This is a genomic window from Sphingobium xenophagum (assembly GCF_002288285.1).
Taxonomy (GTDB): domain Bacteria; phylum Pseudomonadota; class Alphaproteobacteria; order Sphingomonadales; family Sphingomonadaceae; genus Sphingobium; species Sphingobium xenophagum.
Genome location: NZ_CP022749.1, coordinates 1 through 109,593 on the forward strand (window position 1 = coordinate 1; position 109,593 = coordinate 109,593).

Below are 109,593 nucleotides of genomic sequence, written 5' to 3' on the forward strand. Positions count from 1 at the left end.
GGAATGCTCCGCCTTTAGCTCATTGGTAACGGTGGTCCTCTATGTATCGGGAAGACAGAGCGGGGGCTCAAGCGGCTCGCGGCGCCGGCCAGCGCTGCGGGCCGCACTCACCGGCTCTCCTGTTCGTGTGATCCAGAAAGACCCTTCCGCGTCATTCGCCGTTCGCCGCGCCATTTTTTGCCGATTTCCCGCTCAAGCCAGGCGACGAAGCGCCCATCCTCGAATTCGCTGGCGTCAGGGCATACGCCCGTCCTCGGCCATCGCAGCCCCATCTCCCCATCCTCCGCGATCCCCGCGTCCCTGGAAGCACGATCCGCACTGGCGATTATCGTCTCCTCGCGCCGCAGGCCGACTTTCCATTGGCGGGCGAGGCCGTCCTCGCCAAGGTCCCGCATGATCATGCAGTCCACACCGTGACGGTCGAGTTTGTCGCGGAGCGCGATGAGCGCCTCGAGCGCGTCCCGCTCGAAGGCCGATCCCACCGGCATGAAGCAGCGCGCGCTCTTGATGGCTTGCGCATAACCGCGCCGCGCCACCGCCTGCCTGTCGGATCGACCGTACAGACGAGCAGCACGAGATGAGGACTGGGAGGTCCAAATCACCCTCGATGCCGAGTTCCACGACAGCGGCGAGGCATGGCCGAAAAGGACGGCGCGCGGCGTGACCGCCTGGGCGAGTAGCAGAAGAAAGCCCTGCCGCGCCTGCTGCAGGATGAGCGTGCGGGCTAGCGCGCCGTTCCAGTAGGGGCCGCTGCGGGTCCAGAGGAGTTCGCTCAGGCGGTGCCGCTGGTGAGAACACCTGGCCGGCAGCCTCCACGAGCGCATCGAGCTCGTCCGTGAGGCCAAGTTCGCTTCTGTGGGCGGCCCCGCAACACGTTGCGGCGGCGCGCGCCATCAGCGACCACAGGCCGCGCCCAAGATCCGAGGCGATCCGCTCAGGCTTCTCGCCGGGCAGCGGCGGAAGCGCGTTGTCCAGGAGATGGAAAGAATCGGGCGCGGAGATCCGCGCAAAGCCGTCCTGCATGATCGTCGCCCCCTCCTGCAAGTCTGCCGTCTCTCTCCTCGTTCAGCAAGGCATGGTGACTACCGAGAGTCGAACCACGACGCTGTGACCACTCGACCGTCTAGCTGCGTGGCGTGCGTCGTGCCCGCCGCCTGGGGCGCCGCGGCCAGTCGCCATCGGCGAGCTCAGGCAGCGCCTCGAACATGTCCTCTCATGATGCAGGGTGAAGCCCTTGCAGCCAAAGTCGAGATCGCTGCGAGCGACTGCGCGCAGGGTCTCGCCGATGCCGCCCACGCCGCCTGAGCGTATGACCACGTAGCTCACGGTGCCGTCCGCGCAGGTCACCAGGGCCTCGACCACGGTGCCGACCACCTCGCCATCCGATGCCGTGACGGGGAGGCCCGTGATCCCGGTGGCCGTAAAGACGTGGGCAGCGCCGAGCGTCGGCTCGCTTCGCTGGCGGACTGGCCGCATCTTCATAGCGCGTTGCCGGCCTAGCCAGCGCCAGATGCCAATCAGGTTGACCAGCGTCAGGAGCCGTTGGTCGCCAGCAGATTTGTCTGCCGGTCGAGAGCCCGACCACGGACCACAGATCGAGCCTAGCGTAAAGACGACGAAGCCCCAGCCGGTGACGCGAGCACCGAGATTGCGGCTGTCATCATGGCGGCGATCATCGTCGCGATCGGGGCGATCCATCCGGCGGCGTCTTCCAGCTTGCTCTCCTATCGCTTGGCCAGACGTCCGATCGGTCGTTGGGAGGTCCGTGATCCTGGCATCGATCGGAACCCCCGCTCCGCGGTGACGTTCCCGAACGAAGGAGATCCGCAGCCATGACAGATTCTGAAACGCGCAGCCGAACCGCCGGACAGGATGACGCCCCGTCACCGCGTCGAAAACCGCCGATCCCGATCGCAAGCTACTGGCCGAGGCGGTCACGATCAACCGACCGGCGCGCGAGCTCTATGATTTCTGGCGCGATCCCACGAACCTGGTTTCATTCATGGACAATATCGTCTCGATCGAGCCGATCGACCGCGATCGGTCGCGCTGGACCGTGAAGGCACCGGCGGGCCGCGAAGTGTCCTGGGAGTCGGTCATCACCAAGGACGTCCCGGGCGAGGAAATAACATGGCAGTCTGCCGAGGGCGCCGACGTCGCCAATAGCGCCGGATCGAGTTTCGCGATGCTGGGCGGCGCGGCACCGCGTGCGCCGCCGTGATCGCCTATGATCCGCCCGGCGGCGTGATCGGCGAACTGGTCGCCAAGCTCTTCCAGCGCGAGCCAAGGATCCAGACGCGGCGCGACCTGCGCCGGTTCAAGCAGCTTATGGAAACCGGCGAAATCGCTACCACGCGCGTAATCCGCGCATCCTCGCAGAGAAGGAAAGTAAGCGCGATGAAGGCGATCACCTGCACGGCAAGCACGACGTGCGCTGCGATACCGTCGACGATCCCGCGATCGTCAATCCGCGCGATGCGATCATCCGCGTGACCTCCACCGCGATCTGCGGGTCGACTTGCATCTTTACGACGGCTATATCCGACGATGCAGAAGGCGACATTCTCGGCCGAGTTCATGGGCGAAGTCGTCGAGGCCGGGCCAAGAGCAGCCTTAAGGCCGGACAGCGCGTCGTCGTGCCGTTCACCATCTCGTGCGGCAGCTGCTACCACTGTTCGAAGACGCAATATTCGGCCGCGAGAATGCGAACCCGGCCGACACCAGGATATCGGCGCGAGGGCTATGGCCATCCGATGCCCGGCCTGTTCGGCTACAGCACATGACCGGAGGCTATGCCGGCGGGCAGGCCGAATATGTCCGCGTGCCCTTCTCTGATGTCGGCCCGCTCGTCATCCCCGACGAGAGCATCCGGACGACAAGGTGCTGTTCCTCTCGACATTCTCCCGACGGGCTGGATGGCAGCAGAGAATGCCGAGATCGAGCCGGGCGACACGGTCGCTGTCTGGGCTGCGGTCCGGTCGGCCTGTTCGCAGTGCAGTCGGCCTTCCTGATGGGCGCCGAGCGGGTCATCGCGATCGATCATTTCCCCCGCCGCCTGGAACTTGCGCGCAAATTCGGTGCCGAGACCATCAATTTCGAGGAGAGCAAGGTCTACGAGGCGCTGATGGAGATGACGGGCGGGATCGGCCCCGACGCGGCGATCGATTGCGTGGGCCTTGAGGCGCACGGCGCCTTTGCCGACAATATCATTGACCAGATCAAGGCTTCCACCTTCCTGGGGACCGATCGCATCCACGCCATCCGGCAGTGATCCTGGCGACCCGCAAGGGCGGGCGTGTCTCGATGCCGCCGTCTATGGCGGCTTCGTCGACAAGTTCCCTTGGCGCGCTGATGGAGAAGGGCCTGACCCTCAAGACCGGCCAGACGCATGTGCAGCGCTATCTGCAGCCTCTCTATGCCGCGATCGCGGAGGACAAGATCGATTCAACCTTCCTTATCAGCCACCGCATGGCGCTCGAGGATGGGCCACTCGGCTATCAGAAATTCCACGACGAGCAGGACAGCTACACGAAGATCGTCCTGAAGCCAGGGCAGGCGGCGGGCGCGACGGCGGCCTGACGCCGCGCATGCGGCTTTCTCACACGCCGCGAGCGCGTCGATCGAAGCTTGAACGTTTTCGTAAGTATAGGGCTTGGTCAGGGTCCGGCGCCGGCATGGCGCTCGGACGGCGCCTGGAGGTTGCCACCCGTGGCAAGGACGAACGGGATGCCGCGATCCTGAAGCGCGTCGGCGACCGGCCAGGAGGTTTCCTTGCCCAGGTTGAGGTCGAGGATGGCGAGGTCAAAGCTCTGCGCTTCGATCTCGGCGAGCGCGTCGGCGACGCTTCCTACGGCCGCGCCGATCCGATGACCCATCATGTCGATGAAATCCTCGAGCATCATGGCGATGAGCGGTTCGTCCTCCACGACAAGAATGTTGCGTGTGTTTGTCATGGGGTCGGCAATATGCCTCCCTTGTAGGCGCGCCAAGCTTTATCCGGCCTGCCCCGCCTGCACGCCTCCGCAGCCGTCGTCACTCGCTGGATCGTCGTTGCGGCAATGCGGCTGCTCCGTTGGAACAGCCGCGATGCGCAACCGCCTAATTGCGCATGTCGTCGGGAACAATGCCGCCATTTTCGGCAAGCTTATCCATGACGGCGCGGTGAAGCGCGATATTCTGTTCGGCTGAACCGGGTTCGCCGGCATTCACCCCGAGTTCCTCGGCCAGCTCCTTTCGGGCGGTGAGACTGGAATCGAGATCGAGAAGCTTCAGGAGATCGACGATCGAGGTCTTGTAGTTGCCGCCATGATCGTCCTTCATAGCGGCCATAGCCTCCAGGACGGGCCCGACGTCGACCGATGTTTGCGCCGGTGCAGCGGCGGCGGGGCCGGAGCAGGGGTCGTGGGGGCTGGGGCGGGACTTGGCGCGGCAGCGCGGCGGAGGGCGCAGGACTCGCGGCGCGGCCTTGGCCGCGTTCGGGTGGAAGATCTTGCTCAGAATGTTGCCGAAGATGCTCATCGTCTCGTCTCCTTGGGTCTCATGCCGCGCGGCAGGCGGGCAGGGGTGAAACGTCCCGCGTTCGAAAAGGTCCGATGCCGGAACGATGAAGCCTGGTCCGCGTTGAGCAGGCGTCCTGCTCGAATGGGGGAGTTATTCATGAAACCGCTTCTTTTGGTATCTCTTTCGGCCGCCGCGCTCTGCCTTTCCGCTTGCGGCAAGAAGGCCGAGCCTGTCGAGAATACGGCAGCGACCTCCGCGGCCGAACCTGCCGCGCCGGCACCTGCGGTCCTGAGCCCGGGACAGGCCTTTGCAAACACGGCGGCAGCAAGCGACGCTTTCGAGATCGAGACGTCAAAACTCGCGGCGAGCAAGGCGCAGTCCGCAAAGATCAAGTCCTTCGCCCAGCAGATGATCAAGGCCCACACGGACTCGACTGCCAAGCTCAAAACGGCGGCCGCGGCCGCGACGCCGGCGATCGCGCCTGATGCGGCGTTGACCCCGGCCCAGCAGCAGGAGCTCGCCGATCTGCAAACCAAGTCGGGCGCCGAGTTTGATCGCGCCTATGCGCGCCTTCAGGCCGATGGCCACCAGAAGACATTGGATGCGCTCAAGGCCTATGCGGCAAGCGGGGACGTTGCGCCCCTCAAGGCTTTCGCGTCCGAGCTCGTACCGATCGTCACTGCGCACCTCAATATGGCCAAGGGCCTCTAACGCCAGCCAGCTTCACGAACCGGGTGTCTGGTGGACGCCCTGACCTGCGCATCATGAGGCGCCAGCGCTCCGAACGGGCGCTGTGCGCTCGTCAGTAGCGTTTGAGCAGAGTTTCCACGGTGCGGGTGACGGTCCGATCCTTGTCGTCGTCTGCTTCATTGCGGATATCGTTTTCCAGGGCTTCCCGAATTTTGGCGATCTGGGCGTCGGTCAGATGCTCGATGCCCACGAACTCGACGCGCGCCTTGTCGAGCGCGCGGATGATTTCGTCGAGCTTGGCCTGCATCGCGGCGCCATCGCGGTTCTGGCTGTTCTGGATGAGGAAAACGGCGAGAAATGTCAGGACGGTCGTCGCGGTGTTCACGATGAGGTGCCAGGTGTCGGAGTAATTCAGGAATGGTCCGCTGACGGCCCAGAGGATGATGAACAGGGTCGAGAGAATGAAAGCCAGCGGCTGGCCCATGATCGTGGCGGAACGTGTGGCGATGGCGGTGAAGAAACGATCCATGGGAGATTTCCAAATCTTTGCTGAGACGATGGCGGTGCTTTGACGACCAGGCGGTGTGTTGCTGTACGATTGCTGGGGCGCCAGACCAAGACCATCCTGATGTCGACCACAGGCCTCGGAATCACTGGAAAAAGAAAGGGCGCGCACCTATTCTCAGGCTGTGCGCGAGCACGCGCACATAGTCACAACCTGGCATGGAGAAGACGATGTCCGACCATTATCTGAACCATCTGCGCGAGGAGCACGCCCGTCTGGAGGCACAGATCGAGCAGGAACTGCGGCGGCCTGTACCCGACCAGCTTCTGGTCGCCCGCCTCAAGAAGCTCAAGCTCGCCGCTAAGGATCGACTGACGGCCATGGATCGCGGTCGCGACCAGAGCTCGGCGGCCTGACGACAGGACGGCGGAGCCGAGAACGTCGGTTCCGCCTTTCCGCTGAAGCGGGCATGACAAGTACCTTGGGCTATTGCGGTGGGAATTGACTCGCGGGTGCTACAAATGTCCCGTCGATCGCGTTAGACGTGGACCATGTATGTGCGTTGTCTTCTGGGTCGGCATAAGCCGTCTTCCGCTTCCATAGCGCGCGACAAGCAGGGCCAGTACAAAGCGTTCTGCGAGCGATGCGATTTGCCGATCGAAATGGATCACAAAGGCGCCTGGCGCGTGCCGCCCCCCATTTACGACCGGCCCCAAGAGAAAGACAGCGTCGCAGCTGACGATTAGCTGCGGGCTGCGGGCTGCGGGCTGGATTACTGCGCAAGCAGCAGGTCCGCCTTGGCAGCGCTAAGCAGTACCCATCCTACTGAATCGGCAACGCCGAGCGCGAGGGCCGACCATTGCAGGGACAAGCAACGCGCCGCCTGCCGGGCCCCCGCGACGGATTTGAGGCTCATCATCCCGCCGAACTGGTGCGTCACTTGGGTCCCGCCCGCGATCACGCCTGTTCCCCGGGTTGAAAAACCGGGCGGTGCCAACCAGATTTCGCCCGCCATTCTAAGGAGAGCGAAATATAGCGATGAGCACGATTACCGACGCTTCCCCCGACACGCGGTCCTTTGAGGCCGATGTCGCCAGGCTGCTGCACCTCATGGTGCACTCCGTCTATTCGGACAAGGATGTCTTCCTTCGCGAACTGGTGTCCAACGCCGCCGACGCCTGCGAAAAGCTGCGCTACGAAGCGATAGCCGCGCCGGCACTGCTGGGAGACGACCCTCAGCCGCGGATCATGATCACGCTCGATCCCGATGCGCGCCAGTTGACCATTGAGGACAATGGCATCGGCATGACCCAGGCCGAAATGGCCGAGGCGCTCGGCACGATCGCCCGCTCAGGCACCAAGGCCTTCATGGAACAGATCGCCGCCAAGAAGGATGGCGAGGGCGGCCAGCTCATCGGCCAGTTTGGCGTCGGCTTCTATTCCGCCTTCATGGTCGCAGACAAGGTCGACGTGCTATCGCGCCGCGCTGGCGAGGAGGGTGCTGGCCTGTGGACGTCGGATGGTTTGGGCACCTACTCAATCGGGGATGCTGATCCGGCCGAGGCTCCGGCGCGCGGAACGCGCGTCATTCTTCATCTCAAGGAAGATGCGGCCGACTATACCCGGCGCTTCAGCGTGGAGCCCAAGATCAAGGCGCAGTCGGGCCATGTCCCGGTCCCGATCGTCCTCAAGGACAAGCCCGATGCGGAGCCGGCGCAGATTGCCGATGGAGCGGCGCTGTGGACGCGGTCCAAGTCCGAGATCAGCGAGGAAGACTATACTGACTTCTATAGGACCAACGCCGGACAGTTCGACACGCCGGCACTGACGCTGCACTACCGCGCCGAGGGCGTGCACGAATATAATGTGCTCGCTTTTGTGCCTGAGATGCGACCCTTCGACCTGTTCGACCCCGATCGGGCGGGGCGGATGAAGCTCTATGTCCGCCGGGTGTTCATCACGGGCGAGGCGCAGATCCTGCCCCGCTACCTGCGCTTTGTGCGCGGACTGGTCGACTCGCAGGACTTGCCGCTCAACGTCTCGCGCGAGATGATCCAGGAGAGCCCGGTTCTGGCCGCCATCCAGAAGGGTGTGTCCAACCGCGTGCTGAGCGAATTGGAAAAGCTCTCGAACAGCGATGGCGACAAGTATCTCAAGATCTGGGATAATTTCGGGTCCGTCCTGAAGGAGGGTCTCTACGAGGATTACGCCCGGCGCGAGACGCTGCTGGGGCTCGCCCGCTTCAAGACCAGCACGTCGAACAATGAATGGCGTTCGCTCAAGGACTATGCTGCCGATCTGAAAGAGAACCAGACCGCCATCTATTATGCGGTGGGTTCCGACATCGAGCGGCTCGCCTCCTCGCCGCAGCTCGAAGGCTTCCGCGCGCGCGGCATCGAAGTGCTCCTGCTTACCGATCAGATCGACGGCTTCTGGGTGACCGGAGCGCCGGATTTCGAAGGCAAGCCGTTCAAGTCGGTGACGCAGGGGATGTCGGATCTGGGTCTCATCCCCCTTGCCGATGGAGAACAGCCGCCGGCGGAAACATCGGACGAGGTCGCCGGCTTCATCGACTTCGTCAAGGCGACGTTGGGCGACGTGGTGTCCGATGTCCGCGCGTCGGAACGGCTGACCGACAGCCCTGTCTGCCTGGTCGCGCCCGAACATGGCATGGACCGTCAGATGGAGCGGCTCCTGGCGGGCGCGGGGCAGCTTGCGCAGGTGAGCAAGCCGGTCCTCGAGATCAATCCCCGGCATGCGCTCGTTACCCGGCTCAGCGCGGTAGGCGCAGAGCAGGCGGATCTGCGCGAGGATGCAGCGCATCTGCTGTTCGACGAGGCCCGCATCGCCGACGGGGAACTGCCGCTCGATCCGCGCGCCTTTTCTGAACGGCTTGGCCGGGTCCTGCTCCGCGGCAGCGGCCCGATCTGAAGGCCCGGTTGGGGCGTCTCTCAGCCGGCCGCTCATGCCAAGGTAAGATTTACTGCCCGGGTCCGCTTCGCAGTGGGTCCGGGCCATACCGCATTCTTCGGCTCCCGCCCCCTGCTGATGTATAGAACATCAAATCTCTATATTCACAGCCTCTATCGACAGATGGTACATGTATGAGCGAGGCATGATGCCTCTGCGGGCGCAAGGCTGATCTCGCAGGGAGCTGGCCCGACGGAATCCAAAAGGGCCGGCACGCATTATGATCATCGCAGCGATCGTCATCATTTCCCTGATCCTGATGGTGCTGTTCTTCGCCGTGACCGTGGCCGGAGGCCGCGCCCATGATCGGCAGAACAGGGAAGCGGCGCGTCGAGCTGACCAGCAGCCCAGTGCGGCCGGGGATCGCCGGTCATGACGTGTCGCTCTCTGGCTGTCTCGCGCCGAGCGCCGCTGTGCGTAAGCGGGCCGGTGTGACGCGGGGGCGGGCAGCCAGCAATGTCCAGGTCAAGGCTGGCTTCGGGCCCAATTTCAAACGCAACACGGCTTTGCGCGGCCATGGCGCGGCCTAAAGTGTCCTGTCCGCCACGGGCAGATATTCTGGCGCTCGTCGATGGCGCGGGCCGGCTTCCCGTTCGTGTGACGCCCAATGCCTCCGCCGATGCTATCACCCTGGCGACCGCGGACGGTATCTTGCATGTCCGGACGACAGCGACGCCTGAAGGTGGCAAGGCCAACGAGGCCGTGCTCAAGCTTTTGGCAGCAGCGCTCGGTCAACCGGTTTCTGCACTGGAACTGCTGCGCGGATCGACGGGCCGAAACAAGATCGTCCGGGTGATCTAGCTCCGCGCGGGGCTGCAGCGGGGCGCGGCGAGTAAATTCGCCAAATCCTTTCACGGGCTGGAAAAAAGGGTATGACAGCCACCTTTGGCGCGGTCGGGACAGGATACGGGGTTGGCGGAAATGATGGGGAATAAGAGCACGGCCGTTGGCACGCTGCGGCGGAAGAATAACGGGCTCATTGCCGGTCTGATCTTGGGGCTGGCTTTCTTCCTGATCAGTACCTGGCTTGCCTATTCGAATATCCAGGCGCTGCGCGAGGCCGACAAGGCCATTCGTCATACCCATGAAGTCCTGATCGCACTCGACGAAGTTCTTTCCACCGCCAAAGACGCAGAGACGGGCCAGCGCGGCTATCTGCTGACCGGGACCAACGCTTATCTCGAGCCCTACCGGACCGCAGTCGCCGCCTTGCCCGCGCGGCTCGCGGCGCTGAAGGCGCTGACCGCCGACAATCCGGTGCAGCAAGCGAGCCTGGGACCGCTCAACCGCCATATCGATGCCAAGTTGGCTGAATTGCGCGAGACGATCGAATTGCGGCGCACGCAGGGCCTGACCGCTGCCATGGGGATCGTGACAAGCGACCGCGGCAAGGGCGAGATGGACGCTATCCGCGCCCAGCTTGACGGCATGGCTCGCGAGGAAGTGCGCCTGCGGGAAGAGCGCATGGGCGACATGACGGACGCGGCGCGCGCGGCGATCACCAGTGGCGTTGTTTCGGGTCTGCTGGGCTCCGCACTCACCATCGCGATCTTCGTGCTGCTGCTCCGTAATGGACGGGCGCGCGCGGGGCAGGAATGGCTGCAGTCCGGCGAAGTCGGCCTCTCCGAGGCGATGCGCGGGGACAAGTCCGTCGAACAGCTTGGCGAGGACATCTTGGCGTTCCTGGCCGAGCATACAGGGCTCTCGGGCGGCGCCCTGTTCAAGGGCGAGAGCGGCCACTTTAGGCGGGCGGCCGTGGTCGGGGTTCCGGCCGACGCCAATATGCCCTCCTCCTTCAACATCAAGGAGGGTTTGCTGGGCAAGGTCGCAGTCGATGGCAAGGCGCTGGTCCTGGAAGACGTGCCGGAGGGCTATCTGACGATCGGCTCGGCTTTCGGTCGCGACAAGCCGCGCCATCTGGTCATCGTACCGGCCAAGGCGGACGCGCAGGTCAATGCGGTCCTGGAGCTCGGCTTCTTCAAGCCGGTCGATCCCTTGGTGCTCGATCTCCTGGAGCGTGTCTCGCCGGCGATCGGCATCGCCCTGCGCTCGGCGCGCTTCCGGGCCCGGCTCCAGGACGCGCTCGAGGAAACGCAGCGCCAGGCCGGCGAGCTTCAGGCCCAGAGCGAGGAACTGCGCGTCTCCAACGAAGAACTCGAAGAGCAGGGGCGGGCGCTACGGGAATCCCAGGTTCGTCTGGAGCAGCAGCAGGTCGAACTCGAACAGACCAACAGCCAGCTTGAGGAACAGGCGCAGACGCTGGAAACCCAGCGGGACGAACTTGAGCGGGCCGGCGCGGCGCTGGGCGCCAAGGCGCACGAACTTGAGCAGGCCAGCCAGTATAAGTCGGATTTCCTGGCCAATATGAGCCACGAATTGCGCACGCCGCTCAATTCGCTGCTGATCCTCTCCAAGCTGCTGGGAGACAATTCGCAGGGCAACCTCTCCGACGAGCAGATCAAATATGCCAATACGATCGAGTCTTCTGGCAATGACCTGCTGACCCTCATCAACGACATTCTTGATCTGTCCAAGATCGAGGCAGGGCACATCGAGATCCGTCCCGAAACCGTCGCGCTGCAGCGGCTGACGGGCGACCTGCGGCGGACCTTCGACCCGCTTGCCGAGAAGAAGGGCCTTGGTTTCGACATCAGGCTTTCCGATGACTGTGCCCGCACGATCGAGAGCGACCGGATGCGGCTCGAGCAGATCCTCAAGAATCTCCTGTCCAACGCCTTCAAATTCACCGAGCGCGGACAGGTGAGCCTCGCCATTGAGCGCGTGGATGATGAGTCCATCCGCTTCGCCGTCAGCGACACGGGCATCGGCATTTCGGCGGAGCAGCAGGCCTCGATCTTCGAGGCCTTCCACCAGGCCGACGCGACGATCAGCCGGAAATTCGGCGGGACGGGCCTTGGCCTTTCCATCTCTCGCGAGCTCGCGCGCCTACTCGGCGGCCGGATTGCGCTGGAGAGCCGCCCTGGCGAAGGCAGCACCTTCACGCTCACCATTCCACTGGCCTATGAGACCGTCGCCCAGCCGACCCGGCGGCGTTCCGACCCGGGTCCCGCGCCGGTCGCGGCGGCCCCCGCCATCCCCCTGCGTCCGGCGCCCGCGTCATCGGCATGGAGCCTGGAAGACGACCGGGCGAGCCTGACCGAGGGCAACCGGGTCCTGCTCGTCATCGAAGATGATGCGGTGTTCGCACAGATCGTGTGCGAGCTTTCACGCGAACTCGGCTTCCAATGCGTCATCGCCGGCAATGCGGAGGACGCGATCAAACATGCTCACGAGTTCAAGCCGAGCGCGATTGTTCTCGACCTGGGTCTGCCGGACCAGTCCGGGCTTACCGTCCTTGACCGGCTGAAGCATGACGATGAAACGCGCCATATTCCGATCCATGTGATTTCGGCGGCCGACCAGAGCCAGACCGCGCTGTCGCTCGGTGCGGTCGGCTACCACATCAAGCCGGTCAAGCGCGAAGAACTCGCGCAGGTGCTCGAGGGCCTGCAGGCGAAGCTTGCCTCGCGCATGCGCCGGGTCCTCATCGTCGAGGACGATGCGGTTCAGCGCGACGCAGTGGGTAAGCTTTTGGGCTCGGACGATGTCGAGACGATCGGCGTGGGCACGGCCGCCGAATGCCTGGAACAGCTGCGGCGCGAGACGTTCGACTGCATGGTGCTAGACCTGACCCTGCCGGACACCTCGGGGTTCGATCTGCTGGAAACGCTGAGCCAGGAGGGCGATCATGGCTTCCCGCCGGTCATCGTCTATACCGGGCACGACCTCTCCGCCGACGACGAGCAGCGGCTGCGGCGCTATTCGAGTTCGATCATCATCAAGGGCGCCAAATCCCCTGAGCGGTTGCTCGACGAGGTTTCCCTGTTCCTCCACCAGGTCGTCTCCGAGCTGCCGCCCGAGCGGCGGCGCATGATCGAAAAGGCGCGTCACCGCGATGCCGCGCTCGAGGGTCGGCGCATCCTCATCGTCGAGGATGATGTCCGTAACGTCTATTCCCTGTCGAGCGTGCTCGAGCCGCGCGGCGCGATCGTCCAGATCGCCCGCAACGGGCAGGAGGCGATCGATGCGCTCGCCCAAGCCGGGGACGATGTGAAGAAGGCCGTCGACCTTGTGCTCATGGACGTCATGATGCCGGTCATGGACGGGCTGACCGCGACGCGCGAGATCCGGGCCGATCCGCGCTGGACGAAGCTGCCGATCGTGATGCTGACCGCGCAGGCCATGCCGGACGATCAGCAACGCTGCCTGGAAGCGGGCGCCAACGACTATATGGCCAAGCCCATAGACGTCGATAAACTTTTGTCGTTGGTGCGCGTCTGGATGCCCCGATGAGGAGATCTCGGTGACAGGCGGCCTCGAGGATCTGGAGATCGGCCTCCTGCTGGAGGCGCTCTACCAGCGCTATCATTATGATTTTCGCCCCTATGCGCGCGCCTCGATCAAGCGGCGCCTGGTGCAGGCGCGGAGCCAGTTGGGCTTTGCGAGTTTTTCGGCGATGCAGGAAAGCCTGCTCCATGAAGAACAGACGCTACCGCGCCTGCTCAATTACCTGACCGTGCAGGTCAGCGAGATGTTTCGTGACCCGGCCTACTATAAGGCGCTGCGCGAACGCGTTATCCCGCACCTCAGAACCTATCCCTCGCTCAAGGTCTGGGTGGCGGGCTGCAGCAATGGCGAGGAGCTCTATTCGCTTTCCATCCTCTTCCGCGAGGAGGGGCTCGGCGCGCGGACGATCTTCTATGCGACCGATATCAATCCCGATGCCTTACGGGCGGCGCAGGCGGGAATCTATCCGCTCGACCAGATGCAGAAATATACGGCCAATCACCAGAAGTCGGGCGCGCGCTCGTCGCTGTCGGACTATTATACGGCCGATTACGGGCATGCCGTGTTCGACAAGACACTCAGGAGCCAGGTCGTCTTTTCCGACCATAGCCTGGTGACCGACGCGGTGTTTGCGGAGATGCATCTCATCTCGTGCCGCAACGTGCTCATCTATTTCGATCGCGAGCTCCAGGATCGCGCCATCGGACTGTTCCGCGATTCCCTCGCCCGTAAGGGATTTCTGGGGCTCGGCTCGAAGGAGAGCCTGCGCTTTTCCCGGCACGCGGCGGCCTTTGCCGATTTCGATACAGCAGAGAAGATCTATCAGCGGGTGGACGGATGAGCCGGGATCCGATCAGGGCGGTCGTCATCGGCGCCTCGGTCGGCGCGGTGCAGGTCCTGCTGGAAATCCTGCCCGCGCTCCCGCCAACGTTCCCCGTCCCGATCTTCATCGTCGTGCATATCCCGCCGGATCGCACCAACGCCCTCACCACCCTTTTCGCGGATCGCTGCGGGCTGCCAGTCAAGGAGGCGGAAGACAAGGAGACTCCTGTCCCGGGCACGGTCTATTTCGCGCCGGCCGATTATCATCTGCTGATAGAACAGGATGGGCGCGTGGCCCTGGCGATGGACGAGCCGGTTCATCATTCGCGGCCAGCGATCGACGTCCTCTTCGAGACCGCGGCCGACGCCTTCGGCCCCAATCTCGTCGCCATCGTTCTGACCGGTGCGAACGAGGATGGCGCCGCGGGCCTGCGAGCCGTCGGGGAGGCGGGCGGCCTGACCCTTGTCGAAGACCCGACTTGTGCTTCGAGTTCCACCATGCCGGCCGCCGCGCTTGCGGCGTGGCCCCAAGCGCGGACTCAGGATGTGCCCGGCATCCTCGCTTACCTTCAGACCCTGGTGGCTCCATGACGAGTGAGAACCCTCTGCCTAACTGCCTTCTGGTCGATGACCTGGAAGAAAATCTTCTGGCGCTCGAGGCGCTTCTGGGCGACCAGGGTGTGTCGATCCTCAAGGCCCGATCCGGGGAGGAGGCGCTCGAGCTTCTTCTCCAGCACGACGTGGCGCTCGCCCTGCTCGACGTACAGATGCCCGGCATGGACGGCTTCGAGCTTGCCGAGTTCATGCGCGCAAGCGAGCGGGCGCGTGATGTTCCGATCATCTTCCTGACCGCGGGCAGCGCCGACCAGCAACGCCGCTTCCGGGGCTATGAGGCGGGCGCGGTGGACTTCCTCCAGAAGCCGATCGAGGCCGATATCCTTCGCTCCAAGGCGCGCATCTTCTTCGACCTCTATCGTCAGCGCCAGAAGATCGGGGCGCAGCGTGATGCGCTTGAGGAGCTGACCGGTGTGCTGCAGACCGCAGATCGCCGCAAGAATGAGTTTCTGGCGGTTCTCGCCCATGAATTGCGCAATCCCATCATGGCAATGGGGGCGGGGCTGCACCTGATGGAACGCAGGCCCGATCCCGAGACCGCCACGATGGTGCGCGGGCAAATGAGCAAATATGTGCGGCATCTCGGCAGCCTGGTCGAGGACCTGCTCGACATCGCACGCATCGACCAAGGCAAGATCGCGCTCAAGAAGGAGCGTCTGCTGCTCCAGGACTTGCTTAGCTTTGCCGTCGAAGGATCACGCCATCACATCGACGCAGCCAGCCATGAGCTGATCCAGGATGTCGCGCCTGAGCCGATCTGGCTGGAGGCCGATCATGCCCGGCTTGCGCAGGTCGTCGGCAATCTCCTCACCAACGCCGCCAAATACACGCCTGCGGGCGGAGAAATTCGTCTCTCCGCGAGGCGCGAGGAGGATCAGGTCCGCATCGAGGTCGCCGATACGGGCGTCGGCATCCCGGCCGAGATGCAGGCCCGGATCTTCGATCTGTTTGCCCAGATCGATGGGTCCAACCAGCGCACGCAGGAAGGACTTGGGATCGGACTCGCGCTCGTCAAACAGCTGGTCGAGCTCCACGGCGGGACGATCGCGCTCAAGCGTAGCGCGCCGGGAGAGGGCAGCGTGTTCGAGGTCGTATTGCCGCTCTGAGGCGGGCCGCGACCTCTACGGTCCATCGTCCCCAGGCTCGGCCACTCCTGTTGTTCGCTCCTTTTCGAACCCGTGCATGCCCCACCACCACTGCAGCGCGATGATCGCGCCTTTGGCGGGCTGCAGCAGGCCGAGAAGCAGAACAAGCGCCAGCGGTACAATGATTGCCATCATCGCGGTGACCGAGAGCGCGAAATCGCGGGCCAGCGCGATGATGAGGGGCGCCATGAGGTGACCTGTGACGATGATCGCCACATAGGCCGGGAAATCGTCCGCGCGTTGATGGCTCCAGTCCTGGCCGCAGTGCGCGCAGATGGTCACAGGTTTGAGGAATCGGTGGAATAGGTGCGCGTCGCCGCACCTTGGACAGCGGCCGCGCACGCCGCGTAGCGCGGCGGTACCCAGCGTTTCGGGCAGAGCGCAGTCTCGACGCTTCGGCCCGATGAACTGGGCAGGCGGGGCGCCGGCCGGACGATCACGGCGATCGAATGGCGTTCGGGTGAAATCAGGCAAGATCATCTCGCTGCTATCGAAGAGAGAGGCAAGGCTGGACGGCAGACAGCCCCAGGAATCATATGGCTTTTACACTCAAATGTGAAGGCGCAGTTATGATGTATAAAACACCATTCCGACGTCCGAAGTGTGCGGTCGAACTTGCTTATAACGGCGAGCCGAGAGCCTGCGCTGCGTCGCCCAGGTCCGCCTCCGCGATGACATAGCTGTCGCCCTCTCCGGCAAAGAAGAGGTTCAGTTGCGCCTCGCTCCGGGCTTCTGGCGTGGGACCATGGTGCGCCTCGTCCCAATGCGCCTCGACGAAGCTCCACAAGGCCGCGCTGGCCGCTGGCTGATCGTCATAGATGCCTACCTTCTCCGTCCCCTGGAAGACGATCACCAATACCGTAGCCAGCACAGCCTTCTTCGCCCTTGAACCGTTGCCTTTCATGGGATTCCGCACGAACCCGCGACGCTTCAGGCACCCCGTGCGGCTTTCATTCACGCTCCGGGCAAGATGGGCAAAGAATGAGCGGGTTCAACAGGCTGAATTAAGACCATTTTGGAGCTAAACCATTTGCCAATATGCTTGTGCTAGGAAGTGTCGAACGCGCGGGAACAGGTGTCGTCTCAAGGGCTCTGTTGCAAAAATCGTGAAGCTTGAGCATGCTTGGCGGAGATTGGACGGACGGAACGATGACGGATTTCAAGTGGCGCCATTTCCAGGGTGATGTGATCCTGTGGGCGGTGCGCTGGTATTGTCGCTATCCGATCAGCTATCGCGACCTTGAGGAAATGCTGGCGGAACGCGGCATTTCGGTCGACCATACGACGATCTATCGCTGGGTCCAGTGCTACGCCCCGGAGATGGAGAAGCGGCTGCGCTGGTTCTGGCGGCGTGGCTTTGATCCGAGCTGGCGCCTGGATGAAACCTACGTCAAGGTGCGGGGCAAGTGGACCTACCTGTACCGGGCAGTCGACAAGCGGGGCGACACGATCGATTTCTACCTGTCGCCGACCCGCAGCGCCAAGGCAGCGAAGCGGTTCCTGGGCAAGGCCCTGCGAGGCCTGAAGCACTGGGAAAAGCCTGCCACGCTCAATACCGACAAAGCGCCGAGCTATGGTGCAGCGATCACCGAATTGAAGCGCGAAGGAAAGCTGGACCGGGAGACGGCCCACCGGCAGGTGAAGTATCTCAATAACGTGATCGAGGCCGATCACGGAAAGCTCAAGATACTGATCAAGCCGGTGCGCGGTTTCAAATCGATCCCCACGGCCTATGCCACGATCAAGGGATTCGAAGTCATGCGAGCCCTGCGCAAAGGACAGGCTCGCCCCTGGTGCCTGCAGCCCGGCATCAGGGGCGAGGTGCGCCTTGTGGAGAGAGCTTTTGGCATTGGGCCCTCGGCGCTGACGGAGGCCATGGGCATGCTCAACCACCATTTCGCAGCAGCCGCCTGATCGGCGCAGAGCGACAGCCTACCTCTGACTGCCGCCAATCTTTGCAACAGAGCCGCCCCGCTCACCGCCGAGACGATTGGGATCGGCAAACGCACCATACTCTCGAGCAAAGGGTTGAAGCCGGTTTCAAGCGCACGTCCCCGATCAATGCGTTCAGGATCCTCTTGAACGCCGCCGCTGAGATCGGCGCCCGAGCAGAAGGCGCGCCCCGCCCCACGCAGCAGCAGCGTGCGCGCGCCCATTGCCGCAACGCTGTCCAGCGCATCCATCATCTCGTCGAGGGTCTGCATGGACAGCGCGTTCAGCACTTCGGGACGATTAATCGTGATCGTCGCCACGCCTTCGATGCATTCCAGCGTGATGTGTTCGTAACGCATGTTCTTCTCCCTTGGAGCGACCCTTGGCTCATTGCCTGATCGGTCGCTCAAGTTGCTCGGTCCAGCAATGTGCGGCGGGAGGCGGAGAACGCGCCCAGCCATGATCGCGGCGAGCGCGAACAAGCCTCCCGCACTGTTTTGCGCCTCGCCGCGACGAAAGGGGCTCCGTCATCTACCCCCCGCCGACAGCCCTCAAGCCGAGCCGCCAGCGGCCGACACAGGTTATCACTTCACGGTCGGGAAGCCGAGGCGAGCGCGAAGGTCCGGATTCAGTTCGATAACGTGGAAACCGGTCGTGACGCAGGCGAACCAGATGTGCCCGGACTCGGGAACATAGCGTACATGCGACATACACCCGTCGGTTACCTGGTCGTTCAACCCTGTCCAGTTTAGCCCGTTGCCACTTAGCGGGGTATCGGGATTCGCACCCGGCTTATAGTAGCCGACTTCAACCGGCTTTGTAGGATCGCGCAAATCAACGATCCTCACTCCGCCAGCGAAGAAGGGGAACAGACCAAGCCTCGTGTTCCTTGCATCGTCGACATCGTTGAAATGCGAGCCAACCGCGCCGAGGCGCGCGGTGATGTCTGGGATTGGGATGAAGCTCGCATAGGGATCCTCCTTCCGAGGAGTAAATCGTATCGCGTCGCAGTTCTCCTTGATATTCATTTGCAGCTTGAACTCGCCGACGATCTTTGGATTCTTCTCGTCCGCGATATTGATGATCCGCGGCCATGTTCCAGGACAGGCGCCCAGTTCGGCCGCACCCACCAGGTGTGGAACTCCGTTGATCGACGCGGGCACGACAGAATGGAAACCGCCTTGCTTGGCTTCGCCGACGAGCCTCATCTTCGGTTGAGAGCGCCCATCGACGATGTCGCTGTTATCGAGAATGTAGACGCTGCCGTTCTCCACAGGCACGTCCCCGTCGGAGGCGAGGATAGACGCCCCCACAGGCACGTCCCCGGTTTCGGAGGCGAGGACAGCCGCGTAGATCCGCCGCTCATCATGGCTGATCGACACTTCATGTGGCGTGAACCCAGCCGTCAATCCATTGGGTCGCGTGACGCCGAAGCGGCCGAGATAGCGGGGGCGCTTCATGTTGCTGATGTCGAGCACATGCAGGCCACCCTTCCCCGAACCGAGTCCGGGCACGACTTCTGTACCGTAGACGCGACGACCGTTGGGAGAGATTGTCACCATGTGGATGTTGGCGGGCCACTTGAACTCGCTCTGCAATTTGGGATTCAGGCAGTCCGAGGCATCGTAGATGCTGAGCCAAGCTGCGTCCTCCTCGCCCCGGCCAGCAATTCCTCCCGAGTAGGCGCCGGCGACGAGAACTTTGCGACCTGGTGCCGCAATCGCGTGCATCGTCTCTACCGCATCGATCGAGCCCCGGTCCCGCAGCAAGCGCACGGGCTTTGGAGCCCGGGGGTCCCTTACGTCGATAACCGCGACGCCCGCTGGCTCGCGGAGGAACAAGGCAGATCGGCTGTTGGCGGTTATCGGGCCTGCCTGCTTGAAGGTGGATACATAGGCACATTGATCGACCCATGAGAGCTGCAAATTGCCGCCGCGGTTCCAGATGTCCGTGCGACCGACGAGGCGAACGCCAGCATGATAAGGAAGTTTGGACCGGCCGCTCACCACGTCTTCGATCGTGGTTTGGCCCTGAAGCCCGGTTTCGGGGCGATCGCCGGGACCAATGACGACCTGGGAAGACGCCGGCCATCCGCTACACAGACAGGCTAGGCCGAGCGGGGCAACGACCGCGAGCCTCCGAATCTTGGTGGCTGTCACCGCAGTCAGGCGCGAAAGAGCCTCTGTGGTGCGGATCGTCGGTGAACGCCGCGATGCTCTATCGTGCGTCGCCGCCCCGATCTCGACCATGCCCGGCTTCATGACGCCGACCGGTTTGGCGGGCAAATCATCGGCAAGAACAACATTCCCATGCGCTTCGCTTAACATCCGCAACATCTTTCTCTCCTTTGCTTGGTGCGTCCTCAATCTTGCCACAACACATCGTGCGACACAGAGGAATTCGTAGCCCGTTGCGTTCGCCCGGGCGTCGCTGATATCGTCGAAATGAAGCCGGTCGCTGAGACGACGCTGCTTCCGGCCGCGCCTTCCGAAGATGTTGTCCCGGCTGCGGCGCTCACCGCTTGGTCCGCTTCACGAGCTCGGCCGCATAAGCTGGACGGCGCTTCTCGAAAAACGCGGCGACTCCCTCCTGAAACTCAGGCGCGCTGCCTGCAATGACCTGATTGCGGTCCTCCATCGCGATTGCCGCCTCGAGGCTCGGCGCATCAATTGACATCCGAAGGCATTCCTTCGTCAGCCTGAGACCGAGGGGTGACGTCGTCAGCATCGCGTCAAGGAGCGGCTCCGCGGCGACTTCCAAGTCCTCGTCAGCCACCACGCGGCTTACTAGACCCAGCTGCAAGGCTCGTTCGGCATGGATGAAATCCCCCGTCATCATCAGTTCGGCGGCGAGACTCGCCCCGACGAGACGGGGGAGGAAGTATGAAACGCCGATGTCGCATGCCGAAAGGCCGATCCGGACGAATGCCGCGTTCATCCGCGCACTGGCTCCGGCGATGCGGATGTCCGATGCGAGCGCCATGGCGAAGCCGCCGCCGCAGGCGGGACCATGGACCAGACTGACGATCGCTTGGGGGCAATACCGCATCTTCAGGACGATTTCCGAGACCCTCCGCTGGATTGCGAGGTGCGCGGTGGCGTCGAGATCGCCGCCGCCCGTCGCTCCGAGGTCGAGACCCGCGCAGAAGGCGCGTCCTGCCCCCCGCAGCAGCACCACACGGGTGTCGGTATCGCGGGACAGGCTGTCGAAGTACTCGTGTAGCGCCTCGACAAGCTCGGGACTGAGAGCATTCAGCCGATCGGGGCGGTTAAACGTCACCCAATCGACCGCGCCGCGCCGATCGATCTCAAGCGTCATCATCGACGGTCCGGAAGGGTAAGGGCGTCCGCCGAGGCGTCGCCGAGCAGGAGGCCACCATCGACCTCGAGCACCACCCCAGTGATGTAGCGGGCATTGTCGCTCGAAAGGAACAGCGCGGCATCCGCGATGTCGCGCTTTGTGCCGTAGTCCCGCAAGGCAAGACGGCTCTTCAACTTGGCGGTGGCCTCGTCCGACGGAGCAAGCCGGGCCATCCCCTCGGTGTCTCCGATCGGGCCAGGCGAGATGGCGTTGACGCGGATGCCGGCCGGGCCCCACTCCATCGCCAACGTCCCAGTGAGATTGTTGATGCCCGCCTTGGCCGCGCTCGCATGCGCCTGGAACATGACCGGGCGCTTGGCTTGGCCGGCCGTGATCGAGATCACAGACGCACCAGGCTTGCGAAGATGGTCGAACGAGGCTCGGAGCACGTTGAACGTGCCGAGCAGGTCAATCTCGACCACCGTACGGAAGGCGTTGGCCGACAGCCCGGTCGCGGGCGAAAGGAAATTGCCTGCGGCGCCAGAGATGACCACGTTGATCTCGCCCCACTTCTCGGTAGTTGCAGCGAACGCACGCGAAACGGCGTCGAAGTCGCGAACGTCGGCAACCACGCCGATGGCGTCGGCGCCCGTCGCCTTCACGCGCTCAGCCGCGACAGCAATCCGCTCCTCATTGCGGCTGATGACCGCGACGTTGGCGCCCATCTCGCCGAAGCGTTCGGCGATGCCGAGGTTGATGCCCGTGGATCCGCCAGCGACGAAAACGGTCTTGCCCTTGAAGGCGCCCTTACGAAACAGATCCATGATGTTTCCTTTTCGGCGTAGTTAGCCAGCTAGGGGCCGCGACCCCCGTCACATTGTAGAAAGCGAGCGTATGGCGCCGAAGGCATCCCAGTCGCGAACGGCGGCGCAGTTGCGCTGAACGAGGGTGGTCAGAAGCTCGACACCGCGTGCCGAGCGCTCGACGGTACGCGCGGCCGGCACGGTTGCAGCAAGCTGCGCCACGGCCTGAGCGCGGAACATCATTTCCGCCGATGCGAGATCGTAGGCCGGGGAAGCCTTGGCGAGTTCAGCTGCATGCTCCGCGATCCAGCGTCGATCGTGCTGGCGCCGCATGTCGACGGGCACGCTGCCCGTCAGGAAGTAGGCCAAATCGAACTGCGGGCTCCCGACCCCGGTCATCCCCCAATCGATGAGCCACGCCTTGATCCCGGACGGGCCCGCCTCGAACAAGATGTTGTCGACGCGCGGGTCGCCGTGCAGCACCGTCTTGGTGCCGACGGGCAGGTTCACCCAATCAAGATAAAGCTGCTCGAACCTGTCGATCAGCTCGTAATCGCAGGCGTCAACGGCGCTGCCGAGGAATTCCTTGAGCGCTGCGGCGCCTATCCGGTACGAATCATGAAACATTGCCGCACGGGGCTGGCGATCGAACAGCCAGTCACTCGGCTCCGTTCCGAGGAACTTGGCGTGGAGGTGTGACAGCGCCCGTACCACCGCGTCCGCTTCCTCGACCGAAGCGCCCCTGACCTGGTCGCCTGGCGTGGTTCGCGTCGAGAGATCTTCGAGGACGATGTTGGTGGCGCCCGTGTCGGGATTGGTCGCGGCGAAATATACCTTCGGCGCCGAGATGTCCGGATGGTCGCGCAGGAAGCTGTAGGTGTTGATCTCACGCTCATAGAAGCCCACCCGCTTGTTCGCAGCGTCGATCTCGGGGGTTGACCGGTTGAACTTGCAGAAAAGCGTGGTGGGATAGTTTTCGGGGTCGGCATTGTAATGCAGGACGACGCGAGCAGTCTCGCTCAGCGTGCCGTTGCCGATACGATCCACCGACTGGAGCACTCCAACGCGCGGGGTGCTCTTGTCGACAGAGGTTAAGATATCCTGGATCCAGTCGGTATCGATACTGCTCAGCGACGGCAGGATGGCGGGCTCGCGCGCCTCCCGCTCCGCACCGTCGCGACCCCACAGGCCGGGAATGTAGCCGGAATTCCAGCAGTGCGACAGGCGCCCTTCCTCCACCCGGAACACCTCAATGCCGCAGAGCTCCCGCTCACCCCCCTCCCGGATCGTCATGTTCCAGACTGAGCAGACATGATGCTCGTCGGCGACCAGCACCTCATGGGTGAAGAAGGGAAGCCTTGTCCGCTGCGCCGCGACGCGCGCGATCTGCTGATCGTGCGTGAGGCTCGTAACCTCATTAGCGTCGTGCCGGACGATAGGACTCGCACAGATTTCGCGGATCAGTTCCAGGTTCCCGTTGTTCCAGACTTCTTCCCAGTACAGGTTGATGAGTTCGATGCCCGAGCGATGCATATGAGGATCCTTGATGCTAAACTGAATATACTGGGACAGATACGGGTTGCGCGCGCCGCTTCACCGCGAAAAGGGGCGTCCGAGGTAATCTTCCAGGTCGCGCGCGTACCTGCGGGCGACGATGCAACCCTCGCCTTGAACGCCAGACGGCGATTCCGGCGGGGTCGCTTACTCATCTGGCCTCCTGTGCCGCCACCACCATGGCTGTCGTCAGGCCGGCGACCCACTCATCCCGCTGGTCAAATTTCCCGACCCACCTCTGTGGGTGTTTTACCATCAAACCCCGCGATCAAACATCTAACTGATTTGAGCTTGCAGGATCGCTCATCCGAACGACCCTGCCCGCATGGCGCTCGCTCGGATCAGAAGGAGCGGCTGAGGCGCGCGCCCCACGTCCTGGGGGCACCCCAGTGACCGATATATCCAAACCCGAAATTACCCGTAACAGTCTTGTATGCCTTGTTGCCCAAATTGTTGACGAACAGCGACAGCGTGGTTTTCCTGTCCACATCGGAGATCGTCGCGTTTAGGTCAACCACGGTGTAAGGCCGTTGTCGGTCAAGGGCGTCGAGGTTGAAGTAGGAGAAGACGACGGTCGAATTGTGCCGCGCACTTGCGGTGAGTTCTAGCTCGTTCAACAGTTCTCCGCCAAGATCGAAACGCTTGGATGCACTCGCGTTAACGGTCCACTTCGGCGCGAAATTCAACGTCTTTCCAGCGAGATCGTAGGGGACGAGCGTCAGCAGCTCCGTCGAGGTGAACTCCGTGAACTCCGTGTGCACGTATGTGGGCGCAAGGGTGAAGGTGAGGTCGGGGACTGGGCTGTATCGGATCTCAAGTTCGGCGCCATACGCCTTCGCTTGCGCATTGTCCATGAGGACGCTGTTCGGGGGAACCGACTTTTCGACCTGCAGGCCCGAATAGTCATAGTAGAAGGCCGCGAAGTTAGCAGTCAGTTTGCCGTTGAGCAGGCGGGACTTCACGCCAAGCTCGTAGGAATCGAGCGTCTCCGGTCCAAAAGCCGGCGCGGAGCCATCGCTTGCCGGCAGGTTGCCGCCGCCGCCCTTGTAGCCGCGGCTCCACTGGATGTAGCTCTGGATTTCTGGCGTGAAATCATATTGAAGGGCAACCTTTGGGAGCAACTTGGTTTTTTTGATGGTGCCGCCCGCGACTGCTACCGTAGGGATGAGGGGTTCAAGGCCCGAAATCGACTCATACTCATTCTTGTCGTAATTGAGGCGCATACCCACATTCAGCCTCAAGGCGTCCGTGAACGAATAGGTCGCGTCGAAGTATGCCGCAAAATTGTCCACTTTGGCTTGCTGGCCAAGATTTTGCGTCAGGACCGCCGCCGGATCCGGATTCTCGAAGATGTAATCTAGAAGACTCTTATATTCCTCGTGGTAATAGAAGGCCCCGAGGATGAAATTAAATTTATCGAAATTTCCGAACAGGTTGAACTCCTGGCTTATCGATTCGGATCGACGCGGCCAAATCGCCGTATATAAGTAGGGAAATGCGGTGCCATCGCCTTCGTTGGCGGTCCGCATCTTCCCAAGGATATAGTTCGTCAGAGACTTGACGGTGATCGCATCGGACGCCTCCCACGTCACGCCTGCCTGGCCGATGAGCAGCTTGTTTACCGCACTGTGCGGGCGATTCGAGATCGTCTTCCAAGGCTCATTCGTCCAATCCACCCCTTCGACCCCGAGGCTGATCGGCCCAACCGGGCTCTGGTCGATCTTGGCCGCATTGTCCTCATCATAGCGGAGCGACAGGTCCACCGTCAGGCTAGACGTAGGTGTCAGGCGCAGCGCGACACGGCCATATTTGGCGTCCGTTCCGCCGCCATTACGCTCCACCACGTTAAGGGGCCTGAGGATGTTTTCGACCGGGCCATCCTGCTTCTCACGTCCGCCGCTGAGCCTGATCTGCACGCCATCGGAGAGTGGCCCTGAGACAAACCCGCTTATACCGACCTGATTGCGGCCTCCTACAATAGCGTCGATGCGCCCCGTCCACGTCTTGGTTGGGCTAGCGGAGATGAAGTTGACCGCACCGCCCGTAGCATTGCGGCCATAGAGAGTCCCTTGCGGCCCGCGCAGGACTTCGACGCGATCGAGGTCGACCGCGCGCAGGGTTCCCATGAAAGGCCGGGGCAAATAGGCGCCATCCGAATAGATCGCGACCGTCGGTTCGGACGAACCAGCCACAGAGGTCGAGCCGACGCCGCGGATAGTCACAATGGTGTTGCCGAAGTTGGGGACGAACACCAATCCAGGAATCACATTGGCCAGGGCTATGGTATCAGTGACGCCCCGGCTGAGAAGGGTGTCGCCACTCACGGCGGTGATCGAAGCGGGAATATCCTGAACGCTGACGCTGCGCCTCAGCGCGGTCACGACGATGTCGGAGCCGTCATTGCCGCCACTCGACGGCGGGGCCTGAGGCTCTGACGCGGCCGACCCGGGCTCGGTTGCGCCGGCACCCGCAGCCACGGGAGTCTGAGCCCCTGCACCAGAGACAGGATCGTCGGCGGCGTAAGCCGGGGGAGCCGCGATCGTCAGGGAAGCGAAGGCGGAGGATAGCAGATGAACGCGGCGGAACTTGTGCTGCGATGAGCTGGCCATGAAATCAGTCCTTGGAACATGTATGTCAGAAGAGGGCGAGCGACATCGGCCACCGCCCGGATCGGGGGTGGATCTCGCGTCGCTCAGGACAATGAGGGGCCTAGTCGGAGACGACAGGCCGTTGCGGCATACGCCGGGACCCCGCCCATCGATGGATGTGTGAATACTTCATAGGACCCCCTGCCCGAATCGAACGGCTGTACAGGTAGGTGTATCGTGTGAATCTTCTATGACAGCCGGAGAAACGCTCGTGGGTATCCTGTGCGGATGCGCCGTCGGCGAAGCGATATGCGCGATGCCGTCCTGCTCAGGGAGCAAACTTGGCAACGGTGTGGTGAGGCTCTATCTAGATTGGGAAAGCCAGCCGAATTCGGGCGGAGCTTAATTCGAACGGCTGTACAGAAGGGTGTCAGGTTTGAGTCGCTTGCGATATATGTCCGATGAAGCCTCGCCCCAGGCAGAGCGGATGAGTGAGGCCGCGTATGACCTTGCCGAAGAGAGCGGTCTGGCAGCGCTCAGCGCACGAAGTCTGGCGCGAAAGACAGGAATGAGCCCGTCGGCAATCAATTACCACATCGGCAATCGCGAGCGGCTCATCGCGCAGATCGCGTTCAAGGCTATCGCGGTATCTAGCCGCTGGCGGCAGTCGCAGGCCGCTTTACAGGAAGAGGGTGCCCCGAGGTGGGCCGAGCTTGATCACGTGTTCACGTCGCTGTTGCAGGATCGGTTGAGCACCGGCCGTATGGTGATGGCACTTTTGCAGGAACTGGAGAACGAGGCCGTCGCCAGCGGTCAGACCGCTATCGAAGAGGCGCTGCGCGAGGAAATGTTCGCTGAAACGGCGTTCTGGCGCGATCTGGCAATCCGCCATGGCGAAAGCGTGGATGCGTGTAGCGCGACATCGTCGGTGACTGGTCAGCGACATTGATGGTGATGTGTCAGCGGTGACGTTGGGGATAGTGTCACACGAGGTTGGCCTGGATCAAGAGGCGTTGTCGCGCAGCGATGTCGCTGGCATGGTTTCGATGTCGCTGGGCGATGTCGCTGGATCAGGAGCACTGTCGCGGAGCGATGTCGCTGAGGCCAGGGCGGATCGCCTGCGATAGCTCTCGACGTTCATTTCCAGGATAGTGGCGTGGTGAACGAGCCTGTCGATGGCAGCGACAGTCATTGCCTTATCCAAAAAAATGGAATCCCAACCGCTGAATGGTTGGTTGGCGGTGATCATGATGGAGCGCCTTTCGTATCTGGCAGAGATGAGTTCGAACAGGACGCTGGTCTCTGCCTGGTCCTTGCGGACGTAGGACAGGTCATCGAGGATGAGCAGGTCGAAGCGGTCGAGCCTGGCGATCTCCTGGGTCAAGGTCAGGGACTGACGTGCGGCCTGCAAACGCTGGACGAGATCGGTGGTTCGGGTGAAGAAGACCCGGTATCCGCGCGCGACGAGCTCGTTGCCGATGGCGGCTGCGGCGTGGCTCTTGCCGGCACCGGGCGGACCAAATGCCAGAAGATTGTGGCCCGCCTTGAGCCAGGCATCTCCTTGGGTCAGAGCCATGACCTGGGCCTTGCTCAAGGTGGGAACGAGGCTGAAGTCGAAGGCATCCAGGGTCTTGCCGGGAGGCAGCCGTGCTTCTGTAAGATGGCGCTGGATCCGGCGTTGTTCGCGTTCGGCGAGTTCCAGTTCGGCCAAGGCTGCCAGCAGGCGCGAAGCCGGCCACCCCTCCTTGTCCGCTCGTGAACAGAAGTCCGGCCAGAGACGGGCAATGGTGGGCAGACGCAGCGTGCCAAGCAACATGGGCAGCTGGGCGGTGTCGACAGTGATGCTCATGCGGCCATCTCCCTGGCGGTGAGCAGATCGTCGTATGTGTCAGGCTGGGGAATATCGACGACCACATCGGCCGGCTCTTTGCCGGGGCGTTGGAAGCGCTCCTGCAGATCCCTCAGATCGGGTAAACCCTGGCCATCGAGTATGCCGGTCAGGGTCGCGGCGAGCTCAGCCTCGCAGGCCTGGTCATGCGCAAGCCACAGCAGCCCCACCATGCTGCGGCATGCGGCGGCTTTGGGAAGCGCACCCTCCAGAGCATCCCAGCAGCGGCGATATTCGCTGCGAGGGAAGAGCTTGTCGCGATAGACAAGGTTTGCCAGCGCGTGGGGCTTGGTACGCAGGCTGTGGATCACGTGCCGATAATTGACTACGTGGTCATGACCGCCCCGTCCGCGATCGGGCGCCCTCCCGCGTGGCAGGGTCTCGATGGGCTGCCCGGCCAGATAAAGGTCGATCCGGTCATCGAAGATCCTGGCTCGCAGGCTATGGCCGATGAGCCGGGAAGGCACGGTGTAGAAGACCTTGCGCAGCACGAAGCCGCCCGATGAGGTGACGAGCACCGTAGCTTCATCATAATCGCAGCTGCGGCGTGAAGGTAACGGGCGCAGGTGCTCAGCTTCGATGCGCAAGGCATCGCGCCGCCGGGCATTGTGGCGGCCCACGATCTGGGCGAGGAACGTGCGCCAGTCCTCGATGGAGGCGAAGTCACGTGTCCCGCGCAACTGGAGTGCCTGATCGAGCCGATCCTTAAGGTGACCATGACGGCTTTCTATGGACCCATTCTCATGGGCGACCCCGCGATTGTTGCGGGTGGGCTCCATCTGGTAATCGGCGCACAGGGCGGCATAGCGGGTCCGCAGATCTTCCTGGGCATCTTGCTCCAGGTTGGCGAACGCCGCGGAGAGGCTATCGGTGCGATGCTCGTGCGGCACGCCGCCAAGCTGCCACAGCGCATTCTGAAGGCCGCAGGCCAGCGCCGTGAAGCTTTCTCCTCCCAGCACGACCTCGGCATGCTCCCACCCGGAATAGACCAGCGCGAAGTGATAGATCAGGTGCGGGCTCGGATTGCCGGAGATGGTGACCTTCAGATCGCGGGCGTCAAAGAAATCCGACATGCCCTGTCGGCCTGGCGGATGGTCCTGCCGGAAGATGACCTCACGCTCTGGTCCATACTCGGCCTTCCATAGCCGTATCCGGCGTTCCAGGGTCCTGCGGGCTGGTGTTAGATCGAGACCGGGGTGGCGTTGCTCCAGCTCCCCAAGAATAGAGATGGGCTTCAGGCCCGGCGTGCTCTCGAGCAAAGGCACGATTTCTTTATCCCACAGTTCGGCGAGCGGATCTGGCCTGCCGCCGCCATGACGTCGCTCCCGGCGACGCTCCGATGGCGACCGGGGATCTTTCTCTGTCCGGTAGCCCGTGCTGGTGGAAAAGCCCGCCATGGCGGCGGCCGCTTTTTGCGGGTGTTTTTGACGAAGGGACATGTAGTACCTCTGCTGTTGGTCGGTGATGGGACGGCCAGGCATCCGATCCTCTTCTTGGCGTTGAAGATCGGACCATCCTGACCGCTGTCGCCGCCAACGGCACGGGGAAACCCGCGCCCGTGTGGGGGAAGCTACGTCCGGGCTACGCCCGGCCTCCGCTTCCCCCCACACGTCATCTACGATGTCGCTGACCCTTCAACTGCGATGTCGCTGTGCATGTTTGACCGACTTATCGGCGGCATGTTCACGCGCGCGCGGCGTGGGCGCGAGCGTCGCTACCAAGATAGTATTCAGTCGGTGGGGCAACTCATGCGGCTGTTTGGCGCCACGATTACAGCACTTGATGAGGCTGTCCAGAATGGCGGCGATCCGCTCGAATTGATTGACGAAGCGGTGGGCTGGCACCGGCTTGTTGCGGCAAAGGCCCAAGTAGATGCCCTTGCTGATCTTGCCGGCGAGGACGCACTGGTAACGGCAACCGAGCGTTACGCCACGCTACGGCGTTTCAGCCCGGCATTTCTGGACGCCTTCACCTTCAAGGCGTCTGGAACAGGGACGGCACTGATCAAAGCCATCGATGTCATTCGCGATGCGAACACACGAAAGTCGCGCGACCTTCCCGATGGCGTTCCACTGCCATTCCCCAATCGGCAGTGGAAGCGTCTCATCACCGAAAGCGGCCGTATCGACCGCCGACGTTATGAAATTGCGATCATGGCAACCTTGCGTGATCGTTTGCGCGCCGGTGATGTATGGATCGAGGGAACCCGCAACTATCAGCGCTTCGATGCCTATTTGCTGGGTCGGCGCGACGCCGCCAAAGTGGCGGATGTGCTTCCGTTCGATTCAAATGCTGCATCCTACCTCGCTGACCGGGCACGAAATCTTGACTGGCGGCTGCGCCGATTTGCCAAGCAGTTGAAAACAAACAAGCTTGAGGGAGTGTCGCTCGAACGAGACCGGCTCAAGCTTCAGCAAATGCCGCCTGTCACCCCACCGGAAGCTGAAGCCCTCGATCGCAAGCTCGATACCCTGCTTCCCCGCGTGCGCATCACCGAGCTGCTGCTTGAAGTCGCCGAACGCACTGGTTTTTTGAACGCATTCCGTGACCTGCGCTCAGGCAAGGAGCACGACAACCCCAGCACGGTACTCGCCGCAATTCTGGCTGATGGCACCAACCTCGGGCTGGAGCGGATGGCCAATGCCAGCGAAGGCGTCAGCTATGCCCAACTCGCATGGACCCACAACTGGTATCTTTCACCCGAGAACTATCAGGCCGCGCTGGCCATGATCATCTCAGCCCATCACGAATTACCCTTCGCGCGGCATTGGGGCGCTGGCACCAGTTCGTCGTCCGATGGCCAGTTCTTCCGGTCGGGGCGGAGCCGTTCAGGGGCGGCGGACGTCAATGCCAAATATGGCGCCGAACCTGGCGTGAAAATCTATTCTCACCTTTCCGATCACTTCGCATCATTCGGATCACGGATCATGTCCGCGACGGCAGGTGAAGCGCCTTACGTGCTCGACGGGCTTGTCCTGGGCGCCGGCAACCTTCCGTTGCATGAGCACTATACCGATACCGGCGGCGCCACCGATCATGTTTTCGCACTCTGCCACCTACTCGGGTTCCGCTTCGCGCCCCGGCTGCGCGATATTGGCGACCGCAAGCTGGGTTCGGTCGCTGCGCCATCGACATACAAGGGCATCGAAAATCTGATGGGCCGCACCATCAAAACGGCAGCGATCGAGGCCGATTGGGATGACATCGTCAGGATTGTCGCCTCAATCAAGGATGGCACGGTGGCGCCGTCAGTAATCTTGCGAAAACTTGCCGCCTACAAACGCCAGAACAGGCTGGATTTTGCATTGGCTGAACTGGGCCGTATCGAGCGCACTTTGTTCACGCTCGATTGGCTTGAACAACCGGAACTGCGACGTGCCTGTCAGGCCGGTCTCAACAAAGGCGAGGCGAGGCACACGCTTGCCGCCGCCATCTATACCAACCGGCAGGGTCGGTTCACCGATCGCTCGCTGGAAAATCAGGAATTTCGCGCATCTGGGCTGAACCTGCTGATTGCGGCGATTTCCTACTGGAACACGGTCTATCTCGACCGGGCCGCCCAGCACCTCAACGCTGTCGGCACGACGTTCGATGCGGCACTGCTTGGGGTGACTACACGAAAGTGACGTATCTGCACGCTAAGGGCGAACGGATGCCGAACATCACGCGGCGAGCAAGGAACTGACGGCGCGAAGGGGTCGCAGGACATCCGGATCGGGGCGATCATCGACATTCCAGCTATAGTCGCCGGTCAGCGAGATATGCTCCCAGCCCAATGGTGCGATGTGGCGCGCGATTTCGTCGGGCGCGCCGATGTCCACCAGCGCCATTTCGAGATAACGGGTGTTCCACAGGATGATAGCGGCGACGAGCAGGTTGAGGCCGGATGCGCGATAGGTCTGATTTTCGAACCGCCGGTCGCGCAGCTCGCCGAGCTGGTTGAAGAAGAGCGCGCGGGCGAGTGCGTTGCGGGCCTCGCCCTTGTTGAGTCCGGCCTGGGTGCGTCGGCGCAGGTCGATGTCGCGCAGCCAGTCGAGCATGAAGATCGAGCGTTCGAGGCGACCAAGCTCGCGCAGCGCGAGGGCCAGTCCGTTCTGTCGCGGATAGGCGGACAGCCGACGCAGCATGGCCGAAGCGGTGACGGTGCCGGTGCGGATCGACGTGGCGAACCGCAACAGTTCGTCCCAATGGGCCCCGACATGGGCGATAGCGATCGGATCTCCCGTCATCCCGGCCAGCAGCGGTCCGGCTTCCTGACCCGGCAGCAGATGCAGGCGTCGGTCTTTTATGTCGCGCAGACGCGGTGCGAAGCGGTAGCCGAAGAAGGGCATTAGCCCGAATACATGGTCCGATGCCCCGCCCGTGTCAGTATAGTGCTCCTCGATCGTCAGGCCGGTTTGGTGATATAGCAAGCCGTCCAGGACATAGGGCGCTTCGCCGGCGGTCGCGGCGATCACCCGGCTCGCGAAGGGATCATATCGATCCGAGACATGGGTGTAGAAGGCAACACCCGGTTCGTTGCCGCTGCGCGCATTGATGTCGCCGATCGCGGCCCCGCGACCGCCGGCATGAAATTGTTGTCCGTCGCTCGACGAGGTGGTGCCGTCTCCCCAGAGTGCGGCAAGCGGCATGGTGCGATGGGCGTCGATCAGCCGCGCTAACGCCTCGCCATAGGCGGCTTCGCTGATATGCCAGTCGTGAAGATGGGCGAGCTGGCGCAGACTTGCGCCCCGGCAGGTCTCTGCCATGCGGGTGAGGCCGAGATTGATCCCATCGGCGAGGATGACGGTGAGCAGGGCATTGCGATCGTCGGCCTCCCGGCCCGAACGCCGATGGACGAAGCATTCGCTGAACCCGGTCCAGGCATCGACCTCAAGCAGAATATCGGTGATCTTCACGCGGGGCAGTCGATCATAGGCGGCGCGACGGGTAATCTCGGTAGCGGGGGGTGTCACCGCCTTCAGCGGCGAGATGATGAGGCCGCTTTCGTCAAGTCTGACCTGGGGTAGCTCACCCTGTCGGGCTAGAACTGTCACCTGATCGATCGCCGTGTCGAGCCTGGTGCGCCTTTCCTCGATATGGCGTTCGAAGTCCGTTTCGATGGCGAGAGGCAGCGGTCCCTTTTCGCGAAGCGCCGCATAGGTGGCCGGCGGGATGAGATAGCTGTCAAAATCGCGAAACTGGCGGCTTCCCGCGACCCATATGTCTCCGGCTCGCAACCGCTCGCGTAGCTGTGAAAGGGCGCATAGCTCATAAGCGGCACGATCGACGATACCGTCCCGCAGGACGAACGGCCGCCATGCTGACGGCACAAAGCGCAGCGGTACGCCATCAGGCAAGCGGCGTTTGCCGGTCCGGTATAGCTCCGCGATAATCGTCAGCGCCGACAGGAGCCCCTGCACCGCACCGGCGCCGCGAAATTCGAAGGCATTCAGAAAAGCGCCGGCAAAGAGCTTCACCGTGCGATGCCGCTCGATCAGTTCAGCGGTGCGATCGACGGTTTCGGGTCGGCCGAGCACTTCGGCTTGCTCGACCGCCACGGCGAAGCGCTGCCAGTCCAGGGCATCGATCTGCGCCAGCGAATCCACGCCTTTGGTGCGCGCGTCGATGAGGATGCGGCAAGACCCCGTGAGTGTCCGAAGATGGCCCTGCAGTTCCCGCACCGTCTTGAGGGCTTTATCGCGGGTCCGGTTCTCGGCGCGGCGCACCATGCTGCCCAACAGCTTGTCGAACATCGTCAGGGTCGCGTCGGTCAGGCTTTCCTCAAGCCGTATGCCGGTTGCCGCCAGCGTCGCGTGTCGGCGCAGGGCATTGAGTTCGCCAAGGTGCTGGGGCGTGATGCGGCTGCCCTCGTCCGCCAGCCTGTCAAAAGTCGAAGCCGGGATCATGTCGGCGCGAGCGCGATCGAGGCCCAGCGCGCGGATAGAGGCAAGCCGTTCGATCAGTCGCAGGATGTTGCGCGCTGCCGGCGACTGTGGCGCGTTGCGCAGCCAGGATAGCCATGTCGCGGTTTCCCCCGTACGTCGGGCCAGCAGATCGTCCAGACCCTGTAGCGTGTCGGGTTGCAGGCCGTTTGTGAGCACTTCATAGGTAAGCTGCTCTGCTTGCTGGCGAGCCCTTCGGAGCACCGCTTCGAGAATCGACGGGGAAGGCAGGAGGATCTGTCGACGCCGGAGTTCGTCGACAATAACCCCTGCCATTTGGCCCGGGCGGATGATGGTCTGCGCGATCGGGATCGAAAAGGCCACGATTTCACGAAACGCTTGGCGATCGAAAGCCCTGAACCCGTGCGATCGTCGGATATCGACGAGATGCTCGCGGCGGGTCTGGTCCCGATGGGCATAGTCGGCAAAAGCTTCCGGCGAGACGCCGAGTTGCCGGCCCACATAGGCAAGCACCGGGCCGGGCGGGAGTTCGCCCGCTTCAAGCGCGCGGCCAGGCCATCTCATATAGAGCAGGAGCATCGCAAAGCCGAGCCGGGTGGCATCGCCGCGACGGCGACCGACAATTTCCAGATCGTCGCCGGTCAGCGTATAATGACGCACAATCTCTCGCTCATCGAGCGGCGCGTCATAATGCCCCGCCCAGATTTCCGGGCTCACTAGTCGCCGCCTCGCCAAGCATCATCTCCTTCGCTGCTGCTGTCCGTCAGACGACCGTTGAACGGTCACCGGGAATGTGTCCGTTTACTCTGGACCTGCAATGGCGATTCGGACAAGGTCGCGTGATGATGGGAAAACGGACACGACAGGGCAGAATGTGGCGCTGATCGGTTATGCGCGCGTCTCCACGCCGGACCAGAAGCTATCGCTCCAGCATGACGCCCTGGAGCGCGCGGGATGCGAACGTGTTTTCGACGATCAGGCATCGGGTGCCAGGACCGACAGGCACGGGCTTACCGAAGCATTGGCTTATCTGCGCGCCGGCGACACGCTGGTCGTGTGGAAACTCGATCGGCTCGGCCGCTCGATGAGCCACCTCATCGACAAGATCGGCGAACTGGCATCCCGCGGCATCGGGTTCCGTTCGCTCACCGAGAACATCGACACCACCACGCCGGGGGAATGCTGGTGTTCAACATCTTCGGCTCCCTCGCGCAGTTCGAGCGTGATCTGATCCGCGAACGCACCCAGGCTGGCCTGCGCGCTGCTCGTGAGCGCGGCAGCAAGGGCGGCCGTCGTCCCGTCGTCACCCCCGACAAGCTGCGCAAGGCGAGAGCACACATCGCGGCGGGGCTCACCGTGCGCGAGGCAGCCGCCCGTCTCAAGATCGGAAAAACCGCCCTGTACAAGGCGCTGGAAAGCACATGACACCGCTGCCGATCAGGAACTCGTGGGTGCTGGTTACAGGGGCCTCGACCGGTCTGGGCAGGGCGTCCGCCCTCCATCTGGCGGCATTGTATCAGGCTAAGCCGCTGATTGTCGGGCGACGGCTCGACAACTTACTGGATCTGCAAGCCGAAATTGGCGCGCGGTTTGATGTTCCATGCGAGATCATAGTGGCCGATCAACGTGAAATCGATGGCAGGGAGAAGATCGCGGCCAGGGTTACAGAATTGGAAGTAAAAGCAGCTTTGCTCGCTGCCGGACTGACGAGCGCCGGTCCGTTCGATGCTGGCCGCGCCAACGCCTATGCCGAGGTGATTGAAACAAACATACTCGGCTTCACGGATTTGCTGGCCCGCTTGGTCGAAATCTTCAAGCGGCAACAGTCTGAATCCTCAATAATCGCGGTATCGAGCCTGGCAGGCGAAACATCCGTACCGTTCCAGGCGGTTTACGGCGCGTCGAAAGCCTATGTGAGTAATCTCATGCGGGCACTTTCCGTCGAGCTTGCGGGGACGGGAGTGAGCGTCGGATCTTTCGCACCAGGGGGCATCGACACCGACATGGCTGCCCTCAGCGATCTGAAGTGGGGGAAGTTGGGTTTGATGGACGTTGATCGGTGCGCGGCCCATGCGATCCACGCCCTGGTTCATCGGCGATCCTTCGCCATACCGGGGATGGGCAACAGGCTCACATATTTGGCAAGCAGGGCTCTACCTCGATCGTTGGTCAGCCGGCTTGCCGCCCTCCCATACAGGCGCCCGCAATAACGACACATGTTCGCGGACAGGTTGAACACGTCCTTCAGCGCTTACCGAAAGCCTATGCTGGCAGCGGACCCCATTTGTTCGCCCTTAGCGTGCAAATTCGTCACTTTCGTGTAGTCACCCCTGCTTGCGCACCTTTCTCCGATGGGCTGGGCGCACATCAGTCTGACCGGCGATTACCTCTGGGAGCAGGCCAGGCGACTTCCAGCAGGTGAATTCCACCCACTCAACGAGCCAATGGCGCGGTTGAAGCGTGTAGCGTAGCCCATGTTCCGCTTATGTCCGAGAAATCGTTGTCTGGCGAACAAACCTTGAGGTGACGCCTACTTGCCGTGCTTGGTCCAACCAACGCTGTTTGCACGTTCCAAAGCGACCAAGGCGTCTGATACCGCCTTCTGCGCGACTAGAAGATAACCTTCGGCAATGCTGGGCCATGTTAGCTCATCGAACGGATTTGTGACGTTGCCGCTGAAATAGTCGAGAGCTTCATGGGCGCGTGCAGCCGCCTCGATTACCTTGGCGGTATGTTTCTTTGCCCTGTCAGATTTCTTCATCGTGCCTCATGAAGCCATAGCCCATCAAGAGATCGCAAGCGGTGGCAGCTGCCACCGCTCTACCTTCCGTCAGTTTTGAGCCTGTCACGATCTACGGACAGCTGGGGTAGGACCGGATACTTTAAGGCTTCACGCTCCCGCGCCCGACCTTCATCTATCCCGTATGATGTGCCAATCATCAAACCTACGAAGAACACGGGGATCAAGAGCAGAAGCATCGAGCCGAAGCGTGTTCTACGGCGAGAGCTTTGGATCGCGAGCGCATCACGTTGCAGCTTGAGAGCTGTTATGATCGTCTCGGTAGCAAGGGTGATTTCATGGGCGTCGTCGCCCACATTTGTAAGCAATTGCTCAACGTCCGTCAGAGGGCGTTCCACCTGTTTACCCACTTCGCTTAGATCAGACCAAGCGAGGTTTCTGGAATGAATCACGCGAAGCAAGGTTTCAATGTGACGATCGAGATCGGACACGCCTCTCGATGGCACCGGATCAGACCGGGGAATGTTCATCGTGCGGTTTCCTGTTTCCAAAAGGCATGTGCCATGCACTTAGCGCGAGCGGGACGGCTTCCGCTCCTGCTGGCGAAGCGTCAAATCCTCGCGCGCTATGCGGGTAGCCTCGTTCTGGCGCTGTTGCTCGAAACGGGCCGCAGGAATCGGTCCGCCGTTCTCAATCCGCTTGGCCACCGTTTCCTTCGCGTTCTCGATGTAGCGCGCCTGATCCTCCTTTTTGGGAAAGCGCGTTTTAGCTTCGATTGAGGCCGCCAGGACGTGCGACTGCGCGGCCTTGAATTGCGGATCGGTCGCATTCTCGCGGTGGGAGTTACGGCGGAATTGCTCGGCCGCTGCGCGAGACTCGGTAGGGTCTTGCTTTGCCATGCTCGCTCTTTTCGTAGGGTCTTGAGCTTCGCGCGCCTTGTCACGCGCCGCCAGTCTTTCTCCCTCAAGCTTCAGCTGGGGAGAAGGCTCGAAGTCTTTGACGGCGACACCGGCGCGGGCGGCTTCCAGATAGACCGCCTTCTTGAAATCATCGCTGCCATGAACACGGATCGACTGCCAGCCATTATGCTTCGCAATGGCGACCGCATCGCCAATCGCATGGTCCTTGTTGATCCGAATGCCATCTTGTCCCTTGATCGACATATCGGGCTTTTCATCGCGGCCGCTCCGAAACAGATCGTCGCCTACGCGCAGATATTTGCGTTCGATCTGCGCCGGAAGGGCCAAGGTTGTATCCTCGACCTTCTTGTCTTGGTTCGCCGTCTTCGACGGAGCGTCGGCGCGGGAGGGCGCAGGCTCTGATTTTTCCGCCTTCGACCGTTCGCCCTCAACAATATTCAGCGCCTTGTCGGCCGGGGCCGATGGTGCCGCTTCGCGCTTTACCGTCCGAGGCCAAGCCTCAACATCGGCCAGCGCGGCGCGCTCGCGGGGCTCCAATTCAGCGGCAGGCGCCCCGCGTTTTACGGCGCTATGATAGTCCCTAATAGCAGGGCTTAAGTATTGCCCCACCGGCGTTGAGCCATCGTTCTGCCAGTCCGTGGATGCTAGCCAAGCAGTTTTGCCACCTTTCTGCATCGTCAGCGAATGATCGCCATTGTCCGCCTTGACGTAAGCCTGCATCGCATCGGGAAGAGTAGCGAACGACTGTTTGCTGTTCCCCGGTCCGCCGCGAACTTCGAAAGGGCGTGGCTCAGATGCACCGCGCTGGCTTGTGTCATCATCGGCCATATTCTTCTCCTTCACTTAGAACTAGATCCCGGCGCTGGCCTTCCCACTCCTCTTTTGTCGGGTCGGGACCAATAATGTCGTCGAAGTCGATTTCATCGAAAGCCATGCTGCCGTCCTTCACTGTCAGGTTCGGCATGTCGCGATCGAGGGCGAGAACGTCTTCGGGAATGTCCTGCACCTGGTCATCGGCCAGTGCGGAATAATCGTTGAAAGCCGCCAGCTCTTCATCGCTCAGATCATCGATGGTCGCGATCGGGGCGATCGGCTTGGGCAGCGCCGGCACTTTCGGCGCAGGCGTCAAGCGCGAGCGGAACACGGCATCCTTGAAGTAGCGAATTTTCTTCCCGCGAATGACGGGGATACCGCCCCGGATGACGAGAATATCGTCTTCGGGCAGCTGCATCAGCTCTTGAGGGAGCATCAGTGCGCGCCGCTGTTCGGAGATTGTCTTGCTTCGATTGGCGAGCAATCCATGTATCGTCAGGGACCGGCTTTCCGCATCCTGACCGAGATAACCGAGGCGTTCGGACAGTTCCTTTGCGACCCGCAGTTCCTTGGGCGTGAAGGCAATTTCGACCCCGCAGTTTGATACGATTTCGTCCGCGCCATGCTCCCCATAGACATTTCGCAGCTGGGAGCGTGACTGGATGACGGGAAGCAGACGAAGCCCATAGCCGCGCACATAGGAGAACGCATTTGCAATGACCTGGGCGCGGCCGAGCCGCGCAAATTCGTCCAGAATGAGCAGCACGGACAGCTTTTCGCTATCGTCGGGCAGTTGCCGCGTGTTGAGGTCGATCAGCTGTTGGAAAAACAGATTGTAGAGCGGCGCGACCCTATCGAGTTCATCCGGCGAAACGCCGAGATAGATCGAGGTCGGGATGCGGCGAAGGTCCGTCAGGGAAAAGTCGCTTTCGGCAGTCGCGCGATCGACAATCGGATTGATCCAGAGATTGAGCTTGGAGGTGACGGTCTGGATAATGCCGGTGAATGTGTTGTCAGCGCTGGACGTAAAATCGCTCAACGCAGCGCGGCACCCTTCCGATAGCGCACCATCGCCGGCTTCCTTGGCGAAGAATGCCTTCATCCCTGGCATCGTGATGGTCCGGTAGATCTCGCCAAACGAGAAGGGACGTTCAGGCTTGGCCGCGATCCACGATGCAATGCCGACAAATGCCGTGCGGGCTGATTCCGTCCAGAACGCCTCGCCCTTTTCCGGAGGCACGAAGAGCATCGTGGCGATCTTCTGCAATTCGACCAGAACCTCAATCGGGTCGGACCTGTTGATGTAGCTGAGCGGGTTGTAGCGGGCCGTGCGGCCTTCCCTGTCCGTAGGGTTGAACAGGACAACCTTTTGGCCGCCTTTGCGGCGGAAACCCGCCGTGATTTCGTAGTTCTCACGCTTAATATCGAGCACGACAACCGAATCCGGCCATTGCAACAGATTGGGAATGACGATGCCGACGCCCTTGCCCGATCCGGTAGGGGCTTCGAGCAATACATGCTCCATCTTACCCACCATGAGAAAGCCGTTGCGGAAAAAGCCATTGCGGAAGCGGCCGAGCACAATGCCCTTTTTCGCGCGAAGGCCCGCCTTGCGGATTTCACCTTCGCGCGCGAAACGAGCTTCACCGTGAAGGTTCTTTTTCGGCCGCAGGACGATCGCCATGAGCAACACCGGCAACGGCACGCCTATGACCGCGCCTCGCCAAAGCGCTTCGGTCACGACAGGATCATGCCGGTAATACCAGAAGAAGCCGGGGAGCGTGAGCGGATCATAAGCCGCGGCGGGCATCTTAAGGAAGAACCACGCCACCGTGCCGGTCAGCAGGCCGATCAGCAGGAGCGTGATCGGAAGGAGGACGAGGGCCAGTGCGAGCCTGTTAGAGCCTGTTTTCTGGATCAAAATATATCTCCGTCACGCGAAAGCGGCCTTCGACCTTCTTGGTCTGCACGACCACATCAACCAGCAGCTTGAGCAGGCTGCGAATGTCGTCACGGGCCAGATCGGCGCCGCCCTCGCTTTCCTTGACCAGCAATGTCAGCTGTTCGAACGCGAGTTCGGCCGAGTCCGCATGGATCGTCGTGATCGAGCCGGGATGGCCTGAGTTGACGTTGCGGAGATAGAAGAACGCGGTGCCGTCGCGCAGCTCCTGCAACAGTATCCGGTCAGGCCGCATACGCAGGGCCGATTCCAGAAGATCCTTTGCAGAGATTTTCGCGGTGCCCTGCTTGTCCTTCGCGTAGAGCATGTGGACCACGTTGCGATGCGGAACGACCAATTCGCGCGTGTCTTCGATCGTCAGCAGCCGCTCATGCGGCGGAATGAGCTGGATCAGCCCTTTAGAGAGCGTCGTCTTTCCCGAGCCGGTAGCGCCCGAAATCAGGATATTCTTGCGGCCTTGGACCGCCTTTTGGAAAAATTCGACGTGCTTTCCTGCGTCGAGCAGATCGCGCAATTCAACATCGAGCGGCGAGACTTGCCTAGTTGCGATCTTTGTCTCGCTAAACAGCCCACCGCGCTCGAAGTCCTCCATCGTCAACGTCACCGATGACGGTTTGCGGATGGTGATGGACACGGTGCCGGCAGGGACAGCAGGCGGCACAACCAGCTGCACGCGCTCACCGCTGGGGAGGATTGTGGAGCAGATCGGCGTGGACTGGCTTATGTCCTGATGCGTGAAAGCCGCCGCTGCCCGCGCGAGCGCGAGCAGCGACTTTTCATTGAGGTCAGGCAATGTCTCCCAGGACCATCCATTGCGCGTTTCAATCGCCGCTTCGCCAGCCTTGTTAATCACCAGCTCCGTTACGTCCTCACGCGCAAGAAGAGGACGCAGCGGCAGCAGGGCGTTTTCGAGGACAGCCGTATTGCTCACTGGCCGCGCCTCAGCCGCAGGCCGTAGATGTTGGAGAAATCGAAGTCGCGAGCGACCATAATCCCCACTTCCGCGCCCTGATTGATGCGAAGCACCGGCTGAATCTGCATCGTGTCCCGCAAGATCGTGTCCGACGCTTGGCTGGGAACCCGCGTGACATTATCGGCGTCGGAGACTTCCGAGGCGGCGATCGAGGCGGCATCGTTGAGCGAGCTGAACAACAGCGCGGCCCCGAAGCGTTCCCAAAAGAAGTTCTTCACGCCGCCTGCCATACCTGAACGGCCAAGCGCGTCGCTGGCGGGCGAACCTACGTCGATCGCCACGCCGCGAGGCGTAACCGCGCGGTTCCATACCGCAAAGAGACGATATTTGCCGCGCTGGACGCCGGTTTGATATTCGCCCAAGACGCGCGTTCCCTTTTCCAGCAGGACGACGCGGCCGTTGTCCGAATAAATGTCGCGGGGAATGATGCAGCTGACATATCCGGGCTGACTGGAATCCATCGCCGTTTGCAGCACGCACGGAATGAACGACCCTGCGAGGATCAGCATATCGCGGTTGCCAATGTCGCGGCCTGACACCCGATCAATTTGCGAGGTTTGGCGCATGTTTTCGAGATTTGTCCGGCGCGATCCACCTTGCCCATCACCATCGGCCGACGCACCAATCAACTGCGCGCCCTGTGCTCCTGTGCCGCCGCCCATGGGCAGGCCGGTGGCAGCTGCCACCGCTCCACCGACCCCGCCGCCGTTTTCGCCACCATAAGCCATGATCCCGGCGCGGCGTTGGGCCTCAGCGATGACTTGCCCCTCAGACTTTTGGGGGCGGCCATTCGCGCCGCCCGTGCGGGGCGCTTGGCTTCCATCAAGCGCCGGCACTTCCGTCATGGGCACCGGCGCGTTCGGATCATTTGGCGCATCGGCAAGCGTGGGCGCTATGATCGACTTGGGATCGTAGTTGGCGAGCTGCCTTTCATCCGGCTTTTCCGCTTTCTCGGCCTTTTCGGTTGGATCGCTCCGCATCGCGTCGATTGTGCTGAAACCGAGAACGATCGCGCCGCAGGCAACCGCCGCGAGAACGACCGCCTTTTTGGGGTCGATCGACCTGTTCGGCAGAGCGGCAATCTTCGCCTGGCGCTCGCTTTGCCGCTCAATATCTTCGGGATCGGGCACCGGCTCAGACGCGAGGGGCCGGTTTTCGACCGTCTCGCCCTGCGAGATGATGTTGTCGCCATGCGGCGCGTTGTCATGATCGTTCGCAGCCATTTTATTGAACCCCCGTGGTTCGCTCGACTAGGCCAGAGGCCGTGTCAGTTTTGGGATCGCGCCCGTAATAGTCGGTTTTCTGATTGTGGATGCAGAGCACTTCGAGGCCCCGGCGCAGCCGGATTGTCCTGTAAACCCCGTGCAGCACCACATATTCATCGCGCACATCGAAGGAGGCGATGGCTTCCGATCCATCAGGATTGACGACGAAGAACGCCGGCAATTCACGCTGGTTGGGGAAGCGCATCACGGTGAACTGTCCATTGTCAGACACTTCGGAGGGCTGGATGGCCGTCGATCCTTGCATGATGTAATCGGCGTTGCGTGTGCCTTCCAGCACGCCAATATCGAGCGCGGACTTCACCGCGCCGCGTTCCAAGGCTTTCAGCTGGGCCAGCTGGGCCATTGCGGCTTGCGCCTGCGCCTCGGCCGCTTCCTGTTCAGGATAGCGGAAAACGACCGTATAGAAGCCGCTGCCGCGCTGCGTTGGCGACAGAGCGAAGCGGTAGCTGCGCGGGCCGTAGCGTGAACGGGTTATGACTGTCAGGTTCGTGCGACCCGCGCGCTCGCGCGGTTTGATGAAAAGCGAATTGGCAGCCGGTGCGACTTCCCAAGACACGGTATCGCCCAACGCCACATGCTCGACTACTTCATCCTTGGCGAAGACGATTTCCGTGGCGATGCGGAATACACCCGGAATCTCATAGACTTGCCGATCATTGTAGTTCGCTTCACGAACCCGGTGATCGAGCACCGTCGCATGAGGCGTTTCTTCGGCCATCGCCGGCGACGCAGCTAGCGCGATCGCGAGCGCAAACGGGGCGCTCCACTTCAACACGGTCATTGGGGCACCTCCACGTCAGCGCGATAGCTCTCGACCTGATAGCCAAGCGGATTCTTGAAGCGGTCCACTTCCTTGCTCGGCGTGCCATCGACCTTGTATTTGATGGTCGCGACGGCATCGGTTTTGGTCGAGTTCGAGCCGGTCACAGATTCCTTAGTGAAATAGACCTGCGCGACGTTGCCGCCCAGGAACGACACCCGCTTGATTTCGACAAAAACATCAGTGCGGTTCGCAAGGATGTTTTGCGGACTTTGGGGATTGTCGGTCTTGTAGAAGCGTGACCACCGATCCTGTTCGGGCCGCGCCGACATGACCATGACCGCATCGAAATATTCTTCGCGAGCGGCCGCTATCCAGCCTTCGCGATAGCGGACATAGGTAGCGAGGAAATACTTACGGACCGCCTCGTCATAGGTGATCGTCGCGTCACCGTGGAGCTTGGCGGCGATCGACGCCTCGCCCGTGTTACGGTCCACCGTGATAACATATGGCTCGACCGTTTTTAGAGGCGTCAGGGCTGCAACGGCCACAACGCCAGCAGTCGCCAGGGCGCCAGCAACGCCAGCGACGACCCACGCCAGCTTTTTGGAGCGCTCGGCCGCCGCAAGCTTGTCACGTTCCCAGCTTGCAGCCTCTTCAAAATAGGCTTTCAGCTCGTCCTTTGGAATACCAACTGCCATCGTAACACCTCAGCAATTCGAGTAGATCGGGCCGCGCAGCGAGGCGCTTAGACGCGGCACTTCGACCGCCCGCGATGCGTCCGACTGTTCATTGCCCGGAGTGGAGGGGTCTGCCGGGGCCGCGTCCGGCGTTGCCGGTGCACCCTGATTGAACACGTCCACATTTGCCGGCGCGGTTCGCTGTGCGGCCTGATCCGGGATTGTGGGGAGGGTAAGCCCATGCGGATTTGCAGGCCGCATCGGCCCCTCACATTTGGCTGGCTTTTTGACGGGCTGACCTGCGCAGGCCGCCAGCGCCAGGCAGATTCCGAGTCCAAGCAACTTGCGCATATTCGTTCCCTCAAGCTCTGGTGATTGTGTTTCGGTTGCGCCAACGGCGAACCGCCGACGAGAAGCCCCGCCCCATGCTGGCCCCCATGGCGCGGGCATCGCTGGCCGCGTGCCCTGCGCCCGTTGCAACTGCCCCGCCACCCTTCGTCACCGCGTTGCCGAACTGCGTCACCATTGCAGCCGCGCCGCCGCCAAGTGAGGCAGCTATTCCGGGGATTTGGATGAAGAAAAAGCAGGCGAGAATGTAGAACGCGATGATCCGGATACAGGTGCTCCAGATGTTGTCAAAATCGCCATCGAATGTTGCTGTTGCCGATTCAGCGACATTGGCCACAACGAGCACAAGAAGCATCGCAAATAGCGACAACATCAGAAAGTTGAGGACGCTGCCGAGCCATGAGAAGAAGTAGCTTCTGGTGGAATCAAACAGCAGCGCTGCTACGAAGATCGGCCCGACCACCGCCAGACAGGCGAGCGCAAACAGCGCATAGAGCACGATCACAAAGCCGACAGCCAGTGCGAACAGAGCCGCGATCGCTGTCAAAAGAATGATGATAGTGGCACCGATACACAGCATAATTGCGGCCGCAGCGCCGGGAATATCAGTCAGTGAGGCGTGTTCCTCTGCGTATTTCTCGGTCGCATCCTGCATCGCGAGCAGTGCATCATCGACCCGCGCCCACATCCCATCGAAAGACCCACCAACGCCGTCCGGTGAGCCGCCTACGATCGAGGCAAACTCATGCGGCAGGCCGGTCACGATCATCTGTGCGAGCGATGCTCCATAGAGGTTTGTCACAGCATAATAGAGCGCGGCCAGCATAAGCGAGCGATAGACATATTCGCGGAAGGGGTATTGCACGGCCCCGCGCATAATCGCGTAGCCTAGCAGGATTATGTAAATGATCATGCCAGTGCGGAGCGGTCCAGCGATCCACCCAACAAACCCAGCATAGTTGGACACAACTACCGAATTGAGTTCGTTGGTGAAGCCCTGATAGGCATTCGTAAATAGATCGTATTCCACCAGACCGCTCCGATTAGATATAATTCAAGCTGTTATTACAGCCTTACATTCCAGCTGCCTTCCGTGCTCGCGCACGCTGCTCATCACGTTTCCGCGACCTTTCAATGGAGGCGATTTTGTTCTTTATGCCTCCGCAATTGCGAGCCACTGGCATGGGGAGGTCCGACTGTTTGAGTTCGCTGTTCACGATCTTGTCGCACTCAGCGACGATCACCGGAATCTGATCTTCATGAGTTTTGAGCCAATCAACGTCATGATAGGTCATTAAAATCTCGGGAAATGTGGGCGCGCGTTCGCAGCCGGCGAGCAAGCCGGCTGCGCTGATCGCAAGAAGGACCATTTTCTTCATGGTCAAATTCCAGCTGCCGCCCGCGCTCGCGCACGCTGCTCATCGCGTTTGCGCGACCTGTCCGCAAAAGCTTCGGCCGTGTGCGCCGCGGCCTCCGCTCTGCGCGCTCGCTCCAACGCTTCGACGCGGAGCTGGTCGTTCATCATCGACGCGCTTTCGAGCTGGATGCGCGCTTGAAGGTCAGCAACTTCCTTGGCTGTTGATGCGGTCGCAAGTCGATTGCGCAGCTCTTCCAGACCCTCACCGCGCGATGTGGCCGCTTCGCCCATGCCTTCGGCCATGGCCTTGTCCATCGCGATCGAGCGAGCTGTCTGATAGCGAACGTCAGTCTGATCGCCATTCGCGGATACGCCGAGACGTTCGAGCATGTCCTGATAGATCGCATCAGATCGCCCGCCGTAGCTGCCGCCGCCGCCAAAATCGCCGCGCGCCATGCGTTCGAGCGAGTTCACATCAACGCCCAGGGTGCGAAGTGAATCTGTCTTAAGCTGGTTGGCGATCGAGGAAACATCGGTCAGCTGGTTCAACCCTTGGTAGAGCTGCTGCGCTTCCGCAATCTGCTGGCGACCTTGCTCGATCATCTGCATGGTCTTCTGGATTTGTTCGATATGCTTGAGCACCGACGTGCTATCGAACACAGGGATACCCTGCGCACTGGCTGGCGTCGCGGCCGCAAGGCTCCCGATCGACACAGCCGCCAAGATAAGCTGCTTCATAGTCTCACTCCTTTCAGCTTGGGCGCCGGCGCCGGTGAAATTCCGGCAACCAGAGCTTCGGATCATTGCCCAGTTCGGCAATCACTTCGCGGGCCACGCCCGTTGTTTCAGCGCGGCCCGACAGCACGGCCAGTTCATCGTCCATGCCAATGAGATCCAGGCCGACCACAACGGAGTCATGGCCCTGCTTCACGAGGAATTTGCGGCTTTCCGGCGACAGCTCTTCGCGCACCAGCTTAAATTCCGCCTCCGAGAGCGAGAAGCCTTCGATGTAATCCCGGCGCTGGCCGAACGGATTGGGCAGGAAGATTTTCGTCGCGACCTGCTCCAAGATCGAATGGCTGATCGTGGACCGCAGCGCGTCCGCAGGCGACTGTGTTGCAAAGACGAGGAACGCATTGCGCTTGCGGTATGTCTTGAGGCCATCCTGCGCGAATGCCGTGAACGCCGGATCGGCCAGCGCCTTCCAAAATTCGTCAATCGCAATAACCATGCGCTCGCCTGTCAGGAGCGCGTCTATCCGCTCGAACAGGTAGAGCATGACCGGCGTGCGGATTTCCGCGTTTTCGAGGAAGTCGGTCATATCGAAGCCCACGAAACGGGCTTCGAGAGACATGGAATCTTCCTCATTATCGAAAACCCAGCCAAGGTTCCCCTCGGAGGTCCACTTGACTAGGCGCGCGCCGACGCCGCCCGAGTCCGACATGCCGAGCATGGTCCGCAGCGCCGACAGCGAGCGTTGCTCGCGTGGCAGCTTCATCACGGCTTCGATGCCATCGTCGATCAGGTGCGATTCCTGCACCGTGATCGGCGCCCCCTCTTGCTTCACCAGCTGGCGGATGAAGCGACCGAGGAACGCGCGATGGGAAGCCGTATTGTCGAGCGCCTTGAGCGGAGCGAAGCCCGTAGGTTCCCCGTTGCGCAGCGCGAGATAGGTGCCGCCGCTGGCTCGGACAAAAATTTCCGCGCCTTGATCCTTGTCGATGAAGATATGGCGCGCGTTGAACTTTTCGAGCTGCGCCATCAGGAAGTTGACCAGCACCGTCTTACCGCCGCCCGATGGACCAATGACCATCGAATGGCCCAGGTCTGCCGAATGGAAATTGAAGTAATAGGGGCTGCGAGCGCTTGTCTTGAGCAAGGCGACCGCAGGCCCCCAATGATTGCCGTCCTCGTGCCCTGCAGGGAACGTATGGAAGGGCGAGAACGCCGAGAAATTATATGACGTGATCGGCGCGGGGCGCGCCCTCCACGCGAAGTTGCCGACCAGCTGCGACCAATAGGCAGCTTCCAGCGCCGCGCTTTCGCGGGCGGCGACCATGCCCGTATCGGCCAGCGCCGCGCGCGCGATCGACATGTTATCGCGCAGCTTCTTCAAATCTTCCGCGAACACCGTCAGCGTGAAATGATGGTCCCCCAGCACAAAGCGGTTCGATTGCAAATCGTCGGCCGCGTCGATCAGCTCATCCATCTGGCTGATCGCCTTGTCACCGGCGTTCGCCATTTGGGTCTGGCGAAGCCGAAACCGTTCTGTTGCCGCTGTGCGCGACAGGAACGTGAACGACTGCGTTATGGCGAGGCTGAAATCGACCGAAAGCAGCGATTCAAACTGGCGCGGCGTTGTCGATGACGGATACTCGCGAATGCCGAAAATGCCGCCGAACATCGAATGATCGGCGTCGCGGACCTCAAATGTCTCAGCGCCGATGATGGCGCGGCTCGCATAGAGCGCCGAGCCGAGACGGCCACGGACCAGAGGACAGCGCCGATAGCGCCCGGTCATCACCTGGTTCAATATTTCCAGCGGTTCGGAGAACAGGAGACCCCGGTGCTCATAGATGCCGACACGGCGCGGACGAACGCGCAGCAGTAGCTTTTCCAGATCGCGCACCTTGTCTTCCAGCAGCTCTAGAGCTTCCGCGATATTGGCGTTCTTGTCCTCCTGCTTCTTGCGCAGGAAATCCATCAGCTTGTCGGTCGCGTTTGCTGTTGGGCGGATCACGACCGTCATGAAGAAGCGGTTGCGGAACATGCGTTCGGCCGTCATCCGCTCATAGTATTTTTGATCGAGCTTCGCGGCGAAATGCGAGCGGAACGTGCCGCCTGGATAGTCGCGCACGCGCATCCGCAACATGTGCGTCCAGATCGAAAGCCGCTCGTCATGGATATTGCGCCAGACCCCGTTGAGGCGCGTGTGCCAATCATTCAGATCGCGCACGTCCGAAGTCTCAAAGGGCCGTCCATCCAGTTCGAGCATGAGCATCAGATCGCCGTTATCGAGGGCGACCACATGCTCATTGACATGCCGCGAATACGGCAAGAATTTCTCGGGCATTTCCTCCCGTTTGGCCTTGTCAAAAGGCACCTTCTCCGCGAGCGCGCTCTTACCGAACACCACGACCAAATCCCTTTCGCTTGATTCCGTAGAGCGGCAGCGGCGTGTAGCTCGATCCACCCCAAAAGACGCGGTTCCGGTTCGCCGCTTTGGTCCGGCCCCACAGGAAGATCAGCCGGAATGCGTTCACGTCATGCCGAACGATAAGCCGCGCCATCGCATAAAGCGCGACGGCGGCCGCGCCGCCGTAGAGAGGATTGCCCGAACCAACTAACGTGATTGCGCCCGCCATGATGATGAGCGCGCCCGCTTCAATGGGAACACCCGCCCACAAAGCGGGGCGGGTGACGGCCAAGAACAGCGGGTCTTTTGTCATTTCTTCCTGACCGTCCATCCCCGATCACCCCGTAATCGTGTCGACGATCCAAGGCGCGGAGAACACGATCACCACGCCAACTACGACCGTGACGAGCATCTGCACCGACGCGCGGCCGAGGAACCACAGAAGGCCAACGACGATGATCGCGATGATCGCAAGCGTGCGGAGCAAACCGTTGCTCAGCAGGCCGAGAATGTTGTCGGCCAGGCCTTCAAAGTTTGCCTGCGCAAAAGCCGGCTCCGCTACGAGCAGGCTTGCCAGCAGCGACAGGGGCAGCGCGCGCGCCATGAGCGGCGAGGGCTTGAGACGCGCGAGCAGCGCATCGAGCCGGGATTCAGCCTTGATCTTCCAGATACGAAACATTCGATAACTCCTATCTTCGCCTTACGAACCAATCCGCGCGTGTTGGGCGCGGCCGAAAACATCCCACGCAGGCGGTGCAGGCGGTGGAGCCGCCTCCATGTTCTCCGCTGCGATTTCCGCCAGCTCCACCGGCACACGACCGGCGCCAGTGTCGCTCATGGCGGCGCTGGCGGGCTGATCGCCCACGATGACAGTCGGGATTGCGGTCGCAGGCCGACCGCTGACGCGGCGACCTGCGTTCTCCACGCGGGCGACATAGCCGTTGCGGAAACCTCTCGATTGAGAGCCTGTGTTATACATGCTGAGTGCGACCCGAAGGGCCTCTTGCGGGGTGCGCCCCGTCTTGGCCGAACGGAAATTGGACAGGAGCACCCGGCCTGCCGCTTCGATATTGGAGCACTGCTTGAAAACAGTGTCCCACGTTAGGCCGAGCCATCCCATGTTGCGTGAATTGATTTGGCCGAGGCCGAGATCCACGCTGTAGCCGCGAGCCACATAGGAGCGCGCGGTTGCGATGGCCTCAGCCTCATTACGCGGACGGCGAGGCTGACTGGCCACGCCGTTGACGTTGATCGCAAAAACATAGTTCGAAGATTCCGCATCCACGATCGCGGCGATCGTATGCGGCGCTACCGCTGGGGCGCATTGCGCCGCCAGCGAAAGAACGGCCCCGGTTTCGAGGAACACGTTCCCGCTCCCGGTCAGTTGCGCGGCTGATAGTAGGTCTGTTGCCGCCCGTCAGTCCAAGTGACCGTCAAGCGACCAGGCCTCCCATCATCCGGCTTCTTGTATTTGGTCTTGGCGATGCCCCCGCCCGTGCATGTCGGGAAGCTGCCGCCGAGAGCCAGCACGCGCCACAGTTTCGTTATCGGTGGAACACAGGCTGGATATTGCGTCGGACCACCCGGGTTGGAGATGCACAGCACAACCTCACATGCCCAAGTATTATCCGACGCTACAGCGGGGGTCGATTGCACCGCAGCCCCCACCAAGGCGGTCGCGAGCGCGAAATTAAAAGCTTTCATCGCTTTCTCCCTCGTCATCGAGATTTATGCACATATCACGATGAGGGGGAAAGGGAAGCCTAAAACGCCAATTTGTTGCTGCATTGTTTGTCGGGAACCAATCGGATATGGTCATCCTCATATCCGTAATCGAGCACGACATGCCGCACAGCGCTTGACAGTCGCTTGTAGGTTTTAAGCGTTGGTTGCTCGAATAGGCAGACATTCAGCCACTTATCGCCACGCCACGATACTTTGACATTGATGATCCATTCACTCGACGGCAGTTGCGCAATTTCGACCGCTTGGATCATTCCCCCAGCAGGGCGGCGGGTGGTTAGTTCGCGCTCAAGGATCGGATCATACTGCCAATCGTCGCTATGCGGCATCGTGATTTATTCCCTTTTACCGATTAGGATATGTCTATCCTCGCTTTGACGGCGAGGGCAACCCGGCTTGTCGTCTCTTGCCGCGCAACCACATTACAGCCATTAAGCGTGTCAACACGCTTATTCCGGCACCACACCAACCTCTTGTGTTCTAGACCTATGGCGCGCCCGAAAAGACAGGAAGACCCTCTTCTCCCGGTTCCTTTGCCCCGGCGTCGGCCGAGCCGCGCCAACACGCGAAATCTCGCAGCATCGGTGAAACCCGAGCTGGCGGCCGAGATCAAGAACCTCGCTGAGCGCGAACAAACGTCCGTTGCTGCCCTGGTCGAAGAGGCGACGATCAATCTCTTGAAGGCACGCGGGATCGAATATCCCGACTATCTGCGCCACTACCGCAAATTGGCGTGACGAGCGCGTTATAAGCGTGCGCGCACGCTTATTCTTGCCAACCCCTTAAACTTGAGCCAGTTATGACGCGCTGATTCCGCCTTGGAGTCGGCGATTCATCTGTTGCGTGCGGGGTGGCTCCCCGAGGCGACAGGACAACAAAAAACCCTCGCTTGGCTGAGCGAGGGCTGTTTGTGCCACCGAAGTGAGCGCTTCTAACTTGGCTCTCTTTATCGGTGGTGCTGCGGCGAAAGTCAATCTCGAAAGCGTGCTTTCGGGAGCGATGGTGCTTGGCCTCGCGGGACCGACGAAGGGAGGTCCGCATGACCACTTCCATAGGCGCCGTGCTGCGTAGCACCGGCCTCGCCACGATCGACCGCGCCTTGCTTGCGCGTGCCGAAAAACCGCGCGTCAAAGTCTGGGCCGGCAGCATCGCCGTAGGCCACGAAAAGCGGGCCAAGGCTTACACACCGATCCGCAATGCTCGCCAGATGCGCGAGATGATCGAAGCCGCAAAGCTCTACGAGCGGCAAACGCTCGCGCAGCGGCGGACAACCACACCGCGCATTCGCAACGGAGCTATCGGACAGGCCGGCATCCAGATCATCGAGTTCCTGGCCCGCGTCATCGACTATAGCACTGGCGCGCTGTTCCCCAGTCTTCACACGATCATGGATGGAACCGGCCTCAGCAAGAATTGCGTCGTTCAGGCGCTTTCGCGTCTCAAAGACGCGCGAATTATCGACTGGTTCAGGCGCTACGAGCCGGTTCCCGACCACGCAGCGCAAGGCGCTGGCCCGCGCATCAAGCAGGCCACGAACGCCTATCGCTTCCTCTTCCCCGCCTTCCTCTCGAAAATCTTCGCTGCTCGCCGCCGTCGCGGCGTCGCGGCCGATCCAGCCCCCGCTTGCGAACAATATCGCCAGATCGAGGCGGCGCGCGACATGGAGCGCATGAGGGATCAGCTGCCCCTATGGGAGCTAACCCGCGAAGAGCGGGACAAGCGCGAGCTGGCGGACATTCTCGCCAGCCTGGGCCAAGCGATTGAGGCGAAAGAACGTGAGTCATCCGCAAGTGAAGATAACCGGCGGAGATATTTATATTGAATGGCCCTAGTCGGGCCATGCGCGATATTGGCATGTATCCCGACCGTTTGCCCGCCATCGTGAAATGTGTATAAATCCCAATGTCGGGATACCGTTGACGAAAGAAGTTCGATGCAGATGGACGTCGAAGCACGCGCACGTCAGATCGTAGCGGATATGGGCGGCCACTGGCGCGGCTCATATGGCATGGTTTGCTGTCCAGCCCACAACGACCGCAATCCGTCGCTCCAAGTCACCCCCGGCAAGAAGGCCGTCCTATTCAAATGTTGGGCCGGTTGCAGTCAGGAAGCCGTCTGGTCCGCGCTCAACAGCCGCAAAATCAATCGCCACACGAGCGGTGAAACGGTCGATCGCGCGCCCGAACCCTCGCGCCGGAAGCTCGCCCTCCAACTATGGGATTCCGCCGCGCCGATCGCAGGCACCGCGGCTGAACGCTATCTGCGTTCGCGCGCAATCGACCCGACCGGCCTCAAGCTCCGCTTCGCTCCGCGCTGCATCGTTGGTCCGCCCGACGCCCGCGAAGAGCATCCTGCCCTTCTCGTGCCGTTCGAGGCCGACGAAGGCATAATCGCCGTGCAGCGGATCTTGCTCGATCCAGCAACCGGCGAGAAACGCTACCATGCGGCGCTGCGCGAGGCGAAATTGACGCTCGGCCTGGTCCGACACGCCGCCATGCGGATCGGCGGCCAGCCAACCGGCGATGTTCTGCGCCTCGCGGAAGGCTTCGAGGAAGCCGTTTCCGTCACCCAGCTTAGTGACGGGAAATTCAAGGTGTGGGGCGCTGGCGGCATTCGCCGCTATGGCCTGATCGCGATCCCCGAACGCATCCGCAAAATCGTCATCTACTCGCAACACGGCCAGGAAGCCGCACAGGCCATAGAGGACGCGCGCGACCACCTCACTGCCAACGACCGCGAACTGAAAATCATCCTCCCGCCAGCCCCGGCGCCGATGGACTGGAACGACATTCTTCAGGAGAGAGCCAGGTGCTGATCCGAGGTTTCAAAAAATGGCCGCGAAATCAGCAAATCGCGTTGCCCATTCTCTCTGTTTTCGCGTTCGGCGCGCTGTTCAATCAGATGCAGGCGAGGAATAGCGAGCCGGTTTCAATCCATGTCGAGAACCCGCGCATTATCGACGGCGATACGCTCGAAACGCTCGATAAAAAGCGGGTGCGGTTGTCGGGAATTGATGCGCCGGATGAGGACGGCAAGGGCAATGTGCCCAAGATCGCAGCGCAGCTCTATTTGGAAGAGCTGGTGAAGCAAAATGGCGGCATGGATTGCACGAGCGATTTTCAGGACGAAAAGTTGACGATCGAGCCGATATGCAACACGCGGCGGACGAGCTGGGGCGGGTCTAACCTGTCGTGCCGGTTTCGGTCGAATGGGGCATCTGTTTCGGCAACGATGGTACGCCATGGATATGCCGTTGATTACAGGCAACATTCAGGGCTGGCCTATGCCCGTTTCATGAAAGACGCTGCCGATGAGCGACGAGGCCTTTGGGGTGTCGATTACGAGGCGATGAGGAATCTGGCGATCGAGAGGGGCCAGCTGCCGAACAAGTGCAAATGATCGGAGCCGGGAACCTGCCCTATTCCACCACACGGCTGCGCCGCGCGGCTCCACGGAGCCAGCAAAGCCGTCTCCGTAGGGTAGACGCGAGACGCCTCTTTCGAGGACGCCCCAGCGCCTCCCCCCGAACCGTGCTTGCACCTTTCAATGCACACGGCTCTCCATTCCGCTGGGCATCCGGCCGCCATGATGGGCAACGTGACACTTTCGGCACAGGACGATTGTCCTGCGCCGTCGTGCCGATTGCACCCAAGGCGTCAGTTGGTCGCGCCGCTTGTCCTTCAAGCGATTGGGATGATGCATCTCGAACGGACCATCGGTATCGGGGTCAGTTCTGGCTGAGGGCGGAATGACACCCTAAGCGGCGGAGTCCTTGGGCCAAAGGTACTCACCAGTGAGAAGGATGTGGGCCCACCCGAGCGGCGAGATATGGGCGAGAAGATGGTCGGGGGTATCGAGCCCTTCGCGGCGGCGAGCTTCGACGGCATGGCCGAGATGCAGGGTGTTCCAGTAGACGATGATGGCGGTCAGTAGGTTGAGGCCAGCGATCCGGTAATGCTGACCCTCCGTCGTGCGGTCGCGGATTTCGCCCTGACGGCCAATGCGCAGGGCATTTTTCAACGCATGATGTGCCTCACCTTTGTTGAGGCCCACCTGTGCACGGCGCTGCATACCGGCGTCGAGAATCCATTCGACGATGAATAGCGTCCGCTCGATCCGGCCCACCTCGCGCAGCGCGGCTGCAAGATCGTTCTGGCGCGGATAGGCGGCGAGCTTGCGCAAGATGCTGCTCGGCGCGACCTGCCCCGCGCTCATGGTGGCGGCGCAGCGGAACAGGTCGGGCCAGTTGGAAACGATCAGCGCCTCACGAACCTTGCCGCCCACCAGCGGGCGCAGCTCGCTCGGCGTGGTGGCAGGGTCGAATACGTACAGTCGTTTGGATGGGAGGTCGCGGATGCGCAGCACAAGGCGGTAGCCGAGCATGGCGCTGATCCCGAACAGATGATCGGTGAACCCGCCAGTGTCGGCGTATTGCTCTTCGATCCGTCGCCCTGCCTCATTCATCGTCAGCCCGTCGAGCAGGTAAGGTGCTTCGCTGACTGTGGCTGGAATAGTCCGCGATGCAAACGGCGCGAAGCGGTCGTTGACGTGAGTATAGGCCTTGATTCCGGGATCGTTGCCGTAGCGGGCGTTGATCGTGTTCATCGCCTCGCCCTGCCGTGCTGCGGGGAAGAACTGGCCATCGGCCGATGCGGCTCTACCCATACCCCACACCTGGGCCATCGGCAGCGCCCCTTGCGCCGCGACCACGTTGGCCAGCGCCTGGTCGATCGCCTCGCTTTCGACGTGCCAGCGCGCGAGACGGGAGAGTTGCCAATAGTCGTGGGTGTTGGAAGCCTCTGCCATCTTACGCAGGCCCAAATTCAGGCCCTCGGCGAGCAGGACGTTGAGCAGACCAATTCGGTCGCCGCACGGCACGCCGGTGCGCAGATGCGTGAAGGCATCGGTGAAACCCAGCGCGGTATCGACTTCGAGCAGCAGATCGGTGATGCGGACGGGCGGCAGGCGGCGATACAGATCGAGCATCAGATCCTCGATCCCATCCGGCGCGTCGGCGGTGAGGCGATCAATGCGCAGCGTGCCGTCTTCGATGCTGCCTTTCGGAATTGTACCGCTGCGCGCGGCGCGACCGAGCCGGGCAAGGCCATCGGCGAGACGCACCTTGCGGTCAGCCAGCCAGACATGCGGGTCGGACGGGACCGCTAGCTTCGCGGCATGCGCGACCGCCATCGGCACGAGGACGTGGCGCAGGTCACCATACCGATGCGAGCGGTCGAACCAGATGTCGCCCGAGCGCAGCGCGTCGCGCAGGTGGAACATGACCGCGACTTCCCGGAGGCGGGCATCATCATCGCCCTTCGCCCGCAACTGTCGCCGCCATTTGGAATGCGGGCGCAAGAAATCGTCGGCCGCCGGAACTGCGCCCCTGGTAGCGATGGCGGTAGCCGCGTCCAGCAAAGGCCGTGCAACCGCCGCAGCTTTGAGGTCGAGGCATCGCAGCATGCGCGGGGCATACCGACGGAAGCGGTGATACCCCTGATCAACATAGGCCAGCGGATCGTCGCCCAAGGTGTCCGTCAACGTCTTGGCCGTAGCGACGAGACTGGTGAGCCGTTCCCATCCCGCCCCGCGCGCGACCGCATCTTCCAGCGACGCGCCGTCGCCATGCGCTTCGAGCAATGATTGACCGAGTGCAGTGAAGCCGTTCAAAGTCGCAGTGGTAGCGCCTCTGGTTTCTACGACCCGCGCGTCATGCAGTTGCTTCGCGTCGCGCCAGGTGCGGCCAACGATCCGGTCATGTGTTTCGATCACCGCATCCGCCGTCGCAGTGGCCCATTCAATGACGCAAACCGCCATGATAGCGCGGCGCCGATCGGCGCCGAGATCGCGCAGGCCATCGGCGAAGTAGCGCTCGCCCTGCCGGCGTAGCCGGGCGACGCGATGCGGTGGAACACCGGCAAGTAAACCATCATTGAGGTTCATCGCGCGCAGGAACTCGAGCCGGTCGAGCAGCCGGTTCGCCGCGGCGGAGTTGTTGCCCGGCTCAATCCGGCGCAGCCAGATGAAGCGGCTGATCGCCCCCGGCAGCATCTCGGTAGTCAGTCGGTCGAGCCCATCACAGGCGACGGGATCGAGACGGGCTGCGATCCGCTTCTCGATCTGGCGTTCGGCGGCGACGAGCGCGTCCGCGCACAACCGCTCGATTGTCGTGATCGCTGGCAGGATGGTCATGGTTTCACGGCAGCGGGCAATGAAGCGCCGGGCAAGGTCGTCGTTTGAGCGTGCCTGCTCGGCTTCGGCGAGAAGCCAATCCCGGAACGCCCTGGCATGCGGTCCCTGTCCGGGGAACATCCTGTATCCGTAGATGCGGCGCAGCGCCTCCATGTGCTGGTGCCGGGTTTGGCGTCGAACGGCATAGGACGCGAGCGTGTCGCCAGCGATGCCAAGCTGGGCACCTAGAAAGGCGGACACGGCGTGGGGGATCAGTTCGCCGGGAGCAAGCGTCCGACCTGGATATCGCAGCGCACACAACTGCAGGGCGAACCCGATGCGGTTCTCCGGTCGGCGCCGCCGGTCGATATGGATCAGGTCATCGGCTGCCAGAATATAATGCCGCAGCAGCGCCGCTTCGTCAGTCGGCAGGTCGAGTAGGGCCGAACGCTGTCGGGCGCTGAGGATATGGCGTCTCGGCATGCACGGCTTGTCCCTATTGAACAGAAGTCTGTTTTGGACAACACTGACCCCACGCAGATCAAGGCTTTTCGAGGCCTAATTCCAGAAGGGTTCAATTGGGACAGCGCGCCGCCATCTACGCCAGGGTCTCGACAGCCGACCAGTCGTGCGAGCGGCAGCTTCGCGACCTCGCCGGTTTTGCCGAGCGTGGCGGCTATGAGGTGGTCGAGGTCTTTCGAGAAACCGCCTCGGGGATGAAGGCCAACCGATCGGCACGTGCCGAAGTGATGAAGCTGGCCCAGGCGCGCCACATTGATGCGATCCTTGTCACCGAACTCAGTCGTTGGGGGCGCTCGACGCAGGACCTGCTCGATACGCTCAACCGGCTGTCGGGCTGGCGCGTGTCGGTGGTCGCGATGAGCGGCATGACCTTCGAGGTCGATACGCCGCACGGTCGTATGATGGCGACGATGCTCGCAGGCATTGCGCAGTTCGAGCGCGACATGCTCAGCGAGCGGGTTCGCTCCGGCCTCGCCGCGGCACGGGCGCGGGGTCGGAAACTCGGGCGGCAGACCGGCGTCCGCCCGAAGTCGGATCGGCTTGCCCCCAAGGTGCTAGCCCTTGTTGCCGAGGGGCGCAGCTATCGCTGGATAGCCCGGGACCTCGGCCTCAGCAAGAATACTGTCGCCGCAATCGTCGGACGCTCCAGGGCGGACATGGATCACAAGGTCGAGGTGGCGGCATGAGCGTCGCGCCGGATGTCGGACGAAAGCACAGGATGAAGACCGCCGCGCTTGGATGCATTACGTACCTGGCGATTGCAGGCTTCGTCTTCGGTAGCTTGCTGAAGCCAGTATTCCTCGCGACGATCTGGTCAGATAGACTGGGCGCGCCTCACTGGCTCTGGATCGTATCCGCTTGCTTCGCGGTCGGAGCGACCAGCTTTTTGATACCGGCTCGGTTTTCGATCGTTCGAGGCCCCATTTTTGTAGCGGTGGCGCTGGCGGGCTCTCTACTCTCAGTCGGAGCTTATGCGGATAATCTGAGATTGAAGGCGTTGAACGAGTTCGGTGCTGACCGGCAAACCCAACACTCGTTTTTAGAATCGGTCCGGCATGCCCCGGAAGAATTTCAGTTCTTCCTGCATACCGCCGTCATGAAGCACTGCGTGCCATATGCATGGAGCTATCGAACGATGAACTTCTATCGCATACCTTTGAGGGCAGCGGTCAACGTCATGCCTGCAAGGTGGCTGACGGAATGTTCTATCCATCGAGAGTGACGCAGTTTGTGATCAATGGCAGCCGCGGCGACGGCAAGGACAGCTATTCCCTTAGAGCCTGATTCATAATTATCCGATGAAATTTCATAGTCTTGCGATGCGACGCGCGAATAGCTGGATGGAAGCTATGAACAGCCACGCAGTTGCCGATGCGATGGTCTGTTCAAAGTCCTTGGCGAGCCGACGGTTGCGGTTCAGCCAAGCCAGTGTTCGCTCGACGACCCAGCGGCGCGGAAGAACCACGAAGCCTTTTGCAACATCGGATCGCTTGACGATCTCGACAGTCCATTTGCCGGTACGCCGGAGGGCTTCCCTGAGCTTGTCGCCAGCATAGCCGCCATCGGCAAAGACATGGCGCAGCCATGGAAAGCGGTGGATGATTTCACGCAGGACCAGCGGCGCGCCGTCGCGGTCCTGAATGTCGGCGGTATGGATCACCGCATGAACCAAATGGCCCTCGGTGTCGGTGAGGATGTGGCGCTTGCGCCCCTTGATTTTTTTGCCCGCGTCAAAGCCGCGAGGGCCGCCACTTTCCGTTGTTTTCACGCTCTGACTATCGATCACGCCAGCACTGGGCGAAGCCTCGCGGCCTGTCGCTTCACGCGCCATCAACAGCAGGGTATGATTGAGCGAGAGCCACAGTTTGTTATCGCGCCACAGGTAAAACCAGCGCCGAACCGTCGAGACCGGCGGAAAGCAGGGCGGCAGCATTCGCCACGGCAGCCCCCCACGCAGCAGATACAGGATCGCCTCGACGATCCGTCGCAGCGGCCATTTGCGCGGACGGCCTACGTGGGAGGGTGGCGGCAAGAAAGGTTCGAGCACCGACCATTCGGCATCGGTCAAATCGCTTGGCAAAGTCAGTCCCGCGCGGGCATATTGCGCCCGAGTGGTATCGGTCCACATCGTTGATCTCCGGAAGTTTGTTGCAAAACCCCTGAATCAACGACTGCGGCAAGCGTCAAGCTAACCCGCTGATACCACTCAACTTAATTTCGGATCGGGCTCTTAGGGTGTCATTTCGCCCTCAGCCGGAACCGACCCCGTATCGCCACATGCCTCGCATTGCTCGGCACTAAGACGCGTGACCAGATCGTTCGGACTCTGCGCAAGGCGAGAGCCTACCGTGATGGTGTCGACGATGGGGTTATCCCACGTCTTCACGATCAGATGCTTCAGTTTCCACACCTTATGAACGCGCGGCTCGCCCCGGACCACGGTCGTAATCCCGTGGTCCGACCCCATCTTCAGATATTCCTCGGCCTGCCGCCTCGTCGAGCGTCGCCGGCATGCCACAGTCGCGAAGAGGCTCCTGAGCATGACCAGTTCCAACTTGTCGAGTGACGCTTTCACGCCATCGGCGATCGCGTAGTAGTTCGCGAAGCCTCGGAACTCCGAGTTGTAGGCTACGATGATCTCCGGCACACTGGATTCCATGAGCTGCGGGCGCACCCGACCATTCCTCATGTCGAGGTTGCCGAGCTTTTTGCGCCTGCAGAACGCATAGACCCGATCCCGTGGCACCCACAGCTTGATATTCCCTCGCGTCGGCCGACGAAGAACGCTACGCGTTCCACCGCCGGTCTTTTGCCGCCCCGCCATTGTTCCGGCGGAGCGCAACGTGAAGGCGCATACATGGAAGCCAAGGAACGGCGATCCCTTCGATGCATCGCGAACCCCGGTTTTCTCCGGTGACACCGCCAGATTGAGCCGATCAGCGAGAAAGCGCTGTATATCGGCCATGATCCGGACAGCGTCCGCCTTGCTGCCGATCACGCCAACGAGGAAGTCGTCAGCATAGCGACAATACCGCAGGCGGCGGAAGTTGGGGTCCATGTCATCGACGGAAGAGAGTTTCCGCCGATCCTGTTTGACAGCTTCGATTAGCGCCAATCGGACGCGAACCTCGCCATCGCCCGCACCATCGGCACGGACTGCATCGATCTCCTTGCGGAGAGCGGCGATTTGCTGAGAGCAGGCAACATACGCGGGGTTCGCCCGCCGTCTGTCGCCTTTGTCGAAGCCCCGCCGCATCGACTCCATGAACTCGTCAAGTTCATGGAGATAGATATTGGCGAGCAGGGGCGAGATAACCCCGCCCTGTGGGGTGCCGCTATAAGTCCGTTCGAACTTCCAGTCGTCCATGCACCCGGCTTTAAGCATTGTCCCGATCAGATCGATGAACACTGGATCATCGATCCGCCGGGCCAAGAGGCCGAGCAGGATGTCATGGTCGATGTTGTCGAAGAACCCGCGGACATCCACCTCGATCAGCCATTTTACGCCCGTCCAGGTTTTACGGATCTCTTCGAGAGCCGTGTGACAGGAGTGACCCGCGCGGAACCCATGGCTGTGTTTCGAGAACACAGGTTCATAGATCGCCGCGAGGACCATCCTCGCCGCCTCCTGAACGATGCGATCATCCGCCGTTGGGATACCCAATGGGCGCATCTTACCATTGCCCTTGGGGATATAGACCCGTCGCACTGGACGAGGGCGGTAACGGCCTTCCGCCACGCTTTGAACCAGACGGTCGAGCCTCGCCAGCGTCATGCCGTCGAAGGTCTGTCCGTCCACTCCCGGCGTCATCGCACCCCGATTCCGGGATACTCTGTCATAGGCCCGCTCATATAAGCAGCGGGACCGCATGAGGCGGTTGAGACCATTGATCCGCTTGCCCGCCCGCGACAGGGCCGGAAGCTTCTCGATCCGTCTCAGGATAGTAGCGGTCTGCATCAGCAGTCCCTTTCCATTGATCCATCGAGTTACAGAACTGCCGTCCTTCGCCCGGACGCAGCGGATTTCGACAAGGATCGCTCCCGCTTATACCGCTACCCCGTCCGCCTCGCGGCGGCTGTCCCGGCCATTACACCGGGCGTTTGACTACTATGACGGCTCCGTCGCCATGCAGGTCCGGCGAGCCGTCCTGTTTAGGCGATCCCGCAGTTGCGCGAGTGAGGAGTCGCGATGCGGTTAGGTGCCCCGTTCGTTTCCTTAGTCCCCTGACAGGGGCCACGCCGAACGGATTGGCAGCGATTCACTGGGACGTGCTCCTCGCTCCGCTCGAGACGATGTGTCAGCCGCGTTCACCGTCACCTACCTAGTGGTCGTTGGAAACTGGGATTCAGACAATCCAGTCTTCACCATGCGCATCTTGCCTGCTGGTCAGCTGTCAGGCTGCGGCGCCCAACTTCGATCCCTACCCCGACATGCTATGGTCCCGTCCCCCTTTCGGGGTCTCAGCCGATTCATCACCGGCCCCGGTAAGTCGGTCAGGCATGAGCTATGCCAATAAGCTCAGTTCATTCGAACACTCCTTTCTTCTTCGCGCCACAACGGCGCACGCCCATTCGGGTGACGGTCAGGGCTATAAGGGAAGATCAGCATGAATGATGCGACGCGAACGACGATGCAGGCCGCGCCCAGGCACAGTGCATCGCCGCGCATCGAGGCAATCGCGGCATGGCTGATCGCCGCGCTCATTCTCGCAGGCGGCGGGATCGTCGCACGCCTGATTGTCGATTATCCGCAGTTCCTGCCGAACAGCTATATCGGCTTCCTGATCTACCGGGCCGGTCCCGCCGCCACCTTGCTATGGGCCTGCGCCGGCGCGACCATCACCGTCAGTGCAGCGCCGAGGCGTCCCGTTCTCCTGATCGCTCTGGTTGGCTCGATCGCCGCGTGCTTCGCGCTCTCCGGGCTTTGATCTCTAACCCCATGCCTTGCGTTGATAATTCCGGCATTAACCCTGGAACACCACCATCCATTATCCAATCAGGCTCACAGCGTTTTCATGAGCAGGTCCCCTCACGATTATCATAGACGCTTGCGGGCGGTTGATGAGCGCGCCGCAGCTCTCCGCGCTGAATCAGAACGCTGGCAAGCCTTCTGGAATGAAGCTGGCGGAGATCAGATCGATCCTCCCATTGTCGCAAAGCCCCCACGCCGCCGCTGGTTCTCCTTCTTAAAGCGACCGCAATAGTTTGAGCGGCCCAGGGCCGCGCTCCGTCAGTGGTGGCAGCTGCCACCGGGGGAACACCAAGGGCACCCGCCCTTTCGTTCCCGAAGCATAATCGACAGGACCGGGTTGCCCGACAAGTTCGGCCAGTTCCGGCGCGCTCGCGCGCGCCGGGGCCTCCCTAGTCGCGCCGCCCGCACCACTCCCATCGATTTTGCTCCCCCTCCCCATCCCGCGCTTCGCCAGCGGGTCAGAGCCGCAGGCCGCAGGCAGCGGCTTCGCCTAGGCGAGGAAGCCTATTGCGCCGCAGGCGGCACCTTCACCACCGATCTTTTCGGAGAACGTCGCTATTGCGATGATGCGGGCCTTGTCATGGACCTTGTGCAAGATCGGCTCGACGCCATCGCCAAGGCGGCGCGCGAAGATGGCTGGCGCGATGCAGAAGGGCAGCTCTACCGGCCTGATTCCTACTGGATGCGCGGCCATCTGGAACCCGCTGGCGAGCGCGATCCGACCGAGGAAGAAACCGCGCAGCTGGTCGAGATCGAGGCGGCAATCGCCAAGCGGGAAAGCGAGGTGGACGAGGACGATCACGACTATGACGACGAGTTGCGCGCCCTGACCCGCAAACAGGACGCTATCGTATCGGCTTGCCGCGTTTTCACCGCCGAGCAGAAGGCCGAGCACTCGCTTATCGTCTTCATCGGCCATGACGGTATCGAACAGGTCGCGTTCACCCGCACCGCCAAGGGCACCGCCGCCGATGGCCCCAAGCCTCCTCGCCCCGACTACTCGCAGAAAGTCATGGATCAGCTGGGCGGCATCCGCACGATGGCGGTTCGGGAAGCCCTTGCCAGCGACCCGGAGCTGGCGCTGGACGTGCTCTTAACGGGCCTCTTGGGGCAGGTTCGCGGCAACGCTTATTCGTGGCAACAAGCCGCCGAAATCACCGCCGAGAAGAACCGCTTCCATGTTGACGATGCGGTCATGGGCCATTCCACGATTGCCGACATTGACGAGATCGCAAGGGCCGATCTTGACCGCTTGGCCGAAACACCCACGCTGGACGACATGCGCCAGATGGACAGCGAAGCGAAATTGCGGCTGCTGGCCTACTGCGTTGCCTCGCAGATCACGAGCCTTTCGTTCCACAGCGACCGCGACCGCCAGCTGGCGCAGATCGTCGGAGCCGCGCAGATCAACATGGCCGACAAGTGGGAACCTAATCAGGTATTCTATGACCAGCTTAGCAAGGCCACGCTCTTGAAGCTGCTGGCCGAAGGTTGCGGCAACGACGCTGTAGAGAATTGCCAGACCATGAAGCGCTCTGACCTTGCCGTGACGGTCAACGAGCGCCTTGCGGGGCGGCGCATCCTGCCCCCCGCCCTTCGACCCTCTGCCTTGCCCGATGCCGCCGATAGCGAAAGCCAAGCGGCATGACGGCACGGGGAGCGCGCTTCACTCCCGCGCTCCCCGCAAACTTGGGGGCGGTGGCAGCTGCCACCGCCCGGCCTTTGCGATTAGCGAATGCGCCTGTTGAGGAAGAAAATCCCGATGGGTGCGACGAACAGCACAAAATCATGCAAGCCGCCGCCAAAATGAGCGGCCAGGGCCGCGCGCTTCGTAGTCTGTCAGCTGCCACATAGGATCGAGCGGCCCAGGGCCGCGCTCCGTCAGTGGTGGCAGCTGCCACCGGGGGAACACCAAGGGCACCCGCCCTTTCGTTCCCGAAGCATAATCGACAGGACCGGGTTGCCCGACAAGTTCGGCCAGTTCCGGCGCGCTCGCGCGCGCCGGGGCCTCCCTAGTCGCGCCGCCCGCACCACTCCCATCGATTTTGCTCCCCCCTCCCCATCCCGCGCTTCGCCAGCGGGTCAGAGCCGCAGGCCGCAGGCAGCGGCTTCGCCTAAAGGAGTGAGGAAAATGGCTAAGGAAACGAACCGGATCGACATTTATCAGGCCGTCACCGACGACATTCTTGCGATGCTCGAAGCGGGCACCAAGCCTTGGGTGAAGCCGTGGAGCGGTGGGCCGACCATTCCGCTCCGGCACAATGGGGTCGCCTATCGTGGGATCAACGTCCTCAGCCTTTGGGCCAGCGCCATGCGTCAGGGCTTCGCCTCCCCCTATTGGCTGACCTTCAAACAGGCATTGGAGCTTGGCGGCAATGTCCGGAAGGGCAGCAAGGGGACCACCGTTGTCTATGCTAACAAGCTTGTCGTGAAGGACTCCGAGACGGACGACGAGCGCGCCATTCCGTTTCTGAAACGATACACGGTTTTCAATGCCGATCAGGTCGAGGGACTGGACGGCAAATATCCCGCGCCCGCCCCGATCATTACCAATCCCGAAACCCGCGACGTTGAGCTTGAAGTGATGTTCTCTCGCATCGACGCAACCGTTCGCATCGGCGGATCGCAAGCCTATTACCACACCCGCGACGACTATATCCAAATGCCTGCTTTTGAAGCGTTCCATTCCGCCGACGACTACTATGCCACGCTTGCGCACGAGGCCGTGCATCATGCAGGGCATGAAAGCCGCCTCAACCGGAAAACCCTGATTTCAACGAGCCGCGCCGACTATGCGAGGGACGAGCTCGTAGCCGAGCTGGGCGCATCCTTCATCGGCGCGATTGTCGGTTTCAAGGTCGAGGAACGCGAAGACCATGCCGCGTATATCGAGCACTGGTTGACCGCGCTCCGCAACGACAAGCGCGCGATTTTCGAGGCTGCCCGTGAGGCTCAGAACGCCGCCGACTACCTGTTGGCGATGATGACCGACCAAGCGGATTGAATGACCCGCCCTGCTAAATGCACGAGACGCCGCGCAAGCGCGGCGTCCCATTTCAGGAAAGTGAAATATGGGGGCTACTCAATGTGGTTTATATACAAATCCCGACATGTTAACTATGGGCGGGAGCAGGTCGTTTTTAGGTGCAAAATGGAAAATATCATCGACACCTACAGGAATCGCATCAAGGCGATGGGGTATGAGCCGCGTCGGCAGGAAGAGATTCCTGACGTGATGGCAGCTTATTGCGAAGCAATCGCAAATTGCAAGATTGAAGGACTTGAATTGGTTTCGGATGACCACTCTTTTTGTTTGCTGTTGGTCGAAACCCAAATTCCCGTCGATGTGGCGATTGGTCTGGCGCAGGACTACAACCGTGATGTTCTGTCCCGCCAGAAACTCGCTGCATGACAGGTGAGCGACCCTTACACCTGGCGTAACAGCGACGTTCTTCGGAACAAGCTGGGAATCCGCGACGATAATATCCTCAAGGAGCGAGAAGCTTTCTTCTCGGTTGTCCGACATGGCGAGCTGGTTGTGCAGCGCGCCGCGCCGGCGACGAACGCGCGCGAGTATCGCGAACTGCACAATCATCTGTTTCAGGACGTATATGATTGGGCGGGGCGCTTTCGGACTGTGGACATAAGCAAACCCGGCAGCACTTTTGCCCGAGCGCACTTCATTGCCCGCAGCATGGAGCACGAATTTAAGCAGCTGCCCGACCTCCAAACCCTCAAGTCGATGGATCGTGATCGCTTTGCGGATACCATGGGGCGGCATATTTCCGAATTAAATGCCGTTCATCCGTTCCGTGAGGGCAATGGTCGCACCATGCGGCTGCACTTGCAGCTACATTCCCTTGCGGCCGAGAAATTCGTCTCGATCCAGGCAATGGGGCCGAAGGACTGGATGGAGGCGAGCCGCGACAGCTTCCATACTGGAAATCACGCCTCCCTCGCCAAAGTCATCCGTGATGCCATGCCCCTCGAACAGAACCGCGTCGAGCCAGCGCGTGGGCCAGCGGGCATCGCGTTTCCACCCTCGATGGAATCTCTCATGCCAGTTGGCGAACGACGCGCAATGAGTATCGAGCAGGCCAAGGATCAAATCAGCCGTTACCTACCTACTGCGCAAACCGTTGCGTCGCGGCAGCATGAGCAGCTTAATCGGATCGCGGAAACGTCCGCTGACATGCGCCAGCTGGCCGCGCGTTCAGCGCAGGAGCTTGCCTTTTTCCGCGATCCCAAAGGGCCGATGCACCACCTTCAGCTGATTGAGCAACGCCGCTATCATCAGATCGAAGTCAATTGGTCCGAGGGTATGGACCCGCTGCAAAGAGTCCGCGCCATCAGCGCGGGCGCCGCAGATTTCCTTTCGAAAATGACCGACCGCGACATTCAGGCCGCCGATCGCGCGCTACGTCTGCAAGTCATGCCTCCCGGCGTCAGTCAGGTTGATCTACGCCTTGCCGCGCAATTCGAGAAAAACTCGCCTGAGCAGAACCGCGCCGATGCCAGGTTCGCGCAATTCCAGCTCGCCATTGATAAGCGCGTCGCGACAGCTACCGAGCGCGGCGCATCGAAGGAACAGCTGGCGCAGATCGTCGAAAGCGCAAAGGCCCATGTCGCCGCAACATTGCGCGAAGGCAAATCACCGACGCCGACCGCCGAGAAATCAAAGGACCGCGAGCGCTGAAAATGAGCGGCCAGGGCCGCGCGCTTCGTAGTCTGTCAGCTGCCACATAGGATCGAGCGGCCCAGGGCCGCGCTCCGTCAGTGGTGGCAGCTGCCACCGGGGGAACACCAAGGGCACCCGCCCTTTCGTTCCCGAAGCATAATCGACAGGACCGGGTTGCCCGACAAGTTCGGCCAGTTCCGGCGCGCTCGCGCGCGCCGGGGCCTCCCTAGTCGCGCCGCCCGCACCACTCCCATCGATTTTGCTCCCCCCTCCCCATCCCGCGCTTCGCCAGCGGGTCAGAGCCGCAGGCCGCAGGCAGCGGCTTCGCCTAAAGGAGTGAGGAAAATGGAAGCGACAACTGACCAGATCGCCACCGTTGCGGCGCTGAACGACATTGCGCGGCGAACGATGGGCGTGACTTGTCGCACCGTGATTACGCAAGGCATCGCGGCGCTGGACGAGAATACGCAGTCCGACATTCTCAAGATGATCGAGGGCTTTGAGGATTTCACACCCGACAACGATCCTCACGGCGAGCATGACGCCGGTTTCCTTTATCGCGATGTGATCGGCCAATGGCATACCCGCTGGACTGACGACAGCACGCGCCCAGCCCTCTCGGTCATGTGGAAGTTCGACTATTACGACCGCGATCTTGAATTTGGCAGCGCCGAACCATGGAATCCCGATGCCACAACCCGCGTGCTCACCATTCTCCTAACCAGCGAATATTGAGGGAGGCCACCATGACCAAATCGCCCCCCGTGATCGAGCTTAGCTGGCGTGATGAGAATTACGGTTCCGTCTGCGCTGTCGCCGCCTTCCGCAACTATGCGGGCACACTGGATTGGAGCGACCGCACCCACCAGCGGTTTCGCGGATGCCTGAAACGCGCAGGCTTCGCCTTCCACGATGGCCGGTGCAGCTACATCGCCACCAGCGGCACCCGCGAGGATCGGCAGCGCGCCCTTTGTGACGAGCTGGCCCGCGCAGGCTTCCAGATCGACAGCGGCGACGTGAGGGCAGAGGCATGAACCGCGAACGCCGCAAGCAGATCGCCGCCGCCCGCGTGCTGATCGACAAGGGCAAGGCCCTGTTGGATGAGGCGCGCGACATGCTCGAAACCGTCAAGGATGACGAGCAGGCCGCCCGCGAAAATCTGCCACCCAGTCTTGAGGACAGCGAACGCGCGCAGGCGATGGACGCCGCAGTTTCCGAACTGGAAAGCGCGATTTCAGCCCTTGAAGACTTCGACGCCGACGAGATCGGCACGCAACTCGACACCGCCAGCGAATAGGAAGGATTGACCATGCAACCCATGCGCCACCTAGATCGAGACACGCGCCGCGCCCGCCTTCTGGCGGCGCGCACGCGCCCCGTCGGCGGCATCAACCGGCGCGGCATCTTCACCGGCCATTGGGACGGTGGCGATGTTGTGCGCCAGTTTCGCGGCGATAACGGATCGTGGATCGGCCTTGCCGCCTACAAGGCGAAGGAAGAGCCGGAGCCGCAGCCATGAAAATCAGCAACACGGCGAGCGCCGTTCGCGTCACCCTCTCCCCCACCGAGATCAGCGATTTGCAATTTGTGATCGAGGCGGCCGAGCGCGCGGGGCATTATATGCCCGCGCGCGTCCTCAACATCATGGCGGCGCTGACGCGCAGCGCCGACGATGTTCGGATGAAACAGGCCATGAAGCGGGCGGAAAAAGATCGCGTGACGCGGATCGAGCAGGACCGACGCGCGCGCGAACGCCAATTCATGCTAGGCGACCGATACAGCGTCATGGCGAGCCGCGCCGACTACGCCGATGCGTCTTCTGATCCGGACGCGCGCCAATGGGTTGACCTGGTGTTTCATGAAATCATGCAGAGGCCGCTTCCCGATCAATACGAACTCCGGCGCGACGTGTGGCGTGTCCACGTTGTCCAACTGGACGGCGGCACGCTCGGCGCTGTTGTAGGCGGCGATTGCACTCAAACCGCCGACCCCGCCGAAATTACTTCCGTAGCGGAACAGCTGATCGCCCGCTTCGAGGCCAGAGCTTGACGCGCGTGGAGCGGTGGCAGCTGCCACCGCTTTCAGAGAGATCTAGAATCTGGCGATGAGAGGCAGCAGCGCCGCCGCTTGGCTTCCCAGGACCGGCACCCAATAATTCGCGGCGCGGTAATCAGGGCCGTGATCGACCGCCATCACCCCAAAGACATATCCGATCATTGGCAGCGTCCACAGCAGACGCCCGCCCAGGTCCACGCCCATCAGCACCAGCGCAACGCCAAGCACAGCCCAAAGCGGAATCAGTCGTTCCATGATTTCGCGATGACGGATTATTCGCCATGCACTTTCCCGGTCATCGGCGCTAACCTGCGATACGAGGCCCATAGCTTCCCCTTTTCATCAACGGTCGCCGGCGATCATCCAACGGCTTCACGAAAATGTGAAGCGCGTTTCGCGCGCATTCTCGCCAATCCGTTGTATAGCCCCCATCGAGCGAGGGCGAGGGACTGTGACAGCGGCCCTTCGCAAATCCTCTCGCTCAAAGGAGGTGATGTGATTTGACAGCATATGAAGCAGCTCAATTGACGATCGCAGCCGTCGCGCTCGTGATCGCAATTGTGAAGCTGGGGAAGTCCGATAAGGGCTGATCTAGCGGGGCGGGTGGTCTGACAGGGCCGCCCGCCCTAAATGTTTGAACCCGCCGTGTGACAGCACGGCGGGTTCAGGTAGGTGCGTGAAATGAATCAGCACACGAAGCATTGCCTATATAGCCCTTTTCCCTTGCCAATCCAATAACCGACGCGCGCGCGAGGTGTTCCCCGTCTGTTCCCTTTGGCGCATAAGCGCCCAATGGCCGCGAACTACAACCGCCCCAAGCCCATTGATCCTATCTGGTATCGGCAAGGCTGCTATCTGCGCATCTATTGCGCTTGCGGTCGCCGCGTTGTCGCCCCGCTGGGCGACTTCGCCCGCTCGCGCCGCATTTCTTTCGATACCCGCATTTACGAGCTGATCGCGCGGCTTCGGTGCAGCCAGTGCCGCCGCAAGCCTTATGCGGACGTGTCGCGCAACCGCTCGGGCAATTAAAATGACGGAGGATCCGATTGCTCGGATGCTTCCGGCGCTATCCGTTGGGCATGTCGCCGGCGACATGCCGCAGCGTCCTCTAGGTCACCGCTATGCTATGACCTGGCGGGCGCTTTTCCCTAGATTGAGGCGGCAATGCCGCCGCGTCCGCTGTTCGACTTTGGGGCCTGTTCCTGCCCCCTGCCGCAAGGGCTGGACCGTCTCGGCCGCTGTGCGGCCTCGCTTGGCGATCAGGCGGGTTTCCCCGCCCTTCCTTCGCTACGCTCCGTGCAGGACGGGTGATCCCCCTCCCCCCTGATCGGCCCTGATTTGCGGCATTCCCCGGCCCTGCTCGCCGCTGGGCAGAAGTCGATGACCCGTCATCGCCTTCGGCTCCATTCTAGGCAGGGAAAACAGCACATGACCGACATTCCGTTGGCAACGATTCTTCGGATCAACGCCGCCCGCACCATTCCGCTCGCTCGCTATGAGGAAGAGGGCAATTTTGACCGCTTCGGCTACATCAAAGACCTTGCCGAAAATCATGGCGCTGACCTTCCCGCCGTCATCGAGATTGCCGACCTACTAGGACCGGATGAAGATTTTGACGGCCTTGTGACCACCATCGAGGACGCCGCCGAGGGCTTCGGCTTTGGTGCTCTTATCCTCGGGGGGCGTGAGCATGGGCCAGGAGCTTATGACGCCCGCGCAGATTGCGGATATTTGCGACGGCCGAGACAAGGCCATAGCCCTTTGGCTCGGCCTCTATGACACCTACCATGCAACCCGCGACGAGGCGGCGCGCCTGACCCTTGGCGGCCCACTATCGCTGTCATGTGGCCGCGACTGGACCGAGGACACGTTGACTCGCGCTTTCAGCTGCCACCGCCTGTCCTGGCGCAGATTGAGGCGGCAAGCCGCCGCGCTGATTTGTCGCGTTTGGGGCCTGTTCCTGCCCCCTGCCGCAAGGGCTAGACCGTCTCCGCCGCTGCGCGGCTCCGCTTGGCGATCAGGCGGGTTTCCCCGCCCTTCCTTCGCTGCGCTCCGTGCAGGGCGGGTGATCCCCCTCCCCCCTGATCGGCCCCGTTTGCGGCATTCCCCGGCCCAGCGTCGCCCGCTTTCGGCAGAAGTCGATGACCCGTCATCGCCTTCGGCTCAATTAGGAAGGGAAAGCCCATGAAAATCCGTATCTACCGCCAGACCGAGCAGGACTTTGACCGAATCGAGATCGAGGGCGCGACCTTTGAAACCATCGTCAGCCGGGCAGCGGTCGAGGGGCTTCAATGCAGCGGTTACAACAGCAATCCGAGCCAGCGGCTTGAGTTGCAGGGCGCACCGAAATTCAAGGGCGTTTGCGGTCCTATGTGGGATGGCGATGCGATCCGCTACGAGTGCAGCGCCACCTATGCGGAGTTGAGCGCATGAGCGCCGCCGCCGCGATACGCGCCGCGTTGCTTCGCAGCTTTTCCGCGCCGTCGCCCTGCCAGCAGGAACGCGGGGCCGAGCATTGGCCGATCAATCTTCACGGACCTTGCGCCGAGGATAAGGCATGGTCCTTCATCATCGGGATCGAGGATGGTTGGTTTTCCTATGATCGTTCCGGGCATCTGCAATGGTCCCCCATGGGCCGCGACCGTTACGCGGCAGGCGATAGCGCCAGCTTCACCGAGGCGAGCGGCCAGACCGCTTTCGCCTTTTGAGGGGATCGAGCATGGCCCGCCATTGCATCCGCGAACCTCGCTACGTTCCCCCGGTGCAGCGCATCGGGGAGCAACCCGACTTGTTCGGTGGACCGACCCTTAGCCACGTTGCCGAGCGCCAAGGACCGCCGAAAGGATGGCAGCGCCAATTGCAGAAATGGGGCCGCTGCACCGTCATTGCCGATCTTGAGGCAGCGCCGCCGTCTGTCATCGACCCTCCCCCGTCCCCGTCTCCGGTTTTCCTTGTCGCTTGCGTTGCTGCGAAGCTGGACCGCCCCGCCCCGGCGCGCGATCTTTACGCATCGCCATGGTTCCAGAAGGCCCGTGCCTATGTCGAACGACAGGGCGGCGCATGGTTCATCCTGTCAGCAAAGCATGGCCTGATCGCCCCGGAAACCGTCATCGCGCGCTATGACGAAACGCTAGGCGCGATGAAGGCAGGCGCGCGCCGCCTTTGGGGCGCGCGCGTGATCGAAGCAATGGCCGAGCAGATCGACGCCGCCGCGCCGCTGATCGTTCTCGCAGGCCGCAACTATCGCGATCCCCTTTGGCCGCAGATCGAACGGCGCGCATCGGTTCCGATGGAGGGGCTTGGAATCGGTCAGCAGCTCGCTTGGTTAAGCGACAACTGAAAGCGAGAATTGTCGCGGTCCATGCGCAACTTCGCGCGATGCGCTTCGAGGGGGCATCTGTTTGTCGCGCCGCCCTTTCAATCTATCCAACGCCATTTGGCGTTGTGAGTTTGAGGATTATAGGCCCATCAACGGCCCAAGCCCCCGGTAGGGCCGCCCACTCTCGGCAAGCGCAAATGGCGTAGTTTGCGCTTGCCGGGAGACCAGTTGCCCTCTCTATATGGCAAGGTGACTGCCCCCACACCGACAGCGCCCTTGTGGACCCAAGATCAGGCCATTGCCTATGAGGCAGCCCTTGAGGCCATCAACGATGTTATCGCCGGTTACAGCGAGCAGATCGCGCTTGAGCATGGTCGCGTTGTGCCGAACACGGCGCGGATCGCTTGGCTCGAAATGCGGACGGATCAGGCATCGGCCACCGGCCATGCGCTCAATGTGATGGATGATGAGAATGTCCGACAAACGCTGCTGGAATACAGCGCGATCGTTCGGGCGCGAGACGGCGCAGGGTGAAGGTCCGCCCGATGGGCGGGCGTTAGTTCGTTAAATCCCCCCGTCAGTGTCTTCCTAGCATGAGGGCTGCACCAGGCCGCATCAAGGATCGGCGGTTCCCCCAATTTGCTGCGCAAATCGGCTCCCCCACCGCCCGCTAGCGCGGCCGCTTCGCGGTCCCTGACCCGACCCGGCGCTGCCCTCCCCTTGGCCTCGCCAATTCCGGCAACAAGGAGGTTGTTATGTCTCATCGTCTGTTCGCTCAGCTGGCTTTCGAGCGTGCGCTTGGAAATGCTGCGATCGAGGCGCTGGCGACCGCGTTGAACGATAAGGATCATTTCGACGCGGAAAGCATGTGGCCGAAAGACCCGATGTTTATCGGCAAGACGAGTGCTGACATCGAGGCGGTTGCGGCCGAGCTGGGCCAGATCATCGAGGACCGTATCAAGGACGTGCTCGACGGCCCCGGCATCCGCAACATCGAGCGCGGCGAATGCGTCTATCCGCAAGTCGTCGCGGTCGTGCTGGCGGCCAAGGCGAAGCGCGGCCAATCCGGCTGACGCCGGAGGGGCGGGCTTAGCCCGCCCCTTTTCGCCCGCTGGGCGAAACCGATGATCTCGGTGCCATGCAGAGCGCGGGACGGGGCATCGAACCCCGCCCCGCGCAATCTCTTCTCTCTGTGTGTCGTGGCATTTTGGCATGGGTGCGCGCCAGCTTTCAAGGATCGGCGGTTCCCCCAATTTGCTGCGCAAATCGGCTCCCCCACCGCCCGCTACCGCGGCCGCTTCGCGGTCCCTGACAGCCGGCGCCGGTGCCCATGCCGGGTGTCTCCCGTCACCAACGAGAAGGAGAACCGGATGCACATCAAATTGTTTAGAGCACTGAAAGCGGCTAATCTGTCCGACGACGCCGCAGCGGAAGTTGTAGAGGCTATTGAGGAGTATATCGCCGTGAAGGTTCAGGAGGCGAACAAGGGAATCGAAAGCAAGCTGACGGCACAAACTTGGGTCATCGGCAGCGTCGGTTTCGTCCTCGCAGTCATCGGCCTCGCGCCCGCTTTCATCAAACTGTTCCAGTAAGACAAAGGGAGGCTTCGGCCTCCCTTTTTTTGCCGAACCGACTGATTGTCAGGAGACGCAAATTGACCGACTTCGCACAAGCACGGCTCGATATGTTCGAGAGCGGTTTATTCGGCCAGGGCAATGCTTTCTGGCGCTGGATCGCCACGGACGAGGCGCGGCCCTATCTGGCCGCTTTCGCCGCCGATCGCGCGCCACCCAGCGGAAGCGAGTTTTTCGCGGCCGATCTTACCGCCGAGGATCTACTTGATTCCGATCACCTGGCCGAGCTTGCCCAGAAGATCGAAGCGGCTCACGGCTAGCGCCGTGCGCGCCGGGGCTATTTGCGAGCAGATGTGCGCTGTTGCTCCGCCACGTCGCGGATCATAGCTGCCCAGCATCCCAAGATCATGCCCTCTTCATTATCGACTTCGCTTGTGGCGACCGCATAGATACCCAGCAAGTTTGCAACCTCGCTCGCCTCGACAATGCCTTGACGCGCAAGCAGCGTGGCAAACATCGAGAGTGCTCCCCCCATTGCCCGCACCAGCGGCGCATCTTGTAGCAGTCGGTCAAATTCGCGGGCGGGTTACTGGACATAGATTGTTCCGATCAAATAAAGCGACTGCCTTTCAGGACTTGTCGCGGGAAGTGCTATCCGCTGCCAATAATTCGACAGCCGATAATCCGAAAGCATCGGCAAGGCTCTCCAAGGTAGCAAGCGTTGGATTACCATGTCCGCGCACCATGTATGAAATATGTGACGCCGCAACGCCCGAGCGTTCGGACAACTCCCCTTGAGTTATGCCTAGTTTCTTTAGTTCGCGAGCGATGTTGGCCCCGAGCTGGGCCATCAACGGCGATGTTCGTTTCAGGTATATGGTTGGCATCGTGTTCGCGTCCTTCTGGCTAGGCGCAGAATGTCGGCACGGGCAGCATGGCGCAATAGGGTTGCTCTAGAAGCTATTTGCGCCATGGCTTTCGCGCCTAGCGCAGATGGTATAGATTGTGCGCCATATTTGGACGAGCGAGGTTCAAACCCTGCATGGACGGTCAGGACGACGCGATGAAATCGGCCATGGAGCTGTTCGCAGCTCGGCTTGCAAAGCGCGATGTAGAGAGGCCGATCACCGACCATCGAACCGTCGAGCGGTTGATCGCGATGCTGGAACCGCATGAGCAACAGGTTGTCCGCTTGCGGATCGGGCTTGGCCCCTCTCCCGCGCTCACTCTTGCCGCGACTGCAAAGATCGTCGGTGTGTCGCCAAGCCGCATCGGCCAAATCGAGGACAAGGCATTCCGAAGGATCAGATGGGTCTGCAACAACATAGACATTCACGATCGTTCGGCGCTGGATGCTTTGATCGCGCGCAGGCGTGATGAAGCGGCTGAGGCCGAGCGGATCAGGAAACGCGATGCCTTGCAAAAGGCGCTAGATCAGGAGCGGAAGCGCAAAGCCAAGCAAGACCGGGACGAGGTCAGGCGAGCGAAGGCGCGCGATTCCGCTTGGAACCGCAAACTACGCGTGGCGCAGGCTGAGCTTGATCGGATGAGATCCGACGCTCAGTTTTTTGCCGAACAGATCGCTCAAATCGAGCAGCGCGCTAATTGGCTGAGGGCAATTTTGCCGCGCGACCGCCAATTGGCGGCGCTGCGCGAACAGGCCGATGAAATCCGCGATGCGATCGCGAGCGCAGAAGCCAGCATATCCAACATGCTGGCCTCGCCCCCGGATGGTCCCCAGCTAGGCAAGGAAGCTTCAACAAACGATGGCCACTGATATTGAGCCGTCCCCCGCCTTCGCGCCGCAGATCGGCCGCGTTTATTTGCGCGTCAGCACCGATGCACAGGACTTACGCCGACAGGATGCCATCGTAGCCGAGGCGAAGGCAGCGGGCTATTATGTCGCGGCAGTCTATCGGGAGAAGGCATCGGGTGCCCGTGCCGACCGCCCCGAGTTGCTGCGTATGATTGCCGATCTTCAACCCGGTGAAGTGGTGATTGCCGAGAAGATTGACCGGATTAGTCGTCTTCCCTTGGCCGAGGCCGAGCAGCTGGTTGAGACAATTCGTGCGCGAGGCGCGCGACTTGCCATTCCCGGCGTCGTGGACCTGTCCGACCTCGCGGCCGACGCCGAGGGCATCGCCCGCATCGTGCTCGAATCTGTTCAGGCGATGCTCTTGAAGATCGCCCTGCAGATGGCTCACGACGATTACACCGATCGCCGCGAGCGACAGCGCCAAGGTATCGCCTTGGCAAAGGCCGCAGGGCGCAGCGGAGGGCGCAAAGGCGATCGGGCAACGCACGCCCGCATTGTGGCATTGCGCGAAGCGGGCAAGAGCATTGCCAAAACGGCAGAGCTGGCCGATTGCGACCGCAGCACCGTCAAGCGGGTGTGGGCGGCCCATCGTGCCGCCCAGGTGCAAGAACCCAGCCCTCAGCGAAATCATCGTGAGCGGAACCGCTGATTGCCCTTTCTGTTCGGCTTCAAGCCGGTGGCAGCTGCCACCGGCAGTCCCCTGCTCGCGTCAACGGACTGCCAGCTACGGAAAGAGCGGCGGAGCCGCGACAGGGTTTTCCAATCCCCGCCGTGCCGATCGAGCGCAGCGACCTATGGGTGCCAATGGCCAGTGGCAGCTGCCACCGCCGCCAGTCCAAATTGCTGCATCTACTCGGGCCGTTTCCTTTGGGCGTTGCTGTCTGACGGATACGAACTCCACATCGCCACTAATGCGGGCAAGCAGAAAACCGGCCTTCGGCCTTGGGTTTCCGCAAGCGGACCCTCCCATTTTCAGCTTGCCCGCGTAGCTCAGCTCCGCCGCAAAAAATCCGTCAGCAACGCTTATCCAAAGGAGACTACCATGCAGAACATCGCTGAATTTCGGATCATCGGCCGCGTTGGCAGTGTCGATACGACCGATAAAGTCACCCATGTTTCCGTCGCCGCGAACTACAACCGCAAGGATGGCGATGAATGGAAGACCGATACGCACTGGAACCGCGTGACGTTCTTCCGCCAGCTGGCAGAGCGCGCCGCTGACTTGGGCAAGGGCGACCTGGTTCACATCACCGGACGGGTCCGCCAGAACAGCTACGAGAGCAATGGCGAAACCCGCTACTCGGTGGACCTGATCGCTGAGGGGCTGGGTATCTTGGTTCGGGGCGGGGCTGACTAAGCCCCCCCCTTTCACCTAAAACGGGCGGCCTGGTGGCCGCCCTTTTTTGTGGACAATGCTTTTCACAGACCCTAACAAGAATAGGGTTTAACTACGTGAGGCATGTGTGGCAGCCAAACTGTTCAATCGTGTAGCGAGCTTGCGCGTCGCTTCCGGACTTACGCAATCCGAGCTGGCAGCGAGGATTCAAGTCTCCCCTGAAACAGTCGCGGCCATCGAGAACGGCAGACAGGACGCCACTTTGCTGACGGCGCTACGTATGTCGCGTGCCCTGCGAACCGAGGTGCCGAACATCTTCAGGGAGCAGCCTTTCCCTAAGCTGATCGGCTCCGAGCGAGGCGAGAGCCGAACAGCTTAGGAGGCCGCTATGCGCCGTGAGATTGCCAGCAAACTTCGGCGCGCAGCCAGCGTGCTACGGACTGTCATGCTTTGGGCATCGCTTGCCCTGTGGCTTGCGATCGCGGCAACCGCGCTGATCGTCGTCCTTGCAGTCGGACTCGCGGCCTATTTCGCTTTTGGCTGGCTAGGAGTGGGAGCCGTCGCCGTCTTCGTGCTGATCGTTTTCTTCGGCAAAGACCCACCAACCGAACAGACCGGCCCGCGCCGCAAGGGCAAGGGCCTCAACCTGAACGACGATCCGAACCCATGGTATATGCAGTCGCAGTATCGCTTCGGATCGGGAAACAGCGCCGCTCATAACCGCTGGCACAAGTAGCCCGTGGCGCAGCCATTGAAGGGATTCTCAATGCGAACAATCGTAGTGACCAATGAGCGCGGCGGCATCGGCAAGACCACGCTTACCTGTCATATTGCGTGGCATCTGGCCGAGCAGGGCAAGCGTGTCGTGGTCCTGGACCTGGACAAGCAATGCCACAGTGCCGGGATGCTGAAAGCCGAGTTCGAGCAGATCGGCCCGGTTCAGTCGATTCTTGACTTCGACCCGAACGAAGAACCTCCGGCGCTGGCCTGTTTCAAGAACACACGGCAGATCGTCGAGTTGACGACTGACAGCCCGCAGCAAGGCCAGCACATCGGCGCTTATGTCCGCGCCATTCGTGCCGGCCTTGCCAAGCACTACGACTACTGCGTGATCGACACTGCGCCCGCGTGGGATGGCCGGAACCTCATGGCGCTGATTGCGTCCGATTATGTCGCGGTCCCACTGGACCCCGACAAAACCGCGCGTCAGTCGCTCAACGAAATCTCGCAAAGCATCAGCCTTGCAAACAAGGTGCGCGGGGAGGGTAACGCGACCCGGTTCGGGATCGTGTTCAACCGCGTTCAGACAACGAGCGAAGTTTCAAAAATGCTGATGGACCGCATTGGGCAGGCGCTTCCTGCCAATGTGGTGCCGCACACCATTCCGCACCGCGAGCACATGCGCGAGGCGGCTTTACTCGAAATTCCCGTTTGGCGCTTGGCAAAGGACACGCGGCGTAGCGCGCCGATCGTGCGCGAAGTCGTCTCCTACATTGTCGATCAAGCTGAGAGGGAAGCCGCATGAGCAAGGCAGCTGTCAAACCGGCGAAGAAGAGCTTTGCCGACTTCGATATGGACGCGATGGACTTTTCGGCCGTCCCCGCGAATACCGAGTTCAAGGCAGCTGGACGGTTTCAGCGCCTTCCGCTCGATGACATTGATCCAGACCCCACGCAGGTTCGCCGGGAGTTCGACCAGGCCGAGATTGATGCACTGGCCGCAACCATCAAGGACCGCGGCTTGCTGCAACCCATCGTTGTCGCGCCAACATCGAACGGTCGCTACATCATCCGCTACGGAGAGCGGCGCTATCGCGCGTGCCGCCAGCTTGGTTTCGACCAGATCGACACCGTTCTGGATCAGGCGGACGCCGAGCGCGATATTGGCCTCGACCAGTTTCTTGAGAACGAGCAACGCCAAGCCCTAAGTCTGGCTGAGCGCGTCAGTTTCATCGCGAGCCGCGTCAGTGACACGCTCTCGACAAAGGATCTAGCCGCGCGCATCGCCAAGCCGCATTCGGAAGTGAAGCGGCTCTACTCGCTGCGCACCTTGCCCGAGGACATTCTTGCCGCGTTGAAGAATTGTTCTCCGCGTGCCGCCGTCGCGATCAAACACGCGATCGAGCTGGACGAGCAGGCCACGCGCAATTTCGTGGCAGCAAACGAAAATCCGACAGCCGCCGCCTGTGAGCAGTTTCTTGCTACGCTCCAAGGCAGCCCCGAGGAAGAGACCGCGCAGGCCGGTGCCGCTAAAGCGATCGACGATCCAGCGTCGCCCCAAGAATCGCGCGCGCCGGTGGCAGCTGCCACCAGTGCGACGGACGATCGTCGGGAGCGGCCTGAACTGGACGCTCACGACGACGAGCGGGAAGGGGAGGGGGCCGTGCTTGCCGATCCTTCCGATCACAAGCCGCGCGCCCCCCGTCAGCCGAAAGAGGCTACCGACGCACCGGCTATCATCATTCAGGGCCGTCGCGGGATTGTTCTAAGTGGCCAGGTCACGGTTCGGTTCGACGGCGAGGCCGCGCCCCAAACCTTCGACTTCTGATAGCTTTTACCGTCCACGTTCTCTCAGCATCGAGGCGACGTGGAATTTAGAGCGGTGGCAGTTGCCACCGCTTTTTGTTTGTGGGGTAGGTATCTACTGTATGGCAGGATAAGCCTTGCGGCGGCTAATGTTAACCGATACGCTCAATCCTATCGGATCGCGCTTCACGGTTGGGAGATACCTACCCCACATGGAAAAGACGCTGGGCTTCAAGATCGAGGCAACCAAGCTCGCAAAGATTGACGCGCTTGCGCAGACGAGGGGAGGGCGCGGCCCCTTCATGCGTCAACTGGTTGACGCCGTGCTCCGGCAGTCCGGGGCGGCCAGCGAGGCCGCACCTCTTGTTGACCGCGAGGCCGCTGGCGAGCATCGCCTTTATCTTCGGCCGACCGAAACCGAACTGGCCGTGATCCGCCATCGCGCAAAAGAGCGCCGCATGACCCCGGCGACCTGGGCCATGGCTCTTGTGCGGCGACACATCGGCATTGCCGCGCCTGTCGATCGCGAATTGCGCGAAGAGCTGTTGAATTGCCGTCAGGCGTTGCAGCGCATTGGGCGCAACGTGAATCAGATCGCCCGAGCCGCTAACAAGATGGCGCTGGCGGACAATGCAGCGGAGATCGCCGGCGAGCTGCAAAAGGTCAACGACCTGCGCGCGGCGATCGGCGCGGCCGTCGAAGGTATCGGCGCCGCTACGAAAGCTGACCTGTCCTATTGGGAGGTTTCCAGTGAGCGACTTTGATAGCAGCTTTGAGGCGGGACAGCTTGCCGCGCTGTTCAAACCAAAGCTGACCAGCGACCCGAACAGGCGCGGGGCCGATATGTTGCTGCGCTCGCTGAGTTCGAGGCGGGCAGGCCAGGGCGGGAGCACGCGGGCGCGGCTTGCTCGCGTTGTCAGCCGTGCCCCGGAGGTCATGGTCAAGGTTACGGGCAGGCCGAAGGGCAAGAACCACGCGGCTGCGCATTTCGACTATATCGGCCGGAAAGGCGATGTGCCGCTTGAAACGCGTGATGGCGACATACTGACTGACAAGGAAGCTCGGGCGGAGCTGGCGCGCGATTGGGGCGATCCTGTCTATTGGCGTGACAATTCTACCGTAGCCGCCGTGAGCATGGTTTTTTCGATGCCGGCAGGGACAGACCCCGACAAGGTTCTTTCAGCGGTGCGCGAGGTCGCGCGCAGCGAGATCGGGCATGAGTGGGATTACGTCCTGGCGCTGCATACGGACACACCGCGGCCCCACGTGCATGTGACGGTTGCCGCGCGCGGCGACACAGGGCAACGCTTCAACCCGCGACCTCAAACGCTGCATCATTACCGGGAGCGCTTTGCAGAGGAATTGCGGGCGAGGGGGGTTACTGCCGAGGCAACGCCTCGCGCAGCGCGTGGTGTCGGCCGAGCCGGTCAGAGCATGGCCCTGAATCGGATGAGGCAGCGCTACATGGCCGGCACCGCACCTGCGCCGTTTGCCAATCAGAAGATCACTGCGGCCGCGCGAGACCAGCTGGCGGGGCGGTCAACCGCTCCGGATTTCGTGGTGCGCGGGCGGCAGGCATGGAATGAGACGCAACACCGCTATCTAGCTGCCGCCAAGCGGCTTGAGACAAGCAGCGATCCAGCTGACCGCCAGCTTGCCGACCAGGTGCGGCAATTTGTGGGGGCAGGGCGAACGCCTACAATTCATGAGCGATCGGTAGCCGCGATGGAGCGGAAGCGGCAGAGCGAACGATCTAGGAACCGCGATCGTTCGCGGGAAGGGCCAGGACGATAGTTATTGGCCGTGCTTGGTCCAACCAACGCTGTTTGCACGTTCCAAAGCGACCAATGCGTCTGATACCGCCTTCTGTGCGACTAGAAGATAACCTTCGGCAATGCTGGGCCATGTTAGCTCATCGAACGGATTTGTGACGTTGCCGTTGAAATAGTCGAGAGCTTCATGAGCGCGTGCAGCCGCCTCGATTACCTTGCCGGTATGTTTCTTTGCCCTGTCAGATTTCTTCATCGTGCCTCATGAGGGGGCGTTTGCGGGAGGGGGCGGAATCCTACGCTAAGGATTTGGGCCAGCGATATTCCCCGGTTAGATTGATGTGTTCCCATCCCAACGGCGAGACGTGGGCGAGTAGATCAGGCGCGATATGGGTACCGCTGGCGGCCCGGGTATTGACGACCTCGCCGAGCTTCATGGTGTTCCAGAATATGATGATGGCGGCGAGCAGGTTCATTCCGGCGATGCGATAGTGCTGGCCTTCGCCGGATCGATCCCGGATTTCACCTCGGCGGTGGAAGCTGATGGCGCGCTTTAGGGCGTGGTGGGCCTCACCCTTGTTGAGGCCGATCTGAGCCTGGCGCTGGAGGCCGGCATCAAGAATCCAGTCGATCATGAACAGGGTTCGCTCGATGCGGCCCACCTCTCGCAATGCGAGGGCCAGCTCATTCTGGCGCGGGTAAGAGGCGAGCTTGCGAAGAATCTGGCTGGGGGCGACGATCCCCGCTGCGATCGTCGCCATGATGCGCAGGATGTCGGGCCAGTTGCGCTCGATGAGCGGTTCATTGATCTTACCTCCGACCAGCGCTCGCACATTGGCCGGCGTCGCGTTGGGCGTGAAGGCATAGAGTCTTTTCTGAGGGAGAGGGCATCGCGTGGAAGGTACGCCAGACAACGCTAAGCGAGAACATTTCAAGAACCGTATGATGGCCGTTACCGCCGGAGGTCGCTAAGCCCCAGTTCTTCCCACATCCATGTAAAGTCATAGGTGCCCATCGGATCGGCGGTGCCCGATTTTGCCGCGCCATTTTCGATATATTTGAGCCAGTCGGCTACCTTTATGGCCGCTTCGACCTCGACCTGAACGACCGGATTGATTTTGGACGGCTTGCAGCGTGAGGCGGCTGATCGGCCTATAACATTTGGGTACACCCCAGAGTGATAGGGCCGAGTGACACCATTCGTCTGTCACAAAAGGGTGGGTTTGCGCTCAATGTGACGATACACTGCAAGAGCCACCCTAATGTGACGGATTTTGCACTTGGCTCGTATCGGATATGCCCGCGTCAGCACCACGGACCAGGATCTGGATATCCAGATTGGCCGCCTCAAGAATGCAGGTTGCGAAATTATCCGTTCCGAGACCGGATCGGGGGCCTCGCGGAGCGGGCGCACGGAACTGGAAACGATCATGCAGTTTATGCACACCGGCGACGAGCTGGTCGTGCTGCGGCTCGACCGGCTCGGCCGCTCCACGCGCGATGTCCTGAACCTGGTGCATGAGCTTGATGAAAAGGGAGCTTCGCTGCGCATCCTTGAGCCAGAGGTGACGACGGCGGGCGACATGGGGCGAATGGTCATCACCATACTCGGCATGGTCGCCGATATGGAGCTGAAGTTCATCAAGGATCGTCAGCGCGCCGGGATCGAAGCGGCGCGCGCCGAAGGCGTTTACAAAGGCCGGAAGAAGAACGTCGATGACGATGAAATCCGCCGTCGCCTTGCCGCCGGCGCCAGCAAGGCCCGCGTTGCCCGCGACCTGAAGGTCTCACGAATGACCGTCTATCGGGCGCTCGACATTATTCCGTCACAGACCAAACTGCCGGAAAAGCCGCCCACTGCCAGCATCGCCCTGCATCTGATTATCGAGAACTTCAACAAGCGTGGAAGAGGTAGAAAACCCGCTCGGGAGCGGATTGAGGCGATGCTGGAACGCGACTACGCCATGGTAAAAAACGGCAATTGTGATTACAAACTGACCGTCGCCTATGACCCCGATCCGGATGGCATTTCCCTTGATGAGGAAATCCAAAGCCTCCTCTCCGAGATGTTCAACATCGCAGAGAGCTACAATTGCTCCATGGAAGCCGATATCTACGAGGTCGGTGGTCAGCAACGGTCCTGGTAGAATCAATCAAGCGTTCAGTGTTCGTTCTTCAACCTGGCCAAAATCGCAGCTTCGGGCCGACTGGGCCTAGAAAGGGTCTGACGGCGTGTTGCGCGCCATGCTCAAAAGGACAGCGACGCTCCCCGCGAGAAAAAGCGGAAACAGAAACAAACTCACGATCCCGAAAATCCGGTGCGCGCCGCGTCGCTGATGATGAATGGTCCAGCTCTGGAGCGCCAGCAGCAACATCCAGGCGGTGGCCGTTACTCCATGAAGATAAAGTTCTGTCCGCGCGGTCCGCAAAACAGCGAAGTAGGTCGGCCAGAATGCCACGACTGTGGCGAGCACCATTGCCAGGACGAGATAATGGGCGCGGCGAAGCGGCATCCGATGATCCTGACAGACAGTAATTTCGCGGCGCCCCTTCCGTAGGGACCGCGTGGGTCCTTAGCAATTGCGCAATCCGCCGAGCGGCATTTCGTTGGCTGGAACCGGCAACGACTTCCTCGACGACCGAGCGCCCGGATTGGCTGCGAGCGCTGCCGATCACAGGTCAGGCATTGACGACGAAGTTCTGTAAGAAAGTGTGTCCCCCAATCGAAACCGTGACGGGCCCATTGATAAACTCGATCTGAGGCCTAGCTTTGGGATGCGTACCGGGCCCCTCTGGCGAGAATGTCTCGTGATGTCGGACGTATCGAACTCAGGGGCCGTCTCAATCATACTCCCTGAGCTCGATCCATTGTTTGGAAAGAGGAGTATGTTGTGATCTTGTCTTTGCTTGCCCTGGCAACCGCTTCCGTTGCGCCCTTTACTGATCAGGTTCATCGGACCAGCGTGGATCATCAAGGGAGATCCCTGGATGTGACCTATCGGGCCGATACCAAGGTATCTACCCGGCAGATCGGCATGTCCGCGGGAACCCGACCCACCACGGAACGCTGCCTCTGGACCGCCCGGGTGGCCGTCGTTCGCGATGTGGCAGGTACCAAGGGCGCATCTTTGAGCCATCGCCTGGATGCCGATCGAATGATCCGGGGCAGCCATTTTGGCAAATGCTCGGAGAATAGGGCGCAGGTTGCGTCATTAATTGCGCGTCGCAGTGATGAGGTGAAAGCTCATCTTGCGGAAGTTGCGCGAGAGGATGAACCTCGGTTGGCGAACGATATCAGCTCAGCCAAGCATTTCGCGGCCAATTAGACCCAGAGTTCATAGGTAGCAGGGGGCCCGGCGCGTGGGTCGCGTCGGGTCCACATCTGATGAAATGCGAGTTACACGCCGTCCGCTGGGCAGCGCGACCGCGGAGCGACATATTCTAAACGAGCCCGGTCGGCCTCAGCCCTTCAGGTGCTGCTCGACAGCGTCCGCGCCGTTTCCGACGGCCTTCACGGCCGCTTCCAGCGTTTCCTTGCTGACACCAAACTTGCCGGTCCAGTAATCGACCTCATAATCCTCTCCGAGCGAGATACGCGCCCGGTCCTGGGGCCCGCGAGCGTCCTTGTCGTCTGCCATTGCTCATCTCCTTCGTCGGTGGCCTAGGTCCGCAACGCCGGGGGGACGATGCGGTTGCCGCGATCGGTGAGACGCGGGGCGTCGCTCGGCGAGCCGAGTCCGCGGCGCGCTGGAACGAGTCCGCCGCTCACGCACTTTGGTCTCCATGAAGAACAACGGCCCTCCATCATGGCGCGCGTGAGCTCAGCGCCAGGGAAAGCGGCTTCAACCGGCCGCGCGCCGCCTTTCCGCCCTATGCAACTCGCAACGCTGGTCGACACCGTTCCCACCGGCAACCGCTGGCTGCACGAGATGAAGTATGACGGCTACCGTGTGCTGCTGAGCGTCGGCGGGGGCGAGGCCGTTGCCTATACCCGCTCGGGACTCGACTGGTCGGAGAAGTTTAGCGGACTGGTTGTCGACGCCCTGAAGCTGAAGGTCTCCTCCGCGCTCATCGACGGCGAGGCGGTCGTGCTCGATGCCGACGGCCGCTCGAGTTTCCAGGCTTTGCAAAACGCGCTCAAAGGGCCGCCGGCTTCGATCGATTATTTCGCGTTCGACCTGCTGGAGCTCGACGGCGAGGATCTAACCCAGCTGCCGCTCACCGAGCGCAAGGCGAAGCTCGCGAAGATCCTGCCCAAGGGCAAGTCGCGGTTGCGCTATTCGGATCACATTGCCGGCAATGGCGAGAAGTTGCTCAACCAGTTCTGCGCGGCGGGCCTTGAAGGGGTCATCTCGAAGCGGGCCGACGGCCGCTATGTCGGCTCGCGATCGGGCGGCTGGCTGAAGACCAAATGCATCAAGCGGCAGGAGTTCGTCGTGGTCGGCTGGACCCCTTCGGACAAGTCGCGGTTATTCCGATCGCTGATCCTGGGTGTCCACGAGGACGGCGTCCTGCGCTATGCCGGCAAGGTCGGCACCGGCTTCGATACCCAGGAGATTATCGACCTGATGGCGGTGATGGCGCCGCTCGAGCAGGAAGCGCCGGCCGTCAAGGCGCCGCGCGCAGAGGTGCGCGGCGCGCACTGGCTGCGGCCCAAGCTGGTCGCAGAAATCGCGTTTACCGAAATGACAAACGAAGGGACCCTCCGGCATCCGTCCTTTCTGGGCCTACGCGAAGACAAGAAGCCCGAGGCTGTGGTCGTCGAGACCGAGGCGCCGGTTGGGGCGGTGGCGGCCGAGACGTCGTCGATCAAGATCACCAACCGCGACCGTGTCATTTTTCCCGAGGGGAAGCTTACCAAGGGTCAACTGGCCGACTATTATTCGCAGGCCGCTCCGATCATGCTGCCCTGGATCGGGTCTCGGCCGATCAGCCTCGTGCGCTGCCCGCAAGGCCGGGCCAAGAAATGCTTCTTCCAGAAGCATGACGCGGGCAGTTTTGGCGACGCTGTCCGGCATGTCGCCATTCGCGAGAAGGACGGGCATGACGAGCCCTATCTCTATGTCGATACCGCGGACGGCCTGCTCACCTGCGTACAGATGGGCACGATCGAGTTCCATGGCTGGGGCGCCAGGATCGAGGATGTCGAGAAGGCCGACAGGCTGGTCTTCGATCTTGACCCCGACGAGGGTCTGGATTTCGAGAATGTGCGCAGCGCCGCCTTCCACTTTCGCGAGATCCTGCAGTCGATCGGGCTTGAGACCTTCCCGATGGTGACCGGCGGCAAGGGCGTCCATGTGATCGCGCCACTGGTCCCGCAAGCGGAGTGGCCGGAGGTGAAAGATTTTGCGCATCGGCTGGCCCAGGCGGTTGCCCAGAGCGACCCTGAGCATTTCACGGCCGCCCTGCCGAAAGCGCAGCGCAAGGGCCGCATCTTTGTCGACTATCTTCGCAACCAGCGCGGTGCGACGGCGGTCATGCCCTATGGGGTCCGCGCGCGCGAAAGCGCGCCGGTCGCCGTACCCATCACATGGAAGGAAATGGAGACGATCGACAAGCCCTCGCACTGGACCATTCGGGATGGCACCGAACTGGTGAAGCGGGCCGGCTCCAAGGCGCTCAGCGGTTGGGGCCGCGCCGACCAGACCCTGCCTGACCTGTGAAGATCGCCACCTATAATGTGAACGGCGTCAATGGCCGGCTGCCGGTGCTGCTGCGCTGGCTTGAGGAAGCGCAGCCTGATGTGGTCGTGCTCCAGGAATTGAAGGCGCCGCAGGAGAAGTTTCCGGAAAGTGCGATCCGCGATCTTGGCTTTGATGTCATCTGGCACGGCCAGAAGTCGTGGAACGGCGTTGCGCTGCTCAGCCGCGTCGGCGAAATCCACGAGACGCGGCGGGGGCTTCCGGGCGACCCCGACCCGAGCCAGAGCCGCTATATCGAGGCGGCGGTCAACGGCATCCTGATCGGCGGGCTTTATTTGCCCAACGGCAATCCGCGGCCCGGCCCCAAATTCGACTACAAGCTGCGCTGGTTCGACCGGCTGGTCGAGCACGCGGCTGGGTTGCTGGAGAGCGGACTGCCGGTGATGCTGGCGGGCGACTTCAATGTCATGCCGACCGATCTCGACGTCTACAAGCCGGAGCGCTGGCTCGACGACGCGCTGTTTGCACCCGAAATAAGGGCGGCCTATTTCCGGCTGCTGGATCAGGGCTGGACCGACGCGCTGCGCACGCTGCGCCCGGGCGAGGTCATCTACACCTTCTGGGACTATTTCCGGAACGCCTATGGCCGCAATGCGGGCCTGCGCATCGATCACCTGCTGCTCAGCCCCGCGCTTGCCGACCGACTGCTCGATGCTCAGGTCGATCGCCATGTGCGGGGCTGGGAAAAGACCAGCGACCATGCCCCGGTCTGGATCGAACTGGCCGACAAGCCAAAGCGCAAGCGAGTCCCCAAGGCGAAAATGTGATGGAGATCGAAAGCTTCCTGCTCGGCGAGAATGACTGGGTGCCGAACAATGCGCGGTTGCCGGTTGTCATCTATCGCGCCGCGCTGGACGGCGAGGGCGAAGACCTGGCCGGCCGGTTCGAGGCCTTGTTCGAGGACCATGGTTGGCCACCGGATTGGCGCGACGGCATATTCGACTATCACCACTATTCATTCGACCGCGCACGAGGTTGTGTTCGCAGGGAAGGCGAGCCTCGAGCTTGGCGGGCCAGACGGGCACGAGGTGTCCGTCGCAGCCGGCGATGCGCTCATGCTGCCGACCGGTACCGGCCACCGCGCGATTCATGCGAGCCAGGATTTCGAGGTTGTCGGCGCCTATCCGCGGGGACAGGGCTGGGACATCTGCCGCGAAGCGCCCGACGATGCGGCACGCGCGCGGATGGAGGCGCTTCCCGATCCGAAGCATGACCCCGTTACCGGCGAGACGGGGGCAAGGACTGGCGCCTGATCATGACAGGCGCATAGGAGGATCGAGTCTTGCTCTTGGACAGTGCGAACCAGAGTCCGGCCTGGGTGGGGAACGCGAACCCGTGCTGGACGCTTCAGCGGTTATGAAAACACAAGAGGATGGGCCGGCTGACACCGGCGAGGCAGGAACGATCGTCGATGCGCAGGAAGCCGCGGAAAATGCGAGTCTCGTCTACGTAACCGACGACAGCCCGGGAATCGTCCGCCAGCCCTACCGCGGCAAGTTTCGATATCGCGATGCCCGGGGCAACGTCGTGACGGACAAAAAAACTCTGAAGCGAATTGCTTCGCTCGCCATCCCCCCGGCCTATACCGATGTCTGGATCTGCCCCAAGGCAAACGGGCACATCCAGGCGACCGGCCGTGACGCAAAGGGCCGCAAGCAGTATCGTTACCACCCGCGTTTCCGCGAGGTACGCGACAGCACCAAGTACGAGCACATGCTGGACTTCGCAAAGGCCCTTCCTGGCGTGCGCGAGCGCATCGATGCCGATCTCAAGAAGCGCGGGCTACCGCGTGAGAAGGTCCTGGCCGCCGTCGTGCATCTGCTCGAGACCACGATGATCCGCATCGGCAACGCGGATTATGCCAAGCAGAACAAGAGTTATGGCCTCACGACCCTCCAGGACCGCCATGTCGCGATCGAGGGCGCTGAGCTCCGATTCAATTTCAAGGGCAAGAGCGGAAAGCAGTGGCGGCTGAAGCTGAAGGATCGGCGCATCGCGAAGATCGTCAAGGCCAGCCAGGATCTGCCCGGACAGCATCTGTTCCAATATGTGGGCGAAGACGGCGCGCAGTACGAAGTCACCTCGAACGATATCAACGCTTATCTTCGGGAGATCTCCGGGACGGACATCACCGCCAAGGATTTCCGCACCTGGAATGGCACGGTGCTCGCCGCCCTGGCGCTTTCCGAATATGAAAAGGTCGACAGCCAGGCTGCGGCGAAACGGAATGTCCGGACCGCAATCGAAGCCGTCGCTTCGCGGCTGGGCAATACGCCCACCGTGTGCCGCAAGTGCTACATTCATCCCGAAGTGTTCGAAAGCTACCTGAGCGACGAATTGGTCCTGGAGACACGGGACGCCGTCGAGAAAGAGCTGCGGGAAGACCTGTCCCGCCTCCGTCCGGAAGAAGCGGTCGTGCTGGCCTTCCTCCAGCGGCGGCTCGCCGAAAAGGCAAAGGTTCCGGCCCTGTAGCCATATGATGAATGGCAGGGCGATGGCCCGTCTCGATCTTTCCGTAAGCCCTGAAGGTCCCTCGCACAGATGCTCAGCGTCGGTTGCTTCAGCCGTTCACGATCGTGCCGCCATTGGGATGGAGGACTTGGCCCGACATGTAGCTGGAGTCCTCGCAGGCTAGGAACAGGAAGGCCGGAGCGACCTCATTGGGCTGTCCGGGCCGGCCCATCGGGGTGTTTTCGCCAAAATGCTCGAGCTTCTCCGGGCTGGCGCCTCCGCAAGGGTTGAGCGGGGTCCAGATCGGTCCCGGTGCCACCGCATTGACGCGAATGCGGTCACTGACGAGGTTCTCGGACAGCGAGCGGGTGAAGGCGGTGATGGCGCCCTTGGTTGAACTGTAGTCGAGCAGCTCCTTTGAACCCTGGTACATGGTGACCGAGGTGCAGTTGATGATGGCCGCGCCCTCCTTGAAATGCGGCCGCGCCGCCTGGACGAGGAAAAACATCCCGAAGATGTTGGTCTGGAACGTGCGCCGTAGCTGTTCCTCGGTAATGTCGGTGATGTCCTTGTCGGGATGCTGCTCGCCGGCATTGTTGACCAGGATGTCGATTTTGCCGAACGCGCTGAGCGTCTCGGCGACGATCCGCTCCGAAGTTTCCTTTTCTCCGATATCACCCCGAATGGTGATCGCCTGGCGGCCTTCGGCCTCGACGATGCGCTTCGTCTCGGCGGCGTCGTCATCTTCGCACAGATAAGCGATCGCGATGTCGGCGCCCTCCCGGGCATAGAGAGCCGCCACCGCCCGCCCGATCCCGCTGTCAGCACCGGTTATGATCGCGACCTTGCCAGCGAGGCGATCGGAACCCTTGTAGCGCGGTTGCCACTCTGGCCGCGGATCGAGACCGCTCTCGCGACCCGGAAGCGCATCTTCGTGAATCATCCCCTGGGTATCGCTCATGGACATCTCCTTCTCACAAGAGAACTCGCCCACCGCGGATCGGTTCTTCGCCTTGGCGACGAAGCGAAACATTAGGAACCCAGGCGCCGGCACAGGATGGAGGAAGCCACCGGCACGCCGACGCGGCGAGGAGCAGTCATCGCGAGAAATCATCCCGGGCAACGCCGTTCATAGTCGCGCGTTCTCGTCCCGTGCCTTCAAACAGGCGAGGAACCCATCCTGCCCGGACGCGTGTCGGGAAGGCAGATCAGCAGGAGATTATCGCATGACCGACATCGTCTTCGTCCACGGCATGTTCCAGAACCCCAAGAGCTGGGAGAACTGGATCCGTATGTTCAGCGACAAGGGGTACAATTGCCACGCCCCGGCCTGGCCGCTGCATGAAGGTGATCCGCGCTCGCTGCGCGACAATCCGCCGCCGGGTTTGGGCGAACTTCGCCTCAAGGATGTCATCGCATCTATCGAGGCTACGGTGCGTGGCCTCGACCGCCCGGTGATGATCGGCCATTCGGTGGGCGGTCTCATTACCCAGATCCTGTTGAGCCGGGGATTGCTCTCGGCCGGGGTGGCGATCGATTCCGTCGCGCCCAACGCCATGGTCGACTTTGACTGGGGCTTTCTCAAGAACAGCGCGATTATCGCCAATCCGCTGAAGGGTGACGAACCGATCTACATGGATGCCAAGACATTCCACGGCGCTTTCGCCAACAGTTTGAGCGAAGAGGAGGCAGCGCGCGCGTTCGAAGCGACAGCAACGCATGACAGCCGCAATATCCTGCGCGACTGTATGGGCGAGGATGGCCGGATCGATCTCGACGCGCCGCACGCGCCCTTGCTGATGATCGGCGGTGAGGAGGACGAGATCATCCCGGCGCATCTGACCGAGAAGAACCACAGCGCCTATAAGGATGAGGGGAGCGTTGCGGAGTTCGTGTCCTTTCCTGGCCGGAGCCACTTCATCTGCAACGAGCTCGGCTGGGAAGAGGTCGCGCAGACGGCGCTCCAGTTCATCGAGCGCAACGGCGTCCGTGCCGGATCTGGCGCCCGCAGTATTGAACCGATGTGATTTGCCGGGTGAGGGGCTGTCTGGTTGAGATCGGCCCTTGCATTGTCCGACGGTTGCGGAGGGCCGGGCGAGCCCTTCCGCCGATTATCAAGGACGCCCCTTGGTGCCTCTCAGGATAGCCGCGCGATCGTGACCATCCGGACGAGGTCGGACAAGGTCTTTGCCTGCATTTTCATCATGACATTGGCGCGGTAGACCTCGACCGTCCTCGCGCTGATCTCCAGGTCATAGGCGATCGCCTTGTTAGCCTGGCCCGCGACGAGGCCGTCCATGACCTCGCGCTCGCGCGGGCTGAGCGTGGCGATGCGGTCGAGGATGGCCTGCCTTTCCGCGGCGGAGGCGGCATCTCCCGCGGTGCGAGCCAGCGCGTTGCGGATCGCGCTCAGCATGACCTCGTCATCGAAAGGCTTTTCGATGAAGTCCGCCACGCCGGCTTTCATGGCCTGGATCGCCAGCGGGACGTCGGCGTGGCCGGTCACGACGATGACAGGGACTCCTGCGCCTCCGTGCTGCAGCTTTTCGGCCAGCTCGATGCCGGTCATCCCCGGCATGCGCACGTCGGTCACGAGGCAGGCGCCTGCGAGGGGCGGCGATGATTTGAGAAAAGCGTCTGCCGAAGCATAGGAGCGCACCCGTATCCCGGCTACATCGAGGAGAAATTCCAGTGAATGCCGGACGCTATCGTCGTCATCGATCACATAAACGATTGGGTCACTCGCCATCGCCTGGCCCTTCCTTGTCCTCCTTGGGCAGCGTGAAGCCGAACACGGCCCCGCCCCCTTCATGAGATTCTGCCCAGATGCGCCCGCCATGGGCCTCGACGATCGTGCGCGAGATCGACAGGCCTACACCCATGCCGGTGCGTTTCGTGGTGATGAATGGTTGAAACAGCCGGTCGGCCACATCGGCCGCGATGCCCGGGCCGGTATCGGCGACCGTCACCCGCGCCATGTCGGCGTCGGCCGGCGCGATGGCGATGGTCAACGCACGTGGCCCCGACCCATTCCCGGCCATGGCGTCGATGGCATTGCGAACGAGGTTGAGCACCACCTGCTGGATTTGCACCTTGTCCGCGAGCACGAGATCGATCTCTGGGCTGAAGTCATGCTGGACGCGTATCCCATGCTCCTTGGCGCCGACGAGCGCCAGCGCGCTCGCCTCCTCGACAAGCTTCGGCAGGCTTTCGACCGCTCGTTCGGTTTCGCCGCGCGCGACGAAATCGCGCAGCCGGCGGATGATTTCCCCGGCTCGCAGCGCCTCGGCGGCGGCGCGGCCGACCGCATCAATAACCCGGTCGTTGCGACCCTCATCGCGTTCGAGCAGCATCTTGCTGCCCTTGAGATAGTTGGCGATGGCGGAGAGGGGCTGGTTCAGTTCATGGGCGAGGGCCGAGGCCATTTCACCCAGGGCGGTCAGCCGCGAGACGTGAACGAGTTCGCTCTGCAGTTCCTGCAGCCTCGCCTCGGCATGCTGGCGCTCGGTGAGATCGCGGACGAAGCCGGTGAAGAACCGCTGCCCGTTGGCCTGCACTTCGCCGACGGCGAGTTCGAGCGGAAAGGTCGATCCGTCGCGACGTTCGCCTACGACGACGCGGCCCTTGCCGATGATGCGGCGCTCTCCCGTCTGGTAGTAGCGATCCAGATAGCCATCATGGGCTGCGCGGTAGGGCTCGGGCATCAGGAGCCGCACGTTGCGGCCCGCGATGTCCTGCGCCTTCCAGCCGAACATCCGTTCCGCCGCGGGGCTGAAGTCGCGAATGAGTCCCGCAGCATCGATCACCACCATGGCGTCGGGGACGGTGTCGAGGATCGAGCGCAGATGGGCTTCTCGGCTGGCGAGGCCGGCAGCGGCCTCGTCCGAAGCAAGTCGGGCTCGCTGAAACCACTCGCCCCCTAGCGCGATGGCGAGCCCGATCGCCACGAAGGCCACCGCGGCAATCACGCTGCCTTCCTCGATCGGGCCTGTCAGGTGGTCGCACCACAGGCCGGCGGCTGCGCCGGCCAGCGAAGCCATCGCGCCGACGCGAAGGCCTGACAGGGCGCTGGCGGCGACCACGCCCGGGACGAAGAAGATGAAGGTCGCGCGTGCGCCGAGCTGATCGGCAAACAGCAGCCGCACCGCGAGGCCGCCGGCGATCGCGAGCAGCGCGACGCCCAGGGCAGCGGGCAGGGCGAGCCGCGGCAGGAGCCGGCTTGCACCATCGCTGCGAGCCACCTCCGGTAAGTCCCTTAGGGGCGCTGCGGTAGGGACATCATCCAAATTTTCGTCCTTCCTTTCCCCGTCTACTTACGGCCCATCAGCGGCGCCCCGTCAATCGCGTCGCCATTGGAGACACGACAATGACTGCACCGTTCATCGATCTGGGCGTTCACCATAAGGCCAGCGGACTCTCCGACAAGGTCGCGCTCGGCTTCACCAAGGTCCTGCGCTGGTGCGCGGACACCTTTTTCGCCCAGCGCTACGGTCACCGGGCCGTCGTGCTCGAGACCGTCGCCGCGGTGCCCGGCATGGTCGGTGCGACGATCAACCACCTCGCCTGCCTGCGCCGCATGTGTGACGACAAGGGCTGGATCAAGACGCTCATGGACGAGGCCGAGAATGAGCGCATGCACCTCATGACCTTCATCGAGATTTCCAAGCCGACCTGGTTCGAGCGGGCCGTGATCATCGGCGTGCAATGGGTGTTCTATGTGTTCTTCTTTGCTCTCTATCTCTTGAGCGCCAAGACGGCCCACCGCGTCGTCGGCTATTTCGAGGAAGAGGCGGTGATCAGCTACACGCACTATCTCGCGGAAATCGACGAGGGCCGCAGCGCCAATGTGCCGGCGCCCGAGATTGCCAAGCGGTACTGGGGGCTGCCCGAGGAGGCCACCTTGCGCGACGTGGTGCTGGTCGTCCGCGCCGACGAGGCGCACCACCGCGACGTCAACCACGGCTTCGCCAATGAACTGGGCGGGTTGCCGGTTGGAGCCGTCGCGCAGTGCCCGCCCCACGCCGAGCTCGTCCCCAACTGGAAGAAGGCCGCCTGAGCCTCGGCCTGACTGCGGAAGGACATGACATGGTCTTGGATCGCCCGGTCCTGCTGTTCGAAAGCGATCAGCCCGTCCTGTCCTCCCTGCAGTTCGCCCTGAGCCTCGAGGGGTTCCTGCCCGCGGATGGCAATGTGCCGGATGCGGACCCCGCGACGGCCGAATGCCTCGTCATCGACCAGCGATATCGCGCCGATGGGATCGGCTTTCTGCAGGATCTGCGGGACAAGGGCGTTGTCGTACCGGCAATCCTGCTGGCGACCAATCCCTCGCGGGAACTCCGGCGACGGATGAAGCCGCTCGGAGCAGTCCTGATCGAAAAGCCGCTGCTCGGCAACGAGCTCACTGATGCCCTCCTGACCATCATCGCTTCCTCCAAGGCCGCCTGACATGTCTGCTTGCTCTATCGACGAAACCGTCATCGACCTGCTCGTGCCTGCCTTCTATGCCCGCGTCCGGGCGGATGGGTTGCTCGGGCCGATCTTCGAGAGTGCCATCGACGACTGGCCCCATCATCTGGCGAAGCTGAAGGATTTCTGGTCGTCGGTGATGCTGGCAAGCGGGCGCTACAAAGGCCAGCCGATGCCCGCCCATATCCGTCACGAAAGGGCGTTGAGTAATGAGGCCTTTGCCCGCTGGCTCGCGATCTGGCGAGAGACCACGGACGAACTTCTCGCGCCGGCCGTCGCCAGGGCGTTCCAGGAAAAGGCGGACCGTATCGCCCAAAGCCTTCAGCTAGGGATGCAGTTTTATCGCGAACGGAGCGCCGCATGACTGTCGCGATCCCAGCGAACGCCAAGTCCTACAAGCGCACCGCGACCTTTACCGAAACCACCATCCCGGCAGGCCTGCTGGGCGACCATTCGACCAAGGAGGGCACCTGGGGCCTCATCCGGGTAGAAAACGGCGCGCTTCGCTATGTGGTGACGGACGAGCGTCGGCCGCCTTCGGAGCGGATCCTCACCGCGGCCGGCGAGCCGGGCGTGGTCGAACCGACCATCCTGCACCATGTGGCGCCGGTGGGGCCGGTCCGCTTCCACGTCGAATTTCTAAGGATGGATTGATCGCCTGACCGGCACGTCCCCTCGTTCCCAACCTCGGTAGTTTATCAAGGAGTTCCCTGATGCGTACAGCCTCACCCGCCGCCATGGAGATCGTCAAGGCCACGGCCCCCGCTCTTGAGAAGCACGGCGTTGAGATCACCACGGCCATGTATGCCCGGCTGCTGCAGGATCCCGAGATCGCCGCCATGTTTGATCGGGCGGCGCAGGAAAGCGGGGAGCAGCCGCGCCGGCTCGCCGGCGCGATCCTGGCCTACGCAAGGAATATCGATAAGCTCCAGAACCTTGGGAGCGCCGTGCAGCGCATGGTCGCCCGGCACGTCGAGACCGGCGTCAGGCCCGAGCACTATCCCCATGTCGCGGCCGCTCTACTTCCGGCGATCCGTGAAGTTCTGGGCGCCGAAGTCGCCACGGACGACGTGCTGGCTGCCTGGGGCGAAGCCTACTGGATGCTTGCCGACATTCTCATCGCTGCCGAAACGCAGGCTTATGAAGAGGCCAGCGCCGCCTGATCGATAGCTTTGACACGGCCTATCCCGAGGTGACCGGCAGGAGAGCCTTACCACGTTGCGATATCGCGGGCCCTGGCCGCCGCTGTCGGACTCCTGCTGGTGATCCGGATCATACCAGCCAATAGGGCAAGCATCTCCCTATGGGGCCACCAGGGACCTTAAGGCCCGCTCGTGTCAGGTTCCGGAAGCGCCTTGCGTTTTCGTGAGGTCGACTGCGGGCAGGGCGTTCAATTGTTCCTTTGTCATCGTCGTCGAAAGGTCGGTGTCATTGCCCTTGCGAACGACCTGCAATCCGGCCACGGGAACGTGGACGAACTTGTCAGGATGGCTGTCCTCGATCTCGATCAGAAGCTGTGACACCGAGCCGTCCGCGCCGCGCACGAGCGACTTCACGTCTCCGAGTTCCACGCCGTTGCCGCCGACTAGGTCCGCTTCCAGCAATTGGACCTCGGTGAGACCGAGCGCGGCCGGAGTCGGGCCGGCGGCGGCCGCCGCCGCTTCGGCGTCGCGTTCGACCTTGTCCTCGGCGATATCACTGGGGGAATCGGCCCTGTTGCAACCTGTGATAAGGACAGCCGAGCAGGCCAGAGCGAACAAGGCGCGATTCATTAGTCTTCTCCGGATTTCAAACTGCCATCGCCATAGAAGGCGCTTGGGGCCTTACGGTTCCCTGATCCGCGGGCCGGCAACGCACCCATTCAGGCGGACGTAGGTGGATGTAAAAGGCGAAATGTTCTAGCTTCAGCAGCTTGGGGGGCGAACCGAAAGGAGCGTCGTGTGGCCGAGCCTGTTGCAGCCACGATCAGGAAGATCCTCGTGGCGACGGATCTTACCCCGCGATGCGATCGCGCCCTCGACCGCGCCGTCCAGTTGGCGAGGGAGAGCCAGGCCGAACTGGTGGCGGTTCATGTCATGGACGCGGCCGACCAGTCCGACTCGATGTTCGATCGGCGAGAGCGGTCCTGGCGGCGCGTGCCTGACCCCGCCGAACGGATGCGCTGGCGGTTGCAGCGCGACCTTGCCGAGGCGTTCGAAGGGATCAGGGTCATCGCGGCCCAGGGCGATCCGGCTGAACAGTTGGTTGCCCATGCACGCAGCGAAGCCTGCGATCTCATTGTGACAGGGGCGGCGAGCGCGATCGATGGGCCGGATCCTGTTCGGTAGCACCGTCAACCGCGTGGCTCGCGAGGTCGAGCAGCCGATCCTGGTCGTTCACGACCGCGCCTTCCGGCCTTATCGCGAGATCGTCGTGGCGACGGACTTTTCCGATGCGTCGATTGCGGGACTGCAGACTGCCTGGGACCTGTTTCCCCAAGCGGCATTTACGCTATTTCATGCCTATGACGTCCCCAGTGCCGCGCTCGCCGACGCGCGGCAGGACGGGCGCGCGCTTCTGACGATGCAAGAGGACATGATGGCGAAGGTTCGCGCCGATGACCGCCTCGACGCCCGTCTGGGCGGCAAGGTTTCGGTGGTGGCCGATTACGGCGCGCCCGAGGCCCTTCTCCCCGACTATGTAGAGGACCAGCGCGTCGATCTCACGGTCGTCGGCAGCCACGGACATGGCGCCCTGTTCGACGCGCTGATCGGCAGCACGGCCAAGCGTCTGGTCGAAGCGCTCGAGGGCGACCTTCTGATCGTGCGCCATTCTGCGGACGCGTGAGAAAAGGGCCGAGTCCATATTCGGCGGGGAGCCAGTCGCGCGCCGCCGTGTTTCACAGGAGGAAAGACCGTTCAGGCCGCTGCAGGGGATATGAGGGGGTGCAATCGGTTTTGATATCAACCAAGCGCGCCTGGCGCCCGGGACAGGTCATGATCCGACATCGGCGGCACCAGGGTCGCGCCTTGCGGGAAGGGGAGGGGTTGGTCTCGTGATCAAGCCGCACCTTCTCTACCTGGTGCTCGCCTTGCCGTTTCTCGCGAGCCTGGCCGCAGCCTTTCTACCCTCGGTGACCCGCAATCTGGCTTCGAGCTTGGCAGGGGTCGTCACCCTGCTGGCGATCGGGGCGCTCCTCAGCTTCTATCCGGCCGTATCGCAAGGGGACGTGGTGCGCATCGACCAGCCCTGGCTGCCGTCCCTCGGGCTCGATCTGGTCCTGCGTCTGGACGGCTTTACCTGGCTGTTCGCGCTGCTGGTTCTCGCGATCGGAGCCTTGGTCGTTCTCTATGCGCGCTATTACATGTCGCCGGACGATCCGGTGCCGCGCTTCTTCAGCTTTCTGATGGCCTTCATGGGCTCAATGCTGGGCATCGTGTTGTCGGGCAATCTCATCCAGACCATATTCTTCTGGGAGCTCACCAGCCTCTTTTCCTTTCTCCTCATCGGCTATTGGCATCACAACCAGAGCGCGCGCGACGGTGCGCGCATGGCGCTTATAGTGACGGCCACGGGCGGCGTCTGCCTGCTCCTGGGCTTTCTGCTTATCGGGCACATCGCCGGCAGCTATGATCTTGAGGTCGTCCTCTCCTCGGGCGGATTAATCCGCGCCCATCCCCTTTATCTTCCCGCGCTCGTGCTGGTGCTGATCGGCGCCTTTACGAAAAGCGCGCAGGTCCCGTTCCACTTCTGGCTGCCACATGCGATGGCGGCGCCCACCCCGGTCTCGGCCTATCTCCATTCCGCGACGATGGTGAAGGCCGGCATCTTCATACTCATCCTGCTCTGGCCGGTGCTGGCCGGCACGCAGGCCTGGTATCTGATCGTCGCGACCACAGGCCTTGCCACATTGCTGGTCGGGGCCTGGGCCGCGATCTTCCAGCATGATCTCAAGGGCCTGCTCGCCTATTCGACCATCAGCCATCTCGGGCTCATCACGCTGCTTCTGGGGCTCGGCAGTCCGCTCGCGGCTGTGGCGGCGATCTTCCACACCGTGAACCACGCGACCTTCAAGGCGTCGCTGTTCATGGCGGCAGGGATCATCGACCATGAAACGGGCACACGCGATCTGCGGCGGCTGAGCGGCCTCTTTCGCTGCATGCCGGTCACCGCGACGCTGGCAATGGTGGCGGCGGCGGCGATGGCCGGCGTGCCGCTGCTCAACGGCTTCCTGTCGAAGGAGATGTTCCTGGCCGAGGCGCTCGGGGCGCATAGCGGCACCTTGCTCGACAAGGCGCTGCCGGTGCTGGCGACGCTCGCCAGCATGTTCAGCGTGCTTTATTCGGTGCGCTTCATCCACCAGACCTTCTTTGGCCCGCCGCCCAGCGACCTGCCGCACCAGCCTGGCGAGGCGCCCCACTGGATGCGGCTGCCAATCGAGGTGCTTGTGCTGCTTTGCCTGGTCGTGGGCGTCGCGCCTGCCGCGACGATTGGCCCGCTGCTCGGTGACGCCGCTCGCGCCGTGCTGGGCGCGCGCACGCCGGCTTATGACCTTGCCGTCTGGCATGGCTTCACCTTGCCCCTGCTTATGAGCGGGATCGCACTGGCCGGCGGCCTCCTGCTCTACCGGGTCTTCGGACGGCGGCTCAACAGTGTCGAAGCCTCCCCTGTCATCGGCCATCTGAAAGGACACCGCCTGTTCGAGCGGACGCTGACCGGTCTTATTCAGGGTGCGCGGTCCGCCTATGGGGCGATCAGCTCGGGCCGGCTGCAGGTGCAACTGCGCCTCCTCATCGTGACCGCGCTCTGTGCCGGCGCCTTGCCGGTCTTCCTCCTGGGCTATAGCGCCGGGACCGCGCCGCGCACGCTTCTGAATCCCATATTCGCTCTGCTCTGGCTGATCGGCGGAGCCGCTGCGATCGGCGCGGCCAACCGCGCGAAGTTCCATCGTCTGGCGGCCCTCGTCATGGTCGGCGTCGCCGGGCTCATGACCTGCGTCAGCTTCATCTGGCTCTCGGCGCCGGATCTTGGACTCACACAGCTGCTGGTCGAGACCGTGACCCTGGTCCTTCTCCTGCTTGGGCTGCGTTGGCTTCCGCTGCGCCGTCCGGACGTCTGGCCGGGCGCGCAGACACCGCTCGCCGTTCGTCTGCGCCGCGGCGGCGACCTGCTGTTGGCAGGCATAGGGGGCGTCGGCATGGCGGCGCTATCCTATGCGACGATGACGCGCGCGCCGCCCGAAGGCGTCGGACGCTTTTTCCTGGAGCAGGCCTATCCCGGCGGCGGCGGCAAGAATGTGGTCAACGTCATCCTTGTCGATTTCCGCAGTTTCGACACCCTGGGCGAGATCACGGTGCTGTCGATCGTTGCTGTGACCATTTTCTCGCTGCTGCGCCGCTTCCGACCCGCTGCGGAAAGCGTCGAAGCGCCCGACCAGCAGAAGGTCCAGAATGCCTTCGACGACGCGGGCGCGGAGCGGGAGCGAGGCGACACGGCGCGCCACTATCTCATGGTCCCTCGGGTCCTCATGGAATGGCTGTTTCCGATAATCGTCACGTTCGCGCTCTATCTCCTGATGCGCGGCCACGACTGGCCGGGCGGCGGCTTCGCGGCGGGGGTGACCGCTTCCATCGCACTCATCATCCTTTATATGGCGGGTGGCACGCGCTGGGTGGAAGCGCGGCTCAATGTGCAGCCGCTGGTCTGGATCAGCGCGGGCCTGGTCTGTGCGGTAGCGACCGGCGCCGGAGCGCTCCTGTCCGGCGCGCCATTCCTCACCACCTATTTTCAGTATTTCGAGGTGCCGCTGACAGGCGCGGTGCCGGTGGCGAGCGCGCTGCTGTTCGACATTGGCGTGTTCATGGTGGTGGTGGGGACAACGGCGCTGATCCTGATCGCGCTTGCCCATCAATCGATCCGCGCGCCTCGGTCGCGTCCAGCGGCCGGGTCTTCGCCCGAGGATCCTGCCGAGGGTGAGAGTTGATGGAGGCGGTGCTGGCCCTTGCGATCGGCATCCTCGTCGCCAGCGGCCTGTGGCTGCTGTTTCGCCCGCGCACGTTCCAGGTGGTGCTCGGACTGTCGCTCCTCTCCTATGCGGTCAATCTCTTCATCCTGGCCGCAGGTCGGCTGCGAACCGACGCACCGCCGATCCTGGACGGCAAGGCCGTCGATCCGGCGCTTTATGTCGATCCCGTGCCCCAGGCCCTGGTGCTGACGGCTATCGTCATTTCGTTCGCCACGACGGCGCTGCTCCTGGTGGTGTTGCTTGCCGCGCGCGGCCTGACCGGAACCGACCACGTCGACGGCGAGGATGAAGAGCCATGAGCGCGGCCCCCCTCTGGCTCCAGCATCTGCCCGTCCTGCTCGTCGTCCTGCCGATCGTGGCCAGCGCGCTGCTGCTGGCGGTGGCCGAGCGGCGACGCAGGCTCAAGCGGGCGATCAGCCTCGTGACGGCTGTCACCATGGTCGCCGTCGCGGGGCTGCTGGTGCTGAGCTGCGATGGACAAGTGGGGGCGGCACCGGGGGGCCGCAGGTCTACCGTCTTGCCGACTGGCCGGCGCCCTTTGGCATCGTTCTGGTGGCGGACCGCCTTTCGGCCCTGATGGTCCTCCTGACCGATCTCTTGGGAGTGACGGCGCTGGTCTATGCGCTGGCGCGGTGGGACCGCTCGGGTCCGCGTTTCCATGCGCTGTTTCTGCTGCTGCTGGCTGGGATCAACGGCGCCTTCCTGACCGGCGACATCTTCAATCTCTTCGTATTCTTCGAGGTGCTGCTGGCCGCGTCCTATGGCTTGATCTTGCATGGCTCGGGGGAGGAGCGCACGCGGGCGAGCCTTCACTATATCACGATCAATATCGCGACATCGCTGCTGTTCCTGGTCGGGGTCGCGATGATCTACTCAGTGACAGGATCGCTCAACATGGCCGACATCGCGGTGAAGACCCCGCAGGTCGCGCGCGGGGATCTCATGCTGCTCGAGGCGGGCGCCGCGGTGCTGGGCGTTGCCTTTCTCGTCAAGTCGGGCATCTGGCCGCTCAACTTCTGGCTGCCGCGCACCTATGCGGCGGCGGCGCCGCCTGTCGCTGCGGTTTTCGCGATCATGACCAAGGTCGGGGTCTACATCATCCTGCGGCTCAGCTCTTTACTATTCGGCGAAGGGTCGGGCGCGGCGGTGGCTTTGCCGATCATGCGCTGGTTCTCCTGGGCTTCGCGACGATGCTGTTCGGAACTTTGGGCATTCTGGCGACCCGCCAGTTGACCCGGGTCGCGGGTCACTATGTGCTGGTGTCTTCAGGTACGCTGATCGCGGCGATCGGGCTGGGCGGTCAGGCGCTGGTGGCGGCGCTGCTCTTCTATCTGGTGAGCTCGACGCTCGCGGTGGGCGCGCTCTACCTGCTCATCGAACCGGTGGAGCGCAATGCCGACGAGGAGGATCTGATCGCGGGAATCGCCGAACCCGTATTCGACGACGAATATGTGGGCGCGGTCAGCGAGGAGACGGACGAGGTCGGGATTATAATACCGGGCACGATCGCGGTCCTGGGCGGCGCTTTCATCTTCTGCACGCTCCTTCTTGCCGGTCTGCCGCCTCTTTCCGGTTTCATCGCCAAGTTCGCGATCATTTCCACCCTGTTCGACCAGGACGCCATTTCCCCCTCCGCGTGGACGCTTGCCGGCCTGATCATCCTTTCGGGTCTCGCGACGCTGGTCGCCATGACCCGCGCCGGCATCGATCTTCTCTGGACGCCGGGCGAGGATGCGCCAGCCCGCCTGAGCGTGATCGAGGTTGTCCCGATCGGGCTGCTGCTGGCAATCTGCCTGTCCCTCATGGTCGCGGCGGGTCCGATTTACCGCTATGTCGAGACGACCGCCGGGGGGCTGGGTGCGCCACGTGCCTATATCGAGGCGGTGATGGGATCTCACGCGGGCGCGCCGCGATGATCGGGCGTCTCTTCCCCTATCCGCTTCTGGCGGCGGCAGTTTGTCTCCTGTGGATCCTTCTGAGCGGCGTCTCTGCGGGGCAATGCCTTCTGGCTGCAGCGGCGGCGCTGCTCGTGCCGCAGGTGATGCGGCCTCTCGGGCCAGCGTCGGCCCAGATCCGGTGGGGGAGGGCGGTGCCGCGCCTCGTCGGCCTGGTGCTGCTCGATATCCTGCGCTCCAATCTGGCGGTCGCGCGCATCGTTCTGTTCGGTTCGCGGCGGCGGCGGTCGGGGTTCATTGAAGTGCCGCTCGAACTGCGTAATCCCTATGCGCTTACCACTCTGGCGGTCATCATCACGGCGACGCCCGGCACCATCTGGCTTCAGCATGACCCCGATCGGCAGACAGTCCTCATCCATGTCCTCGACCTGAAGGACGAGGCGGACTGGATCGCGCTCATCAAGGGCCGCTATGAGCGCCTCCTGAAGGAGATTTTCGTTTGAGCCACCTCCTCCTGGGCCTGGCGATCACTGCAGCCCAAATCCTTCTGGGCCTGGCCATGGCCTGCGCAAGCTTCCGGATTCTACGTGGACCGCGCGCGCAGGACCGGGTGCTGGGCCTCGACGCGCTTTATCTGGCCGCAATGCTGCTCTTGCTTACATACGGCATCCAGACCGGACGCACCCTGTTCTTCGAGGCCGCGTTCATTATCGCCTTGCTGGGCTTTGCGGGAACCGTGGCATTGGCGAAATTTCTGATGCGCGGCGAGGTGATCGAATGATCCAGGCGCCTGACCTTCCGCCCTGGGCGGCCTTGATCGTGGGTATCTGCCTGCTGCTCGGCGCGAGTGTCACGCTTATCGGCACGGTCGGCCTCGTGCGGATGAAGACCTTTTATGAGCGCCTCCATCCGCCGACGCTCGGCCCGACGCTGGGCACGGCCTTCATCCTCATGGCGTCCATCACCTGTTTTTCCGCGATGCAGTCCAGGCCCGTTGTGCATGAGATCCTCATTGCGGTGTTCGTGACTTTGACGACGCCGCTGACCCTCATGCTGCTGGCCCGTGCCGCCCTCTATCGTGACCGGCTGGCAGGCGACATGTCCGTGCCGGGCGACGATCACAACGGGCCATCTTCGCCCGCTGTCACGCGGGATGCACAGGGATCGCCTCCTCCAAACTGAGATCGGTCGGCTTTGCAGCGAAGCAGCAACACTGGGCGCCGGATGTCTGGAAGGCTCGTCAACCGGCCGTTCGATCTTGACCGAGGCAATCGGCAGGAGAGCCTTAACCAAGTTGCGATATCGCGAGTCCATGGCCGTAGCTGTCCGACTTCTCCGCGTTTCTGTGCCACGGCAGTATCTTTGGCCGCTCCTGTCGCTGCTCAGCGTATGCTTCGGTTTCATCTTCCTTCTCATTTTCCTGAGCACTCGTGCCCAGGATGCTCAGCAGCTCGAGCGGGAGCGGCAAGCGCTCGGGGGCGTGTTCGCCACCGCTTCCGCGATGGTGCAGCACGATCTGCAGGATTACGCCAAATGGGACGATGCCGTGCGTCACATCGGCTCGAGGTTCGATGCGGCCTGGATGGATGACAATGTCGTGGCCTATCTGGGCCGCACCCAGGGATATTCCGACATCTTCGTGCTCGGCGCGGACGATCGGACCCTTTACAGCTTTAACGACCGGAAGATCGCCGCGAAGACCGCTCACCTGCGTCTTGGCGCCGACTTCGTCCGCTCGATCGCCGAAGTGCGGCGCTTGCCGGCTGAGGGCAGCCCGATCGTCAGTGGCTTCACGCGCTCGGGCCAGCAGATCATGGTCTATGCCACGGCCGCCGTGGTGCCTCTGACGGGTAAGATCGCCGCACCCCCAGGGCCGACCCGCCTTCTGGTGATCGCCCGGCGCGTCGACGAGGCGTTTTTGGCGGACCTCACGCGCGAACTCAATGTCCACGATGTACGAATGACGCTGGAAAACCGGACAGCGGGAATGGACGCCATCGCCATCAAGGGCCGGTCGGGCGAACGGATCGCCTGGCTGGAATGGCGGTCGCATCACCCGGGTGAATCGCTGAGGCAGCATCTGGTGCCGGCGATCCTGGCGGTGGCTTTCGTCGCCTTTGTGGCTGCCGGCCTAATTCTTCGCCGGGGCGGCCAGTCGATCGAGGCTTTGCGCGCAAGCGAGCTTCTTGCCCGGCATCTGTCGGATCACGATACCTTGACCGAACTGCCCAATCGCCGCGCGCTAGGGGAGCGGCTGGGCGAGCTTGTCGCGGCAAGGCAAGGACTGGCCCTGCTGTTCCTCGATCTCGACGGGTTCAAGGACGCCAATGATGTCTACGGCCATAGTGCCGGCGATCTCCTGCTCAAGGAAGCCGCCGGTCGCCTGAAGGCCGCGGCGGGGGAGGCCTTCATCGCGCGCGCGGGCGGCGACGAGTTTGCCGTTCTCTTGGGATCGCCATCGCCTGGCGTGGCGGCCGAGACATGCGAGGCCATTCTCGAAGCGTTCTCGACGCCGTTCAAGGTTGGCGCCTACAGCATCACAATCGGGACCAGTATCGGCTATTTCGAGAGCGACACATCCTGCGATAGCGCGGAAGAGTTCATTCGCAAGGCGGACGTTGCCATGTATGCCGCCAAGGATGCGGGCAGGAACTGCGCGCGGGTCTACCACCCCTCGCTCGACGAAGGCCATGAAAGGCGCCAGCGGCTCGAGCAGGATCTCAAGCGCGCGGTCGAGAACGAAGAGATCTACGTCCGCTATCAGCCGATCGTCGATGCCCAGTCGGGCGAGGTCGTCGCCGTCGAGGCGCTGGCGCGCTGGTCTCATCCCGTCCATGGCGATGTCCCGCCGGACGTGTTCATTCCTATCGCCGAGATCAGCGGGCTGATCAACGCGATCGGCCGCCAGGTGCTTCTCCATGCCTGCCGGGAAATGCGCGAGACCGGGCTTGATCTGGCCGTTAACCTGTCGCCGGCGCAATTCTGGGATGGCAATCTTTACGACGAGGTTCAGCAGGTCCTGGAACGGACCAGGTTTCCTCCCGAGCGGCTGGAGCTGGAAATCACCGAAAGCCTGCTGCTGCGCCGTCCCCAGGTCGCGGCGGCTGTGATCGACCGGCTGCGCTCACTCGGTATCCGCATGGCGCTCGACGACTTTGGTACCGGGTTTGCGAGCATCGCCTATCTCCAGCAACTCACGATCGACCGGCTCAAGATCGACAGGTCGTTCCTTGCTCCGCTGGAATCGGAGCCTGATATGCGAGAGGTTCTGGTCTCCATCGTCGGCCTGGCGAAGGCCTATCGTCTTGAAGTCTGCGCCGAAGGGATCGAGACACCGGGACAGGCGCAGCTTGCGCGCCTCGCGGGCTGCGGACGCTTGCAGGGCTGGCTGTTCGGGCGCCCCCAAGCCGCGAGCGCCTTCCAGGCTGTGGCCTTGCGGGCTTAGGAGCGCGAGGAAGCGGTCGGCCGGTCAACGACCACGCTCGAAATCAATCAGTAAGGGGTGGAACGATCTTGTTGGCCTGGGCGCGCTGAATTGCACATTCCCGGGCGAGAAAGTCGACCAGCGCTCGTACCGATGGCAGAAGGCCGCGCCGCGACGGAAAGACCGCATGGACTATGCCGGCCTGTGGTCTCCAGTCCGGGAGTATGTGCGTTAGCCGTCCGGACTTAACGTCGTCCCAGATAAAAATCGTCGGTAGCTGTACCGCGCCCGCCCCCGCTATCGCCGCTTCCCGCAACACCGCCATGTCGTCGGTAACCAGCCGGGGGGAGTGGGGGACTGTCGCTAATTGACACACCCTACATCGAGCAGGTCGATGCACAGCGTGCCTTGCTGGGCGTCGAGCTGTCGCTGGTGCAGGTAAGGACCGATGAACTCACGACGCTGGTCGGACTTTATCAGGCCTTGGGCGGTGTACCGGAATGAATACGCGAAGACTTTCGGGACTGCGGCTTCAAAAAGCCGCTATCCCATCAAGATCGGGTAGAGGTACTCATTCCCCTTGTGCTGCAGATCGTCCAATTTCACGCATTCTCGAGGAAAACCAAAGGCCCGGGGCGCACCCAACATGAAAGTGATGAGCACTGTGATTATTGGGAAATTCTGGTTTCACTGCCCTCATAACGCCAGCTTTGCGCCCCACATCCGGCCGTTCGGCCTTGTCGCCGACGATTCCGAAAGCCGCCATTCGCTTCGCCAACGCTCAACTGGTTCAGGCCCGACATTGCGCTCACGGCCCAACAGGCGTGGCCACAATTATGTTCGGAGTGCAGCAATCAGGGCGTCCCGAGCCATGGCCACGCGCGGGTGTCGCAGCGATGAGCGTGCCCAGACGAGGTAGTAAGCGTTGCGCGGCACCGTGATCGGGGCGGGGATCTCGATCAGCGTGCAAGAAGCGCGTTCGCTGCGGGTGAGATAGCCGGGCAGCACCGTCCAGCCGAGGCCCGCGCGCAATCCCGACCGTAGCACCCGCAGATCGGGCGCGGTCAAGGCTGGCTGGCTGGTCAGCTCGATCTGGTTTGCCTCGAGCCAGGTCCGCAGCAGCGGCCGGTCAAGATCGTAGGCGAGGTGGACCGTCCGGTTGAGCCCGTCGGCAAGCGGCAATTCGGCAATCCGCATAGCCACGGCGGGCGAGGCTACGGCGCGCAGGTGCTCTTCGCCCAGCACATGAAAGGCCAACCGCGCATCTTCGGGTTGCGAGGCGGTGACGGCCAGGTGCACCTTGTCTTCGAGCAGCAAGGCATAGAGCGCCTCGCGTCCGCCGATATGCAGGCGCAGGTCAAGCCCTGCTTCCAGCAGCGGGGCCAGCCGGGGCGTGATCATCTCCCCCAGCAGGTCCGACGGCGCGGCGATGTGGACCGTGCCCGAGATGCGCGACGATCGGGCCCGCGCGCTGGCCAGTGCCGATTCCGCCGTGTCGAGGCTGCTTCCGATCGAAGCCGCGAGATCGTCGGCAATCGCTGTTGGTCGAACACCCCGCGAATGGCGATCGAACAAGGGACGGCCCAATTGCGCCTCGAGCGATGCGATGTGCTGCGACGCCGCCGGTTGGGTGATGCCGATTGCCCGGGCCGCCTCGCTCAGCGAACGACGGCGGTAGACTTCAACGAAGGTGCGCAACTGCAGGAGGGACATTGCGGTTCCATAAGCGGATTTATGGCCGTCCGCCATTCCCGCTGGATTTCATGATGCCGTTCCCTGCGTATCTAAGCCGCCGAAAGGAACGATCGAATGCAAAATCGCCGCCAATGCTGCAAGCCCTCACCGCTGTCCTGGTGGCGGGCGCGGCGCCGGCGGGTGCGTTTGCTCGTGTTCCCGACATCACTAGAAAAGGACAACTGACGATGACCCGCATTCTCATGGTGGCCACCTCCGCCGACCGCATGACTCCCGGCACCGAACCGACGGGTGTCTGGCTCGAGGAACTCACCACCCCGTACTACGCGTTCCGCGATGCGGGCGCCGAGGTGACGCTGGCCTCGATCAAGGGCGGCGCCATCCCCGTCGACCAGCGCAGCGTCAACGCCGACGGCGAGAACGACGCTTCGGTCGAGCGCTATCTGAAGGACGAGGCCCTGAAGGCCGAGGTTGCCAGCACCCCTGTATTCACAAGCATCGATCCCGCCGGCTACGACGCGCTGTTCCTGCCCGGCGGCCACGGCACCATGTTCGATTACCCCGGCAGCGACGAACTGGCGCGCCTGGTCGAACGCTTCGACCGCGAAGGCAAGATCGTCGCCGCCGTCTGCCATGGACCGGCAGGGCTGGTCTCGGCGAAGAAGGCCGATGGCACGCCCTTCGTCGCCGATCGCCGTGTCGCGGGCTTCACCGACAGCGAGGAACGCGCGGTCGGCCTCGATCAGGCGGTGCCGTTCCTGCTCGAAACGCGCCTCAAGGAACTTGGGGGCAAGCACGAGGGCGGCCCCGATTTTGCCCCCTTCGCCCTGCGCGACGGCAATCTGGTGACCGGCCAGAACCCCGCCAGCGCTACCCGCACCGCGGAGCTGGTGATGGAAGCCCTCAAGGACAAGGTCGCCTGATCATGCGCTATCTCCACACCATGCTGCGCGTCGCCGATCCCGAGGCGGCGATCCGGTTCTTCACGCTGCTGGGTCTAAAGGAGACCCGGCGCATGGAGAACCAGGCCGGGCGTTACACGCTGATCTACCTTGCCGCCGACGAGGATTTCCGCGGCGACGGCGAGCAGGGCGAAGCCGAGGTCGAGTTGACGTACAACTGGCCGCCCGAGGACGGCAGCCCTGCCGAGAAATACACGGGCGGCCGAAACTTCGGGCACCTCGCCTACGGGGTCGACGACATCTACGAAACGTGCGCGCGGCTGCAGGCGGGCGGCGTGACGATCAATCGCCCCCCGCGTGACGGATACATGGCGTTCGTCCGCTCGCCGGACGGGATATCGATCGAACTGCTGCAGAAGGGCGAACACAAGGCTCCGGCCGAACCCTGGGCCTCCATGCCCAACACAGGCGAATGGTGATGGCGAATTTGTTCGAACCGATTGAGGTTGGCGGGCTGCGGCTCGCCAACCGCATCGTCATCGCGCCGATGTGCCAGTATTCGGCAGTCGACGGCGCGATGACCGACTGGCACCAGATGCATCTCGGCCAGTTGGCGCTCTCGGGCGCGGGCGCGCTGACGATCGAGGCGACCGCGGTCAGCCCGGAAGGGCGCATCACCTACGGTGACGTCGGCCTGTACGATGACCGTACCGAAGCGGCGATGCGAAGCGTGCTCGAAAGTGTGCGCCGTTGGTCGGACATGCCGCTGATCATCCAGCTGGCCCATGCCGGCCGCAAGGCGAGCTGCGCCAAGCCGTGGCAAGGCGGAACGCAGATCGCCCCCGATGCGGAGAATGGCTGGCAGACCGTGGCACCCAGCGCCATTCCCTTCTCTCCGGACGACCATCCCCCTGTCGAACTGGACACGGCGGGGCTTGCCCGCATCCGGGGCGCCTTTGCCGACGCCGCCCGCCGCGCCGGCAGGCTGGGCATCGAAGCCATCCAGATCCACGTCGCGCATGGCTATCTGCTCCACGAGTTTCTTTCGCCGATCTCC

At 62.2% G+C, this 109,593-nt stretch carries 123 protein-coding genes and 7 pseudogenes (1 of these 130 only partly in view); 76 read left to right on the forward strand and 54 right to left on the reverse strand.

The window, feature by feature from the left end; translation table 11 throughout:
- Nucleotides 1-107: 107 nt before the first annotated feature.
- Complete coding sequence (locus CJD35_RS20670; RefSeq protein ID WP_244917360.1) at nt 108-824, reverse strand: hypothetical protein; 717 nt, start codon at nt 822-824, stop codon at nt 108-110.
- Nucleotides 825-1,065: 241 nt separating this feature from the next.
- A complete protein-coding gene (locus CJD35_RS20675) occupies nt 1,066-1,698 on the reverse strand; it encodes a PRC-barrel domain-containing protein (protein WP_244917361.1) in 633 nt (210 codons plus the stop codon).
- A 292-nt stretch (nt 1,699-1,990) separates the two neighbouring features.
- On the opposite strand from CJD35_RS20675, the gene CJD35_RS23600 reads away from it, so the two are divergent.
- Nucleotides 1,991-2,221 (forward strand): SRPBCC family protein, encoded by a 231-nt coding sequence (locus CJD35_RS23600; protein ID WP_420876381.1) that lies wholly within the window; start codon nt 1,991-1,993, stop codon nt 2,219-2,221.
- Between the two features lie 4 nt (nt 2,222-2,225).
- Here the strand turns inward: CJD35_RS23600 and CJD35_RS23605 are convergent, their stop codons facing one another.
- The gene (locus tag CJD35_RS23605) at nt 2,226-2,579 is read right to left on the reverse strand and encodes a hypothetical protein (protein WP_420876383.1); all 354 of its coding nucleotides are present in this window, start codon (nt 2,577-2,579) and stop codon (nt 2,226-2,228) included.
- Here CJD35_RS23605 and CJD35_RS23610 point away from each other — a divergent pair.
- Genes CJD35_RS23610 through CJD35_RS23620 form a run of 3 tightly spaced genes read left to right on the forward strand, consistent with a single transcriptional unit; the run spans nt 2,490 to nt 3,579 of the window.
- Nucleotides 2,490-2,783, forward strand: coding sequence for an alcohol dehydrogenase catalytic domain-containing protein (locus CJD35_RS23610; protein ID WP_420876382.1), 294 nt, complete (start codon nt 2,490-2,492; stop codon nt 2,781-2,783). The two genes, CJD35_RS23605 and CJD35_RS23610, sit on opposite strands and share 90 nt — an antisense overlap.
- Nucleotides 2,780-3,271 carry a zinc-binding dehydrogenase gene (locus tag CJD35_RS23615; RefSeq protein ID WP_420876379.1) on the forward strand — a complete coding sequence of 164 codons (492 nt, stop codon included), beginning with the start codon at nt 2,780-2,782 and terminating at the stop codon, nt 3,269-3,271. The genes CJD35_RS23610 and CJD35_RS23615 overlap by 4 nt, the downstream gene beginning before the upstream one ends.
- Nucleotides 3,268-3,579, forward strand: coding sequence for an MDR/zinc-dependent alcohol dehydrogenase-like family protein (locus CJD35_RS23620; protein WP_420876380.1), 312 nt, complete (start codon nt 3,268-3,270; stop codon nt 3,577-3,579). Before CJD35_RS23615 ends, CJD35_RS23620 begins: the two co-directional genes overlap by 4 nt.
- A 77-nt stretch (nt 3,580-3,656) precedes the next feature.
- Here CJD35_RS23620 and CJD35_RS20690 read toward each other — a convergent pair whose 3' ends face one another.
- Both CJD35_RS20690 and CJD35_RS20695 read right to left on the reverse strand, forming a co-directional pair.
- Nucleotides 3,657-3,953 carry a response regulator gene (locus CJD35_RS20690; RefSeq protein ID WP_244917362.1) on the reverse strand — a complete coding sequence of 99 codons (297 nt, stop codon included), beginning with the start codon at nt 3,951-3,953 and terminating at the stop codon, nt 3,657-3,659.
- A gap of 145 nt (nt 3,954-4,098) precedes the next feature.
- Nucleotides 4,099-4,518 carry a DUF3597 domain-containing protein gene (locus CJD35_RS20695; RefSeq protein ID WP_095687546.1) on the reverse strand — a complete coding sequence of 140 codons (420 nt, stop codon included), beginning with the start codon at nt 4,516-4,518 and terminating at the stop codon, nt 4,099-4,101.
- Between the two features lie 138 nt (nt 4,519-4,656).
- On the opposite strand from CJD35_RS20695, the gene CJD35_RS20700 reads away from it, so the two are divergent.
- Nucleotides 4,657-5,211 carry a DUF4142 domain-containing protein gene (locus tag CJD35_RS20700; protein ID WP_095687377.1) on the forward strand — a complete coding sequence of 185 codons (555 nt, stop codon included), beginning with the start codon at nt 4,657-4,659 and terminating at the stop codon, nt 5,209-5,211.
- A 91-nt stretch (nt 5,212-5,302) separates the two neighbouring features.
- On the opposite strand, the gene CJD35_RS20705 is transcribed toward CJD35_RS20700, so the two are convergent.
- Complete coding sequence (locus CJD35_RS20705; RefSeq protein ID WP_095687378.1) at nt 5,303-5,719, reverse strand: low affinity iron permease family protein; 417 nt, start codon at nt 5,717-5,719, stop codon at nt 5,303-5,305.
- Between the two features lie 206 nt (nt 5,720-5,925).
- Here CJD35_RS20705 and CJD35_RS20710 point away from each other — a divergent pair, with 206 nt between their 5' ends.
- Nucleotides 5,926-6,111 (forward strand): YdcH family protein, encoded by a 186-nt coding sequence (locus CJD35_RS20710; protein ID WP_095687489.1) that lies wholly within the window; start codon nt 5,926-5,928, stop codon nt 6,109-6,111.
- Between the two features lie 356 nt (nt 6,112-6,467).
- Here CJD35_RS20710 and CJD35_RS22810 read toward each other — a convergent pair whose 3' ends face one another.
- A complete protein-coding gene (locus CJD35_RS22810; protein WP_095687547.1) occupies nt 6,468-6,710 on the reverse strand; it encodes a hypothetical protein in 243 nt (80 codons plus the stop codon).
- 23 nt (nt 6,711-6,733) lie between these two features.
- On the opposite strand from CJD35_RS22810, the gene htpG reads away from it, so the two are divergent.
- The 7 genes from htpG (at nt 6,734) to CJD35_RS20745 (ending at nt 15,555) form a co-directional block, all read left to right on the forward strand.
- Nucleotides 6,734-8,626, forward strand: coding sequence for a molecular chaperone HtpG (htpG, locus tag CJD35_RS20720; RefSeq protein ID WP_095687379.1), 1,893 nt, complete (start codon nt 6,734-6,736; stop codon nt 8,624-8,626).
- Between the two features lie 259 nt (nt 8,627-8,885).
- Nucleotides 8,886-9,041 carry a hypothetical protein gene (locus tag CJD35_RS22560; protein WP_157742339.1) on the forward strand — a complete coding sequence of 52 codons (156 nt, stop codon included), beginning with the start codon at nt 8,886-8,888 and terminating at the stop codon, nt 9,039-9,041.
- 140 nt (nt 9,042-9,181) lie between these two features.
- Nucleotides 9,182-9,466 carry a DUF167 domain-containing protein gene (locus CJD35_RS20725; RefSeq protein ID WP_095687380.1) on the forward strand — a complete coding sequence of 95 codons (285 nt, stop codon included), beginning with the start codon at nt 9,182-9,184 and terminating at the stop codon, nt 9,464-9,466.
- 123 nt (nt 9,467-9,589) lie between these two features.
- Nucleotides 9,590-13,018, forward strand: coding sequence for a response regulator (locus CJD35_RS20730; protein WP_095687490.1), 3,429 nt, complete (start codon nt 9,590-9,592; stop codon nt 13,016-13,018).
- Between the two features lie 10 nt (nt 13,019-13,028).
- On the forward strand, nt 13,029-13,853 hold the full coding sequence (locus CJD35_RS20735; RefSeq protein ID WP_095687381.1) for a CheR family methyltransferase: 825 nt from the start codon (nt 13,029-13,031) through the stop codon (nt 13,851-13,853).
- The gene (locus tag CJD35_RS20740; protein WP_095687382.1) at nt 13,850-14,425 is read left to right on the forward strand and encodes a chemotaxis protein CheB; all 576 of its coding nucleotides are present in this window, start codon (nt 13,850-13,852) and stop codon (nt 14,423-14,425) included. Before CJD35_RS20735 ends, CJD35_RS20740 begins: the two co-directional genes overlap by 4 nt.
- Entirely contained in the window at nt 14,422-15,555 is a 1,134-nt protein-coding gene (locus tag CJD35_RS20745) for a hybrid sensor histidine kinase/response regulator (RefSeq protein WP_095687383.1), read from the forward strand. Before CJD35_RS20740 ends, CJD35_RS20745 begins: the two co-directional genes overlap by 4 nt.
- Nucleotides 15,556-15,570: 15 nt before the next feature.
- On the opposite strand, the gene CJD35_RS20750 is transcribed toward CJD35_RS20745, so the two are convergent.
- A complete protein-coding gene (locus tag CJD35_RS20750; RefSeq protein ID WP_244917343.1) occupies nt 15,571-16,074 on the reverse strand; it encodes a DUF983 domain-containing protein in 504 nt (167 codons plus the stop codon).
- A 139-nt stretch (nt 16,075-16,213) separates the two neighbouring features.
- Nucleotides 16,214-16,552, reverse strand: a complete 339-nt coding sequence (locus tag CJD35_RS20755) for a hypothetical protein (RefSeq protein ID WP_244917344.1) — start codon at nt 16,550-16,552, stop codon at nt 16,214-16,216.
- Nucleotides 16,553-16,743: 191 nt separating this feature from the next.
- Here CJD35_RS20755 and CJD35_RS20760 point away from each other — a divergent pair, with 191 nt between their 5' ends.
- Nucleotides 16,744-17,508, forward strand: coding sequence for an IS6-like element IS6100 family transposase (locus tag CJD35_RS20760; RefSeq protein ID WP_001389365.1), 765 nt, complete (start codon nt 16,744-16,746; stop codon nt 17,506-17,508).
- A gap of 107 nt (nt 17,509-17,615) precedes the next feature.
- On the opposite strand, the pseudogene CJD35_RS23625 reads toward CJD35_RS20760, so the two are convergent.
- From CJD35_RS23625 to CJD35_RS20790, 6 genes and pseudogenes are all read right to left on the reverse strand, one after another.
- A pseudogene (locus CJD35_RS23625) lies at nt 17,616-17,987 on the reverse strand (enoyl-CoA hydratase-related protein); the annotation flags it as partial.
- Nucleotides 17,988-18,110: 123 nt separating this feature from the next.
- On the reverse strand, nt 18,111-19,862 hold the full coding sequence (locus tag CJD35_RS20770) for an LVIVD repeat-containing protein (protein WP_095687549.1): 1,752 nt from the start codon (nt 19,860-19,862) through the stop codon (nt 18,111-18,113).
- A gap of 178 nt (nt 19,863-20,040) precedes the next feature.
- Nucleotides 20,041-20,847, reverse strand: coding sequence for an enoyl-CoA hydratase/isomerase family protein (locus tag CJD35_RS20775; RefSeq protein WP_006949678.1), 807 nt, complete (start codon nt 20,845-20,847; stop codon nt 20,041-20,043).
- The gene (locus CJD35_RS20780) at nt 20,844-21,650 is read right to left on the reverse strand and encodes an SDR family oxidoreductase (RefSeq protein WP_006949676.1); all 807 of its coding nucleotides are present in this window, start codon (nt 21,648-21,650) and stop codon (nt 20,844-20,846) included. Before CJD35_RS20780 ends, CJD35_RS20775 begins: the two co-directional genes overlap by 4 nt.
- Before the next feature lie 48 nt (nt 21,651-21,698).
- Entirely contained in the window at nt 21,699-23,162 is a 1,464-nt protein-coding gene (locus tag CJD35_RS20785; RefSeq protein ID WP_010408992.1) for a phosphotransferase, read from the reverse strand.
- 362 nt (nt 23,163-23,524) lie between these two features.
- The gene (locus CJD35_RS20790) at nt 23,525-25,792 is read right to left on the reverse strand and encodes a TonB-dependent receptor (protein ID WP_244917363.1); all 2,268 of its coding nucleotides are present in this window, start codon (nt 25,790-25,792) and stop codon (nt 23,525-23,527) included.
- A 433-nt stretch (nt 25,793-26,225) separates the two neighbouring features.
- On the opposite strand from CJD35_RS20790, the gene CJD35_RS20795 reads away from it, so the two are divergent.
- Nucleotides 26,226-26,720, forward strand: coding sequence for a TetR family transcriptional regulator (locus CJD35_RS20795; RefSeq protein WP_006949668.1), 495 nt, complete (start codon nt 26,226-26,228; stop codon nt 26,718-26,720).
- A 54-nt stretch (nt 26,721-26,774) separates the two neighbouring features.
- On the opposite strand, the gene istB is transcribed toward CJD35_RS20795, so the two are convergent.
- On the reverse strand, nt 26,775-27,620 hold the full coding sequence (gene istB, locus CJD35_RS20800; RefSeq protein WP_006949666.1) for an IS21-like element helper ATPase IstB: 846 nt from the start codon (nt 27,618-27,620) through the stop codon (nt 26,775-26,777).
- The gene (gene istA / locus CJD35_RS20805; protein ID WP_081628012.1) at nt 27,617-29,140 is read right to left on the reverse strand and encodes an IS21 family transposase; all 1,524 of its coding nucleotides are present in this window, start codon (nt 29,138-29,140) and stop codon (nt 27,617-27,619) included. Before istA ends, istB begins: the two co-directional genes overlap by 4 nt.
- Before the next feature lie 174 nt (nt 29,141-29,314).
- Here istA and CJD35_RS20810 point away from each other — a divergent pair.
- A pseudogene (locus CJD35_RS20810) lies at nt 29,315-31,264 on the forward strand (Tn3 family transposase); the annotation flags it as partial.
- Between the two features lie 57 nt (nt 31,265-31,321).
- Here the strand turns inward: CJD35_RS20810 and CJD35_RS20815 are convergent.
- Nucleotides 31,322-34,279, reverse strand: a complete 2,958-nt coding sequence (locus CJD35_RS20815; RefSeq protein ID WP_095687550.1) for a Tn3 family transposase — start codon at nt 34,277-34,279, stop codon at nt 31,322-31,324.
- A gap of 139 nt (nt 34,280-34,418) precedes the next feature.
- Here CJD35_RS20815 and CJD35_RS20820 point away from each other — a divergent pair.
- Nucleotides 34,419-34,969, forward strand: a pseudogene (locus tag CJD35_RS20820) (recombinase family protein).
- The gene (locus CJD35_RS20825; RefSeq protein WP_095687551.1) at nt 34,966-35,754 is read left to right on the forward strand and encodes an SDR family NAD(P)-dependent oxidoreductase; all 789 of its coding nucleotides are present in this window, start codon (nt 34,966-34,968) and stop codon (nt 35,752-35,754) included. Before CJD35_RS20820 ends, CJD35_RS20825 begins: the two are co-directional and overlap by 4 nt.
- A gap of 320 nt (nt 35,755-36,074) precedes the next feature.
- Here CJD35_RS20825 and CJD35_RS20830 read toward each other — a convergent pair whose 3' ends face one another.
- From CJD35_RS20830 to CJD35_RS20915, 18 genes are all read right to left on the reverse strand, one after another.
- A complete protein-coding gene (locus tag CJD35_RS20830; RefSeq protein WP_004213230.1) occupies nt 36,075-36,305 on the reverse strand; it encodes a hypothetical protein in 231 nt (76 codons plus the stop codon).
- Nucleotides 36,306-36,364: 59 nt separating this feature from the next.
- Nucleotides 36,365-36,814 carry a hypothetical protein gene (locus CJD35_RS20835; protein ID WP_004213229.1) on the reverse strand — a complete coding sequence of 150 codons (450 nt, stop codon included), beginning with the start codon at nt 36,812-36,814 and terminating at the stop codon, nt 36,365-36,367.
- 39 nt (nt 36,815-36,853) lie between these two features.
- A complete protein-coding gene (locus CJD35_RS20840) occupies nt 36,854-38,032 on the reverse strand; it encodes an LPD7 domain-containing protein (protein WP_004213228.1) in 1,179 nt (392 codons plus the stop codon).
- A complete protein-coding gene (locus CJD35_RS20845; protein ID WP_004213227.1) occupies nt 38,022-39,938 on the reverse strand; it encodes a type IV secretory system conjugative DNA transfer family protein in 1,917 nt (638 codons plus the stop codon). The genes CJD35_RS20840 and CJD35_RS20845 overlap by 11 nt, the downstream gene beginning before the upstream one ends.
- Nucleotides 39,916-40,908, reverse strand: coding sequence for a P-type DNA transfer ATPase VirB11 (gene virB11 / locus CJD35_RS20850; RefSeq protein ID WP_004213226.1), 993 nt, complete (start codon nt 40,906-40,908; stop codon nt 39,916-39,918). Before virB11 ends, CJD35_RS20845 begins: the two co-directional genes overlap by 23 nt.
- On the reverse strand, nt 40,905-42,173 hold the full coding sequence (gene virB10 / locus CJD35_RS20855) for a type IV secretion system protein VirB10 (RefSeq protein WP_004213224.1): 1,269 nt from the start codon (nt 42,171-42,173) through the stop codon (nt 40,905-40,907). The genes virB11 and virB10 overlap by 4 nt, the downstream gene beginning before the upstream one ends.
- 1 nt (nt 42,174) lies before the next feature.
- Nucleotides 42,175-43,017 carry a TrbG/VirB9 family P-type conjugative transfer protein gene (locus CJD35_RS20860; RefSeq protein WP_004213222.1) on the reverse strand — a complete coding sequence of 281 codons (843 nt, stop codon included), beginning with the start codon at nt 43,015-43,017 and terminating at the stop codon, nt 42,175-42,177.
- Nucleotides 43,014-43,697, reverse strand: a complete 684-nt coding sequence (locus CJD35_RS20865) for a VirB8 family type IV secretion system protein (RefSeq protein ID WP_004213217.1) — start codon at nt 43,695-43,697, stop codon at nt 43,014-43,016. The genes CJD35_RS20860 and CJD35_RS20865 overlap by 4 nt, the downstream gene beginning before the upstream one ends.
- A gap of 9 nt (nt 43,698-43,706) precedes the next feature.
- Nucleotides 43,707-44,027, reverse strand: a complete 321-nt coding sequence (locus CJD35_RS20870) for a hypothetical protein (RefSeq protein WP_004213216.1) — start codon at nt 44,025-44,027, stop codon at nt 43,707-43,709.
- Between the two features lie 10 nt (nt 44,028-44,037).
- Nucleotides 44,038-45,054, reverse strand: a complete 1,017-nt coding sequence (locus tag CJD35_RS20875; protein ID WP_004213214.1) for a TrbL/VirB6 family protein — start codon at nt 45,052-45,054, stop codon at nt 44,038-44,040.
- 43 nt (nt 45,055-45,097) lie between these two features.
- A complete protein-coding gene (locus tag CJD35_RS20880) occupies nt 45,098-45,403 on the reverse strand; it encodes an EexN family lipoprotein (RefSeq protein ID WP_006949657.1) in 306 nt (101 codons plus the stop codon).
- A 2-nt stretch (nt 45,404-45,405) separates the two neighbouring features.
- Nucleotides 45,406-46,041, reverse strand: coding sequence for a type IV secretion system protein (locus CJD35_RS20885; RefSeq protein ID WP_244917365.1), 636 nt, complete (start codon nt 46,039-46,041; stop codon nt 45,406-45,408).
- Between the two features lie 91 nt (nt 46,042-46,132).
- On the reverse strand, nt 46,133-48,517 hold the full coding sequence (locus CJD35_RS20890; RefSeq protein WP_006949654.1) for a VirB4 family type IV secretion/conjugal transfer ATPase: 2,385 nt from the start codon (nt 48,515-48,517) through the stop codon (nt 46,133-46,135).
- Nucleotides 48,504-48,848 (reverse strand): VirB3 family type IV secretion system protein, encoded by a 345-nt coding sequence (locus CJD35_RS20895; protein ID WP_006949650.1) that lies wholly within the window; start codon nt 48,846-48,848, stop codon nt 48,504-48,506. Before CJD35_RS20895 ends, CJD35_RS20890 begins: the two co-directional genes overlap by 14 nt.
- Nucleotides 48,849-48,854: 6 nt before the next feature.
- Nucleotides 48,855-49,196 carry a TrbC/VirB2 family protein gene (locus CJD35_RS20900; RefSeq protein ID WP_004213202.1) on the reverse strand — a complete coding sequence of 114 codons (342 nt, stop codon included), beginning with the start codon at nt 49,194-49,196 and terminating at the stop codon, nt 48,855-48,857.
- 21 nt (nt 49,197-49,217) lie between these two features.
- On the reverse strand, nt 49,218-49,883 hold the full coding sequence (locus tag CJD35_RS20905; protein WP_004213200.1) for a lytic transglycosylase domain-containing protein: 666 nt from the start codon (nt 49,881-49,883) through the stop codon (nt 49,218-49,220).
- Between the two features lie 14 nt (nt 49,884-49,897).
- On the reverse strand, nt 49,898-50,221 hold the full coding sequence (locus tag CJD35_RS22820; RefSeq protein WP_004213198.1) for a hypothetical protein: 324 nt from the start codon (nt 50,219-50,221) through the stop codon (nt 49,898-49,900).
- Nucleotides 50,222-50,280: 59 nt separating this feature from the next.
- Nucleotides 50,281-50,589: a hypothetical protein gene (locus tag CJD35_RS20915; RefSeq protein ID WP_004213195.1), complete on the reverse strand. Its 309-nt coding sequence runs from the start codon at nt 50,587-50,589 to the stop codon at nt 50,281-50,283.
- 255 nt (nt 50,590-50,844) lie between these two features.
- On the opposite strand from CJD35_RS20915, the gene CJD35_RS22565 reads away from it, so the two are divergent.
- The 4 genes from CJD35_RS22565 (at nt 50,845) to CJD35_RS20935 (ending at nt 53,659) form a co-directional block, all read left to right on the forward strand.
- Nucleotides 50,845-50,997: a hypothetical protein gene (locus CJD35_RS22565; RefSeq protein ID WP_006949649.1), complete on the forward strand. Its 153-nt coding sequence runs from the start codon at nt 50,845-50,847 to the stop codon at nt 50,995-50,997.
- Between the two features lie 302 nt (nt 50,998-51,299).
- Nucleotides 51,300-52,082 carry a replication initiation protein gene (locus tag CJD35_RS20925; protein ID WP_095687552.1) on the forward strand — a complete coding sequence of 261 codons (783 nt, stop codon included), beginning with the start codon at nt 51,300-51,302 and terminating at the stop codon, nt 52,080-52,082.
- A 111-nt stretch (nt 52,083-52,193) separates the two neighbouring features.
- Nucleotides 52,194-53,075, forward strand: coding sequence for a DUF7146 domain-containing protein (locus CJD35_RS20930; protein WP_006949647.1), 882 nt, complete (start codon nt 52,194-52,196; stop codon nt 53,073-53,075).
- Nucleotides 53,069-53,659, forward strand: a complete 591-nt coding sequence (locus tag CJD35_RS20935) for a thermonuclease family protein (RefSeq protein WP_006949646.1) — start codon at nt 53,069-53,071, stop codon at nt 53,657-53,659. Before CJD35_RS20930 ends, CJD35_RS20935 begins: the two co-directional genes overlap by 7 nt.
- 144 nt (nt 53,660-53,803) lie before the next feature.
- On the opposite strand, the gene CJD35_RS23630 is transcribed toward CJD35_RS20935, so the two are convergent.
- Together CJD35_RS23630 and CJD35_RS20940 are read right to left on the reverse strand one after the other, a co-directional pair.
- Nucleotides 53,804-54,010 (reverse strand): HNH endonuclease, encoded by a 207-nt coding sequence (locus CJD35_RS23630; protein WP_380823271.1) that lies wholly within the window; start codon nt 54,008-54,010, stop codon nt 53,804-53,806.
- A gap of 6 nt (nt 54,011-54,016) precedes the next feature.
- Nucleotides 54,017-56,914 (reverse strand): Tn3 family transposase, encoded by a 2,898-nt coding sequence (locus CJD35_RS20940; protein WP_053556454.1) that lies wholly within the window; start codon nt 56,912-56,914, stop codon nt 54,017-54,019.
- Nucleotides 56,915-57,009: 95 nt separating this feature from the next.
- Between CJD35_RS20940 and CJD35_RS20945 the strand changes: the two genes are divergently transcribed.
- Together CJD35_RS20945 and CJD35_RS20950 are read left to right on the forward strand one after the other, a co-directional pair.
- Nucleotides 57,010-57,639 (forward strand): recombinase family protein, encoded by a 630-nt coding sequence (locus tag CJD35_RS20945; RefSeq protein WP_053556453.1) that lies wholly within the window; start codon nt 57,010-57,012, stop codon nt 57,637-57,639.
- On the forward strand, nt 57,636-58,175 hold the full coding sequence (locus tag CJD35_RS20950) for a hypothetical protein (RefSeq protein WP_053556452.1): 540 nt from the start codon (nt 57,636-57,638) through the stop codon (nt 58,173-58,175). Before CJD35_RS20945 ends, CJD35_RS20950 begins: the two co-directional genes overlap by 4 nt.
- An 84-nt stretch (nt 58,176-58,259) precedes the next feature.
- Here the strand turns inward: CJD35_RS20950 and CJD35_RS20955 are convergent, their stop codons facing one another.
- Nucleotides 58,260-59,081, reverse strand: coding sequence for an IS5 family transposase (locus CJD35_RS20955; RefSeq protein ID WP_043153120.1), 822 nt, complete (start codon nt 59,079-59,081; stop codon nt 58,260-58,262).
- A 102-nt stretch (nt 59,082-59,183) separates the two neighbouring features.
- Entirely contained in the window at nt 59,184-60,911 is a 1,728-nt protein-coding gene (locus CJD35_RS20960; protein WP_244917366.1) for a reverse transcriptase/maturase family protein, read from the reverse strand.
- A gap of 649 nt (nt 60,912-61,560) precedes the next feature.
- On the opposite strand from CJD35_RS20960, the gene CJD35_RS20965 reads away from it, so the two are divergent.
- The 10 genes from CJD35_RS20965 (at nt 61,561) to CJD35_RS21015 (ending at nt 68,652) form a co-directional block, all read left to right on the forward strand.
- Nucleotides 61,561-61,881, forward strand: coding sequence for a hypothetical protein (locus CJD35_RS20965; RefSeq protein WP_006949645.1), 321 nt, complete (start codon nt 61,561-61,563; stop codon nt 61,879-61,881).
- A 624-nt stretch (nt 61,882-62,505) separates the two neighbouring features.
- The gene (locus tag CJD35_RS20970) at nt 62,506-63,573 is read left to right on the forward strand and encodes a hypothetical protein (protein WP_006949920.1); all 1,068 of its coding nucleotides are present in this window, start codon (nt 62,506-62,508) and stop codon (nt 63,571-63,573) included.
- A 483-nt stretch (nt 63,574-64,056) separates the two neighbouring features.
- Complete coding sequence (locus CJD35_RS20980; protein ID WP_004213405.1) at nt 64,057-64,929, forward strand: ArdC family protein; 873 nt, start codon at nt 64,057-64,059, stop codon at nt 64,927-64,929.
- A gap of 147 nt (nt 64,930-65,076) precedes the next feature.
- Entirely contained in the window at nt 65,077-65,337 is a 261-nt protein-coding gene (locus CJD35_RS20985; RefSeq protein ID WP_006968047.1) for a hypothetical protein, read from the forward strand.
- A 3-nt stretch (nt 65,338-65,340) separates the two neighbouring features.
- Nucleotides 65,341-66,621, forward strand: a complete 1,281-nt coding sequence (locus tag CJD35_RS20990; protein WP_006968049.1) for a Fic/DOC family protein — start codon at nt 65,341-65,343, stop codon at nt 66,619-66,621.
- A gap of 327 nt (nt 66,622-66,948) precedes the next feature.
- Complete coding sequence (locus CJD35_RS20995) at nt 66,949-67,338, forward strand: DUF3768 domain-containing protein (RefSeq protein ID WP_013054018.1); 390 nt, start codon at nt 66,949-66,951, stop codon at nt 67,336-67,338.
- Nucleotides 67,339-67,349: 11 nt separating this feature from the next.
- Nucleotides 67,350-67,637, forward strand: a complete 288-nt coding sequence (locus CJD35_RS21000) for a hypothetical protein (RefSeq protein ID WP_006953883.1) — start codon at nt 67,350-67,352, stop codon at nt 67,635-67,637.
- On the forward strand, nt 67,634-67,900 hold the full coding sequence (locus CJD35_RS21005; RefSeq protein ID WP_004213311.1) for a hypothetical protein: 267 nt from the start codon (nt 67,634-67,636) through the stop codon (nt 67,898-67,900). The genes CJD35_RS21000 and CJD35_RS21005 overlap by 4 nt, the downstream gene beginning before the upstream one ends.
- A gap of 21 nt (nt 67,901-67,921) precedes the next feature.
- A complete protein-coding gene (locus CJD35_RS21010; RefSeq protein WP_020819821.1) occupies nt 67,922-68,122 on the forward strand; it encodes a hypothetical protein in 201 nt (66 codons plus the stop codon).
- Nucleotides 68,119-68,652 carry a hypothetical protein gene (locus CJD35_RS21015; protein WP_007016089.1) on the forward strand — a complete coding sequence of 178 codons (534 nt, stop codon included), beginning with the start codon at nt 68,119-68,121 and terminating at the stop codon, nt 68,650-68,652. Before CJD35_RS21010 ends, CJD35_RS21015 begins: the two co-directional genes overlap by 4 nt.
- A 42-nt stretch (nt 68,653-68,694) precedes the next feature.
- On the opposite strand, the gene CJD35_RS21020 is transcribed toward CJD35_RS21015, so the two are convergent.
- Nucleotides 68,695-68,985: a hypothetical protein gene (locus CJD35_RS21020; RefSeq protein WP_006953889.1), complete on the reverse strand. Its 291-nt coding sequence runs from the start codon at nt 68,983-68,985 to the stop codon at nt 68,695-68,697.
- A gap of 465 nt (nt 68,986-69,450) precedes the next feature.
- Between CJD35_RS21020 and CJD35_RS21025 the strand changes: the two genes are divergently transcribed.
- The 9 genes from CJD35_RS21025 (at nt 69,451) to CJD35_RS21070 (ending at nt 73,871) form a co-directional block, all read left to right on the forward strand.
- Nucleotides 69,451-69,687 (forward strand): hypothetical protein, encoded by a 237-nt coding sequence (locus tag CJD35_RS21025; protein ID WP_006953891.1) that lies wholly within the window; start codon nt 69,451-69,453, stop codon nt 69,685-69,687.
- A 399-nt stretch (nt 69,688-70,086) separates the two neighbouring features.
- On the forward strand, nt 70,087-70,437 hold the full coding sequence (locus CJD35_RS21030; RefSeq protein ID WP_230463537.1) for a hypothetical protein: 351 nt from the start codon (nt 70,087-70,089) through the stop codon (nt 70,435-70,437).
- A 405-nt stretch (nt 70,438-70,842) separates the two neighbouring features.
- Nucleotides 70,843-71,091 (forward strand): hypothetical protein, encoded by a 249-nt coding sequence (locus tag CJD35_RS21040; protein ID WP_006953897.1) that lies wholly within the window; start codon nt 70,843-70,845, stop codon nt 71,089-71,091.
- Nucleotides 71,088-71,366, forward strand: coding sequence for a hypothetical protein (locus CJD35_RS21045; RefSeq protein ID WP_228168060.1), 279 nt, complete (start codon nt 71,088-71,090; stop codon nt 71,364-71,366). Before CJD35_RS21040 ends, CJD35_RS21045 begins: the two co-directional genes overlap by 4 nt.
- A gap of 11 nt (nt 71,367-71,377) precedes the next feature.
- Entirely contained in the window at nt 71,378-71,998 is a 621-nt protein-coding gene (locus CJD35_RS21050; RefSeq protein ID WP_007016086.1) for a DUF6884 domain-containing protein, read from the forward strand.
- 255 nt (nt 71,999-72,253) lie between these two features.
- Entirely contained in the window at nt 72,254-72,511 is a 258-nt protein-coding gene (locus CJD35_RS21055) for a hypothetical protein (RefSeq protein WP_006953903.1), read from the forward strand.
- Nucleotides 72,512-72,732: 221 nt separating this feature from the next.
- On the forward strand, nt 72,733-73,050 hold the full coding sequence (locus tag CJD35_RS21060) for a hypothetical protein (RefSeq protein WP_006953908.1): 318 nt from the start codon (nt 72,733-72,735) through the stop codon (nt 73,048-73,050).
- A 297-nt stretch (nt 73,051-73,347) separates the two neighbouring features.
- Nucleotides 73,348-73,569: a hypothetical protein gene (locus CJD35_RS21065; RefSeq protein ID WP_004213291.1), complete on the forward strand. Its 222-nt coding sequence runs from the start codon at nt 73,348-73,350 to the stop codon at nt 73,567-73,569.
- Nucleotides 73,570-73,631: 62 nt separating this feature from the next.
- Entirely contained in the window at nt 73,632-73,871 is a 240-nt protein-coding gene (locus tag CJD35_RS21070) for a hypothetical protein (RefSeq protein ID WP_006953912.1), read from the forward strand.
- Between the two features lie 17 nt (nt 73,872-73,888).
- Here the strand turns inward: CJD35_RS21070 and CJD35_RS21075 are convergent, their stop codons facing one another.
- Together CJD35_RS21075 and CJD35_RS21080 are read right to left on the reverse strand one after the other, a co-directional pair.
- Complete coding sequence (locus CJD35_RS21075; RefSeq protein WP_004213289.1) at nt 73,889-74,068, reverse strand: hypothetical protein; 180 nt, start codon at nt 74,066-74,068, stop codon at nt 73,889-73,891.
- Nucleotides 74,069-74,180: 112 nt separating this feature from the next.
- Entirely contained in the window at nt 74,181-74,438 is a 258-nt protein-coding gene (locus tag CJD35_RS21080; protein ID WP_081215339.1) for a helix-turn-helix domain-containing protein, read from the reverse strand.
- Nucleotides 74,439-74,593: 155 nt separating this feature from the next.
- On the opposite strand from CJD35_RS21080, the gene CJD35_RS21085 reads away from it, so the two are divergent.
- The 9 genes from CJD35_RS21085 to CJD35_RS21125 all read left to right on the forward strand — a co-directional run bounded on the left by CJD35_RS21085 (nt 74,594) and on the right by CJD35_RS21125 (nt 81,022).
- Nucleotides 74,594-75,328, forward strand: a complete 735-nt coding sequence (locus tag CJD35_RS21085; protein WP_006953917.1) for a sigma factor-like helix-turn-helix DNA-binding protein — start codon at nt 74,594-74,596, stop codon at nt 75,326-75,328.
- Nucleotides 75,318-76,016, forward strand: coding sequence for a recombinase family protein (locus tag CJD35_RS21090; protein ID WP_004213279.1), 699 nt, complete (start codon nt 75,318-75,320; stop codon nt 76,014-76,016). Before CJD35_RS21085 ends, CJD35_RS21090 begins: the two co-directional genes overlap by 11 nt.
- Before the next feature lie 393 nt (nt 76,017-76,409).
- Complete coding sequence (locus CJD35_RS21095; RefSeq protein WP_004213277.1) at nt 76,410-76,724, forward strand: single-stranded DNA-binding protein; 315 nt, start codon at nt 76,410-76,412, stop codon at nt 76,722-76,724.
- Between the two features lie 106 nt (nt 76,725-76,830).
- The gene (locus tag CJD35_RS21100; protein WP_007016081.1) at nt 76,831-77,082 is read left to right on the forward strand and encodes a helix-turn-helix transcriptional regulator; all 252 of its coding nucleotides are present in this window, start codon (nt 76,831-76,833) and stop codon (nt 77,080-77,082) included.
- A gap of 9 nt (nt 77,083-77,091) precedes the next feature.
- Nucleotides 77,092-77,439: a hypothetical protein gene (locus tag CJD35_RS21105; protein ID WP_004213276.1), complete on the forward strand. Its 348-nt coding sequence runs from the start codon at nt 77,092-77,094 to the stop codon at nt 77,437-77,439.
- A 30-nt stretch (nt 77,440-77,469) separates the two neighbouring features.
- Nucleotides 77,470-78,228, forward strand: a complete 759-nt coding sequence (locus CJD35_RS21110; protein WP_004213275.1) for a ParA family protein — start codon at nt 77,470-77,472, stop codon at nt 78,226-78,228.
- Nucleotides 78,225-79,250: a ParB/RepB/Spo0J family partition protein gene (locus CJD35_RS21115; protein WP_006953923.1), complete on the forward strand. Its 1,026-nt coding sequence runs from the start codon at nt 78,225-78,227 to the stop codon at nt 79,248-79,250. The genes CJD35_RS21110 and CJD35_RS21115 overlap by 4 nt, the downstream gene beginning before the upstream one ends.
- Before the next feature lie 190 nt (nt 79,251-79,440).
- Nucleotides 79,441-79,992: a plasmid mobilization relaxosome protein MobC gene (mobC, locus tag CJD35_RS21120; RefSeq protein WP_004213273.1), complete on the forward strand. Its 552-nt coding sequence runs from the start codon at nt 79,441-79,443 to the stop codon at nt 79,990-79,992.
- Nucleotides 79,979-81,022: a relaxase/mobilization nuclease domain-containing protein gene (locus CJD35_RS21125; RefSeq protein WP_004213271.1), complete on the forward strand. Its 1,044-nt coding sequence runs from the start codon at nt 79,979-79,981 to the stop codon at nt 81,020-81,022. Before mobC ends, CJD35_RS21125 begins: the two co-directional genes overlap by 14 nt.
- On the opposite strand, the gene CJD35_RS21130 is transcribed toward CJD35_RS21125, so the two are convergent.
- The 3 genes and pseudogenes from CJD35_RS21130 to CJD35_RS21140 form a co-directional block, all read right to left on the reverse strand.
- Entirely contained in the window at nt 81,023-81,253 is a 231-nt protein-coding gene (locus CJD35_RS21130) for a hypothetical protein (RefSeq protein WP_006953926.1), read from the reverse strand.
- A gap of 40 nt (nt 81,254-81,293) precedes the next feature.
- Nucleotides 81,294-81,956: pseudogene (locus tag CJD35_RS21135) on the reverse strand (Tn3 family transposase); the annotation flags it as partial.
- The gene (locus tag CJD35_RS21140) at nt 81,950-82,168 is read right to left on the reverse strand and encodes a hypothetical protein (RefSeq protein ID WP_006953930.1); all 219 of its coding nucleotides are present in this window, start codon (nt 82,166-82,168) and stop codon (nt 81,950-81,952) included. The pseudogene CJD35_RS21135 and the gene CJD35_RS21140, both read right to left, overlap by 7 nt.
- Before the next feature lie 109 nt (nt 82,169-82,277).
- On the opposite strand from CJD35_RS21140, the gene CJD35_RS21145 reads away from it, so the two are divergent.
- Entirely contained in the window at nt 82,278-83,144 is an 867-nt protein-coding gene (locus CJD35_RS21145; RefSeq protein WP_006953933.1) for a recombinase family protein, read from the forward strand.
- Nucleotides 83,145-83,210: 66 nt separating this feature from the next.
- Here the strand turns inward: CJD35_RS21145 and CJD35_RS21150 are convergent, their stop codons facing one another.
- A complete protein-coding gene (locus CJD35_RS21150) occupies nt 83,211-83,510 on the reverse strand; it encodes a hypothetical protein (protein ID WP_095687317.1) in 300 nt (99 codons plus the stop codon).
- A gap of 378 nt (nt 83,511-83,888) precedes the next feature.
- Here CJD35_RS21150 and CJD35_RS21155 point away from each other — a divergent pair, with 378 nt between their 5' ends.
- Nucleotides 83,889-84,323 carry a hypothetical protein gene (locus tag CJD35_RS21155; RefSeq protein ID WP_244917330.1) on the forward strand — a complete coding sequence of 145 codons (435 nt, stop codon included), beginning with the start codon at nt 83,889-83,891 and terminating at the stop codon, nt 84,321-84,323.
- Nucleotides 84,324-84,458: 135 nt separating this feature from the next.
- Here CJD35_RS21155 and CJD35_RS21160 read toward each other — a convergent pair whose 3' ends face one another.
- Entirely contained in the window at nt 84,459-84,635 is a 177-nt protein-coding gene (locus tag CJD35_RS21160; protein ID WP_095687318.1) for a DUF3606 domain-containing protein, read from the reverse strand.
- 48 nt (nt 84,636-84,683) lie between these two features.
- On the opposite strand from CJD35_RS21160, the gene ligD reads away from it, so the two are divergent.
- From ligD to CJD35_RS21180, 4 genes and pseudogenes are all read left to right on the forward strand, one after another.
- Entirely contained in the window at nt 84,684-86,660 is a 1,977-nt protein-coding gene (gene ligD / locus CJD35_RS21165) for a DNA ligase D (protein WP_095687319.1), read from the forward strand.
- Entirely contained in the window at nt 86,657-87,466 is an 810-nt protein-coding gene (gene xth / locus CJD35_RS21170; protein ID WP_095687320.1) for an exodeoxyribonuclease III, read from the forward strand. The genes ligD and xth overlap by 4 nt, the downstream gene beginning before the upstream one ends.
- A pseudogene (locus CJD35_RS21175) lies at nt 87,466-87,952 on the forward strand (cupin). Before xth ends, CJD35_RS21175 begins: the two are co-directional and overlap by 1 nt.
- Nucleotides 87,953-88,055: 103 nt before the next feature.
- Nucleotides 88,056-89,171: a DNA topoisomerase IB gene (locus CJD35_RS21180; RefSeq protein WP_095687321.1), complete on the forward strand. Its 1,116-nt coding sequence runs from the start codon at nt 88,056-88,058 to the stop codon at nt 89,169-89,171.
- An 88-nt stretch (nt 89,172-89,259) separates the two neighbouring features.
- On the opposite strand, the gene CJD35_RS21185 is transcribed toward CJD35_RS21180, so the two are convergent.
- Nucleotides 89,260-90,111: a glucose 1-dehydrogenase gene (locus CJD35_RS21185; protein ID WP_095687482.1), complete on the reverse strand. Its 852-nt coding sequence runs from the start codon at nt 90,109-90,111 to the stop codon at nt 89,260-89,262.
- Nucleotides 90,112-90,376: 265 nt separating this feature from the next.
- Between CJD35_RS21185 and CJD35_RS21190 the strand changes: the two genes are divergently transcribed.
- The gene (locus CJD35_RS21190; protein WP_095687322.1) at nt 90,377-91,177 is read left to right on the forward strand and encodes an alpha/beta hydrolase; all 801 of its coding nucleotides are present in this window, start codon (nt 90,377-90,379) and stop codon (nt 91,175-91,177) included.
- A gap of 110 nt (nt 91,178-91,287) precedes the next feature.
- Here CJD35_RS21190 and fixJ read toward each other — a convergent pair whose 3' ends face one another.
- Nucleotides 91,288-91,899, reverse strand: a complete 612-nt coding sequence (gene fixJ, locus CJD35_RS21195; protein WP_095687323.1) for a response regulator FixJ — start codon at nt 91,897-91,899, stop codon at nt 91,288-91,290.
- Nucleotides 91,889-93,391, reverse strand: coding sequence for a sensor histidine kinase (locus CJD35_RS21200; protein ID WP_095687324.1), 1,503 nt, complete (start codon nt 93,389-93,391; stop codon nt 91,889-91,891). The genes fixJ and CJD35_RS21200 overlap by 11 nt, the downstream gene beginning before the upstream one ends.
- Before the next feature lie 125 nt (nt 93,392-93,516).
- Between CJD35_RS21200 and CJD35_RS21205 the strand changes: the two genes are divergently transcribed.
- The 5 genes from CJD35_RS21205 to CJD35_RS21225 are packed head-to-tail and all read left to right on the forward strand — an operon-like array spanning nt 93,517 to nt 95,779.
- Nucleotides 93,517-94,206: an alternative oxidase gene (locus CJD35_RS21205; RefSeq protein ID WP_008831954.1), complete on the forward strand. Its 690-nt coding sequence runs from the start codon at nt 93,517-93,519 to the stop codon at nt 94,204-94,206.
- 29 nt (nt 94,207-94,235) lie between these two features.
- On the forward strand, nt 94,236-94,595 hold the full coding sequence (locus CJD35_RS21210) for a response regulator (protein ID WP_036529359.1): 360 nt from the start codon (nt 94,236-94,238) through the stop codon (nt 94,593-94,595).
- A gap of 1 nt (nt 94,596) precedes the next feature.
- Nucleotides 94,597-94,980, forward strand: coding sequence for a group III truncated hemoglobin (locus CJD35_RS21215; RefSeq protein WP_095687325.1), 384 nt, complete (start codon nt 94,597-94,599; stop codon nt 94,978-94,980).
- A complete protein-coding gene (locus CJD35_RS21220; protein ID WP_095687326.1) occupies nt 94,977-95,270 on the forward strand; it encodes a TehB family protein in 294 nt (97 codons plus the stop codon). Before CJD35_RS21215 ends, CJD35_RS21220 begins: the two co-directional genes overlap by 4 nt.
- A gap of 59 nt (nt 95,271-95,329) precedes the next feature.
- Entirely contained in the window at nt 95,330-95,779 is a 450-nt protein-coding gene (locus tag CJD35_RS21225) for a globin domain-containing protein (RefSeq protein ID WP_036529351.1), read from the forward strand.
- A 174-nt stretch (nt 95,780-95,953) separates the two neighbouring features.
- Here the strand turns inward: CJD35_RS21225 and CJD35_RS21230 are convergent, their stop codons facing one another.
- Nucleotides 95,954-96,388: a hypothetical protein gene (locus CJD35_RS21230; RefSeq protein ID WP_095687327.1), complete on the reverse strand. Its 435-nt coding sequence runs from the start codon at nt 96,386-96,388 to the stop codon at nt 95,954-95,956.
- Between the two features lie 168 nt (nt 96,389-96,556).
- On the opposite strand from CJD35_RS21230, the gene CJD35_RS21235 reads away from it, so the two are divergent.
- The 9 genes and pseudogenes from CJD35_RS21235 (at nt 96,557) to CJD35_RS21275 (ending at nt 105,960) form a co-directional block, all read left to right on the forward strand.
- Entirely contained in the window at nt 96,557-96,943 is a 387-nt protein-coding gene (locus CJD35_RS21235; protein WP_157742338.1) for a universal stress protein, read from the forward strand.
- A complete protein-coding gene (locus CJD35_RS21240) occupies nt 96,921-97,442 on the forward strand; it encodes a universal stress protein (RefSeq protein ID WP_095687329.1) in 522 nt (173 codons plus the stop codon). The genes CJD35_RS21235 and CJD35_RS21240 overlap by 23 nt, the downstream gene beginning before the upstream one ends.
- A gap of 208 nt (nt 97,443-97,650) precedes the next feature.
- Nucleotides 97,651-100,578, forward strand: a complete 2,928-nt coding sequence (locus tag CJD35_RS21245) for a monovalent cation/H+ antiporter subunit A (RefSeq protein ID WP_095687330.1) — start codon at nt 97,651-97,653, stop codon at nt 100,576-100,578.
- Nucleotides 100,578-100,919 carry a Na+/H+ antiporter subunit C gene (locus tag CJD35_RS21250; protein WP_095687331.1) on the forward strand — a complete coding sequence of 114 codons (342 nt, stop codon included), beginning with the start codon at nt 100,578-100,580 and terminating at the stop codon, nt 100,917-100,919. Before CJD35_RS21245 ends, CJD35_RS21250 begins: the two co-directional genes overlap by 1 nt.
- Nucleotides 100,916-102,536 (forward strand): annotated as a pseudogene (locus CJD35_RS21255) (monovalent cation/H+ antiporter subunit D). Before CJD35_RS21250 ends, CJD35_RS21255 begins: the two are co-directional and overlap by 4 nt.
- Entirely contained in the window at nt 102,533-103,018 is a 486-nt protein-coding gene (locus tag CJD35_RS21260) for a Na+/H+ antiporter subunit E (RefSeq protein ID WP_313326596.1), read from the forward strand. Before CJD35_RS21255 ends, CJD35_RS21260 begins: the two are co-directional and overlap by 4 nt.
- Nucleotides 103,015-103,296: a K+/H+ antiporter subunit F gene (locus CJD35_RS21265; protein WP_036529339.1), complete on the forward strand. Its 282-nt coding sequence runs from the start codon at nt 103,015-103,017 to the stop codon at nt 103,294-103,296. Before CJD35_RS21260 ends, CJD35_RS21265 begins: the two co-directional genes overlap by 4 nt.
- Complete coding sequence (mnhG, locus tag CJD35_RS21270) at nt 103,293-103,697, forward strand: monovalent cation/H(+) antiporter subunit G (protein WP_174703670.1); 405 nt, start codon at nt 103,293-103,295, stop codon at nt 103,695-103,697. Before CJD35_RS21265 ends, mnhG begins: the two co-directional genes overlap by 4 nt.
- Before the next feature lie 76 nt (nt 103,698-103,773).
- Complete coding sequence (locus CJD35_RS21275) at nt 103,774-105,960, forward strand: putative bifunctional diguanylate cyclase/phosphodiesterase (protein WP_244917331.1); 2,187 nt, start codon at nt 103,774-103,776, stop codon at nt 105,958-105,960.
- 43 nt (nt 105,961-106,003) lie between these two features.
- Here the strand turns inward: CJD35_RS21275 and CJD35_RS21280 are convergent.
- A pseudogene (locus tag CJD35_RS21280) lies at nt 106,004-106,309 on the reverse strand (LysR substrate-binding domain-containing protein); the annotation flags it as partial.
- A gap of 464 nt (nt 106,310-106,773) precedes the next feature.
- The gene (locus CJD35_RS21285; RefSeq protein ID WP_095687334.1) at nt 106,774-107,652 is read right to left on the reverse strand and encodes a LysR family transcriptional regulator; all 879 of its coding nucleotides are present in this window, start codon (nt 107,650-107,652) and stop codon (nt 106,774-106,776) included.
- 209 nt (nt 107,653-107,861) lie between these two features.
- Here CJD35_RS21285 and CJD35_RS21290 point away from each other — a divergent pair, with 209 nt between their 5' ends.
- The 3 genes in view from CJD35_RS21290 to CJD35_RS21300 are tightly spaced (each overlapping or abutting the next) and all read left to right on the forward strand, a layout consistent with a single transcriptional unit that may run on beyond the window.
- On the forward strand, nt 107,862-108,557 hold the full coding sequence (locus CJD35_RS21290) for a type 1 glutamine amidotransferase domain-containing protein (protein WP_095687485.1): 696 nt from the start codon (nt 107,862-107,864) through the stop codon (nt 108,555-108,557).
- Nucleotides 108,557-109,015 carry a VOC family protein gene (locus tag CJD35_RS21295; protein ID WP_095687335.1) on the forward strand — a complete coding sequence of 153 codons (459 nt, stop codon included), beginning with the start codon at nt 108,557-108,559 and terminating at the stop codon, nt 109,013-109,015. Before CJD35_RS21290 ends, CJD35_RS21295 begins: the two co-directional genes overlap by 1 nt.
- Nucleotides 109,009-109,593, forward strand: the 5' portion of a protein-coding gene (locus tag CJD35_RS21300) for an NADH:flavin oxidoreductase/NADH oxidase (protein WP_095687336.1). Its footprint extends 528 nt past the window's final position; 585 of the gene's 1,113 nt are visible here — the first part of the coding sequence; it begins with the start codon at nt 109,009-109,011; its stop codon lies beyond the right edge, outside the window. The genes CJD35_RS21295 and CJD35_RS21300 overlap by 7 nt, the downstream gene beginning before the upstream one ends.

What these genes read in the sequence shown, in the direction of transcription:
- fixJ (WP_095687323.1), bottom strand. Translation starts at nt 91,899, where the DNA reads ATGGCGAGTGACCCAATCGTTTATGTGATCGATGACGACGATAGCGTC.
- CJD35_RS20955 (WP_043153120.1), bottom strand. Translation starts at nt 59,081, where the DNA reads ATGTGGACCGATACCACTCGGGCGCAATATGCCCGCGCGGGACTGACT.
- CJD35_RS20895 (WP_006949650.1), bottom strand. Translation starts at nt 48,848, where the DNA reads ATGGACGGTCAGGAAGAAATGACAAAAGACCCGCTGTTCTTGGCCGTC.
- CJD35_RS21260 (WP_313326596.1), top strand. Translation starts at nt 102,533, where the DNA reads ATGATCGGGCGTCTCTTCCCCTATCCGCTTCTGGCGGCGGCAGTTTGT.
- CJD35_RS21220 (WP_095687326.1), top strand. Translation starts at nt 94,977, where the DNA reads ATGACTGTCGCGATCCCAGCGAACGCCAAGTCCTACAAGCGCACCGCG.
- CJD35_RS20870 (WP_004213216.1), bottom strand. Translation starts at nt 44,027, where the DNA reads ATGCGCAAGTTGCTTGGACTCGGAATCTGCCTGGCGCTGGCGGCCTGC.
- CJD35_RS21210 (WP_036529359.1), top strand. Translation starts at nt 94,236, where the DNA reads ATGGTCTTGGATCGCCCGGTCCTGCTGTTCGAAAGCGATCAGCCCGTC.
- CJD35_RS20760 (WP_001389365.1), top strand. Translation starts at nt 16,744, where the DNA reads ATGACGGATTTCAAGTGGCGCCATTTCCAGGGTGATGTGATCCTGTGG.
- ligD (WP_095687319.1), top strand. Translation starts at nt 84,684, where the DNA reads ATGCGGTTGCCGCGATCGGTGAGACGCGGGGCGTCGCTCGGCGAGCCG.
- CJD35_RS21105 (WP_004213276.1), top strand. Translation starts at nt 77,092, where the DNA reads ATGCGCCGTGAGATTGCCAGCAAACTTCGGCGCGCAGCCAGCGTGCTA.
- istB (WP_006949666.1), bottom strand. Translation starts at nt 27,620, where the DNA reads ATGAGCATCACTGTCGACACCGCCCAGCTGCCCATGTTGCTTGGCACG.
- CJD35_RS20745 (WP_095687383.1), top strand. Translation starts at nt 14,422, where the DNA reads ATGACGAGTGAGAACCCTCTGCCTAACTGCCTTCTGGTCGATGACCTG.
- CJD35_RS21240 (WP_095687329.1), top strand. Translation starts at nt 96,921, where the DNA reads ATGGGCCGGATCCTGTTCGGTAGCACCGTCAACCGCGTGGCTCGCGAG.
- CJD35_RS21115 (WP_006953923.1), top strand. Translation starts at nt 78,225, where the DNA reads ATGAGCAAGGCAGCTGTCAAACCGGCGAAGAAGAGCTTTGCCGACTTC.
- CJD35_RS20880 (WP_006949657.1), bottom strand. Translation starts at nt 45,403, where the DNA reads ATGAAGAAAATGGTCCTTCTTGCGATCAGCGCAGCCGGCTTGCTCGCC.
- CJD35_RS20925 (WP_095687552.1), top strand. Translation starts at nt 51,300, where the DNA reads ATGACCACTTCCATAGGCGCCGTGCTGCGTAGCACCGGCCTCGCCACG.
- htpG (WP_095687379.1), top strand. Translation starts at nt 6,734, where the DNA reads ATGAGCACGATTACCGACGCTTCCCCCGACACGCGGTCCTTTGAGGCC.
- CJD35_RS20830 (WP_004213230.1), bottom strand. Translation starts at nt 36,305, where the DNA reads ATGAAGAAATCTGACAGGGCAAAGAAACATACCGCCAAGGTAATCGAG.
- CJD35_RS21225 (WP_036529351.1), top strand. Translation starts at nt 95,330, where the DNA reads ATGCGTACAGCCTCACCCGCCGCCATGGAGATCGTCAAGGCCACGGCC.
- CJD35_RS20970 (WP_006949920.1), top strand. Translation starts at nt 62,506, where the DNA reads ATGGACCTTGTGCAAGATCGGCTCGACGCCATCGCCAAGGCGGCGCGC.
- CJD35_RS20900 (WP_004213202.1), bottom strand. Translation starts at nt 49,196, where the DNA reads ATGTTTCGTATCTGGAAGATCAAGGCTGAATCCCGGCTCGATGCGCTG.
- CJD35_RS20960 (WP_244917366.1), bottom strand. Translation starts at nt 60,911, where the DNA reads ATGCAGACCGCTACTATCCTGAGACGGATCGAGAAGCTTCCGGCCCTG.
- CJD35_RS20840 (WP_004213228.1), bottom strand. Translation starts at nt 38,032, where the DNA reads ATGGCCGATGATGACACAAGCCAGCGCGGTGCATCTGAGCCACGCCCT.
- CJD35_RS20795 (WP_006949668.1), top strand. Translation starts at nt 26,226, where the DNA reads ATGTCCGATGAAGCCTCGCCCCAGGCAGAGCGGATGAGTGAGGCCGCG.
- virB10 (WP_004213224.1), bottom strand. Translation starts at nt 42,173, where the DNA reads ATGGCTGCGAACGATCATGACAACGCGCCGCATGGCGACAACATCATC.
- CJD35_RS20965 (WP_006949645.1), top strand. Translation starts at nt 61,561, where the DNA reads ATGAATGATGCGACGCGAACGACGATGCAGGCCGCGCCCAGGCACAGT.
- CJD35_RS20865 (WP_004213217.1), bottom strand. Translation starts at nt 43,697, where the DNA reads ATGGCAGTTGGTATTCCAAAGGACGAGCTGAAAGCCTATTTTGAAGAG.
- CJD35_RS21085 (WP_006953917.1), top strand. Translation starts at nt 74,594, where the DNA reads ATGGACGGTCAGGACGACGCGATGAAATCGGCCATGGAGCTGTTCGCA.
- CJD35_RS21185 (WP_095687482.1), bottom strand. Translation starts at nt 90,111, where the DNA reads ATGAGCGATACCCAGGGGATGATTCACGAAGATGCGCTTCCGGGTCGC.
- CJD35_RS20770 (WP_095687549.1), bottom strand. Translation starts at nt 19,862, where the DNA reads ATGTTGCGGATGTTAAGCGAAGCGCATGGGAATGTTGTTCTTGCCGAT.
- CJD35_RS21075 (WP_004213289.1), bottom strand. Translation starts at nt 74,068, where the DNA reads ATGTTTGCCACGCTGCTTGCGCGTCAAGGCATTGTCGAGGCGAGCGAG.
- mnhG (WP_174703670.1), top strand. Translation starts at nt 103,293, where the DNA reads ATGATCCAGGCGCCTGACCTTCCGCCCTGGGCGGCCTTGATCGTGGGT.
- CJD35_RS20930 (WP_006949647.1), top strand. Translation starts at nt 52,194, where the DNA reads ATGCAGATGGACGTCGAAGCACGCGCACGTCAGATCGTAGCGGATATG.
- CJD35_RS20675 (WP_244917361.1), bottom strand. Translation starts at nt 1,698, where the DNA reads ATGGATCGCCCCGATCGCGACGATGATCGCCGCCATGATGACAGCCGC.
- CJD35_RS20705 (WP_095687378.1), bottom strand. Translation starts at nt 5,719, where the DNA reads ATGGATCGTTTCTTCACCGCCATCGCCACACGTTCCGCCACGATCATG.
- CJD35_RS21040 (WP_006953897.1), top strand. Translation starts at nt 70,843, where the DNA reads ATGAAAATCCGTATCTACCGCCAGACCGAGCAGGACTTTGACCGAATC.
- CJD35_RS21010 (WP_020819821.1), top strand. Translation starts at nt 67,922, where the DNA reads ATGCGCCACCTAGATCGAGACACGCGCCGCGCCCGCCTTCTGGCGGCG.
- CJD35_RS20940 (WP_053556454.1), bottom strand. Translation starts at nt 56,914, where the DNA reads ATGCCGAGACGCCATATCCTCAGCGCCCGACAGCGTTCGGCCCTACTC.
- CJD35_RS21205 (WP_008831954.1), top strand. Translation starts at nt 93,517, where the DNA reads ATGACTGCACCGTTCATCGATCTGGGCGTTCACCATAAGGCCAGCGGA.
- mobC (WP_004213273.1), top strand. Translation starts at nt 79,441, where the DNA reads ATGGAAAAGACGCTGGGCTTCAAGATCGAGGCAACCAAGCTCGCAAAG.
- CJD35_RS21000 (WP_006953883.1), top strand. Translation starts at nt 67,350, where the DNA reads ATGACCAAATCGCCCCCCGTGATCGAGCTTAGCTGGCGTGATGAGAAT.
- CJD35_RS20700 (WP_095687377.1), top strand. Translation starts at nt 4,657, where the DNA reads ATGAAACCGCTTCTTTTGGTATCTCTTTCGGCCGCCGCGCTCTGCCTT.
- CJD35_RS20670 (WP_244917360.1), bottom strand. Translation starts at nt 824, where the DNA reads ATGCGCTCGTGGAGGCTGCCGGCCAGGTGTTCTCACCAGCGGCACCGC.
- CJD35_RS21160 (WP_095687318.1), bottom strand. Translation starts at nt 84,635, where the DNA reads ATGGCAGACGACAAGGACGCTCGCGGGCCCCAGGACCGGGCGCGTATC.
- CJD35_RS20730 (WP_095687490.1), top strand. Translation starts at nt 9,590, where the DNA reads ATGGGGAATAAGAGCACGGCCGTTGGCACGCTGCGGCGGAAGAATAAC.
- CJD35_RS20725 (WP_095687380.1), top strand. Translation starts at nt 9,182, where the DNA reads ATGGCGCGGCCTAAAGTGTCCTGTCCGCCACGGGCAGATATTCTGGCG.
- CJD35_RS20995 (WP_013054018.1), top strand. Translation starts at nt 66,949, where the DNA reads ATGGAAGCGACAACTGACCAGATCGCCACCGTTGCGGCGCTGAACGAC.
- CJD35_RS20710 (WP_095687489.1), top strand. Translation starts at nt 5,926, where the DNA reads ATGTCCGACCATTATCTGAACCATCTGCGCGAGGAGCACGCCCGTCTG.
- CJD35_RS21060 (WP_006953908.1), top strand. Translation starts at nt 72,733, where the DNA reads ATGTCTCATCGTCTGTTCGCTCAGCTGGCTTTCGAGCGTGCGCTTGGA.
- CJD35_RS20780 (WP_006949676.1), bottom strand. Translation starts at nt 21,650, where the DNA reads ATGGATCTGTTTCGTAAGGGCGCCTTCAAGGGCAAGACCGTTTTCGTC.
- CJD35_RS21110 (WP_004213275.1), top strand. Translation starts at nt 77,470, where the DNA reads ATGCGAACAATCGTAGTGACCAATGAGCGCGGCGGCATCGGCAAGACC.
- CJD35_RS23605 (WP_420876383.1), bottom strand. Translation starts at nt 2,579, where the DNA reads ATGAACTCGGCCGAGAATGTCGCCTTCTGCATCGTCGGATATAGCCGT.
- istA (WP_081628012.1), bottom strand. Translation starts at nt 29,140, where the DNA reads ATGCCTGGCCGTCCCATCACCGACCAACAGCAGAGGTACTACATGTCC.
- CJD35_RS20915 (WP_004213195.1), bottom strand. Translation starts at nt 50,589, where the DNA reads ATGCCGCATAGCGACGATTGGCAGTATGATCCGATCCTTGAGCGCGAA.
- CJD35_RS21030 (WP_230463537.1), top strand. Translation starts at nt 70,087, where the DNA reads ATGACCGACATTCCGTTGGCAACGATTCTTCGGATCAACGCCGCCCGC.
- CJD35_RS23615 (WP_420876379.1), top strand. Translation starts at nt 2,780, where the DNA reads ATGACCGGAGGCTATGCCGGCGGGCAGGCCGAATATGTCCGCGTGCCC.
- CJD35_RS21090 (WP_004213279.1), top strand. Translation starts at nt 75,318, where the DNA reads ATGGCCACTGATATTGAGCCGTCCCCCGCCTTCGCGCCGCAGATCGGC.
- CJD35_RS20980 (WP_004213405.1), top strand. Translation starts at nt 64,057, where the DNA reads ATGGCTAAGGAAACGAACCGGATCGACATTTATCAGGCCGTCACCGAC.
- CJD35_RS20695 (WP_095687546.1), bottom strand. Translation starts at nt 4,518, where the DNA reads ATGAGCATCTTCGGCAACATTCTGAGCAAGATCTTCCACCCGAACGCG.
- CJD35_RS21025 (WP_006953891.1), top strand. Translation starts at nt 69,451, where the DNA reads ATGGCCGCGAACTACAACCGCCCCAAGCCCATTGATCCTATCTGGTAT.
- CJD35_RS21050 (WP_007016086.1), top strand. Translation starts at nt 71,378, where the DNA reads ATGGCCCGCCATTGCATCCGCGAACCTCGCTACGTTCCCCCGGTGCAG.
- CJD35_RS20740 (WP_095687382.1), top strand. Translation starts at nt 13,850, where the DNA reads ATGAGCCGGGATCCGATCAGGGCGGTCGTCATCGGCGCCTCGGTCGGC.
- CJD35_RS21285 (WP_095687334.1), bottom strand. Translation starts at nt 107,652, where the DNA reads ATGTCCCTCCTGCAGTTGCGCACCTTCGTTGAAGTCTACCGCCGTCGT.
- CJD35_RS20825 (WP_095687551.1), top strand. Translation starts at nt 34,966, where the DNA reads ATGACACCGCTGCCGATCAGGAACTCGTGGGTGCTGGTTACAGGGGCC.
- CJD35_RS21180 (WP_095687321.1), top strand. Translation starts at nt 88,056, where the DNA reads ATGAAAACACAAGAGGATGGGCCGGCTGACACCGGCGAGGCAGGAACG.
- CJD35_RS20690 (WP_244917362.1), bottom strand. Translation starts at nt 3,953, where the DNA reads ATGACAAACACACGCAACATTCTTGTCGTGGAGGACGAACCGCTCATC.
- CJD35_RS21080 (WP_081215339.1), bottom strand. Translation starts at nt 74,438, where the DNA reads ATGCCAACCATATACCTGAAACGAACATCGCCGTTGATGGCCCAGCTC.
- CJD35_RS21150 (WP_095687317.1), bottom strand. Translation starts at nt 83,510, where the DNA reads ATGCCGCTTCGCCGCGCCCATTATCTCGTCCTGGCAATGGTGCTCGCC.
- CJD35_RS21290 (WP_095687485.1), top strand. Translation starts at nt 107,862, where the DNA reads ATGACCCGCATTCTCATGGTGGCCACCTCCGCCGACCGCATGACTCCC.
- CJD35_RS21250 (WP_095687331.1), top strand. Translation starts at nt 100,578, where the DNA reads ATGGAGGCGGTGCTGGCCCTTGCGATCGGCATCCTCGTCGCCAGCGGC.
- CJD35_RS20750 (WP_244917343.1), bottom strand. Translation starts at nt 16,074, where the DNA reads ATGATCTTGCCTGATTTCACCCGAACGCCATTCGATCGCCGTGATCGT.
- CJD35_RS21005 (WP_004213311.1), top strand. Translation starts at nt 67,634, where the DNA reads ATGAACCGCGAACGCCGCAAGCAGATCGCCGCCGCCCGCGTGCTGATC.
- CJD35_RS21215 (WP_095687325.1), top strand. Translation starts at nt 94,597, where the DNA reads ATGTCTGCTTGCTCTATCGACGAAACCGTCATCGACCTGCTCGTGCCT.
- CJD35_RS21130 (WP_006953926.1), bottom strand. Translation starts at nt 81,253, where the DNA reads ATGAAGAAATCTGACAGGGCAAAGAAACATACCGGCAAGGTAATCGAG.
- CJD35_RS22810 (WP_095687547.1), bottom strand. Translation starts at nt 6,710, where the DNA reads ATGGCGGGCGAAATCTGGTTGGCACCGCCCGGTTTTTCAACCCGGGGA.
- CJD35_RS20775 (WP_006949678.1), bottom strand. Translation starts at nt 20,847, where the DNA reads ATGATGACGCTTGAGATCGATCGGCGCGGCGCGGTCGATTGGGTGACG.
- CJD35_RS20985 (WP_006968047.1), top strand. Translation starts at nt 65,077, where the DNA reads ATGGAAAATATCATCGACACCTACAGGAATCGCATCAAGGCGATGGGG.
- CJD35_RS22560 (WP_157742339.1), top strand. Translation starts at nt 8,886, where the DNA reads ATGATCATCGCAGCGATCGTCATCATTTCCCTGATCCTGATGGTGCTG.
- CJD35_RS20790 (WP_244917363.1), bottom strand. Translation starts at nt 25,792, where the DNA reads ATGGCCAGCTCATCGCAGCACAAGTTCCGCCGCGTTCATCTGCTATCC.
- CJD35_RS21045 (WP_228168060.1), top strand. Translation starts at nt 71,088, where the DNA reads ATGAGCGCCGCCGCCGCGATACGCGCCGCGTTGCTTCGCAGCTTTTCC.
- CJD35_RS21065 (WP_004213291.1), top strand. Translation starts at nt 73,348, where the DNA reads ATGCACATCAAATTGTTTAGAGCACTGAAAGCGGCTAATCTGTCCGAC.
- CJD35_RS21190 (WP_095687322.1), top strand. Translation starts at nt 90,377, where the DNA reads ATGACCGACATCGTCTTCGTCCACGGCATGTTCCAGAACCCCAAGAGC.
- CJD35_RS21015 (WP_007016089.1), top strand. Translation starts at nt 68,119, where the DNA reads ATGAAAATCAGCAACACGGCGAGCGCCGTTCGCGTCACCCTCTCCCCC.
- CJD35_RS21095 (WP_004213277.1), top strand. Translation starts at nt 76,410, where the DNA reads ATGCAGAACATCGCTGAATTTCGGATCATCGGCCGCGTTGGCAGTGTC.
- CJD35_RS22820 (WP_004213198.1), bottom strand. Translation starts at nt 50,221, where the DNA reads ATGAAAGCTTTTAATTTCGCGCTCGCGACCGCCTTGGTGGGGGCTGCG.
- CJD35_RS20950 (WP_053556452.1), top strand. Translation starts at nt 57,636, where the DNA reads ATGAGCGTCGCGCCGGATGTCGGACGAAAGCACAGGATGAAGACCGCC.
- CJD35_RS21020 (WP_006953889.1), bottom strand. Translation starts at nt 68,985, where the DNA reads ATGGGCCTCGTATCGCAGGTTAGCGCCGATGACCGGGAAAGTGCATGG.
- CJD35_RS21230 (WP_095687327.1), bottom strand. Translation starts at nt 96,388, where the DNA reads ATGAATCGCGCCTTGTTCGCTCTGGCCTGCTCGGCTGTCCTTATCACA.
- CJD35_RS20860 (WP_004213222.1), bottom strand. Translation starts at nt 43,017, where the DNA reads ATGACCGTGTTGAAGTGGAGCGCCCCGTTTGCGCTCGCGATCGCGCTA.
- CJD35_RS20835 (WP_004213229.1), bottom strand. Translation starts at nt 36,814, where the DNA reads ATGAACATTCCCCGGTCTGATCCGGTGCCATCGAGAGGCGTGTCCGAT.
- CJD35_RS20785 (WP_010408992.1), bottom strand. Translation starts at nt 23,162, where the DNA reads ATGCATCGCTCGGGCATCGAACTCATCAACCTGTACTGGGAAGAAGTC.